The organism is Novosphingobium percolationis (genome assembly GCF_020179425.1).
Classification (GTDB): Bacteria; Pseudomonadota; Alphaproteobacteria; order Sphingomonadales; family Sphingomonadaceae; genus Novosphingobium; species Novosphingobium percolationis.
In genome coordinates, this window is sequence record NZ_JAILYM010000005.1 from 171213 (window position 1) to 283407 (window position 112195).

Genomic DNA, 112195 nt, shown 5'->3' on the forward strand with positions numbered 1-112195 from the left:
CGTGACCGGCGTGACCGGCGTGCCGGTGGCGAACCAGCGGACCAGATTCTCGACCATCAGCGCGCCCATCGCGCGACGCGTCAATTCCGAGGCAGAGCCGAGGTGCGGCAGCAACACGACGTTGTCCATCGCGCGCAAGGCTTGCGGCACATGCGGTTCGCGCTCGAATACGTCGAGCCCCGCCGCCAGAATGTCGCCACGCTGCAAGGCTTCGATCAGCGCCGCTTCATCGACGACGCTGCCCCGCGCGACGTTGATCAGCACGCCTTGTGGTCCGAGCGCCGCCAGCACTTCGCCATCGACCAGATGGCGCGTCGCCTGTCCGCCCGGCACGATCGCGATCAGCACGTCGCAGGCCTGCGCCAGCGCGACGGGCGTCGGGTGCCAGCGATAGGCCACTCCCGGCTGCCGGGTGCGACCGTGATAGGCGATGTCGACCCCGAAGCCCTCGAGCCGCCGCGCGATCGCCTTGCCGATACCGCCCAGGCCCAGGATCCCGATCTGCCGCCCGCGCAGCGATGGCGAGAGTGGAAAACCGCCCGCCTCCCAGTGCCCGGCCCGGACGAAGGCGTCGGCTTGTGGCAATCGCCGCAGCGTCGCCAGCAGCAGGCCCAGAGTCAGGTCGGCGACTTCCTCGTCCAGCACGCCCGGCGTGTTGGTCACCACGATTCCGCGCGCGGCCGCGGCGGCAACGTCGATGTTGTCATACCCCACGCCGAAGTTGGCCACGATTTCGAGCGCCGGCAGCTGGTCGAACAGCCCTGCCCCCACCGGCCCCGCCAGCGTGCTGGCCGCCATGCCGCGCACGCACGCCAGCGCTTCGCGAGCCGGATTCTCCCACAGGCGATACACGGTGAACTGGCCGTCCAGTGCTTCCATCGCGGACGGCAGAACCGGCGCAGGCAGCAGGATTGCAGGCTTGGTGGTGCCCGGCATCACGGATACTTGAGCGTGATCCGGGTCGAAAGGTTGGTCTTGGCGATGTGCAGTCGCACCGACCGGAACGCGGGCAGGCTGGCGATCGTTGGCGGATTGTTCGAAAAACCGAAACCCTCGGTCGGAATCCCGAGCATCCCGCCACGATTGATCGTCTGCGAGGAATCCTCGTCGTGATAGACCGCGATGGCGTAGACGCCGGGCTTGGGCACGAACAGGCACATCCTGGTCACCGGCGCGCTTGCGGGCACGCGGCCCACGTACATCGAACCGTTGCGCACGAGGAACTTGCGCGATTCATCGGCGTAGAGCGTCACCGCCATCAGGCCGTTGCTGTTGCGTACGTTGTCGACGGTGACGTTGATCCAGGTATCGCTGGCGGGACCGGCGCAATTGGGCGTGGCCCGCGCGGGGGTTGCCGCCGCCAGGCCCAGCCCGGTCACGATCCCGGTGGCGGCGAGCGTGGCGCCAAGACGTTTCGGCGTGATCATGTTACGTGCAGTCCCGTTTCCCATGTCTGGTTGTCCCGGTGAACGCCGCTCGGTGCGACGCATGGCCGGATTCCTGTCGGCGCTCCTTATGCCGGGGCTCGCGATGGTTACCAACCCCTGGCGAATCGGCATTGAACATTTGCTGAACTCGGCGCTCACGCCAACCTCCTGCGCGCAATGCCGGTGCCGCCCAACGGTTCCAGCGCTGCGACAGGGCGCGATGCAACCTTCATATCCGTGTGGAAAACGGGAATCTTGGCGCTTGTCGCCCTTGGCCCGCGCCGGTAACGCGGGTGCGATCGTCCGCGCCGACGCGTGCACGATCGCGCCTGTCCCTTTGCGCCACTGGAACACCCATCATGCCCGCGCCGCTGATTTCCCCCTCGATCCTCTCCGCCGACTTCGCGAAGCTGGGCGAGGAAGTGCGCGCCATCGATGTGGCCGGGGCTGACTGGATTCACGTCGACGTGATGGACGGCCACTTCGTGCCCAACATCACCATCGGCCCGGCCGTGGTGAAGGCGCTGCGCCCGCACACGGCCAAGCCCTTCGACGTCCACCTGATGATCTCGCCGGTCGACGGCTACCTCGAAGCCTTTGCGGCCGCTGGCGCGGATATCATCACCGTCCATCCCGAAGCCGGCCCCCACACGCACCGCACGGTGCAGGCGATCAAGGGCCTCGGCAAGAAGGCGGGAATCTCGCTCAACCCCGCCACGCCCGCCAAGATGCTCGATTACCTGATCGACGAGATCGACCTGGTCCTGATCATGAGCGTCAACCCCGGCTTCGGCGGGCAGAGCTTCATCGCCAGCCAGCTCCGCAAGATCGAGGCGGTGCGCAAGATGATCGACAAGACCGGCCGCGCCATCCACCTCGAAGTCGATGGCGGCGTCGACGTCAACACGGCGAAGGCCTGCATCGATGCGGGCGCCGACGTGCTGGTCGCGGGCACCGCCAGCTTCAAGGGCGGGCCGGATTGCTACGCCGCCAACATCGCGGCGCTCAAGGCGACAGCCGGCTGACGGCATGGAGCGCACCAGCCTCGACGAGAGCCTCGACGAGAGCGCGGTTGCGGAACCGGGTGCGGGCCCGGCCATTCCCCTCGCGAGCGCGCGACACGCGCCGCAGCGGGGTCCGGTGAACGATCAGATGTCCTTCGACGAAGTGGAGAACCGCTTCGAACCTGCGGTGATCGAGCCCGGTCGCGCGCTGGCGCTCGCCGATTTCAGCCCGCCCTCGGTTGGTGCGGGCGATCGGCTGGCCCGGTTCGCCTATCGCCTCGGGTTGCCGCCGGGCGCACTCAACCCCTTCCGTAAGCGCGGGCGCACCCGTCTCACCGCCACCGTCACCAATCCGCTGCCGGGCGATGAAGCCGCCGGCAAGGCCTTGCGGGCAGGGCATTTCCTGCTGCTGGGCGTGCGCAGCGCGATTGCCGATACCGAGTTTTCCGGCCCCCGCCTGTCGCCCCCGATGGAGCGGCTGATCCACGGCTTCGGCTGGCTGGCCGATCTCGAATCCGCCGGGCCGCGCGCGCCCAACGTGGCCGTGGCCGAACGTATTCTGGCGACATGGCTCGCCGCCAATCCGAAACCCGCGCCCGGCCCGGCCTGGAACGTCGGCCACACCGGGCATCGACTGCTCGCCTGGCTCGTCCATGCCCCGCTGATTCTGTCGAGCGCAGACCGCAAGGCGCGCGCGCGCGTTCTCCTCGCCATTGCCGAAACCGCGCGCTGGCTGGACCGGCAGGTGCACAAGGCCGACGACAAGCTCGACGAAGTCGCCGCCTGGACCGCAATCACCGCCGCCGGACTGCTGATGGAGGATGGCCACGCCCGCCGCCTCTATGGCGAGGCGGGCCTGATCAAGGCGCTCGGTGATCTCGTCGGTGATGATGGCGGCCTGCTCTCGCGCAGCCCCTTGGGCCAGATCGAGGCGATCGAGCGCATCGTGCTGCTCAAGGCCTGCTATGCCGCCGTGCGCACCGATGCACCGGCGCAGCTCGATACCATCCTCACTTTGCTGGTGCCGCCACTGCTCGCCATGCTCCACGGCGATGGCGCGCTGGGATCGTGGCAGGGCGCGCCCGCCGTGGCGGCAGACCGCATCGCCACGCTGGTCAAGGCCAGTGGCGTGCGTACCCGGCCTTTGCGCGATGCGCGACAGTGGGGCTACCAACGGATCTCGGCGGTCAAGTCGATCCTCCAGTTCGACGCGGCCCCGCCGCCCCTCGCCCGCCATGCGCGCGAAGGTTGCGCGTCCACCCTCGCCTTCGAGCTGAGCCACGCCGGCCAGCGCCTGATCGTCAATTGCGGCGGCGCTGCCGTGGCCGGTGGCCAGATCCCGCTGCGCCTTGCCCAGGGCCTGCGCGCCACCGCCGCGCATTCGACGCTGACGATCGACGATTGCAACTCCACCGCCGTGCTGATCAACGGCAAGCTCGGCGCGGGCGTCTCCAGCGTCGAGGTCGACCGCCGCACGCTCGCTACCGAGAACGGTTCGGGTGCGACGCGGATCGAGGCGAGCCATGACGGCTACGTCGCGCGCTATGGCCTCACCCACCGCCGCATCCTGATCCTGCGCGACGACGGGCTGGAACTGCGCGGCGAGGACGTGCTCGTCGCCGCCGGGCGCAAGGGCAAGCGCGGCACCGTCGGCGTTGCCTTGCGCTTTCACCTCGGCCCGCATATCGAGCTGGCGCAAGGGCAGGATGGGTTCGGCGTCACGCTTGCGCTCCCCGACGGCAGCCTCTGGCAGTTCCGTTCGGCGCGCGATCCGGTGACGATCGAGGAGAGCCTCTGGGCGGATGGCCAGGGCCGCCCCGTGGCCACGCGCCAGCTCGTCATCCAGGCCCGGATTCCCCGCAGCGGAGAGTCATTCTCCTGGCTGCTCAAGAAGATGCGATAGGAATTTTCGACGTGACTGACGTGACCATCAAGCGGGCGCTGCTTTCGGTGTCCGACAAGACCGGCTTGGTCGATCTGGGCAAGGCGCTCAGCGCACGCGGCGTGGAGCTGGTCTCGACCGGCGGCACCGCCAAGGCGCTGCGCGAAGCGGGGCTCGACGTGAAGGACGTGTCGGACCTCACCGGCTTCCCCGAAATGATGGACGGCCGCGTCAAGACGCTGCACCCCAAGGTCCACGGCGGCCTGCTTGCCGTACGCGACAATGCCGAACACGCCGCCGCCATGGCGGAACACGATATCGGCGCGATCGACCTCGTCGTCGTCAACCTCTATCCCTTCGAAGCCACCGTGGCCAAGGGCGCGGAGCGTGACGAAGTGATCGAGAACATCGACATCGGCGGCCCCTCGATGGTCCGTTCGGCGGCCAAGAACCACCAGTTCGTCACGATCCTGACCGACGCCGCGGACTACCCCACGTTCCTCGCCGATCTCGACCAGACCGGCGGCGCCAGCACGCTTGCCTTCCGCCGCGCCATGGCGGCCAAGGCCTATGCCGCCACCGCCGCCTACGACGCCGCAATCTCGCAGTGGTTTGCCAAGGTCGACCAGCAGCACCATTTCCCGCCCGTGCTGGCCAGCGCCCACCGCCTCGTCACCACGCTGCGCTATGGCGAAAACCCGCACCAGTCCGCCGCGCTCTACGTCGCCCGTAACCCGGACACGCCGGGCCTGCCGCAGGCGCAGCAGATCCAGGGCAAGGAACTATCCTACAACAACTACAACGACGCCAACGCCGCGCTCGAACTGGTCGCTGAATTTGCGACCGACAAGCCGACCGTCGTGATCGTCAAGCACGCAAACCCGTGCGGCGTGGCCAGCGCGGATACGCTGCTCGATGCTTGGAACGCGGCGCTCGCCTGTGACTCTGTCTCGGCCTTCGGCGGCATTGTCTGCACCAACGTGCCGCTCGATGGCCCCACCGCCAACGCGATCTGCGAAATCTTCACCGAAGTCGTCGTCGCCCCCGGTGCCGACGATGCCGCCCGTGAAGCCTTCGCCCGCAAGAAGAACCTGCGCCTGCTGCTGATCGACGCTCTGCCCGATGCGGGCCGCGCAGGGCTCAACACCGTGCCCATCGCCGGCGGCCTGCTGGTGCAGGACCGCGACATCGGCAAGATCAGCCGCGACGATCTCAAGGTCGTGACCAGGCGCGCGCCCACCGAACAGGAACTGGCCGACGCCCTCTTCGCTTGGACCGTGGCCAAGCACGTCAAGTCGAACGCCATCGTCTATGCCAAGGATGGCGTCACCGCTGGCATCGGCGCGGGCCAGATGAACCGCCGCGATTCCTCGCGCATCGCCGCTGCCAAGGCCAAGGAAGCCGCCGAAACCCACGGCTGGCCGACCCCACGCACCACCGGTTCCGCCGTTGCGTCGGACGCCTTCTTCCCCTTCGCGGATGGCCTGATGGCGGCCGTCGAAGCGGGCGCGACCTGCGTGATCCAGCCCGGCGGCTCGATCCGCGACGAAGACGTGATCAAGGCGGCGGACGAAGCTGGCCTCGCCATGGTCTTCACCGGAATGCGCCACTTCCGGCACTGATTTGAAGGGGCACGCAGGGGTTTGCCACCCCTGCACCCCGTGTTCGTTTCCCGACGAAAGCGTGGCGTTAACGGCAAGGCCGGGTACGCCGTCACTGCCAGCGCGACCTCTGCGCCGGAAGACGTCATGGAAGCGCCAGGGGGCGACCCCCTCGCATTGCTTTTTCCGTGAAGAATTGAAGGGTACGCAGGGGTTTACCACCCCTGCACCCCGTGCTCGTCTCCCGACGAAACCGTGGCGCTGACGGCGAGGCCGGGCACGCCGTCACCACCAGTGCGACCTCTGCGCCGGGAGACGTCATGGGAGCGCGAGGGGGTAACCCCCTCGCATCTTCCCTTCTACCTTATTCCCCGTCCATCCCCGCAAAGCTCTGCGATAGGTGCCAGGGCGCCAGCTCTTCTGCGAGCGCGTGGGCGCGCGGGTCGTCCACGTCCATCCACCAGGCATCGTCGATGTCCATGGTCGCGGCGCGGCCCTTGTCGGCCAGCACCTGCATCCCGTCGGACAGCGAGCCGGACTTGCCCGCAGCGATCGCCTCACGGATCGCGGCGGCGAGTTCGGGCGTGGCAAGGAACGCCCCGCAATCGACCGCATCATAGGGCGCGATGGTCTTGCCGATGGCGAGGATGCGCCCGTTGTCGTCCATCCGCACCCAGGTCGCATCGTCGGGATCGACCAGCGGGCTGTCCACGCGGCGGTCGATCGCCAGCGTCACGCCGCGATCGGGTGCGCCTTCGGCCAGCAGGCGGGCGAGGATATCGGCCTCGAACATGTGGTCGGCCATCATCAGCAGGTAATCGCCATCGCAGCGCGTGGCGCCTGCCATCACCGAATGGCCGTTGGGCGTGGACCAGTCCGACAGGCGCACCGGCACCACTTCGATGCCGAGGCGCAAGGAAATATCGGCCAGCGCCGCCTCCACCATGTCGGCGCGGTGGCCGGTGACGACGACCACGCGCGTCACACCTGCGATCATCGCCTGGCGGATGCCGATCTCGATCAGAGGCACGCCGCAGACGGGGGTCAGGGGCTTGGAGGGGGACAAGTCGGCAAGGCGGCTGCCGTAACCGGCGGCGATGATCAGGGCATCCATGAAATGTGTCCTTCAACGCGAAGCGGCGCCGGTCGGGTGACCGGCGCCGCCTTCGTGTACGCTACGACAGGTCCGAGCTTACTCGGCGGCCAGCGCGGTGTCCGAGATGTATTCCTCGACCATCTGCGCGGCGGTGTCGTCGTTGAACTGCTGCGGCGGGTGCTTGCAGAAGTAGGCCGACGGGCCGATCAGCGCGCCGCCTTCGCCGCGCTCCAGCGCGACCTTGCAGCAACGGATCGCATCCATCACGCAAGCGGCCGAGTTCGGGCTGTCTTCCACCGAGAGGCGGAGTTCGAGGTTCATCGGCACGTTGCCCCACTGCGAACCTTCGAGGCGAAGGAAGCACAGCTTGTTGTCCTTCTGCCAGGGAACATAGTCCGACGGGCCGACGTGGATGTTCTCGTCCTCGAGACGCTGGGCGAGCATGGCCTGCACCGCCTCGGTCTTCGATTCCTTCTTGCTGCCCAGACGCTGGCGGTCGAGCATGTTCATGAAGTCGGTGTTGCCGCCGGTGTTGAGCTGGTAGGTCTTTTCGACCTGCACGCCACGTGCGCCGAACAGGCTCGACAGCACGCGGTGGACGATCGTCGCACCGACCTGCGCCTTGATGTCGTCGCCGACGATCGGCACGCGCTTGGCACGGAAGCGGGCTTCCCATTCCGGAGTCGAGGCGATGAACACCGGCATGCAGTTGACCACCGCGACGCCGGCTTCCAGCGCGCATTCCATGTAGAATTCGGTGGCGGTCTGCGAACCGACGGGCAGGAAGTTCAGGAGCACTTCGGCGCCCGAATCCTTCAGCGCGGCAACGATGCTCTCGTGCGTCGCTTCGGGCTGGTCGGCCAGGACGAAGCCGCGCTCGCCCATGCCGGTCATGTGATCGGCGACGCCATCGAGGATCTTGCCCATGATGACCTTGTTGCCGGTGGCAGGCACATCGGCATGGAACACGGCGGTGCAGTTCGGGGCGGCGAAGATCGCTTCCGAAATGTCCTTGCCGACCTTGCGCGCATCGACGTCGATGCCGAGCACGAATTCGACGTCGCCCGCGCCATAGCCCCCGATGCGGTCATGGATCAGGCCGTTGGTCGAGTTGTTGTTGCGGTAGAAGTAGACCCCCTGGACGAGCGAGCTGGCGCAGTTGCCGACCCCGATCACCGCGACCTTAATTGGCTTCATTTTAGTCGTGTCCCTTTACGCAGGCGCCACTCGCCCGCAAAGCGCGCGCGGCTGTCACTAAATTGCCTCAATCCGGAAATTGCAGGGGGATTGCAAGCACATTTCCCCGCTGTCACGCTTCGCGGAGGTGGATTGTCCACCGCTAATTCCGCACCGGTCGCGTTGCAAGTGCGAGCAGGGCCGGTCGTGCGGGGCCGATTGCCCTCGCAAGGTGCCGGGGTGCGGCGCAAAACCTTTGCTGCCGTACGGGCGCTCGCTGCTGTGCAGTGCACAATCGGCCCTGCCCGCTCATACGCCTTCCTCGTCGAAAGAACAGGCTTTCAGTTGGCACGCAGATGCGGCGGCAGCAGTGTTCCTGCACGGTCGGCGGCAATCAGCGGCGCGCACCACGCGATCGCGAGGACCCAGATCGCCAGTCCGCTGACGATCAGCGGCGGCAGCAGCGGCGCCAGCCCGGCAAGGCAGGCGATGCAGCCGACCAGCACGTAGACGTCGCGCTTGAACAGCCGTTCGGCCGTCAGCACCACGTCGCGCAGGCGCGGCGCGCCGGCCAGCCGCAGCGCCAGCGCCGCGCGCAGGACGTCGAAGCTGCCCCGCCTTGGCCCCATCCGCAGCAGCACCAGCATCAGCGCGATGCCCGTCAGCAGCAATGCGGCGATGGCCACGGCATAGATCCCGTGTTCGGGCCCTTCGCTGCGGATCAATCCTGCCATCAGCCCCAGCGCGAAGCCGAAATTCGCGATCATGTCACAGGCCGTGTCGAGCAGCGCGCCCCTGGCGGAGAAGCGATAGCTGGCGCGCGCGATCTCGCCGTCGACCCCGTCGATCACCGATATGGCCTGATAGAGCGCGCCGCCCAGCGCCAGCGCGGCCCAGCCCCCCTGCACCAGCACCGCGACCATCACGGCCGCCAGCGCCAGCGTGAACCACGTCACCGGCATCGGCCCTACGCCAAAGCGCAGCAGCAGGGCCGATATGCGGCTCGAGATCGGCCGGTTGATGTGCCGGCACACCCAGCCATCGGTCGGCTTGACCGTGGAGGCGAGGATCGCACGGGTCAGCGCGGTGGCGCTGTCGCCCGCGTAGTGGTGCAGGCCGGGCACCAGCGCCGCGTCCGGATCGTCGCGCAGCAGCGCCATGCCCGCAGGCGTCACCAGCACGTCGCCGGGCAGCATCGCCATGCGCTCGCCCGCGCGGGGCGACGGCGCCGCGGCTGCGAACTCCACCCGCGGCAGGGGCCGCTCGCGCGCGGCAAAGCTCAGGGCCCAGTCGCGCGGCGGGTCATCGCCGACGATGACGATGCGGTCGGCCCCGGCCAGATCGGCAAGGATCACGCAGCGCGCCACGCCGGAAAGCCCGGCCTGGCGCTGGCGCAGCAAGGCGCTGGCCCGAATGACGAAGGAAACCGTGGACATGGCCCTCCCGCAGACGATGCTCTGACCGGCGACGCCTTGCGGTTCGTTCCGTTCCGGCTATGCCGGAGGGGTATTGGGCACAAGAAGGCGACGGTCCGAGCCGATTGGTCGCAGGACTGTCACGCCTTGGCAAGAGTCGAGTGAGGGTCGAAAGCATGAACGGGGCGGCAGCCGGTCAGACGAAGCAGACGCGGCCGCGTCGCCCGCGCGAACTGCAGGACGGGCTGAACCACTACCTCTACCACCCGCTCGCCTGGCAACTGGCGCGCCTGCTCGCGCCCACCCCGATCACCCCCAACATGGTCTCGGTGCTGGGCGGCCTCTGCGTCGTGGCGGCGGGATTCAGCTACTGGGGCCAAAGTCTCCTTGGGGCCTGGCCGGTCGGCGCCGTCGTCGGCATGGCGCTGCACATGACCTGGCACGTGGTCGATGGCGCCGACGGCGATCTCGCCCGGCTGACCGGCAAGTCCAGCCCGCTGGGCGAGCTGGTTGACGGCATCTGCGACTATGCCAGCCACATCGTGCTCTACGTCCTGCTCGCCTTCGTGCTGACGCGCAGCGTAGGGCCGGGCTGGGCATGGTTCTGGACGCTGGCGGCGGGCGCCAGCCACATCGTCCAGTCCAACTTCGTCGAAGTGCAGCGCCGCTTCTACCAGTACTGGACCTATGGCGTGCCCTGGCTGAACAACTCGGCGCAGAACGACGCTGCGCTGTTCAAGGACCGCAAGGGCATCTCGTGGTTCCTGCGCGGCATCGTGCTGGGCTACCTGCGCCTCGCCTCGGGCATGAGCCCGTGGGCGCTCAAGGTCGATGCCGCCGTCACCGCAGCGATGAAGGCCGATCCCGAACGCCTCGCCGCGATCCGCGCGCAAGTGCAGCAGGAACAGCGCCCTCTGCTGCTGCTGCTCAAGTTCCTCGGCCCCAACCCGCGCGCCATCGTGCTGGGTCTTGGCATGATCGCGGGCAGCCCGCTCTACTACTTCCTCTACCAGTCGGTGGTGCTCAACCTGCTGCTGGTGGTCGCCGTGCGCCTGCACAACGCGGCCGCGGAGCGCGTCGCCCGCCGCCTCGATCTGGCCTGATCTAGCGCCGGCCCTCGGGCACGTCGGGCTTCAGCGCCAGCAGGCTCACCGCCAGCACCGAAACCGCCAGCACCTCGACCAGCGCCCAGGCCAGCCAGGCCGAATGGTTGTAGAGAAACACGCCGATCGCGGGCGTGACGATATAGGCCGAGCCGTTCACCGCCGCGACGATCCCGGCAGATTGCCCCTGTTCGGCCCGGCTGACGGCAAGGCTCGCGCCCGAAGTGAAGCCGGGGCGGAACAGTCCGAAGCCCAGAGAACAGATGGCAAAGCCCGTGGCGATGGTGTGCAGGTCGCGCCCCAGCGCCATCGGCGCCACGCCCGCGCAGCACAGCCCCATGCCCCACAGCGTCGACGTGCGCGGCCCCAGCCCCAGCGTTGGGATCAGCCCCCACTGCGCCAGCAGGGTCGCCACCGCACCGCACATCAGCACGAGGCCGATCGAGCCCGCCGCCACATCGGGGGCATGGCGCAGGTCCAGCCGGTCGAGCAGCAGGAAGCCGATCAGGCCCAGCAGGATCGACTGCGCCTGTCCGCCGAAGGTGCCGACCAAAAGCCAGGGTCGGATGCGCGGATCGCTCCAGCGCAGGCGGTCCGATCCGCGGTGCAGCGGCTCGGCGGCGGGCAGTTCGTCGGGCGAACCGTCGGGGTGGTCCTCGACGATGCGCGGGTTCGACGAAGGGCTGAACGGCTCCTCCATGATCTCGCCGCGCCCGGCATAGCTGGGCGTGTCGTCGGGCAGGCGCAGCTTCAGCAGTACCAGCACGCCGACCGCGAAAGCTGCGAAGATCGCGAACGGCCCCACCAGCCCAAGGCCCGGAAAGATCAGCAACGGCGCCAGCGCAGGGCCCAGCACGGTGCCAAGCCCGAAGCTCGATGAAACGAGACTCAGCGCGCGCGTGCGCTCCTCGCGATTGGTACGGCTGGCGACATAGGCCTGCACCGCAGGCGGCGCGGCCGATCCGAAACCGCCGTAGAGCGAGCGGGCGAGCGCGAACAGCAGGATCGTCGAAAGCCCGGTGAATGCGCCGCGCAGGCCGAAGAACAGCACCGTCCCGCACAGCGCGAACGACAGCGCGAACGCGCCCATGCCCAGGCTCATCATCGCCTTGCGCCCGCGCCGATCCGATCGCCGCGCCCAGAACGGCGCGAGCAGCATCCACAGCAGCGCCGACCACGAATAGGCAAGGCTCACCCACACGTCGGCAATCTTCAGGTGGGCCCCGATCGAGGGCATGACCGATTGCATCGCGGTATTCCCGGCGGCGGTGGTCAGCATCACGGCGAACAGCAGCGCCATGCGGCTGCGCGGCAGATGCGTCGACACGGGCATGGAACGGGTCTGGGTCACGTGTCGCATCCTCCATCGCCGCAAGCGTGCCTTGCGGGGCCGTCGCGGCTCTTTGTCCACGTCCGGTTCACGCAATCTGGCGTAGGACCGTCGCGGCGCGCTTGCAATGCGATGACAAATTTGCGACCCGCTCGTGTCAAGTTGAACTGAAGGGTGTTCCGCCACGATGACTTCCACGCAGGCCGCGCGCCGCCCCATCCTGCAGCGGGCGAAGCGCAAGGCGGAACGGATGCTCGGTCCCGCCGGCATCTTCTTCAAGGGTTTCGTCAAGCACCCGGTGATGGTGGGCGCGATCGTGCCGTCCTCGCGCCGCACGATCGAGCGCGTGCTGTCGCGCGTGAACTGGGACGAATGCCGCCTGTTCGTCGAATACGGCCCCGGCGTCGGCACCTTCTGCCGCCCGGTGCTGGAAAAGCTGCGCCGCGATGGCCGGCTGATCGTGATCGACACCAACCCCGATTTCATCGCCTACCTGTCGAAGACGATCGGCGACAGCCGCTTCATCGCGATCAACGGGTCGGCGGCGGACGTCGAGGAGATCGTGCGCGCCAACGGCTTCGATCATGCCGACTACGTGTTGTCGGGCCTGCCGTTCAGCACCCTGCCCGAAGGCGTCGGCCCCGCGATCATGGCGGCGACGCACCGCGTGCTGCGCCCGGGCGGCGCGTTCCTGGTCTACCAGTACACCGCCCGCGCCCGCGCGCTGATGGGCAAGTACTTCCGCCATATCGACAAGGGGTTCGAGCCGATCAACGTGCCGCCCTGCGTGATCAGCTGGGGCTGGAAGGAATAATCCTCACCCCCTCCCGCAAGCGGGAGGGATGCCCCAGAAGTCCCCTCCCGCAAGCGGGAGGGGCAGCGAGGCAAAGCGCACCGCCCGCCCGCGATCTCATCCGAAGGGATCGGCCGCGCCTGCGCTCCACGGCCCGGCCAGCTGGCCGAAGATCGCCGCCAGCATCGCCACGAAATAGGTATAGGCCACCGCCAGCAGCACGCCAGAGATGCCCTCGGCCAGCAGGCGCTGCGTTTCGCCGCCGGTGACCAGCACCAGCACCACGCCCACCACCATCATCACCAGCCCGTAGACCACCAGGAACAGGAACCCGGCGAGGCCGATGAAAGTCAGCATCCGCCCGCTGTTGCGCCGCGTCAGGCGCAGGCTCTCGCGGATCGCGGCAACGGGATTGCGTTGTCCGCCGGTCGCCATCACCGGGGCCACCAGCATCGTGCGCATTACGGGGTAGAGCATGACGGCCAGCGTCGCCGCCATCGCGATCGCCGCGGGCAGCAGGGCGCCCAGCAGGCCGAGCAGCAGCAGCACGACCGGCAGCATCGCCAGCGCCACCAGCAGTTGCGCCGCGAAATAGCCGGGCAGCGCGGCAAAGCCGCGCCGGATCGCCTCGCCCACGGTCGGGCGCCCGCCATCGAGCATCACCGCCAGCATCGTCAGCATCCCCGCCATCGGGATCAGCGACAGCAGGATCAGCATCGGCAGCGACCCTGCGTAGTAGGACTGCATGGCGTCCATGATCTGCGCCTCGTTCATTCCCGCCTGCACGCCCGGTGCGGGCAGGAACACCGCGCCGATCAGGCCGGGCAGCAGGAAGAACACGCCGGCGATCGCGGCGAGCACTTCGCGGTTGGCGGATACCATGCGGGTCGCGCTGGCCCAGGCGGCGCTGCTGTCTAAAGTGGTCACGGGGCTTGTCACGTCCTTCGCCTCAGGGCGCGCTGTCTAGCAGGCCGCGCGCGTCCGCGCACCCCCTTGCGCTTTGCCGGATAAGTCCCCATCGCTTGGGCCATGGACGTCCCCTCCTCCATCGAGATCCGCCGCGAAACCGCTCCCGTGCCCTATCGCACCGCGCTGGAAGACATGTCGCTGCGCAACACCGCGATTGCCGAAGGCACCGCGCGCGAACTGATCTGGCTGCTCGAACACCCGCCCGTCTACACCGCCGGCACCAGCGCGGCGGCGGACGAACTGCTCGATCCCCGCTTCGAGGTGGTCGAGGCAGGGCGGGGAGGGCGCTACACCTACCACGGCCCCGGCCAGCGCGTGGGCTACGTGCTGCTCGATCTCAAGACCCGCGCGCGCGACGTGCGCGGTTTCGTCCACGCGCTCGAAGGCTGGGTGATCGACACGCTCGGCGATTTCGGCGTCGAGAGCTGGCGCGCCGAAGGCCGCGTCGGCATCTGGACCAAGGGGCGCGAAGGGCGCGAGGCCAAGATCGGCGCGATCGGCGTGCGCATCCGTCGCTGGGTGACGATGCACGGCTTTTCGGTGAATCTCTCGCCCGACCTGTCGCACTTTACCGGCATCGTGCCGTGCGGGATCGAGGAATTCGGCGTCACCAGTCTCGCCGACCTCGGCCTTTCGGTTGCGCCCGAGGCGTGGGATGAGGCATTGCTGGCCCGCGCCGGGCAATTCCTCGCCCGGCTCGATATCGCCTGCCCACCATCAGCCTGATCGGATCGTCCCGATGCCCAAGTCCGCCCGCCTGCTCCTCCTCGCCCCGCTCGCGCTCGGCCTCGCGCTGGGCGGATGTGGCAGGAAGGATGCCGACAAGGGTGCAAAGGCTGCGGGCGGCGAAGTCCTGCCCGGCACCGTCAGCGACGCGATGATCGATCTCGACACCTCGACCGCCACCCCGCCAATGCAGGCGGCGCGCCCCAGCAGCGCGGCCAAGGCGGACAAGGCCCCCGCCGCTGACGCCAGCGCCGCGGCCGACGAAGCCGCACCCGCCGCCGATGCAGCCCCGGCCCCCGCCGCGCCGCCCGCCGGTTGACGCCGGTTCGATCGTTCCGAACGAGGCTGGAAACCACCATTCCGTCACCCCGGATCAGGTCCGGGGTAACGGCTGGAAAAAGACGGCACGAAGGCTTGGTGCTCAATCCGCGCCCAGCAGCGCCTTTGCCTGCTTGAGGTGCGGCTGGTCGATCATTCGCCCGTCCAGCTGCAACGTCCCCGCGCCGGGATTGGCGGCAAAGGCCGCGATGATCGCCTGCGCTTCGGCCAGTTCGGCCTCGCTCGGCGCGAAGGCGGCGTTGATCACCGGCACTTGCGCCGGGTGAATCGCCAGCATCCCGGCAAACCCGTCGCCACGCGCGGCGAGCGCAACCCGGCGCAGGCCTTCTTCATCGCGGAAATCGGCGTGGAGCGTGTCGATCGCCCAGACACCCGCCGCGTGAGCGGCCAGCAGCGTCTGCGCCCGCACGAAGCGGAAGGCGTCGGTCCACAGGCCATTCTCGTCGCGCTTGCGGCCTGCGCCGATCGCCGCGCCAAGGTCTTCCGCCCCCCACGTCAGCCCCGCCAGGCGCGGCATCGGCGCATCGGCATAGGCGCCGATGGTCAGCGCGGCGCGCGGGGTCTCGCTCACCAGCGGCAGGATCTTGGTCTGCCCGTTGGGAATGCCGTTCTTCTGTTCCAGTTCGTAGATCTCGGCGGCGATCATGCGCACCTGGTCGGGCCCTTCGGCCTTGGGCAGCATGATCCCTTCGGGCGCGCCGGGCATGACGGCGGCCAGGTCGTCGCGCCACAGCCCGGTATCGACCGCGTTGATCCGCACCCAGTGGACCTGCTTGCGCAGCGTCACCTGCTTGCGATGCGCATCGAGCCAGCCGCGCGTCACCCGGCGCGCCTCGGCCTTGGCCGAAGGCGCGACCGCGTCCTCAAGGTCGACTATCAGCGCGTGCGCCCCCGTCTCCGGGCCTTTGCCAAGCTTCTTCTCGCTGTCGCCGGGAACGAAAAGCCAGGAACGGGGAATGCGCACGGATGTCCTCTCCTTGTTGCGGCTCAGGCGCTCGCTTGCGCGGCTTCCTGCTCCAGCGTCGGGTAGTCGATATAGCCTTCGGGGCTCGGATAGTACCACGATTTCGGCGCCCCCCTGTTCGGGGTGAGCGCCGCGCCCTTGTGGATGCGCGTGGCAAGGTCGGGGTTGGACAGGTACAGGCGCCCCCAGCTGACCGCATCGCACCGGCCCGACGCAACGTCGGCATCGGCCTGCGCGGGCGTGTAGTCGCTGTTGAGCACCAGCGGCCCCTTGTAGATCGCGCGGATCACCGCGTCCTGCTGCGGCACGGTGGTCGACCCATAAGTGCCGTCCGGCCCCGGCTGGCGCAGTTCGAGGAACGCCGCGCCCGCATCCTGCACCACTTGCGCGGCGTGCGCGAACAGGGTCGCCGGATCGGGATCGTCCGCGCCCTGGCTGTCGCCGTTGGGCGAAAGGCGCACCGACACATGGGCTGCATCCCACGCCGAAACGATGCCTTCCAGCACCTCGCGCAGCAGCCGCACGCGGTTTTCGGCAGGGCCGCCGTAATCGTCGTCGCGGTGGTTGGTGCTCGAACGCAGGAACTGGTCGATCAGGTAGCCATTGGCGGCGTGCAGCTGCACGCCATCGAAGCCCGCTGCGCGCGCGTTGCGGGTGGCGAGCGCATAGTCCTCGACCACGCGCGCCATCTCGTCGATGCGCAAGGGCCGCGCGGTCTCATAGGGGAAGCGGCCTGCGGGGGTATGCGCCATGCCCTCTTCCAGCCGCGTGGCCGAGGCCGAGACCGGCGGCTGGCCGCCGATGAACCACGGGTGCACCACGCGGCCCATGTGCCACAGCTGGCAGACGATGCGCCCGCCCGCCTTGTGCACCGCCTCGGTGATCGGCTTCCAGCCTTCCACTTGCGCCGCGTTCCAGATGCCCGGCGCGCGCGCGGTGCCGAGGCCCTCCTGGCTGATCCCGGTCGCCTCGCTGATGATCAGGCCGGCATCAGCGCGCTGCGCATAGTACGTCGCCATCATTTCGCTCGGCACATAGTCGTCCTGCGCCCGGGTGCGGGTGCAGGGGGCCATCAGGACGCGGTTGGGCGCGGAAATCGCCCCGAGCTGGATCGGCTGGAACAGGGATTCGTGCATGGACAAGACCTTCGCAGGATGAAATGACAGGACGCTTGCGGGAAACTTGCGTTTCCTTTTGCAACCTGTCTAGCGGAAAACCGGTCCCTCATGTCAACCCCGCGCGCTGCGGCTGCCGAACCTCCTCACCCCACCGCGCGCCACTTCGCCGCCTTGCTCGCCGGAAACGTCGCGCTGGCGCTGGGGCCCTGGTCGGTGCGGCTGGCCGATACCGGGCCGGTCGCTTCGGGCTTCTGGCGGCTCGCGCTGGCCTTGCCGCTGCTGGCGCTGCTCGCCAACCGCAACCGCCAGCCGCTGACCGGGATGGGCCGCGCGGCGTGGATCGCGGTGGCGGCGGCAGGCGTGCTGTTCGCGCTCGATCTGGCCAGCTGGCACATCGGCATTGCGCGCACGCGGCTGGGCAATGCCTCGCTGTTCGGCAATTCGGGCAGCCTGATCCTGATGGCCTGGGGCATGATTGCCGCGCATCGCCGCCCCCGCGCGGCCGAAGTGCTGGCGATCGTGGCGGCGCTGGCGGGCTCTGCCATCCTGCTCGGCCGCTCGCTCGAAATCGACCACAAGACGCTCGCGGGAGACCTGTTCTGCATCCTCGCCGGGCTCTTCTACGTCTTCTACATCCTGCTGATCCAGCGCGCCCGCGCCAGCTTCGGCAGTTGGGCGCTGCTGTTTCATTCGAGCGTCGCGGGCGCACCCGTCCTGCTCGGCATTGCGCTCGCGCTGGGCGAACAGGTCTGGCCGCACCACTGGGGGCCGCTGATCGTGCTCATGCTCGGCAGCCAGATCGTGGGGCAGGGGCTGCTGGTCTATGCCCTGCGCCATTTCCCGCCGCTTGTGATCGGGCTTGCGCTGCTGACGCAGCCCGCGATCTCGGTCGTGGCGGGCTGGTTCGCGTTCGGCGAGACGCTGGGCCTGCTTGACGGCTTCGGCATGGCGCTCGTCGCCACCGCGCTCGTGCTGGCGAGGCTGGGGGAAGGGCCCAAGAAAGCAGGCTAGCCGGGCAGGGGGCAGGCTGGTAGCAGGTGCAACCAGTTTTCCGCCGGAGATGCCGATGAAGCCCGTCCTGCCCGCTGCGCTGTTGGCGCTCGTCTTTGCAACTCCGGCGCAGGCACAGGTCCACCCGACCCACGCCGCCTTCGCCCAAGGCGCGGCCGACACCGCCTTCCGCGCGCTCGCCGACCAGTACATCGAAACGCTCGTCCGCCTCGAACCCGTCACCGCCACGGCCCTTGGCGATCACCGCAACGACGATCGCCTCTCCGACATCACCGCCACGGGTCGCGCCGCCGCCGCCGCCGAATGGCACGCGCTGCTGGGCAAGGCGAAGGCCGCCGACCCCGCGAAGCTTTCGCGCGACAACCAGCTCGACCGCCTGCTGCTGATCAACGATCTCGAATACCGTCTGTGGCGCATGGACACGCTGCAAAGCTGGGCGTGGAACGCGCAAGTCTACAACGAGGAAGCCGCCAACGCGCTCTACACGCTCGCCGCGCGCGATTTCGCGCCCTGGCCGCAGCGGCTTGCCTCGGCCACCGCGCGGATGGAGGCGCTGCCCGCCTACCTCGCTGAAAGCCGTCGCCAGCTCGTCGCGGGGCGCGTGCCCGCGATCTACGCGCAGACCGTATCGAAGCAGAACGCCGGGATCGTCGAAGTCGCCGAAACCATGCTCGCCCCCCACGCAGGCGAATTGGATGCAACGGCCAAGGTCCGCTTCGACAAGGCGCTCGCCGCCTTGAAGCTGGCCGTCGCCGACCAGCAGCACTGGCTCGACACCGTGCTGGTCCCGCAGGCCAAGGGCGATTTCCGCCTCGGCCCTGCGCTCTACGACCGCCAGATGGCGTTCGAACTGCAATCGCGCATGACTCGCGCTGAGCTGAAGGCCAAGGCGGAAAAGGCCAAGGCCGACATCCGCGCAGAAATGTACGCGCTCGCGCGGCAGGTGCTCAAGGACCAAGGCCTGCCCGATACCCCCACCGCCGACCAGCAGCAGGCGGGAATCGAATCCGCGTTGGTGCTCAGCTATGCCCAGCGCCCGCCGCGCGACGGGCTGGAGCAGGCGAGCCGCGATGCGCTGGCGCAGGCCACCGCCTTCGTGAAGGAAAAGGGCTTCGTCGCCATGCCCGATGGCCCGGTGAAGATCGTCACCATGCCCAAGTTCCGGCAGGGCAATGCCGTCGCCTACGACGATGCGCCCGGCCCGCTCGAACGCGGCGGCGACAACTTCTTCGCCGTCTCGCCCATTCCGGATGACTGGACCGACGCGCAGGCGACTTCGTTCCTGTCCGAATACAACCGCTACATGGTCCACGAACTCGCCATCCACGAGGCGATGCCGGGCCACTATCTCCAGCTCGATCACGCCATCAAGGACCCTTCCGTGCTGCGCGCGGTGCTCGGCTCCGGTCCCTTTGTCGAAGGCTGGGCGGTCTATGCCGAAGGGCTGATGAAGGAGCAGGGTTACCTGAACGGCGACCCGCTGTTCCAGCTCACCGTGCTCAAGATGCGGCTGCGCTCGGTCACCAACACCCTGCTCGACATCGGCATCCACACCGAAGGCATGACCCGGGATCAGGCGATGGACCTGATGATGAAGGGCGCCTTCCAGCAGGAACGCGAAGCGGCGGGCAAGTGGGTGCGCGCCAGCCTCTCCTCGGTCCAGCTGCTCAGCTACTTCACCGGCTACGAGGAACACCGGAGCTTGCGCGAAGAGGCCAAGGCCCACTTCGGCGCAAAGTTCGACCTGCGGATCTACAACGACAACGTGCTCGCCCACGGGATGCCGCCGGTGAAGTACGTGCGCCAGCTGCTGTTCGACCTGCCGATCGAATGAAGCAAAACTCATAAGTTATTAACATAAAACCCCGGTAGGCAAGTTGAACGCGCCGGTTATACCAAGGCATTGGTTTCAGTTGAAATGAGTCTCCGGTTGCTGCGGGGAATGTTGCTCCCCGCAGGCCCGGCGACCATCGCTGCGGCCGACCGCGCGGCACGCAAAGGCGCGCGGGTCAAACCAACCGGGGGACCCCAATGCCAACCAACACCTTGAAAGCTGCCGGTCTGCTGTCGGCCAATGCCCACGCCGATGCCTTCGAACTGCTCGGCACGCCGGTCGAGATCGGCCTTGCCTCGCTGACCGTGGCGACGCCCAGTGCCTTCAACCTCGATGATTATCCCGGCTACAGCTGGGCAGGAAAGCCGATCCTCGGCCTCGATGGCGTCAAGGCGCACATCGATTCGGGCACCACGCTCAAGGCGCCCAATGGCGTCATCACGTATTCCTTTACTGACAATTCGCACCTGACCGGCGTGTACAACAACCCCAACTTCGGGTTCACCGCGGGCTATGGCTTCTCGCCGTTCAGCGCGCAGCAGCGCACCGAAGCGCGCGCTTCGATCCAGCTGTGGGACGATCTGGTCAAGCAGACCTTCGTGGAAAAGAACGGCACTGGCGCCGACATCCAGTTCGCCAATTCCTGGGATCCGGCGCAGGCCTATGCCTATTATCCCGGCCAGCAGGGCTACAAGTTCCAGTCCGACGTCTTCGTCGCCGATCCCTCGATCAACTGGACCAACGCGTGGTTCGGCTTCGGCGGCTATGGCAAGACCACGCTGGTCCACGAACTCGGCCACACCCTTGGCCTGTCGCACCCCGGCAACTACAACTATGATCCCGCCCTGCCGCTGAGCTATGGCAACTATGCCGAATATGCGCAGGACAGCACCCAGTACACGATCATGTCCTACTGGGACGCCAGCGAGACCGGGGCGAACATCATCGACTGGTCGACGGTGTTCTACGGCAACGCGCAGACCCCGCTGCTGCACGATATCCTGACCATCCAGTCCAAGTACGGCGCCGATCCGACCACGCGCGCGGGGAACACCACCTACGGCTTCAACAGCAATGCCGGGAACGTGGTCTACGATTTTTCCAAGAACGCCTATCCGTACCTGTCGATCTACGACGCGGGCGGGGTGGATACGCTCGACTTGTCGGGCTTCACCGCTTCGCAGCAGATCGACCTGCACGCAGGCTCGTTCAGCTCGGTCGGGCAGGCCGTGGCCGACGTCGCCACGGTCAACGCCAACCGCGCCGCGCTCAACGCGCTCGCGGGCGGCACGGTGGCGGGCAACGCCACGCAGACCGGCATCAACAATGCCGCCAACAGCTTCATGACCGCCAATGCCGACGCCATCGCCTTCGACACCGGCGTTTCCGGCGTGCGCGCCACCGAATACATGAACCTGTCGATCGCCTATGGCACCACGATCGAGAATGCGATCGGCGGCTCGGCGCGCGACGTGATCTGGGGCAACCAGGTCGCCAACGTGCTGAAAGGCATGGGAGGCGACGACGTGCTCAACGGCTTCGAGGGCAAGGACACGCTCACCGGCGGCAGCGGTGCCGACGTGTTCCAGTTCCACATCGTGGAAAAGGGCGACACGATCACCGACTTCGCCTCGGGCACCGACAAGATCGACCTGACCCACCTCGGCACCACGCTCGACGGCGCGGGCGCGGACCTGACGTGGATCGGCGCTGCGGCCTTCAGCGGCGCGGCGGGCCAGCTGCGCTTTGCGGGCGGCCACCTCATGGCCGACCTCAACGGTGACAGCGTGGCCGACTTCGACGTGACCGTCACCGGCACCGTGCTGCAAAGCGACGTGCTGTTCATCTGATCCCGGCGCAGAAAAGGGAAGGGGGCGGCTCCGGCAGGAACCGCCCCCTTTTTTTGCCGCAAGGCGGAGCCTCAGGCCCCGAAAGGCCGCGCGCCCAGATCGCCCAGCCCCACCGTGCCGCTCGCCATGTCGAGCATCCGGTCGAGGCTCTTCTTCGCGGCCAGCCGCAGCTCCTCGTCCATCTCGATCCGCGGCTGCAGGTCGCGCAGGGCGAGGTACAGCTTCTCCATGGTGTTGAGCGCCATGTAGGGGCAGATGTTGCAGTTGCAGTTGCCGTCCGCCCCCGGCGCGCCGATGAAGGTCTTGTCCGGCATCGCCAGTTCCATCTGGTGGATGATGTGCGGCTCGGTCGCCACGATCAGCGTGTCGCCCGTCATGGTCTTGGCATATTGCAGGATGCCGCTGGTCGAACCGACGTAATCGGCGTGGTCGACGATGTGCGGCGGGCATTCGGGGTGCGCAGCGATCGGCGCATCGGGGTGCTGCGCCTTGAGCTTGAGCAGCTCGGTCTCCGAAAACGCCTCGTGCACGATGCACACGCCCGGCCACAGCAGCATGTCGCGGCCGAACTTGCGGTTCAGATAGCCGCCCAGGTGCCGGTCGGGGCCGAAGATGATCTTCTGTTCGGGCGGGATCTGCGCCAGGATCGTCTCGGCGCTCGACGACGTCACGATCACGTCGGACAGCGCCTTCACTTCGGTCGAGCAGTTGATGTAGGTCAGCGCAATGTGATCGGGATGCGCCTCGCGGAAGGCCTTGAACTTGTCCGGCGGGCACGAATCCTCGAGGCTGCACCCGGCGTCGAGGTCGGGCAGCACCACGATCTTGTCCGGGCTGAGGATCTTGGCGGTATCGGCCATGAACTTCACGCCGCAGAACGCGATGACGTCAGCGTCGGTCGCCGCCGCCTTGCGCGACAGTTCGAGGCTGTCGCCGACGAAATCGGCGAGGTCCTGAATCTCGGGGCGCTGGTAGTAGTGCGCCAGGATCACCGCGTTGCGCTCCTTGCGCAGGCGGTCGATCTCGGCGCGAAGGTCTAGCCCTGAAAGATTGGTCGGCTGCGCGGTCATCGAAGGTTCCCCGCCGGGACGGGCAAGACGGTGAAGGGGCCGCCCCGGACGGAAAGGGACTTAGGGACGCGATCAGCGCGCCGCAATAGCTTCGACGTGCACCGCGAATGGAGCATAGGCGGCCAGTGCCAGGATCGCGGCCTGTTCCGCCACGATCACCGCCGGGCCGACCAGCGTGGCCGGATGGACGCGCCCGATCGTGCGCAGGTCGTGCCGCAGCGGGAAGGCGAAGACCGCGATCTGGAATGCGCGTTCCACCCACGGCCCCGCCGCGCCCAGCAGGGGGAGGGGCACCAGCCGCCCGAACGCGGGTTCGGTCACCAGCACCACCGAAGCGAGCATCAACCGCCGATGCCAGGGCGCATTGCCGCGCGCCAGCACGGCGGCCACGAACACCGCAACGAAGCCCGCAATATCCATCCACGTCAGCGCGACGAAATAGGGGTTGGTGAAGAACGGCGGCACGCGGCCCATCGCCACGGCCATGTAAGCGGCATTCACCGCCGCCACCGCGATGGCGGCGACAAGCGCGCAGGCGGCCCAGCCCAGCGTGCGGTGCAGCTCCATCGAGCGCGACCGCCCCAGCCGCGTCTGCACCACGAACAGGCCCATCCAGCCCAGCATCAGCAGGCCATGGGCATGGACCCACCACGGCGCAGTCGCCGGGTGGCTCAGCCCGCGCAGGGCGAATTGCCCGAAGGCAAAGATCACGAAAAGGCCAAGGCCCGTGGCCATGCGAACATGGAAATCGCGCTCGCGCGCAGCAGGACGCGATGAATCGAACGGTGGTAACGGTGCGGCAGTCGCCATTGGTCTGTCTCCCCAGCAGTCCCGCGCGGGTCTTTACGCGTTGACTGTCCGGCTTCCCATGGCGCCCGTCACATCGGAGTCGGCTCTCCGTCGAAAGATACCACAATCTTGACTTCGCCATAGCCCGCGACTTGCAGCGGGATGGCCAGGTTCTGGCGGATCGCATCCCTGGCTGCCCCGCGCGCGAGGTTCATCAGCACCGGATTGCCTGCCTGCTCCACCGCCAGCCGCTCCGCCAGGCGGGTATTGTCGCGCGTCAGCTTGTCCTGCGCCTCGCGCCCGATCCACACCCCTTCGCGCAAGTACTGTGCGCGCGCTTCGTCGAGATTGGGGCGGCTGACCACCAGCGGCGGCAGGCGCACGGCGAGAGTCTTGCCTTGCGCGTTCCACCGCATCCGGTCGCGCCCCACGCCGGACAGATCCAGCGTATAATCCACCCGCGCCGGGATCACCGCGACCTGCTTCGATTTGACCAGCCCGAACAGCCGCGCATCGTCACTCGACACCACCGGGGCGAGCTGCGCGCTGAACACCGTCAGCGTGTTCTGCTTCTCGAACGCGACGAGGCTGGTGGCGAGCGGATCGCCGATGTCCTCGGGCTTCCACAGCTTCCAGCCAAGGAACACGGCAATCGCCACCGCCCCCACGAACAGCAGCCAGGGCAGCGCCGAAACGCGCGCGACCGAAGCCGGGGCGGGGCGGGAAGGGGTCAGGTCAGGCTCCATGTCTCTCCCGTAACCGCCGCACGTCCCTGTCGTTCCAGATCGACCAGGTGCGCCAGCACCGACCGGCCCGCCGCGCCGGTCAGGCGTGGGTCCAGCCCCTTGTACATCGCGGCCACCATCGCCGGAATTTCATGCGGCGCCTCTTCCAGCAGTTTGACGATCTGTCGCTCGCGCTGCCGCCGGTGCCCCATCATCCCGCGCACGAACTGGCGCGGATTGTCGATCTGCGGCCCGTGCGCGGGGTAATAGACCTTGTCCTCGCGCTCCTGCAGCTTCTGCAGCGAGGCCATGTAGGCCCCCATGTCGCCATCCGGCGGGGAGACCACGCTGGTCGACCAGCCCATCACGTGATCACCGGTGAACAGCGCGCCTGTTTCCACCACGCTGTAGCACAAGTGGTTGCTGGTATGCCCCGGCGTCGCCACCGCCTCGATCGTCCAGCCATCGCCCGCCAGCCGCTCGCCATCGACCAGGACGCGGTCGGGCTTGTAGGTCGGATCGAACGCGGCATCGGCGCGCGGGCCGTCGTCGGCCAGCACCAATGGCGCGCACCCGATGATCGCCGCGCCGGTCGCCGCTGCCAAGGGCAGGGCGGCCGGGCTGTGGTCGCGGTGGGTGTGCGTGCACAGGATCGCCACGATCCGCGCGTCTCCCGCCGCCTTGATGATCGCCTCGACATGGCCTTCGCCATTGGTATCGGCATGGCCCGCCGCGCCCGTTCCTTGCGGACCCGGATCGATCACCGCGATCTCGCGCCCGCGCCCCACGAGATAGGTCTGCGTGCCGGTGAAGGTATAGGGCGAGGGGTTGGGCGCGAGCACGCGCCGCACGAGCGGTTCGAGCTCGACGGCAAGCCCGGTGTTCCACGTGGAACTGTCGTCGAGAGAGAAATCTGCAGTGGCCATGCCTGTGGGTATGGGGATGCTCTGCCCCCGAAGCAATATTGCATGGACGCCGATTGCAGCGCAGGATGCGTGCATGGAGCCGCCCTTCCTCTACGACCTTGCCGTGATCGGAGGCGGGGTCAATGGCGCGGCCATCGCGCGCGATGCCGCCGGGCGCGGGCTTTCGGTGCTCCTGCTCGAACGCGGCGATCTGGCGCAGGGCACCTCCTCGGCTTCGACCAAGCTGATCCATGGCGGCCTGCGCTATCTCGAACACCGCGAATTTTCCTTGGTGCGCGAGGCGCTGCACGAACGCGAAGTGCTCTGGCGCATCGCCCCGCACATCATCTGGCCGATGCGCTTCGTCCTGCCGCTGGTGCGCGAAGGCCGCCCGGCGTGGATGCTGCGTGCAGGCCTCTGGCTCTACGACCACATGGGCGGGCGCGAGGCTTTGCCCGCCACCGCGCGCGTCGATCTGGCTGGCGAGATGGCCTTTCGCGAACGCATCCGCCAAGGCTTCGAATATTCCGATTGCTGGGTCGACGATGCCCGCCTCGTCGTCCTGCTCGCGCGCGATGCCGCCGATCGCGGCGCCGAAGTGATCACCCGCTGCGATGTCACCCGTCTGGCGCGCGAAGGTAGCGGCTGGCGGATCGAAACGAGCGGTCCCAACGGCGGTGAACCCTTCCGCGCCGCGATGGTGGTCAATGCCGCCGGGCCGCAGGTTGGTGCCGTGATGGACCGCGCGCACGAAACCAAGCCGCCGCTGCTGCGCCGCGTGCGCGGCTCGCACATCGTCGTGCCGCGCCTGCATGACGATCCGCGCGCGTCGTTCCTGCAACTGCCCGATGGCCGGATCTGCTTTGCCATCCCCTACGAACACCGCTTCACCCTGATCGGCACCACCGATTCCGAAGAAGGCGCCGATGCCGACCCGCCCCGCGCCAGCGCCGCGGAGATCGAATATCTGTGCGACGCCGCCGCGCGTTATTTCCGCCACCCGCCCACGCCGGCCGACGTGGTCTGGTCCTATGCCGGGGTGCGCCTGCTGGCCGACGACGGCAGCGGCAAGCCCGAGGCGGCCACGCGCGGCTACCACTTCGCGCTCGATCGGGGCGCAGATGCCCATTCCGCGCCGTTGCTCTCGGTGCTGGGCGGCAAGATCACCACCCACCGCACGCTTGCCGAAGCCGCGCTCGAACGCCTCGGCATCGAAGCCGACGCGGGCTGGACCGCCACCGCGCCCTTGCCCGGCGGCGATTTCGAACCCGACGGGCTGGACGAGGCCGACAACCTGTTGCCCGTGGAGCAGGAAATCGCCGCGATCGCCCGCAACCTGCCGCGCGGAACGATCCACCGCCTTGCCCGTGCCTACGGCACCGATGCCCTGCGCTTCGCGCGCGGCGACATGGGCCGCGACCTTGGCCACGGCCTTACCGAAGCCGAACTCGATCACCTCATGACCCGCGAATGGGCGATGACCGCGCAGGACGTCCTGTGGCGCCGCAGCAAGCTGGGCCTGCGCTTCACCCAGGCCGAAGTCGAAGCACTGGCCCTGCGCATGGGCAGCGCCAGCTGACTCCCCTCCCGCCGGCGAGCGCGGGCGGAGACGCGCAATTCCCAAGAGGGCCCTTGCCAAGTCTTGCCCAAGCCCCGAAAGCCACCACTTGAAGGGGACCAGCGGAACATCAACCGGACGGGTCCATCATGCAGGTGCTGTCGATGCTCTATCTCTGGCTCAAGGCCGGCCACGTCATTTTCGTGATCTTCTGGATGGCGGGGCTGTTCATGCTCCCGCGCTACTTCGTCTATCACCAGGAGGATGGCCTCACCGGCCCGATGCACGCCACATGGACCGACCGCGAGCGCAAGCTGCTCAAGATCATCCTGTGGCCCGCGCTGACGATGGTCTGGGTGCTGGGCCTTGCGCTCGCCATGGTGATCGGCGCGTTCCAGCAGCCATGGTTCCACGCTAAGCTCGGCTTCGTGCTGATCCTGACGGCCTACCACTTCTGGCTGGCAGGCTACGCGCAGTCGCTCGCAAGGGGGGAAGCGCGCCTCACGGGGCGTCGCCTGCGGATGCTCAACGAAGTCCCCGGAGTCACCGCCGCGGTCATCGTCATCCTGGTGATCCTCAAGCCGTTCAGCTGATGAACCACAACCCCCTCCTCTTGCACGGAGGGGATTGGCGGCGGTGGCTCACCCCAACCGCATCGCCCGCAATCCATCGATTGCATGGCGCACCAGCACGCGGGGGGCACGCGGCAAGTGCTTCCACTGCGATCCCCAGGCATTGCCCGGCACGGGCGCGGCCTCGGCCTTCGGAAACGCATTCGCGCGCGGCGGCAGGTGAACGGTCATGGCATCCCTCTCCGTCTGAAGCGCGAAGGGCAACACGCCCTGGGCGCGTTGAAACAACGCCGCGCCCCCTCGCGCGGTTCCCTCCATCCGGCCAGCGCATGACCGATTGACCTTGCCTTACCCGCGGCTTATGCCGTGCCCGCTTTCCGGCGCCGGTGCGTTTCGCGCGCCACTTTCAGGTCCGCTTTCTCCAAGCCCCACGACCTTGCCGGTTCGGCCCCCTTCCTTTGCGGAACAAGACAGATGCATCTCAAGGAACTCAAGAAGAAGACCCCGGCCGAACTGGTCGAAATGGCCGAGGAACTGGGCGTCGAAGGCGCCAGCACCCTGCGCCGCCAGGACCTGATGTTCGCCATCCTCAAGGAGATGGCCGAAGACGGCGAGGAAATCCTCGGCATCGGCACCATCGAAGTCCTGCCCGATGGCTTCGGCTTCCTGCGCAGCCCCGAGGCGAACTATCTGGCCGGCCCCGACGACATCTACGTCTCGCCCAACCAGGTCCGCAAATGGGGCCTGCGCACCGGCGACACGGTCGAAGGCGAAGTCCGCGCCCCCAAGGACGGCGAGCGCTATTTCTCGATCACCCGCCTGATCAAGGTCAACTTCGACGATCCCGAAGCGGTCCGCCACCGCGTCAACTTCGACAACCTGACCCCGCTCTATCCCGACGAGCGCCTGAAGCTCGATACGCTGGACCCCACGGTCAAGGACAAGTCGGCCCGCGTGATCGATCTGGTCTCGCCGCAGGGCAAGGGCCAGCGCGCGCTGATCGTCGCCCCGCCGCGTACCGGCAAGACCGTGCTGCTGCAGAACATGGCCAAGGCCATCACCGACAACCACCCCGAAGTGTTCCTGATCGTCCTGCTGGTCGATGAACGCCCGGAAGAAGTCACCGACATGCAGCGCAGCGTGAAGGGCGAGGTCATCTCCTCCACCTTCGACGAACCCGCCACGCGCCACGTGCAGGTCGCTGAAATGGTCATCGAAAAGGCCAAGCGCCTCGTCGAACACAAGCGCGACGTGGTCATCCTGCTCGATTCGATCACCCGCCTCGGCCGCGCCTACAACACCGTCGTGCCCTCGTCGGGCAAGGTGCTGACCGGCGGTGTCGACGCCAACGCCCTGCAGCGCCCCAAGCGCTTCTTCGGTGCGGCCCGCAACATCGAGGAAGGCGGCTCGCTCTCGATCATCGCCACCGCGCTGATCGACACTGGCAGCCGCATGGACGAAGTGATCTTCGAAGAGTTCAAGGGCACCGGCAACAGCGAAATCGTGCTCGACCGCAAGGTCGCCGACAAGCGCATCTTCCCCGCGCTCGACGTGGGCAAGAGCGGCACCCGCAAGGAAGAGCTGCTCGTGCCGCGCGACCAGCTCAGCAAGATGTGGGTGCTGCGCCGCATCCTCATGCAGATGGGCACGGTCGATGCGATGGAATTCCTCCTCGACAAGATGAAGGATTCCAAGACCAACGAAGACTTCTTCGCGACGATGAACCAGTAAGCGATCGTCCGCAGCGTCAAACCGAAAAGGGGGCCATCTGGCCCCCTTTTTTTCATTTCAGATCAGTGGTTTGCGTTACATCTTCTGCAACTGCGCGCCCATCTGTTCCCACACCTTGTTGATCGCCTTCAGCGGGCGTACCATCACCTTGAAGTCGATGATGCGGCCTTCCAGATCGAAGCGGATCATGTCGATGCCGTTGATCTTGATCCCGTCCAGCTCGTTGACGAACTCCAGCACGACGTTCTCGCCGTCGACGATCTCGCGCACATAGGCGAAGCTCTCGTTGCCCAGCACTTCGCCCGCCGCCAGCAGGTACTTCATCACGATCTCGCGCCCCGCCTGCGGGGTGTGCACCACCGGCGAATGGAACACCGCATCGGGGTGGATCAGCTCTTCCAGCAGCGCCGGATCCCCGCTCTGCATGTAACGGTGCCACGCACCGAGTCCGAGTTTCATGTGTTTCATCTCCCTATGCGGTCTTTCCGCCCTTATTGCGCGTGCCCCCGCGCGCGCCATTGATCCTGCGCAAGCGGGGGAGGGTGCAGGGTGCAATCCTCCCGCACCCGCTTACTTCAGGTGCTGCGCCAGGAATTCCAGCGTGCGCCCGTCGGCCAGCGCGGCCCCGGCTTCGTCACGACGGTTGCCCAGTTCGGCGGCAAAGCCGTGGTCCAGCCCTGCGTAGTCGTGCAGCGTCACCTTGGGGTGGGCATCCAGCGCATCGTGGATCGCCTTCTGTGCCTCGGGTCCGACGAAGTGGTCGGCGGTGGGGATGTGCAGCATCAGCGGGTTGGCGATGGCGTGCGATTCGTCGAGCATCTGGTCGATCATCACGCCGTAATAGCCGACCGACGCGTCGATATCGGTGCGCGTCGCCGCCATGTAGGCGAGGCGGCCGCCCAGGCAGAACCCGACGAGGCCCACCTTGTCCACCGCCTGTTCGTGCCGCAGCCAGCGGATCGCGGCCTCGATGTCCTTGACGCCATCGTTGGCATCGTACTGCTGGAAATAACCGAAGGCCTCCTGCATCTGCTCGGGCACATCGGGGCTCAGCTCCACGCCGGGGGCAAAGCGCCAGAAGATATCGGGAGCCAGCGCGACGTAGCCGAGCTTGGCCCAGTTGTCGCACTTCTGGCGGATGCCTTCGTTGACGCCGAAGATCTCGGGCACCACGATCACCGCCGCCTCGCTCTGTCCTTCGGGACGCGCGACATAGACGGGAATTGCGCCTTCGCCCTGGAATCCGGGAATCGTCGTCTTCTCACCCATGGTCTTCATCCTGATTGCGTCATGCCTTGGTCGATGGCCAGCTTGGCCCCGCCGGTGGACTTTGCCAAGCGCAAGTGACAGTCTTGCAAGGGCCTGAAATGTGCGAAGGTTCCCCCTTCGCACCAGAGAGGAAGCGCGCCATGAAAGTGAACGTCGAAGTCGACTGCACCCCCGAAGAGGCCCGCCGTTTCCTCGGCCTGCCCGACGTGTCCCGCGCCAACGACGTCTATGTCGATGCCATCGCCAACGCGATGAAGGGCGTCACCTCGCTCGACCAGCTCGGCACGTATGCCAAGCAGCTCGCACCGATGGGCGAAATCGGCATGAACATGTTCAAGCAGTTCATGGAACAGGGCGCAGGCGCCGCCATGGCCGGGTTCAAGGCAGGGGCACCGAAGAAGGATTGAGGACTCCGCCCCGCGCGCCTAGGACCGCCGCGAAATGGCCATCGACACCATCTTCGCGCTGTCCTCGGGCGCGCCGCCTGCCGCCATCGCCGTGCTGCGCATCAGCGGCCCCGCTGCGGGCGAGGCACTGCGCGCACTGGCCGGGCGCTTGCCTGCCCCGCGCCGCGCCAGCCTCGCCATGCTGCGCGATCCCGAATCCGGCGACCTGCTCGACCGCACGCTCGTCTTCTGGCTACCCGGCCCCGCCACCGCGACGGGCGAGGACAGCGCCGAGCTGCACCTCCACGGCGGCCGCGCGGTCGTCGCCGCAGTCGAAGCCGCGCTCGCCCGCTTGGCCGGTTTGCGCCGTGCCGAACCGGGCGAATTCACCCGCCGCGCCTTCGCCAACGGCCGCATGGACCTTGCCGAAGCTGAAGGCCTCGCCGACCTGCTCTCCGCCGAGACCGAACTGCAGCGCCGTACGGCGCAGGCCATGGCTTCGGGCGCGCTCTCGCGTGCGGTAAATGATTGGCGGGAAAGGCTTCTTGCCCTGTCCGCCCGTCTCGAAGCCGCGCTCGATTTCAGCGACGAGGACGATGTGGGGGAAGGGGGCGCGCTGCTCCCCGCAGGCTTCGCCCCGGCCTGCGCAGGCCTCGCTGCCGACATCGCGCAGTGGCTTGCCCGCCCGCGCGCCGAACCCTTGCGCGAAGGCTTCCGCGTGGTGCTGGCAGGGCCGCCCAATGCGGGCAAGTCCACGCTATTCAACGTGCTGGTCGAAGCCGAAGCCGCGATCACCGCGCCCGAGGCTGGCACCACGCGCGACGTGCTGACGCGCAGCGTCGCGCTTGATGGCGTGCCCTTCACCTTTGCCGACACTGCAGGCCTGCGCGACGAAGGCGCAGGTCATGTCGAACGCATCGGCATCGAACGCGCACTGGCCGAAGCGGCGCAGGCCGACCTCGTGCTCTGGCTCGGCCCGGAAGGGCAGGGGCCTTCCACCACGCCGCTGTGGGAGATCGACGCGCAGGCCGATCGCGCCGACGTTGCGCGCAAGGCGGCCCCCGATCACCGCCTTTCCGCCCGCACCGGCGAAGGCCTTGCCGCCCTTCGCGCCGCGCTCGTCACCCACGCGCGGGCCGCCATGCCCAAGCCGGGCGAGGCCGCGCTCAACGCGCGCCAGCACGGATTGCTCGGTCAGGTCGCCGATGCGCTCGCGCGAGCCCCGGGCGAGGGCGACCCGCTGCTCGCCGCCGAACACTTGCGCCTCGCACGCCGCGCGCTCGATGCGCTGGTCGGGCGCACCGGCACCGAAGACATGCTCGACGCCCTGTTTGGCCGCTTCTGCATCGGCAAATAAAAACCCCCTCCGGGTCAGCGGAGGGGGTGATCGTAGTGGCCCGTCAAACGCTCCACTGTTCCACGTGGAACAGGGGTCAGGGCCGCGGCTTGGTCAGATCCGAATTCTCGTCCGGCCGCGCCATGAACTTCACGCCCTTGCCGTCGGTCGGCATCGTGCCCGAAGGGATCGCCGTGATCGCGGCAGCAGGCTTCGCCCCCGGCGCAGTCACGCGCCAGATCACGCCGCCGGTGTCGTCGCTCACCAGCAGCGCACCGTCCTTGGCAAAGGCCACCCACGTCGGCCGCCCCTTGGCCTTCCCGTCGGGGGTGAGGAACCCGGTCAGCACCGGAACCGGCTGGTTGGGCAGCACGTTGCCGCGATCGTCGAAGCCGACGAAGATCACGTCATAGCCCGACAGCGGCTTGCGGTTCCACGATCCATGGCGCGCGATGAAGGCGCCGCTGGCGAACTGCGCGCCCATCAGGTTGCCGCCGCGCGCAAAGGCGAGACCGAGCGGGGCGGTGTGCGCGCCCAGCGCATAGTCGGGCTTGCGCACGTATTCGAGCATGTACTCGGGCATCGGCTCCTTCACGCGCCAGTCGATGTTCTTCTTCCAATAGGCCCAGGGCCAACCGAAGGTCGCGCCCAGCGGCACGCTGGCGAGGTAGTCGGGCACGAGGTCCGAGCCGAGCATGTCGCGCTCGTTGACCACGGTCCACAGCTCGCCCGTGCGCGGGTTGAAGTCGATCCCGTTGGGATTGCGCAGGCCGGAAGCGAACTCGCGCTCGGTCTTCTTGGCAAAATCGTATTCGTGGATCGCGGCGCGGCTGCGTTCCTGCGCAATGCCGTTTTCGGCGATGTTCGAGGACGACCCGACCGTGGCGTAGAGCTTCTGCCCGTCCGGGCTCAGCGCCAGGTTGCGCACCCAGTGCATGCCGCCTGCGGGCAGGTCCATCAGCTTCTCGGGCTTGCCGACAAGCGCTGTCTGCCCTGCGGTGAAGGGCCAGGACACCACCGCATCGTTGTTGGCCACGTAAAGGCGGCCCTCGCGCAGCACCATGCCGAACGGCGAATTGAGCGCGGGATTTTCCATCACGATCTTCTGGTCGGCCTTGCCGTCACCATTGGCGTCACGCAGCAGCACGATCTTGTTGGGCGAGGGATCGCCCGCGCCGACCGTCTTCATCAGGTAGTCCATCACTATGCCGGTCACCCCGCCGGGCCCGCGCGAAGGCGGTGCATTGGTTTCAGCGACCAGCACGTCGCCGTTTTCCAGCACCACGACACTGCGCGGATGGTCCAGCCCATCGGCAAAGCGCGTGACGGCCAGCCCCTTGCCCGCGACCGGCGCCTCGCCCGCCTGCCAGCCGATCGGCTTGGCCAGTCCCAGAGTGGGGAAGGTCTGCGGGTCGGGCTCAGCCAGCTTGGGCTTCGGCCCGGTGGTATCGGCCAGCGAGTACTCAGCCGGGCTCCCCCGTAGCACCCACGCGACGAACAGGCCCAGCGCCACGACGATGACGACCAGGCCGATGATGATCTTGCGAAAACGTGTCATGCCCCAAGATTAGGGGCACCCGCGCCGCTTTGCTACTCCGATCTGAAGTGGGCAAGCCTCGCGGACTCCCCTCCCGCAAGCGGGAGGGGCTGGGGGTGGGCCGGTTACGACCCCCAGCATGTTCCACGTGGAACACAGCCCATCTCCGACGCGCCACCTTTGACGCGCCGCACCACTTCGCGTATCCGCTCCCCATGCATTCCTTCGATATCATCGTGGTCGGCGGCGGGCACGCCGGCGTCGAGGCGGCGGCTGTCGCCGCGCGCATGGGCGCGAAGACCGCGCTGGTCAGCTTCGATCCCGCCACCATCGGCGCGATGAGCTGCAACCCCGCGATCGGCGGGCTGGGCAAGGGACACCTCGTGCGCGAGGTCGATGCCTTCGATGGCTTGATCGCCCGCGCCGCCGATGCCGCCGCGATTCACTACCGGATGCTCAACCGCAGCAAGGGCAGCGCGGTGCAGGGGCCGCGCGTTCAGGCTGACCGGAAGCTGTTCCGGGATGCCATCCAGCGCATGATCGGCGCGCAAGCCGGTCTCACCGTCGTTCCCGGCGAAGCCGCCGCGCTGCGGCTTGCAGGCGGCAGGGTCACGGGGATCGACCTTGCCGATGGCACCGCCTTGCAGGGCGGTGCGGTCGTGCTTTGCACCGGCACGTTCCTTGGCGGACGCCTGTTCCGGGGTGAGGAGCGGATGGAAGGCGGGCGCATCGGCGAGAATGCCGCCCACCGTCTCGCGCAGCAATTGCGCGGGGCCGACCTGCCGATGGCTCGGCTCAAGACCGGCACGCCGCCCCGGCTCGATGGCCGCACCATCGATTGGGCGCGCCTGCCCGAACAGCCGAGCGACGCCGATCCGTGGACGATGTCACCACTGACGTCAGTTCGGTCTGTGCCGCAGGTGTTCTGCGCCATCGCCCGCACCAATGAGCGCACGCACGATGCCATCCGCGCCGGGCTCGATCGCTCGCCGATGTTCACTGGCGCGATCGGGGCGCAGGGGCCGCGCTATTGTCCCTCGATCGAGGACAAGATCCACCGTTTCGGTGATCGCGATGGCCACCAGGTCTTCCTCGAACCCGAAGGGCTGGACGATCCCACTGTCTATCCCAACGGTGTCTCCACCTCGCTGCCCACCGATGTGCAATGGGCGATGATGCGCAGCATCGAAGGGTTGGAGCAGGTCGAGATCACCGTGCCCGGCTACGCCGTCGAATACGATCACATCGACCCGCGCGCGCTCGATCGGGGCTTGCAGGTCAAGGTCATGCCCGGCCTCTATTGCGCGGGCCAGATCAACGGCACCACCGGCTATGAAGAGGCGGCGGCGCAGGGTCTCGTCGCCGGCATGCACGCCGCCGCCGCCGTGATGGGCCGTGAAGGCCCGGCGCTCGATCGTGCCAATTCGTACATGGCGGTGATGATCGACGACCTGACGCTGCATGGCGTCAGCGAGCCCTATCGGATGCTCACCGCGCGCGCCGAGTATCGCCTGCGCCTGCGCGCCAACAATGCCAGTTCGCGGCTGACGCCGCTGGCGATCGCGCTTGGCTGCGTCGGCGCGGAACGCCAGCGCTGGTGGGAGCAGCGGCAGTACGCACGCGTACGGTTGGAGCGGGGCCTCGCGCACGAAGTGACGCCCAGCGAGATGGCGCGCGAAGGGCTCTCGGTTCGTGCCGACGGCGCGCGTCGTCCGCTGATGGAGTGGCTGCGCTTTCCCGAAGTCACGCTCGATGGCCTGCGTGCATGGTTGCGGGATGAAGCCTTCGACCCGCTGCTGGTCGAGGAAGTCGAGGAGGACGCGGCCTACGCGCCTTACCTCGCGCGGCAGGATGCGGAGCTGCGCGACTTGCGCGCGAGCGATGCCGTGCCGTTGGGGCAGGGGTTCCCCTATGCTGACGTGCCCGGCCTCTCGCGCGAGATGGTCGAGCGGCTGGAGCGCGCGCAGCCGGATACGCTGGCGTCGGCAGGGCGGCTGGCCGGGATCACCCCGGCGGCGCTTGCCAGTCTGCTCGTTCACGCACGCAGGAGGCAGGCCGCATGATCGAGACCGAGGACCAGGCGCAGGATTGGCTGCGCGATGTGCTGGGCGTCGATGCGGCGGGTATGGCCCGGCTGGCTCGGCTGGCCGAACTGTTGATCGACGAGAATACGCGGCAGAACCTCGTCGCGCGCGGGACGCTGCCTCACGTCTGGCAGCGACACATCCTCGATAGCGCGCAATTGCTGGCCTGTGTTCCACGTGGAACAATGCCGGAGGGGCCATGGCTCGACCTCGGAACCGGGGCGGGCTTCCCCGGTCTCGCCATCGCCGCGCTCGAGCCCGACCGCCCGGTCACGCTGGTCGATTCGCGCCGCCTGCGCACCGACTGGCTGGCGCGCTCGGCGGCGGATCTCGGGCTGGCGAACGTCGATGTCGTGCTCTCGCGTGTCGAGGACCTGCCCGGTCGTCACTACGCGGTCATATCGGCGCGCGCTTTCGCGCCGCTCGACAAGTTGCTGCACCTGTCCGCCCGCTTTTCCACACCGGAGACACTTTGGCTGTTGCCGAAGGGGGCGAAGGCCGCGCATGAAGTGCAGGAGCTTCCCGCATCCTGGAATCACCTGTTCCACGTGGAACAATCGCTCACCGATCCGCAGGCCGGCGTCATCGTTGGCAGGCTCGCCGGACAGGACGGGGCCAGGTCCTACAAGCGTCACTCGCGTGACCTTGGGTAACTTTCGAGGCACGAAGCGATGATCACGATTGCCGTTGCCAACCAGAAAGGCGGGGTGGGCAAGACCACCACCGCGATCAACATCGCCACCGCGCTTGCCGCGACCGGGTGGAAGGTGCTGATGATCGATCTCGATCCGCAAGGCAATGCTTCTACCGGCATCGGCGTGCCCGCATCGGAACGTGAGCGTTCGTCGTACGACCTACTGATCGATCAGGCCACCATTGCCGACTGCGCGGTGCCGACGCGTATTCCCGGTCTCGACGTGGTGCCCGCCACGGTCGATCTGTCCGGGGCCGAAGTCGAGCTGGTCAGCGTAGAGGATCGCACCGGACGTTTGCGCTCCGCGCTGGTCGCGGATGCCGGGCACGACATCTGCCTGATCGACTGCCCGCCCTCGCTGGGCCTGCTGACGCTCAACGCGCTGACCGCCGCCGATGCCTTGCTCGTGCCGCTGCAATGCGAGTTCTTCGCGCTTGAGGGCCTGTCTCAGCTGCTCCAGACGGTGGAGCGCGTGCAGGAGCGGTTCAACCCTGATCTCGGCATCCTCGGCATCGTGCTGACCATGTACGACCGCCGCAACCGGCTGACAGACCAGGTCGCCGAAGACGTGCGTTCGTGCCTGCACGATCTCGTCTTCGAAGCCGTGATCCCGCGCAACGTGCGCTTGTCAGAAGCGCCGAGCCATGGGCTTCCGGCGCTGATCTACGACCATGCCTGCGCCGGTTCGCAGGCCTACATGAAGCTGGCGCGCGAACTGATCGGCCGCCTGCCTGAACGGAGGAAGGCCGCATGAGCGGTGAAGACAGCGGTGTGAAGGCAGTGGCTCAGGCCCCGGCACCGAAGCGCGCGGCCCTGGGACGCGGCCTTGGTGCGCTGCTCGGCGAGACGCGGCGCGAGGAATCGCTGGTCCGTCCGGCCGGTGGTGCGGCAGGCGCTGGTTCCGTCGCTGCGGGCGTGCCCAATGGCGGCATCGCCTTGCTACCGATCGCGCAGATCGAGCCGCACCCCGACCAGCCGCGCCGCCACTTCGATGAAGACGCGTTGGAAGACCTCGCCCGCTCGATCGCGGCGCGTGGCGTCATCCAGCCGGTGATCGTGCGCCCGCTGGGCAACAACCGCTACCAGCTCGTCGCGGGCGAACGCCGCTGGCGCGCCTCGCAGCGCGCGCGGGTCCACGAGATTCCGGCAATCGTCCGCCAGCTCGACGAACGCGATGTCACCGCGTTGGCGCTGATCGAGAACCTCCAGCGCGAAGACCTGAACCCGGTCGAGGAGGCGCGCGCCTATCAGCGCCTGTCCGAGAACGAGGGACTGACCCAGCAGGAGATCGCCACCTTCGTCGACAAGTCGCGCAGCCACGTCGCCAACCTGATGCGTCTGCTCGCGCTGCCCGACGAGGTGCTGCAACTGGTCGAGCGCGACGAGCTGTCGATGGGCCATGCCAAGGCGCTCGCCGCGCTGCCCGATCCGCTGCCGCTGGCGCTGGAAGTCGTCGCCAAGGGCCTGTCGGTCCGCGATGCCGAACGTCTCGCCAAGCGCGCGGGGCGTCCCGATGCCGCGCCGCGCAAGGCCCGCGCCACGCGCGATCCGTCGTTTTCGGCGGACATCGCGGCGGTCGAACAGCACCTTGAGGAGATCCTTGGCCTCAAGGTCAGCATCCAGGCCGATGCCGATCCCAGCTCGGGCGCGGTGACGATCCGCTACAAGACGCTCGACCAGCTCGATCTGGTCTGTCAGCGCCTGTCCGGCGGCGCCATCTGATCGCCTGTCCCAAAAGGCAATTAACCGCCTGATTAAATTTCGTTGACCCATCCGGGACCGCGGCCTATCCGGTTATCAGACAAGATAACCGGAGAGCCCGCGCCATGTCGCTCGATCTGATTCCGCGTACCGCCTACAACGAAGACCACGAAGCGTTCCGCCAGACCGTACGCCGCTTCATGGAGACCGAGATCGCCCCCAACGCCACCAAATGGGCGGAAGAGGGGCTGATCCCCAAGTCGGTCTGGCCCAAGGCGGGCGAACTCGGCCTGCTGTGCCCGACCGTGCCCGAAGCCTACGGCGGCCTCGGCCTCGATTTCGGCTACAACGCGATCATCGACGAGGAAGGCACCTACTACGGCGGCGCTTCGACCGGCTTTTCGCTGCAGTCGGACATCGTGGCCAACTACCTGATCTCCTACGGCTCGGAAGAGCAGAAGCAGAAGTGGCTGCCCAAGATGGTGTCGGGCGAAGTGGTCACCGCCATCGCCATGACCGAACCGGGCACCGGCTCCGACCTTCAGGGCATGCGCACGACCGCCAAGAAGGACGGCAACCACTACGTGATCAACGGGTCGAAGACCTATATCACCAATGGCCAGAACGCCGACCTGATCCTAGTGTGCTGCAAGACCGACACCGAGATCGAACCGAAGTGGAAGGGCGTGTCGATCGTCCTCGTCGAAGCCGATCGCGAAGGCTTCCAGCGCGGCCTCAACCTCGACAAGATCGGGCAGGACGAGGCCGACACCTCGGAACTGTTCTTCAACGACGTCCGCGTACCGATCACCAACTGCCTGGGTGAAGAGGGCAAGGGCTTTATCTACCTGATGAGCGAACTGCCGCAGGAGCGCCTGTCGATCGCTGTCGGCGCGCAGGCCGCCGCGCAGAAGGCCTTCGACGATACCGTCGCCTTCACCCGTGAGCGCAAGGCGTTCGGCAAGCCGATCCTCGATTTCCAGAACACCCGCTTCACGCTGGCCGACCTCAAGTCGAAGCTGCAGGTGGGCTGGGCGCACCTCGACTGGGCGCTGGCGCGACACCTCAAGAAGGAGCTGACCCCGGAAGAGGGCGCTGCGGCCAAGCTGTGGCACACCGAACTGCAGTGGGAAGTCATGGACAAGTGCCTGCAGCTGCACGGCGGCGCTGGCTACATGAACGAATATGCCATTGCCCGCAGCTGGCGCGCCGCACGCGTCACCCGCATCTTCGGTGGCACCAACGAAATCATGAAGGAGCTGATCGGCCGCAAGCTGTAAGCCGCGTTCGATCGCTGATTGGAGAAGGCCCCGTCGGACATCCGGCGGGGCTTTTCCGTGTCAGGAGGGCGGAGGTGCGCCGTCATCCACCGGCGCATCGACGTAGCCTTCGGGGACAGGCTCGCCGTCCTCGATGGTGATTTCGGAGACGGTTACGACCTCGCAGCAGGCCGGCGGGCCGGGACGCAGGCCGAGCGACACCGTCACGAGATCATATCCGACCACGCGGTAGCCCGCGGGCACAGGGTAGGCGGCCGGGAAGGGATAGGCGGCAAGGCCGGGGAACATGGCGCAATTCTCCGTGCCGGTCGCCGTCTTCCGCGTTGTGGGGCCAGCGCTGCACTGCTCCATCCAGCGGCGCAAGCGCGCTTCGTCCGGGCGGGCGATTTCGACCTGGGGAACCCCTGCCGAAGCCGGGAGCAACACGGCGTCCATCTCGGTTGCACAGGCAGGCGTGGCCATCGCCACCGTAGTGGCGAGAGCCAGGTATAAATAGGCACCCCGCTGGTTCACGCCGTGACAAGTCCTTCAATTGACGGCGAATGACATCAATTTCCGGATATCATGAAGCGGCAGATTCGCCCAGCAGCACTGACAACCCTTGTGGTGGCGAAGGCCGATCGGCGGATCAGATCCGCGCCGACAGGATTGACGCCAGCGCCTCGATTCCGGCGGCATCCTCTGCATCGAAGCGGGCGGGCGATGGGCTGTCGAGATCGATCACCGCGATCACGGCGCCATCGCACATTACCGGCACGACCAGTTCCGAGCGGCTGGCGGCATCGCAGGCGATATGGCCGGGGAAGGCGTGGACATCGGGCACGAGCTGGGTTTCGCCGTGCAGCGCCGCAGCACCGCACACGCCCTTGCCGAGCGGGATGCGGATGCAGGCGGGCTTGCCCACGAAGGGTCCGAGCACAAGTTCTCCGCCAACCATCCGATAGAAGCCGGCCCAGTTGAGATCGGGCAGGAATTGCGCGAGCACCGCGGCGACATTGGCCATGTTGGCCACGCCATCGGGCTCCCCTTCGGTCAGCGCACGCGCGGCGTCGAGGAGATCGCGGTAGAGATCGGCCTTGGCCTGGCCGGGAACGGGGTCGAAGCTGTACATGGCGCCCGCTCTAGCGCGACTTGGGGCAAAAGTCGCGTCGCGCAACTTCTGGCCCAGTGCTGTCAGATCGTCCGACCGGCCCGTCCTGCCAATTCGTTGACATATTGCCACGCCACGCGGCCCGAACGCGCGCCCCGACGCTTGGACCATTCGAGCGCGTCGGATTCTTCCCACGCCAATCCGTAATGCGCGGCATAGCCCGCGATGATTGCCAGATAATCGTCCTGGGGACAGGCGTGGAAGCCCAGGCTGAGGCCGAAGCGGTCGGCCAGCGCCAGCTTGTCGTCGACCGCGTCGCGCGGGTTGATCGGATCGTCCTGTTCGCTCGCATGGCGCTCGACGATGGCGCGGCGATTCGACGTGACGGCAAGACGCACGTTGGCCGGGCGCGCTTCCACGCCACCTTCGAGCCACGAGCGCAGCTTGCGAGAGCCGTCGCTATCGCCCGCATCGAAGCCGAGATCGTCGAGGAAGACGAGGAAGCGCCGCTCTACCGCGCGCAGCGTGGCGAACAGCTGCGCAAGGCCGGCATCGGGCGAGGCCTGCACCAGCGCGATCGAGCCGGGCGAGGCCATTTGCGCCGCGCGCGTCGCGGAGCGCAGAAGGGCGGACTTGCCCATGCCGCGCGCGCCCCACAGCAGCATGTCGTGCGCCGCGCTGCCGCGCGACAGGCGCGCGACGTTTTCGGCGACAGCTGCCTTCTGCTTGTCGATCCCGCGCATCAGCTCGAGCGCGGGCGCTTCCAGAACAGGCACGGTGCGCGCGACCGTGCCGTCCCACACATAGGCGGGATGGGCCAGCCAATCGACTGGCAGCGGCGCCGGTGGAGCAAGCCGATCGAGCGCATCGGCGATGCGCGCGAGCAGAACAGCGCTATCTTCCATCAGCCGACCAGCGCGGCCGAATCGAGTTCGTAGAGCAGTTCCTCGCCCGCCATGGCGGCCGCGCCAAGGCCGCGCGCTTCGGGCGCGATGGTGCGGTTGAAGAACTTGGTCACGGCGGTCTTGGCCGGATCGCCGCTGGCGCGCGCCTGACGGGCCAATTGCCAGCCCGCGACGGCAACCGCGCACATCGTCAGGAACGGCACCGAACCGCTGAGCTTGTCGTCGAGCGAGGCGCTGGTGGTCATCCACTGGCCTATCGCGGCGGCATCCTTGGCCAGCGCGGCGACTTCGGGCACGTCTTCCATTTCGGCGGAAATGTCGCCCAGCAGCGCCTGCAAGACGCCGCCATTCTCGAAGCCCAGCTTGCGGGTGACGAGGTCTGCGGCCTGGATGCCATTGGTGCCTTCGTAGATCGGGGCGATGCGCGCGTCGCGATAGTGCTGCGCGGCGCCGGTCTCCTCGATGAAGCCCATGCCACCATGGACCTGAACGCCGAGGCTGGCGACTTCGCAGCCGACGTCGGTGCCCCATGCCTTGAGCAGCGGCACGAGCAGCTCGGCGCGCTTGCCCGCGGCCTCGTCGCCCATTGCCCCGCGATCGACTTGCCCTGCGGTATAGTAGAGCAGGGCGCGTGCGCCTTCGGTCAGCGCGCGCATCCGCAGGATCATGCGGCGCACGTCGGGGTGTTCGATGATCGCCACGGGTGTCTTGTCGGCGCTGCTGGCCCGGGCCGACTGGACGCGGTCGCGGGCATAGCGCGAAGCCTGCTGCAGCGCGCGCTCCGCGATCTGCACGCCCTGGCTGCCGACATTGATGCGCGCCGAGTTCATCATCGTGAACATCGCGGCAAGGCCGGCGTTCTCGCGCCCGACCATCTCGCCGATGCATTCGCCGTGATCGCCATAGGACATGACGCAGGTGGGCGAGGCGTGGATGCCCAGCTTGTGTTCGATCGAGACGCAGCGCACGTCGTTGCGTTCGCCCAGCGAGCCGTCGGCGTTCACGTGGAACTTCGGCACGATGAACAGCGAGATGCCGCGCGTGCCTGCAGGCGCATCCGGCGTGCGGGCCAGCACGAGATGGATGATGTTCTCCGCTGCGTCGTGCTCGCCAAAGGTGATGAAGATCTTGGTGCCCGCGATCCGGTACTTGCCCGCGTGGGGGCCTTGCGCGATCGGCGTGGCGGTGCTGCGCAGCGCGCCGACGTCAGAGCCTGCCTGCGGCTCGGTCAGGTTCATCGTGCCCGACCATTCGCCCGAGACCAGCTTGGGCAGGTAGAGCGCCTTCTGCGCCTCGCTGCCGTGGTGGTGCAGCGCCTCGATCGCGCCGACGGTGAGCATCGGCAGCAGGGTAAAGCCCATGTTGGCCGCGCCCAGCGTTTCCAGCACGCAAGTCGCCAGCGTGAAGGGCAGGCCCTGTCCGCCGAAGTCCTCCGGCCCGGCGATCGAATTCCAGCCCTGTTCGACGAAGGCCCGGTATGCGTCGGCATAGCCTTCGGGCAGCGTAACCGTGCCATCGGCCCAGGCCGCACCGACGGTATCGCCCGCACGGTTGAGCGGACCCCATTCGCCCGCGGCGAAGGCGCCGATGCCTTCGGCAATGGCCTCGACCACGTCGGGCGTGGCGGCGGCATAGCGTTCGTGGCTCGCAAGATCCTCAATCCCGGCGCAGACCTTCATGGCGAGAACCTGGTCTGCGGTTGGCGGCGTGAAATCCATTGCTTGTTTTCCTTGGCAGCGCTGCAGGCGCGCTATAGCGCCAAGCCATGAGCGCGACAAAGCTTCCTGTTGGGGTATGGGCAGATCAGGCCGGGATTGCGCAGGCCGCGCGCGTGATCGCGGACGGTGGCACGGTCGCGGTGCCGACCGAGACGGTCTATGGCCTGGCCGCGCGCGCCGACAGCGACCAGGCGGTGGCCGGGATCTATCGCGCCAAGGGACGGCCCGACTTCAACCCGTTGATTGTCCACGTGCCCGATCTGGCGGCGGCGGAGCGGCTGGCGCTGGTCGATGATCGCGCGCGGGCGCTGGCACAGGCGTTCTGGCCGGGCGCGCTGACCATGGTGCTGCCGCGCCGCGCCGATGCCGGGCTTGCCGCGGCGGTCAGCGCGGGCCTGCCGACGGTGGCGCTGCGCTGCCCGGCGCATGGCGTGATGCAGGCGCTGCTGCGGGAAAGCGGGCTGCCGCTGGCCGCGCCCTCTGCCAATCGCAGCGGTGGCGTCAGCCCCACCACGGCAGCACATGTCGCGCAGTCGCTGGGCGCGCGGGTGGACCTGATCCTCGATGGCGGGGCGAGCGAACAAGGGATCGAATCGACCATCGTCGGCCTGCGCGACGATGGTTCGTGGGCGATCCTGCGCCCCGGCCCGATCGAGCAGGCGCGCATCGCCGCCGTGCTGGGCGATCACGCCGGAGCCATGACATCGGTCGCGCGCGGGATCGAGGCGCCCGGCCAGCTTGCCAGCCACTATGCGCCGGGCAAGCCGGTGCGGCTCGATGCGGCAGCGGCCGAGGCGGACGAGTTCCACATCGGCTTCGGCGCGGTGGCGGGTGACGTCAACCTGTCGGAGACGGGCGATCTGGCGCAGGCGGCGGCCCGGCTCTATGCCTGCCTGCACGCCGCCGCAGCCGCGCCGAAGCCGCGCATCGCGGTCGCGCCTGTGCCGCAGTACGGCATCGGCGTTGCCATCAACGACCGGCTGGGGCGCGCCGCCTCCTGATCGTCAGTCTGGTTCGTTTGGGACCGAGGGGCGTAGATCCGACATCTGCCCATAGAGGCCGCGCGCTTCTTCGCAGGCATCTTCGTCACCGTGTTCGCAGCGGTTCCGGGCACGGTCGTAGTCGCGCGAGAGCCGGCCGTAGCGCTCCTCGCGCTGGCGCATCTGGCGCCCGCGCTTCTCGTCGCGCTCGGACTGGCTGACGGTGACGCGGTCATAGACGTCGGCGGTGGTGTTGACGGCGCGGGCGCCCGCCCTGACCGGAGCGGTGGCGAGGCCGACCATGCTGCTGGCCACGCAACCGGACAGCAGCGGGGCGAACATGAGGGCGAGAACGATCGGGCGGCGCGTCATGCCGCCGATCTTCTGTGCGCGCAGCCCGGCTGGCAAGTCCGGCATTGCGCGTGCAGCACCAGTGTCAGGGTTCGCAGACCAGGCGGCCCGATCCCATCGACGAGACCTTGCAGGTGGCGCGGCCCTTCACGCGGACTTCGCCCGAGCCCATGATGTCGGCCTTCACGTCGCCATCCGAGGCGAAACGCGTGTTGCCGGAGCCCGCAACGTCGACCTTGGCGCTGGAGGCGGTGAGGCCGTCCAGTTCGGCATTGCCGCTGCCAGCAACCGTGACCTTGAGCTGGTCGGCCGATCCTGCGCCGCGCAGCTTGCCCGAGCCGACCACATCGACTTTGAGTTCCTTGGCCGTGATCCGCGTGGCGTCGATCGTACCCGATCCGGCGATCGTGACCTTTGCCTGATCGGCTTCGAGCGCGTCGATATCGATCTGGCCCGATCCGGCCAGCACCAGTTCGCGCGCGGCGGGCAGGGTGACGTTGACGGTGGCTACGCCGCTCTCGTCGCTGCTCTTCCAGTTGTCGCGCGCAATGCCGAGCTTGCCGTCCTTCAGGGTGAAGCGCAGCTTGTCCTTGATCGCCTGCTCGCCGTCGACGCTGATGGCGATCGCCGCCCCACGCACGATATGGACCCGGTCGGGGCCGAGCAGGGTCACTTCATCGGGCGCCTTGCCCGACAGGTCGAGCTGGGCGAGCGGCACGCCCTTGGCACCGTCGATGGTGACGCTGGCCGCGTCGCAACCCGAAAGCGCGGCAGCAAGGCCGACAAAGGCGACGCCCGCGAGCGTCTTGGCGAGATCCTTGAATGTGGCAGGCGACATGGCGAACACTCCCGTGCTGGTGTGCATCATGCCTGCCTAGGTAGGGCAGGGGCGGGCGCAGGGCCATGTCGTTCGGCGGCGGTGCTCGGCGGCTGGTGGAATGAAGTGTCGGTGATGTCCGGACCACTCCAAACCCTCTCGCTTGCGGGAGGGCGGATAGCAGTCTGATGCCTCTGCGTCGCACAAACGAAAAGGGCCGCCGGATCGCCCGGCGGCCCCTTCGTAAATTCTGACGGAGCGGGTTAGACCGCTTCGTAGTACTTCGGTGCGTGTTCGTTGAGGATCGCGAGGATCTTCTGGAGCGCGGCCGGCTCGTCCGTCTTTTCCATGGCCGCGAGTTCGCGCGCGAGGCGCGAGGAGGCGGCTTCGAAGATCTGGCGTTCCGAGTAGGACTGTTCCGGCTGATCATCGGCGCGGAACAGGTCGCGGGTCACTTCGGCGATCGAGACGAGATCGCCCGAATTGATCTTCGCTTCGTATTCCTGGGCGCGGCGCGACCACATCGTGCGCTTCACCTTGGGCTTGCCCTTGAGCGTGTCGAGCGCTTCGCGCAGCGTCTTGTCGGACGACAGCTTGCGCATGCCGATCGCTTCGACCTTGTTCACCGGAACACGCAGGGTCATGCGTTCCTTTTCGAAGCGGAGCACGTAAAGCTCCAGCTTCATGCCCGCCACTTCTTCATTCTGAAGTTCGACCACCCGGCCGACACCGTGCTTCGGATAGACGACGTAATCCCCAACATCGAAGGCAAGAGCCTTGGCTGCCATTGCTTATCCTTTCGACGCAGGCAGGGAATAAGCGGCGACGGGCGGAGATCCGCCCTTCCAGCACAAGGTTCCGGGCCCTTTGGGGAGAGGTCCGGCAAGCGACCGCCTTATTGGCGCGGTCGGCGATCCCTTTGCGATACGTTTGCCGCCAGCCCTGCCTTCTCGTGGTGAAAAGGCGCCGGAACAGGGGCAAGCCCGTCCGGCGCGTGACGGCTACATAGCAGCTCTGTAATAAAATTGCCAGACCCGGATGCGTTAAATCGCCTTCATCCGCAGGGGTACCCCACGGAAAAGCGCAAAAAATGCATCAATGCGGGCCAATCGGGCTGGTTGGATGCACGCGCCAGGCGAATCGCCGACGCGCGCCGCCGGTTGGTTGCCCCGATCAGTCGCCTTCGCCGGGTTCGGCAGAGAAGTACTTGTCGAACTTGCCCTCTTCGCCCTTGTGCTCGTCGGCGTCGGCCGGCGCGTCCTTCTTGGCGGTGATGTTCGGCCATTCCGCCGAGAACTTGGCGTTCAGCTCGAGCCACTGCTCAAGACCCGATTCGGTATCGGGCAGGATCGCCTCGGCCGGGCATTCGGGTTCGCACACGCCGCAGTCGATGCATTCGCTGGGGTTGATCACCAGCATGTTCTCGCCTTCGTAGAAGCAGTCCACGGGGCAGACTTCGACGCAGTCCATGAACTTGCAGCGGATGCAGGCGTCGGTAACGACATAGGTCATGGCGGTGATTTTCCCTCAGGCGTTGTGTGTTTGCCGTCGTGCTAGAAGCGTTTGGCGGCAGGCGTCAAGCGTGTGTTGCGCCAGTGGGCGCGACATCGGGTCGCGCGGAGGGTTCGATCAGGCGATAGCAGGCCTGCGCTTCGGGCGCCGGACCGCGCCGGACAGGCAGCGCGAGCACTTCGATCACGCGTACGCCATGGTGCGTCGGCAGTACCAGCAGGTCGCCTGTCCGAACCGTGGCGCTGGGGCGTTCGATGCGCCGCCCGTTGAGCCGCATATGGCCTTCCAGCGCCCAGTCGTGAGCATGGGTGCGCGTGGGCGCAAGCCGCAGATACCACAGCAGCTTGTCGAGCCGCATCAGTCGAGCAGCTCGGCCAGCGCTGCGAAAGCGCCGGTGGCGGGCGGGCGTGACCGCTGGCGTGGGCGTTCGGCGCGCGGGCGCGGCGCGCGCCAGTCCCACAGCGGTGGCATCGGCGGGCCGAACGCGCCATCGGCCAGCGGCCGGCCGGTGGCGACGCGAAACCCCGCCGCGCGCAGCAGTGCCGCGTAACTCGCGGTCGAGAGGCCCATCGAACGGGCCAACGCCGGATCGAGGTAATAGCGCTTGCCCCTGGCGGCGATGCGCGTGCGGTGTGCATCCTGCAGCAGCTTTTCGGCGAGGTCGACGCGCAGGGCTTGCGCGCCCGTGCGGCGATAGCCCAGCGGCGGGTGCTGGCCGCCGAGCGCCGCGGGCATCGCTTCGGCAAGGCGCGGGGGCGCAAGGCCGCGCAAGGCCGCGAGCGTGGCCCACAGCCGCAGCGCGGGAACCTTGAGCGCGCCCGGCACGAACAGGTCCAGCCCGCCGACGCGCACGCCAAGCTTGCGCAACGCATCGCGCTGCGCGCCGTCGAGCTTGTCCAGCCCGGACTCCTCGCGGGCCAGCACGCCGCCCGCTTCTACCAGCTGCAGCAGCAGAGCGCGCAGGGCGGGGCCGGATGCGGGCGCGCGACTCGCTTCCTCCAGCTGCCGCAGCGGCGCGAGCGGCTTCTCGAGCGCTTCGGCGAGCCATCCGGCCAGCGCGGTTTCGATGCGTTCGCGCGTCGGTGGAGGCAGGCGGGCAAGCGTGGGATCTAGCGCGACGCGCGGGGCAAGCAGCGCCTTGCCCGATTCGAGCCGCGCGATCGCGCGGTCGCGCCAGATCAGCGCGCGGTCGTCCAGCATCATGCCATCGGCGCGTGCGGCATCGGCGACGAGCTCGGCGGCGCGAGCTTCGAGCAAGCCGGAAAGGTGCTTTTCCGCCGCAGCCAGCAGGAGCTTGCGGTCCTCTGCGCGGGCGAGGGGATCGACCACGAAGCGGAACCCTTCGAGGTGGCCGATGGGTTCATCATCGACGAGCACCGCGCCTGCATCGGACAGGCGCACCGGCAGCAGGCTCGCGTCGGCGCCCGCCTTGCGCATGAGCACGGTAGTACGGCGATTGACGAAGCGTTCGGTCAGGCGGCCGTGCAGCGCATCGGACAGCCGCGTTTCCACGGCGCGGGCGCGTGCGGCCATCTCGTCCTTCGCCAGCACCCAGTCGGGGCGCTGCGCGATGTAGGACCACGACCGGATCGCGGCGATGCGGCCCTGCAGGGTGTCGATATCGCCCGAGGGGTTGTCGAGATGCGCGATCGCCTGCGCCACGTAGTCCGCGCCGAGGTAGCCGTGGCGCAAGTCCTGCCACAGCCGCGCGACGAAGCGCGAATGCGTCTCGGCGCCCTGCTGGCGGAAATCGGGCAGCGAGCAGGCCTGCCAGAAACGCTGGACCTGTCGCCGCCCCCGCACGGTTCCGGAGATCTCTGGATCTTCGGCAAGGCGCTTGAGCACGGCGAGGTCGATCGCCTGCGGGGGCGTTGCCAGTTCGGGGCGCGGCGGCGGGCTTTCGAGATCGTCGATCAGCATGCTTACCGAATCGAAGCGCGGCTCGGCCTCGCGCCAGAACAGCCGGGTCAGCGGGGGGAAGCGATGTTCCTCGATTCCATAGACTTCTTCCGGCGCGAATTCGGGATCGTGGCCGCCCATGCCCGCGAGCGCGCCGAAGGTGCCGTCCTTGTGGTGCCGTCCCGCGCGTCCGGCGATCTGCGCCATTTCCGCCGTGGTCAGGCGGCGATGGCGGTGGCCGTCGTACTTCGACAGCCCGGCAAAGGCGACGTGCGTGACATCGAGGTTCAGCCCCATGCCGATGGCGTCGGTGGCGACGAGGTAGTCGACCTCGCCCGCCTGGTACATCGCGACTTGCGCGTTGCGCGTCTGGGGCGAGAGCGCGCCCATGACCACCGCCGCGCCGCCGCGAAAGCGGCGCAGCATCTCGGCCATGGCGTAGACCTGCTCGGCGCTGAACGCGACGATCGCGCTGCGCGGGGGCAGGCGCGACAGCTTCTTGGGTTCTGTGTGCGACAGCGTGGAAAAGCGCGGGCGGGTGACGATTTCCGCCTCGGGCAGCAGCGCTTTGATCATGGGCTGTAGCGTGGCCGACCCGAGCAGCATCGTCTCTTCGCGCCCGCGTGTGTGCAGCAGGCGATCGGTGAAGACGTGGCCGCGTTCGGGATCGGCGGACAGCTGGGCTTCGTCCAGCGCGACGAAGGCGAGGTCGGGCCGGCTGGGCATGGCCTCTACCGTGCACAAGTGCCAGCGCGCGCCCTTGGGCTCGATCCGTTCCTCGCCGGTGATCAGCGCGACGTTCTGCGCACCCTTGATCGCGCAGACCCGGTCATAGACCTCGCGCGCCAGCAGGCGCAGCGGAAAGCCGATCGCGCCGGACGAATGCGCGCAGAGCCGTTCGATGGCGAGGTGAGTCTTGCCGGTGTTGGTAGGGCCGAGCACCGCCTTGACGGACTTGGGATCGCCCGTCTTGCGGTCGCTCCGATCGCGCGCGTGGACGAAGCTGGCCATAACCCGAAATGTGGCGAGCAAGGCCCGCAGACGCAAGAAGGCGCCGGAATTTTATCCCCGGCGCCTTCTGTGACCTGGCAATGCAGACCTTGGCGGGATCAGCCCCCGAGGTCAGCCGTCGTAGTCGGCGCCAAGCGAGGTGTTGCGCACCGGCGCCGCCGCGGTGATGCGCAGCGCTTCGGCCGACTGCGACAGCGAGCCGATTTCGTCAGCTTCGTCGTCGTCGTCGGGCAGGACGCGCTGGAGCGACTGGATCAGGTTTTCCTTGAGCACGGCCGGACGCACGGTCTCTTCCGCGATTTCGCGCAGGGCGACGACCGGGTTCTTGTCCCGGTCACGGTCGACCGTCAGCTCGGCCCCGCCCGAGATCGCGCGGGCGCGCTCGGCAGCCAGCAGCACGAGATCGAAACGGTTGGGGATCTTGTCGACGCAATCTTCGACGGTAACGCGCGCCATCAGGGCACTCCGATAGGCAGGAATGGATGGAAAGGACGTCCGCTAGGCCGCAGGTGTGGAAAAGTCAAGGAAATGCGGGGCGAGCAGCGGCGAGGCCCTATTCGTCGTCTCCGGCATAGGCGGCGCGCATGTCGTCGGGGGCGAGGTCGCTGAAGCGGGTGATGCGCGCTTCGAAGCGCATGCGCACCTTGCCGGTCGAGCCGTGGCGCTGTTTGGCGACGATCAGTTCGGCAAGGCCATAGACGCGCTCCATCTCCGCCTGCCAGGCAGCGTGGGCTTCCTGGATCTTGGGATCGTCGTCGCCCTGCGGCACCTTGGGCTCGCGCGATGCAACGTAGTAGTCTTCGCGGAACACGAACCAGACCATGTCGGCGTCCTGCTCGATCGAGCCCGATTCGCGCAGGTCCGACAGCATCGGGCGCTTGTCGTCGCGCTGTTCGACCGCGCGGGAGAGCTGCGACAGCGCGATCACCGGAACCGCGAGTTCCTTGGCCAAGGTCTTCAGGCCACGCGAGATTTCCGAGATCTCGTTGACGCGGTTGTCGCTGCGTCCAGAGCCCTGCAGCAATTGCAGGTAGTCGACGATGATCAGGCCGATGTCGTGGCGGCGCTTCAACCGGCGGGCGCGGGCGCGCAAGCTGCCGATGGTGAGCGCCGGGGTGTCGTCGATGTAGAGCGGCAGTTCGGCAAGGCGCTGGCTGGCGAAGGACAGCTGCTGGAAGTCCTCGCGGCTGATGCGGCCCATGCGCAGCGCTTCCGAACTGATGCCCGACTGCTCGGCGAGGATACGCGTAGCCAGCTGGTCGGCGCTCATTTCGAGGCTGAAGAAGGCGACACCTGCGCCGACCGAATCCTTGAGCGGTATGCCATCGGCCAGGTCGCGCCGCAGCCGGTCGGCGGCGTTGAACGCGATGTTGGTGACGAGCGAGGTCTTGCCCATGCCCGGACGCCCGGCGAGGATGATCAGGTCCGAATCGTGCAGGCCGCCGATCTTTTCGTTGACCGAGGTAAGGCCGGTGGTCTTGCCCGAGATATGGCCGCCCGACAGCAGCGCCTTCTCGATCATTTCCAGCGAGGCCCGCGTCGCCTGTGCGAAGCTCTGCGCCTCGCTGCCGGTCTGCGCGCCTTCGGCCACGGCATAGAGCGAGGCTTCGGCCAGTTCGATCTGCTGCAGCGGGGCAACCGATTCGCTGGTGTCCATCGCCTGTTCGACCAGCGTACGCCCGACCGTGATCAGTTCGCGCAGCAGCGCGAGGTCATAGATCTGCTCGGCCAGCTCCTTGGGGTTGAGCAGACCCTGACCGTCGGCCGTGAGCCGCGCGAGATAGGCGGTGCCGCCCAGTTCCTTGAGTCCCTCGTCGCTTTCGAAATAGGGTTTGAGGGTGACCGGCGTGACCACCGCCTTGCGGTCGATCAGCGCCTGGATGCGTTCGAACACGCGGCCATGGACGGCGGCGAAGAAATGCTCGGGCTTGAGCGGGCAGGTCAGTTCTTCAAGGATGCGATTGTCGATCAGCACCGCGCCGAGGAAGGCCGCCTCGGCTTCGACGTTGGAGGGTACGGTGCGGACCTGATCGGGTTCGCGCATGAGGATCGCTTCGCTGGCTGCCATGCACCTTCATTGACGCAAGCAGGACACTCGCTGCAAGCGCTCAGCGGCGGGGCGAGCGTGACAATTTACCCACAGGCTGTGGACGGTTGCGACATCGGTGTCACAATGCCCTGCAAAGAGCCTTGCCCCGCGCTTTCGCGTCTGCGAAACACACTGTCCCATGGCGGACGCGCGCATTTCGCATATCGAGCTTGATGAAGCGACGATCATCTGGCGCAATGCCGATATCGAGCAGGAGCGCCGGATCGCGATCTTCGACCTGATCGAAGAGAACACCTTCAAGCCGCTGCGTGCCTTCGAGGCAGGACATACCGGCCCCTATCGCCTGCGCTTGTCGGTCGAGGATGGGCGGCTGGCGCTGGCGATCGCCGACGAAGCCGAGCAGATGCTGGAGACGATCATCCTCGGCCTCGGGCGCTTCCGGCGACCGATCAAGGACTACTTCGCGATCTGCGATTCCTACTACCAGGCGATTCGTCGTGCGACCGCGCAGGAGATCGAGACGATCGACATGGCCCGGCGCGGCGTCCACAACGGCGCAGCCGAATTGCTGCTCGAACGCTTCGACGGCAAGATCGAGACCGACTTCGCCACCGCCCGGCGGCTTTTCACCCTGATCTGCGTGCTGCATATCAGGGGCTGATCCAGACGAGATTCGGGGCGCACCTTTCAGGCCATGACGAACAAGCGGAACAAGGCGCGCCGGCGCCTGTGGGCGGCATTGCTGCTGGTGCTGCTCGCCGCGGGCGGAGCTGTGTGGTGGCAGGCGCGCGTCTGGCGGCCAGAGCGCACGCGCTTTCCCGTGCAGGGCTTGTGGATCGATGCGCATGACGGCGCGCCCGACTGGCGCACGCTCAAGGCCGATGGCGCCGATTTCGTCTATGTGACCGCGAGCGAGGGGGCGGAACGGCGCGACCCGTTGTTCGGCGACGGAATCGAGGCGGCGCGCGCCGCGGGGATGCAGGCGGGCGCGGTCCATGTCTACGACCTGTGCGCGCCCGCCGATGCGCAGGCGGCCAATTTCGTCACGACCGTCCCGCGCGAGAAGGACCTGCTGCCACCCGCCATCGCGCTGGATATCGATCAGCGCTCGTGCCCGGAAGCGCCGGGGGAAGCGGCCTTGCAGAGCGAGCTGACGACCTTTCTCAATCAGGTGGAGAAGCACGTCGGCAAGGCTGCGATTCTCATGCCGACGCGCGCCATCGAGGCGCGTTACCACCTCGCCGCCGTACTCGACCGGAATATCTGGCTGGTGCAGGATTATCTCGCGCCGGGCTATGCGGGCCGTCCCTTCGTGATGTGGACCGCTTCGAGCCGCGCGCGGGTCAAGGGGCTGGAAGTGCCGGCGCGCTGGGTCGTGGTGCAACCATGAGCGCGCTTTCGCCCGAGCTTCGCGAGGCGCTGGTTGCCGCGGCACGGTCGGCGGCGGAAAGCGCCTATGCGCCCTATTCGCACTTCCAAGTGGGCGCTGCCCTGCTGTTCGAGGATGGCGTTATCGTAACCGGGGCCAATGTGGAGAACGCGAGCTATGGCCTGTCGCTCTGCGCCGAAACCGTCGCCTGTGCCATCGCCTCCCATGGCGGGCGGCGTGGCGGGCTGGTCGCGGTGGCGGTGCTGGGCGGGCCTGGCGGGCAGGTCGCCGCGCCGGTCACGCCGTGCGGGCGCTGTCGGCAGGTGCTGAATGAGCTGGCGGGCCTTGGCGGCACCGATCCGCTCGTTCTGTGCGTTGGTGCGACGGAGATATTGGAAACCCGGCTTTCGGTGCTATTGCCCCACGCATTCGGCCCGGCGCAGCTGGGCTGACGTCAGGTATTTTCCGGGGGCAGGCGTGGCCATTCTTTCCGACAAGTGGATCCGCGAAAAGGCGATGACCGAAGGCATGATCGAGCCTTTCGTCGAGCGTCAGCAGCGCGACGGCTGCATCAGCTACGGCTTGTCCTCGTATGGCTATGACGCGCGCGTTGCCGAGGACTTCAAGATCTTCACCAACGTTGATTCGGCGGTGGTCGACCCCAAGAACTTCGATTCGAACTCGTTCGTCGACCGCAAGACCGACGTCTGCGTGATCCCGCCCAACTCGTTCGCGCTGGCGCGCACGGTGGAATATTTCCGCGTGCCGCGTGACGTGCTGGTGATCTGCCTGGGCAAGAGCACCTATGCCCGTTGCGGGATCATCGTGAACGTCACCCCGCTGGAGCCGGGCTGGGAAGGGCACGTCACGCTCGAATTTTCCAACACCACGCCGCTGCCCGCCAAGATCTATGCCAACGAGGGCGCGTGCCAGTTCCTGTTCCTGCAAGGCAACGAACCGTGCGAGGTCAGCTATGCCGATCGTGCGGGCAAGTACATGGGCCAGCGCGGGGTGACGCTGCCACGCCTCTGACGGTTTAATCGTTCGATTGACTAAGGCGGCGGCGACCGCGATACCTGCGCGCGGCGGACGGGACAGATCCCGCCGCGGGAGGATCGCCGATGGCCCATCTGTTCGACGAGTGGCGTACCCGCTCGCCCCATTACGACGAGACGCACGAAGCCGTTTGCGACAGCGTCCGCGCGTTCGTGACGCGCGAAGTCCTGCCGCACGTCGATGCGTGGGAGCGCGCCGGTCAACTGCCGCGCGAACTGCACGCCAAGGCGGCGCAGGCGGGCATCCTCGGCTTCGGCTATCCGGAAGAGTTCGGCGGTACGTCCGAAGGCTTCAACATCTTCCATTCCTTCGTGCAGAGCGAGGAGCTGTGCCGTCCGGGTGCGGGCGGGATTGTCGCGTCGCTGATGACGCATGGCATCGGCCTGCCGCCGATCCTCGCGGCGGGCAGCGATGCGATGAAGAAGGCCATCGCGCCGGCGGTGCTGGCGGGGGGAAAGATCATCGCGCTCGGCATCACCGAGCCTTCTGGTGGATCAGACGTCGCCAACCTGCGCACCAAGGCCGAACGCAAGGGCGCGAGCTACATCGTCAACGGGCAGAAGACCTTCATCACCTCAGGCATGCGTGCCGACTACATCACGCTGGCCGTCCGTACCGGCGGTCCGGGCATCGGCGGCGTGTCGTTGCTGCTGGTCGACATGACCAGCCCGGGCGTGTCGCGCACCGCGCTCGAAAAAATGGGCTGGCACGCGTCTGACACCGCGACGATTCATTTCGACGACGTCGAAGTTCCCGCAGAAAACCTGATCGGCCCGGAAAACGCAGGTTTCGGGGCGATCATGCGCAACTTCAACGGCGAACGCATCGGCATGGCGCAGCAGGCGGCCGCCAATGCGCGACTGTGCTTCGAGGATGCGCTCGACTGGGCGCGCGAACGCTCCACCTTCGGCAAGCCGCTGGTCGCCAACCAGGTGATCCGTCACAAGCTGGCCGACATGCTCCGCCGCATCCAGGCGACGCAGGCGTGGATCGACCACTGCGCATGGACGCTGGTGAACGGCAAGGCCGCACCGGGCGAGTTCGCGCTGCTCAAGGTGCAGGCGACGCAGACCATGGAATTCTGCGCGCGCGAGGCGTGCCAGATTCTCGGCGGCGCCAGCTTCATTCGCGGCAGCCGGGTCGAGCGGATCTACCGCGAGGTGCGCGTGATGGCGATCGGCGGCGGATCCGAGGAAATCATGTTCGACCTCGCCAGCCGCCAATATGGATTCTGACATTTCAGGAAGGGAGTGACTTCCATGACCACCGACCGCGCATCGCGTCCCTATGACATCGTGATCTATGGGGCGACCGGCTACACCGGCCGCCTCGTCGCCGAATACCTGAACACCCATTACGGCCAGAGCGGCCCGAAGTGGGCGATGGCGGGTCGCAGCGCCGCCAAGCTCGCTGAGATCCGCGACCTGATCGGCGCGCCTGCCGACACGCCGCTGATCGTGGCCGACATCGCCGATCCGGCCAGCATCAAGGCCCTGGCCGAATCTACGCGTTCGATCGTCACTACCGTCGGCCCGTACCAGCTCTACAGCGAGCCGGTGGTCGCCGCCTGCGTCGAAGCCGGGACCGATTACGCCGATCTGTGCGGCGAGCCGGTGTGGATGCGCCAGATGATCGACAAGTACGATGCGGCCGCCAAGGCGAGCGGCGCGCGCATCTGCTTCTCGTGCGGGTTCGATTCGATCCCCTTCGATCTGGGCGTGCTGATGCTCCAGAAGGAAGCGGTTGCCCGCTTCGGCGCACCGGCGCCGCGCGTGAAGGGCCGCGTGCGCGATACCAAGGGCGGCGTGTCGGGCGGCACGGCGGCCAGCCTTAAGGCGACGCTGGCAGCCATCGCCAAGGAACCGGCGCTTGGGCAGATCATGGCCAGCCCGTTCGGCCTGACCCCCGGCTTCGAAGGCCCGGCCCAGCCGGCGGGCGACGTCCCCACCTATGACGAGGCGCTGGGATCGTGGGAAGCGCCGTTCGTGATGGCGGTGATCAACGTCAAGAACGTCCACCGCACCAACCAGCTGCTCGGTTTCCCGTTCGGCAAGGACTTTGTCTATGACGAGATGATCCTTACCGGCCCCGGCGATCAGGGCAAGGCGGTGGCCGACTACATCGCAGTGACGCCGATGATCGGCAACCCCGACGATCCGCTGCCCGGCGAAGGCCCGACCAAGGAAGTGCGCGACAACGGCAGCTACGACCTGCTGTTCCGGGGCGAAATGCCCGATGGGCGTTCGATCCACTATGGCGTCAAGGGCCGCTACGATCCGGGCTATGGTTCGACCAGCCGCATGCTCACCGAAACCGGGCTGGGGCTGGTGGAATCCGACGTCGGCGGCGGTGTCGGCACGCCGGGCGCATTCCTGGGCGAAGCGCTGGTGAAGCGCCTGCGCGACCACGCCGAAATCAGCTTCGAAGTGGAGAACTGACCGTTCAGGCGGCTTGAATCAGGCGGCGGGCGGGTGGAGGCGGAAATCCTCCACCGGCACGCCGCCGATGACGTGCTCCTGCAGCACGCGTTCGAGGACTTCGGGCGTGCAGGAATGGTACCAGACCTCGTCCGGGTAGACGACCGCGATCGGCCCCGCCACGCAGACGCGCAGGCAGCCGACCTTGTTGCGCAGCACGCCCTGCGCCCCGCCCAGTTTCAGTTCGCCCAGCCGCTTCTTCAGGAACGCCCAGCTTTCCTCGCCCTTTGCGCGCGGCGCGCACTTGTCCTTGTCCGGCCCCGCGCAAAGCAGGATGTGGCGCTGCATGGCGAACCCGCCCAGCTGCGCCAGCGCATATTCAGCCTGAGCGATCTCGTCGGGCGTGGTCACTTGAGCAGCCAGGGCTGGAGCAGCGCGCGGAACTCGTCGGGGATGGGCGAGGCCTTGTGCCCATCGGTGCAGACCACCACCGACCGGCAGGTGGCGACCGCGCGGCCTTCCTGCACCAGCAGTTGCTGCATCTGCCAGCTCGACCGGCCCACGTCGCAAGCGGCGACATAGCAGGTCATGCCTTGCGGAAAGTGCGCCTGCGCGAGGTATTCGATGGCGACGCTCGCCACCATCGGGCGGAACGTCTCGGTCCGTTGCAGCCCGATCCCGACGTTGAAGCGCACGCGCCCGTCCTCCAGCACCGACGCCATCGCCACGTTGTTGATGTGATCGTTCGGATCGAGGTCGGCGAAACGGGTCGTGACCTCGTGGGCAAAGGTGTAGCGCGCCGGATCGAGCAGCGCGGGGTCGGGCTTGGCCATGGTTTCTCCCTGTCTGACGGCAGGGTTAGCCTTCCTTGCCGCCCTTTCTCAACCACCGATCGAGCCAGTGGAACACCGTCTGGTGCCATTGCAGCGAATTCCTGGGCTTGAGTACCCAGTGGTTCTCGTCGGGGAAGACCAGCAGTTCGCTCGGCACCTTCATCGTCTGCAGCGCGGTGAAGGCGGCCAGCCCCTGCGTGTAGGGGATGCGGAAGTCCTTCTCGCTGGTGATCACCAGCATCGGCGTCTTCCATTGGGCGACGTGGTTGACCGGGTTCCACTTCTCGAACGCGGCGGGATCCTGCACGTAGTTCTTCTGGCCGTGTTCCCACTCGTCGAACCACAACTCTTCCGTCTCGAAAGCCATCGCACGCGCATCGAACACGCCGTCGTGCTGGACGATGCAGCGGAACTTGTCGGGCCAGTTCCCCTCGATCCAGTTCATCATGTAGCCGCCATAGGAGGCGCCCACCGCGCAGGCATTGTCGGCATCGATCTGGGCGTCGAGCGCGGCGGCGGCTGCGAAGCCCTTTTGCAGGTCTTCCAGCGGCTTGCCGCCCCAGTCGTTGTTGATCGCGTCGGTGAAGGCCTGCCCGTACCCGGTCGAGCCGTGGAAATCGACGGAGACCACGGCATAGCCCTGCGAGGCCCAGACGCGCGGGTTCCAGCGGTTTGACCACGAATCGTTGTACGACCCTTGAGGCCCGCCATGGACGTTGAGGATGCCGGGCAGCTTGCCCGACAGGCCCGCAGGCTTGGTGATCTGGCCCCACACGGTGTCGCCGTTCGCGCCCTTGAAGCTGAAGCGCTGCGTGGTGATCGGGGCGCGGGCGGCCAGCGTCGACGCGGCGAGGTCGGTCAGCGCGCGCGCCTTGCTGCCGGGCTTGCCGACATAGACTTCGGCGGGACCCTCGATCGAATCGCGGGTGAAGACGAAGCGCCCGTCCTTGAGCGGCGTGACGTTGCCGATTGCGCCCTCGCGGCCCTTGACGGGCGACAGGGCGAGGCGCGCGACCTTGCCGGTGGCGACGTCGATGCGGAAGACGGGGGTATCAAGCACGTCCTCGGCGGAGGCCAGCAGCGCCTTGCCGTCGGAGGTCCAGCGCAGCGCGCCGGCTGAGCGGTCCCAGCTTTCGGTCAGTGCGCGATTCTCGCCGGTCTTGAGGTTGAGCAGGTGCACGACCAGACGGTCGGCTTCGTACCCCGGTCGCGCCATGGCGGTATAGGCCAGCCACTGGCCATCGGGTGAGACGGCGGGGCCGGTGTCGGTCGCCTTGTTCGCCGCCGTCAGGTTCTTCGGCGCGGCACCATCCACTGGTGCCCACCACAGGTCGAGGTTGGTCGAACGCGGCTCGTCGCGATCTGCCTGGCGCGCGGCGTAGACCACGGCGCTGCCGTCGCTGGCCCACGCCACTTCGCCGCCATCGCCGAAGGGCTTGGTCGGGGCATCGCCCACCAGCCCGCCGTTTGCCGGATCGCCATCGAGCGCGCGGCCCGTGTCGGCATTGACGCGGCCATCGTGACCGAGGGCGAAGGCGAAGATCCGGCTGTAGTTGCCCGGCGTTTCCCACGCATCCCAGTGCCGCACGAAGCCGGTGCCGTCCTTGTAGAGGCGGCCGGTGCCGGGACCGGGGAGGGTGGTGTTGCCGTCGTTGTCGCAACCTCCGAACGTGGGGCAGGTGCGCGCGATATCGCCCCAGACCGCGATGCGCTTGCCATCGGGGGACAGCTTGAAGCCGCTGACGTCAGCCTTGAACGTGGTGATGGCGGCCAGCACGGGCGTGGTCGAAGCAGGAGCGGCGATCTTCCAGACCTGCGTGCCTGCGTCCTTGCCGTCCTGCTTGCGGTCGGACAGCAGGTAGAGACTGCCATCGGGCGCGAAGGCGGGGTCGCTGGCCGAGCCATCGACCGTGACCTGCCGCGCGGGCGCCTTGCCATCGAGCGGGCGGAGCCACAACTGGGTGCTGCGCTGGTAGCTGGCGGGATCGGTGACCGTCACCGTGTAGGCAACGAGCTTGCCATCGGGCGACACGGCCACGCCGCCAAGCCGGTTCAGCGTGACCAGATCCTGCGCGGAGAAGGGCGGCAGCGGTTGCTGTGCGGGGGCTGCGGCGACCGAAACGGGAGCGGCAAGGACGAGGGCAAGCGCGGCGCGCGACAGAAAACTGGTTTTCATCGAAACCGGATAGGCGGTTCCGTCGGCAATTTCCAGTCTGCGCGTTATCGTGCAAACGCTGGAATTGTCAGCCCTTCTTGCCGACGATCCGGGCGATCTCACTCGCCACCATGCGTTCCACCATCGGCGGCAGGTTCTTGTCGAGCCAATCGGCCAGCATCGGGCGCAGCATTTCGCGCACGAGGCCTTCGAGCGAGGTTTCGCCCGAGCGCACGATCTGCGGCTGGGCACCGGGTTCGGACAGCATGGCGAGCGCCGCGAGCGAATCGCGCATCGAAGCGACGGTGGTTTCGGGAATCAGTGGCGAATCCGGCAGCGCGTCATGCGCGTCGTCCGCTTCGCGTTCCTCCGAAAGAATCTGGGCGGCGATCTCGGTGAGGTCAAGTACCTCGTGGGTCCGCGGGGCAGGCATGCTGGCCTGCGGCTCAACACGCGGGCGCGTCTGAACCGCTTCGATCCGGTTATCGCGGGCGATCACCTTCTTGATCGATTCGAGGATTTCCTCGACCGAGGGTTCTCCAGCCTGACGCATGATCCGAATCCCGTGCCCCATATGCAGCGCCTGCGCGAATCCCCCTCAGGGCGCAGGTTGCGGCGGAATTGTCGCATCCTGTGCCGCAGAGTCAACGGTACGGGTTGCTACGGGCTTGGGCGCAGGGTCTTTGGCCCAGTCCCAGATCTTGCCCTTCACCCTGTCGTAGTTGACCTGCGGATCGTAGAGAACCGCGCTGTCGGGCCCGGCGTCGAGCGCCAGATCGCGGGCCTGCGCCTTGCCCATCGCCGCCAGCAGGTTGAAGCCTGCGACATAGGCGTTGCGCCGCGCGGCCACCAACTGCACCTGCGCGCGCAGCAGTTCCTGCTCGGCATCAAGGATGTTGAGGATCGTGCGATTGCCCACGGTGTTTTCCGCACGCACGCCTTCAAGGCTGAGCGCGGCTGCTTCGACAGCGGTCTGGTTCATCGCGATGACGTCGTTCGCCGCCTTCCACGAGGTGTACGCCGAGCGCACCGTGGCGATGACCTCGCGCTCGATGGCGATCTCGCGCTCCATGGTCGAGCCCTCGATCGCCTGCGCCTGGCGCTCGCGCGCGGCGGGAAGACCGCCCTGAAACAGCGGAATCGAAGCCGAAATCCCGGCCTGCGCACTGCCGTAGTGGTTGGCCACGGTGCCCGGCGCGCTGCCGTTGACGGGCACCGAGTTGAGGTAGTTGTTGTAGCTCGTGCCCGTAAACACCGACAGGCGCGGCAGCCGGCCCGCGCCAGCGACGCGCACGTCGTAGGCGGCAGCCTTGCTGTCGAGCCGTGCGGCGGCAAGGTCGGGGTTGTTGGCGAGCGCGGCTTCCACCGCGTCCTCGGGCGAGGCGGGAAGCCCTGCCAGCGGCGGCGGTGGCGCCAGTTCCTGCGGCGCGCGGCCGACCACCTGGATATAGCGTTCGCGGCTGGAGACGAGGCTGGCTTCGGCCGTGCGCAGATCGCCGCGCGCGAGAGCAAGGCGCGAGTTCGACTGGGCGACGTCGGTGCGGGTCACGTCGCCGATCTCGTAGCGGTCACTGGTGGCCTTGAGGTTGACCTCGAGCACCTGGACGTTGCTGCGGTTGAGCCCGACGATCGCCTGATCGCGGATCACGTCCATGTAAGTGGCGACCACTTGCGCGAAGACGCCGCTTTCGACGCCGCGCAGGTCGGCCTGCCCCGCTTCGACACGGACCTTGGCGGCGCGGATCGAGTTCCGGATCGCTCCGCCCGCATAGACCGGCAGCCCGAGGTTGGCGCCTGCCGACAGCACGCGATCGGGCGTGAAGCCGGGCGAGGCGCTCTTTTCCAGGTTCTCGGTATAGCTCGCCGTGCCCGAAAGGCTGGGCAGCGCGGCAGACTTCGCGATCGGCACGCCTTCATCCGTGGCGCGCTGGTTGGCACGCGCGGCCTGAAGGGTCGGGTTGGTCTGGTAGGCGGTGACGAGCGCCGAACGCAGGTCGTCGGCCATGGCGGGCGCGGCAAGCGCCGCGATCGCGCCGGCCAGCAGGCTTGCGCGCAGCGTCAGACGTTTCATGGGCGTCAGAAGCTCCACTTGGCCGGGGCGGCGTATTCGGGAATCGCGGCAAAATCGGCTTCGGCCAGCGTGGTGAACACCAGCTTGCCCGCGACCTTGCGGCCCAGCGCCAGACGGGTGACGCCACGTTCGACCAGGCCGGTCACGACGCGGCCCTCGGGGGCCAGCGCCGCCGCCAGCGCGGCGGGCAAGACTTCAAGCGCGCCATCGACGAGGATCAGGCTGAACGTACCCTGCGCGGCCCAGTCGTCGTCCGGCGCTGCGGTGGCGACGCTGGCGGCGAGCTTGCCCGCCAGCGCGGCGAGGTAGGCACACGCCTTGCCGATCACCAGCACGCTGTCGGTCGGCACCACTTCGGCGGCGGTCAGCATCTGGCCGTGCGTGAGGGCTGGCGCGAGAACCGAACCATCGCCCAGCGGCACCGCGCGATCCACATAGGCGACGGCGCGGCGGCCCGCGGGCACGAAGTCCTCGCGCGCCACGGAATCGAACGCTGTCAGGATGGCGGGATCGTTCACGCCGCTGACGCGCAGCTGGCTGTCGATCATCGCGCGACGCGCCTGCGCCATTTCGCTGGGCCCACGTTCTTCCACCAAGGTCATGCCATTTCCCTCAATCGCCGCCCGCGCATCGTCATGCGGTGCAGTCTATGACGTTGTATTGCCATGCACTGCGGGCGGTTCAATCCATGTTGCGACGGCCTGTAGAATATCACTGATGCTGCGCCAAGCGCTTTGCACGTCGCCGATCGGCGCGTAAGGGGCCTTCATCGATGGACAACGAGGGAGTCTGCGCCGTGGGCGAGATGGTGACGATCCGGGAAGCCGACCTGATCGAGAGCGTGGCCGATGCGCTGCAATATATCAGCTACTTCCACCCGATGGACTACATCCGCGCGCTGGGCGAGGCCTACAAGGCCGAGCAGGGCCCCGCGGCCAAGGATGCCATCGCGCAGATCCTGACCAACAGCCGGATGTGCGCCGAAGGCCACCGCCCGATCTGCCAGGACACCGGCATCGTCAACGTCTTCATCGAATGGGGCCAGGACTGCCGCCTCGAATCCGACCTGTCCTTGCAGGAAGTCGTCGATGAAGGCGTGCGCCGGGCCTACAACAATGCGGACAACAAGCTGCGCGCCTCGGTGCTGGCCGACCCAGCGTTCACCCGCCGCAACACCCGCGACAACACGCCCTGCGTGCTCCATGTCGACATGGTCAAGGGCAACAAGGTGACGGTCGATGTCGCGGCCAAGGGCGGCGGCAGCGAGAACAAGTCCAAGTTCAAGATGATGAACCCGTCTGAGAACATCGTCGACTGGGTGGTCGAGATGCTGCCCCAGATGGGCGCGGGCTGGTGCCCGCCGGGCATGCTCGGCATCGGCATCGGCGGCACCGCCGAACACTGCGTGCTCCTCGCCAAGAAGGCGCTGATGGAGCCGATCGACATGGCCCAGCTCAAGAAGCGCGGCCCCCAGACCGACATCGAGCGCATGCGCATCGAGATCTTCGACAAGGTCAATGCCCTCGGCATCGGCGCGCAGGGCCTTGGCGGCCTGTCGACCATCCTCGACGTCAAGATCATGGACGCGCCCTGCCACGCCGCGGGCAAGCCGGTGGCGATGATCCCCAACTGCGCCGCCACCCGCCACGCGCATTTCACGCTCGATGGCTCGGGCCCGTCGTATCTCGAACGGCCCAAGCTCGACGAATGGCCCGAAGTCCACTGGGCGCCCGATTCGGCGGCCAAGCGCGTCGATCTCGACACGCTGACGCAGGACCAGGTGCAGGGCTGGAAGGCGGGCGACCGCCTGCTGCTCAACGGCAAGATGCTGACGGGTCGCGATGCCGCGCACAAGCGCATCAAGGACATGCTGGCCAAGGGTGAAGAGCTGCCCGTCGATTTCAAGGGCCGCGTGATCTATTACGTCGGCCCGGTCGACCCGGTGCGCGAGGAAGTGGTCGGCCCGGCTGGCCCCACCACCGCCACGCGCATGGACAGCTTCTCCGACCAGATGCTCGACCTCGGCCTGCTGGCCAGCGTCGGCAAGGCCGAACGTGGCCCCGCCGCCACGCAGTCGATCGCCAACCACAAGTCGGCCTACCTGATGGCCGTGGGCGGCGCGGCCTACCTCGTCGCGCGCGCGATCAAGCAGGCCAAGGTCGTCGGCTTCGAAGACCTCGGCATGGAAGCGATCTACGAATTCACCGTGGAAGACATGCCGGTGACCGTGGCCGTCGACAGCGAAGGCCAGAACGTCCACCAGCTTGCCCCGCTGGTGTGGAAGAAGAAGATCGCCGACGAGCACCTGCTCCCGGCCTGATGGGTAACGGAACGGCGGCGCCATTCAGGGGCCGCCGATTCCACCAACGGCCGAATCCGTTCGACCGGGCGCGCTGGCCTTGGCGCGGAATTGCGGTGTAGAACGCCGCCAATGGCCACTGCCCCTGCTTATTCCCCGGAAGACCCGGACATCGCGCCTGCGCGTCCGCACGTGCCCGCGCGCCAGGTGGTGATGTCGGCCATTGCGCTGTGGCTGTGCTATTTCGCGCTGATCACGCTGCGCGGTCTGGTGGTCGAACTCGGCGAATTTCAGGAACTGCTGTGGCGCCGCGCGCTGGTCACGCTGGCGGGCATCGCGGTGACGTTGCTGGTCTGGCCGGTCCTGCGCCGTTTCGACGGGCGCAGCATCGGATTGCGCGTCGCCGCGTCGCTGGTGCTGATGCTGCCCGCCGCGCTGGCGCTGGCGGTGGTCAACCAGAAGGCCTTCGCGCCGGTCGAACAGCGTATGGTGGAGCGCATGGCCAAGGACGAGGCACTGCGTGCTGCCATGCCGCCGCCCGCAGCCACGGCATCGCCCACGTCCACGCCCGCGCCGGACCCTGTCCAGCCGATTCCCGGCGTGCGTATCCGCCATGATGTCTCGGGCAACGTGCTGATCGACGTGCCCGACCCCCTCCCGGCACCGCCACCCGCGCCCACGCGCGTCGTCCCGCCGGAACCGCCCGCGCCGCCTGCTCCGCCAGCCCTGCCGCACGATCCCGTGCCAGTGATCCGCGACCGCGCGGATGGCAGCTCGGAAATGCTCGCGCCCGGCGGCGTGGTCATCCGGCGCAACGCCGATGGCACCGCGCAGATCCGCGCGGGCGGCATGGTGGTGCAGGTCGATGGCGAAGATGCCGAGGGCATCGCGCGCGAGTTGGAAGACGCCCGCCGCCAGATGCGCGAAGGGGAGGAGGCCCGCCGCGCTGCGATGGCGGAAGCGCGCCGTTCGATGGCCGAAGCAGGCATCCCGGTGCCGCCTGCCGAGCCTGCGCCGGACAAGCCCAGGGTGAAGGCGAAAGCGGCGCCGGTGGCCAAGATGTCCGAAGCGCGCCACGTCGCTGCCATGCCCGCGCCGCAGCCTGCGCCGCGACCCGCCCAGCAGCCCGCCCCGAACCCTGTGCCATCGCCCACCGCGAGTGCGTCGGAAGCCGCCCCCGCGCACGTCCGCATCATCCGCAAGGCGGTGGAAGACGAAGGCCTGTGGCGGCAGCTTACCGACGTTGCGCTCGGGCGCTATTTCCTGCTGATCGCGTGGGCCGCGCTCTATCTCGCGCTCGGCAATGGCGAAATGGCGCGCGCCGCCGAACGCCGCGAAGGCGAATACCGCCGCGCGGCCAAGGCGGCGGAACTGCGATCCCTGCGCTATCAGGTGAACCCGCACTTCCTGTTCAACACGCTCAATTCGCTGTCGGCGCTGGTCATGGTCGGGCGCAGCGAACAGGCCGAGCGGATGATCCAGACGATCTCCAGCTTCTATCGCCACAGTCTTGCCAGCGACCCCACCTCGGACGTGCCATTGTCGGACGAGATCGCTTTGCAGCGCCACTATCTCGAGATCGAGGCGGTGCGGTTCCCGGAACGGCTGCGCACCGAATTCGACGTGCCCGATGCGCTGTTGACCGCGTGCGTTCCCGGCATGATCCTGCAGCCGCTGGTCGAAAATTCGATCAAGTATGCCGTGTCGGCCAGCACCCGGCCTGTCACCATCCGCATCGCCGCGCGCGAAGCCGAAGGGTTGCTGGTGTTGACCGTGGCCGATGACGGGCCGGGCAAGGTCGGCGAATCGGGCAGCACCGGCATCGGCCTGGGCAACGTGCGCCAGCGCCTCGCCGCACGCTTCGGGGATCGCGCCAGCGTCGAAAGCGGCGCCTTGCCCGCCGGGGGATACGCTACCGTCCTGACGCTACCCGTGATACGCCACGCGTGTTGATGATTCAGAGGCTTGGGGGAAATCTTGCGCACGCTGATCGTGGATGACGAACCGCTCGCGGTCGAACGGATGCAGATCCTCGCCGCGCGCATTCCCGTGCTGCAGGTGGTCGGCACGGCCAGCGATGGGGCACAGGCGCTACGCCTTGCCGAAGCGCTGACGCCCGATCTCGTCCTGCTCGACATGACCATGCCCGAAGTCGATGGCCTGTCGGTGGCGCGCGCGCTGGCCGATCGGCCGGGCAAGCCCGCCGTGGTCTTCGTCACCGCACACGATCACTTTGCGGTAGAGGCTTTCGATCTCGATGCGGTGGACTACGTGCTCAAGCCCGTGGCGCAGGACCGGCTCGAACGGGCGGTGGAGCGCGCGCAGGAGCGTCTTGCCGCCCGGCGCCCCGCCGACGTTGCGCCGCCACCTGCCAAAAGCGAGTGGATCGAGGAGTTCTGGGTGCCGCATCGCAGCGAACTGGTGCGGATCGCCGCAGCGGATCTCGATCGCGTCGATGCCGAGCGGGATTATGTCCGCCTGCACGTGGGCGAACGGTCCTACCTGATGCTCCACACCATTCAGGGGCTTGAGGACCGGCTCGATCCCGAACGCTTCATCCGCCTGCACCGCTCGACCATCGTGCGGCGCGACCGGATCGCCGGGCTGCGTCACGATGGGCTAGGCGTATGGTCGGCGGAACTGGTCGATGGCGCCATGCTGCGAATCGGACGCACCTATCTGCAACGCGCCAAGGCGATGGCGGGACGCTGAGCGAAGCATTCGATTGCGACCGGCATTTCTCATACAGAAACCGAAACGTTAGGTAACGGCTCGGCAAGATTCCCTATACTACAATGATTTCAGCCGGTTCGAGCGCGACGCCGGCGAGTTGTGGATCGCGCCGGGGGACGTGGGCTTGAGCCAGTGCGAGGACCAGCCGGAGGATCCAGCGCCCTTCGATCAGCGCGGAGCACCGCGTTTCACGTTGCTGATCCGCGTGGCCAAGCTGGTGGTCGACGGGGCCGAATTCCTCTGCATCCTGCGCGACGTGTCGATGACAGGGGCGAAGGTGCGGCTGTTTGCACCACTTCCCGATCATCAGGACTTGCGCATCGAGCTTGCCAACGGTGACCGGCACCCGGTCGATCTTGTCTGGCATTCGGACGACTACGCCGGTTTCCGTTTCCACAACGAGGTCGAGGTCGAGCGCCTGCTCGATGAAAGCCACGGCGGTTTCCCCCGTCGGCAGGTCCGCCTGCGCATCGCGCTCGACGCCATGCTGCATTCGGGCGGCGAGGCCGTGCGCATCGCTTTCCGCGACATCTCACAGCAGGGCGCGGGGATCGAGTGCGACAAGTGGCTGCTGATGAACGAACTGGTGCGCATCGACACCGGCGTGATGCCGCCGATCTACGGCAAGGTCCGCTGGCGCAGCCACCCGCGCTACGGCCTCGTGTTCGAACAGACCTTCAAACTCGACGAACTTGCGCGCATTTCCGCGCCGTTGCAGTTGCGCGATGCCTTGCGCAATGCTGGCAAGCCCCGGCCGGAGCAAGGCGCCGGCTGACCTAGATTTCGTACCCCATCTTTTCCGCCCAAGGCGCCAGGATTGGCAAGACCGGGTCCATGTGCGCACGATAGCGCCGCCACCGTTCGCGGGCATGGCCATAGATGGGGCGTCCCACTTGCGCGTAGCTGGCGGTGCGGACAAGACCGCGTTGTGCCGCGCTCTTCTGGTTGTCGAGCACTTCGTCGCGCCAAGGCAGGTCCAGGAAGCCAAGCAGCGGCCGCATTTCCCCCGCGAGATCCGCAACCATGCGCTCGTAGCGCACACGATGGACCTTGATCGGCAAGGCGTCGCAGGCGCGTTCCCAGGCGGTGAATACCGCGTCATACGTCCTCGCCGCCTCTTCGAGCATGGTGAAGCTGCGCATGGCGTGATTGAGCACGAAATTGGCCATGAAGCAGCTGAGCACCGCATCGCAGGGGTGCCGTTCCACCAGCACGATTGAGGCGGCGGGAAACAGCCCATGCACTTCGCGCATCTGCGCCATGTGCAGGGGATTCTTGTCGACCAGTCGTCGCCGGTCGAGCGCGCCGCACGCCGCCGCTTGGGCGCGGTAGAAAACGCGCGCCGCGTTAAGGCGTGCCACATCGGTCGTCGTTGCGAGATCTGCGAAGCGTGCTCGCGTCATGGGCAGCATGGGCTGTTCTTCCAACACGCTCAATTCGGGCATCGCCATCAGCAAGGTGTCGAGCAGGGTTGTTCCGGAGCGGGGAAAGCCCACGATAAAGGCCGGGTCTTGCAGGCCGTCGGCCGCGTCGACAGAGGCGGCGTGAGCAGCAAACGGCAAGGCATTGGCCGCCGCGACGGTTTCCCGAAAGCTCGGCCCTGACGATGGCGGAAACTCGGCGACCGCGGCGCGGTTCATGGTATCGAACCAGCCAAAGGCGGCGTCTGCGTCGCCGAGGCGATCGGCAATTTCGGCCCGCAGTTGCGCTGACCGGATCGGGCTGACCGTCGGCGCGATCCGTTCGGCTTCGCGCGCGGCTTCCTCGAACCGGTCGTGCCGGCGCAGGCTCCAGGCGCGCAGGAATGCCAGCTGGCCGCCGTCCAGTCCCCGCGCCTGCGCCGCAGCGATATGAGCATCGAGTTCATCGAGGCGGTTGAGGTTCTCCAGCAGCAGGCCAAGCTCGACATGCGCCGCGCCGAAATCGTCTTCGCCGGCGGCGAGCTTGCGCAGCTGCGTTTCGGCAGCGTCGAACTGCCCGTCGGCCGCCAATGCCAGCGCGAATTCCAGCGCCAGTTCGCGATCGTCGGGAAAGCGACCGTACCCCTCGCGCGCGGCGGCAAGGCGCGCATTCCGCCTCTCGAATCCGCGCAAGGCCTGGCACAGTGCCAGGAACACGGCGGGAAGCGACAGCCCGCCCGCAATCGCCGCTTCATAAGCGGCTGCGGCGCCCGTCACGTCGCCCATGGCTGCGCGGGCGTTGCCAAGGTTGTTCCATATCTCGACATCGGCGGGTTCGGCCGCGAGCGCTGCCTCATAGGCGCCGACCGCTTGCGGCAGATCACCTGCCTGCTGGTGGAGATAGCCGGCAAGGCGCGCCAGACGATGCTGGCCATCGTGGACGCGCACAAGGTCGAGCGCTTCGCCTGCGCGGCCTGTTTCGACCAGCAATGTCGCGAGGTTGCCACGCGCTGCCTTGTCCTGCGGTGCGAGCGCGAGTTGGCGTCGCAACAGCGGTTCGGCCCGCGCCCGATCGCCCAGGCGCGCGGCGGCCAGCGCGGCGATACCCAGCGCAGGCAGGAACTGCGGAGCATCGGCAAGAACCGCTTCCGCGACGGCGAGCGCGCCACGCATATCGCCTGCGCGCAGGGCCTGAAGCGCGGGGAGCAATCGGGGATCTGGCGTCATCGGAAGACCTGCGGGGGAGAGGTGATATCGGGCGCTGCGGCGTCGAACCGGGCTGGTGTGCCGAAACGGGCGATACTTCTGCGAAGGAGGGGGGGCTTCGCCGCGTTAGGGTGCATGGATGATGGATAGCGGCTCGATCTTGCCTGCGCGAGGCGCAAAAACGCAAAGGGCGGGACTCTTGCGAGCCCCGCCCCTTACATCCAGTCCGATCGTGCGCGACTTAGAAGTCGAGCGTGACGCCGGCGAAGATGTAACGACCCAGCGCGTCATAGACCTGCGCATAGGTGTTGCCGTTGCACGAAGACGAAGCGCAACCCGGCGTGCCGACGATCGGCGGCGCCTTGTCGAACACGTTGTTCGCGCCGAGGCGGAACGTGTAGTGATCGCCGATGCGGGCGTTGAAGCCCAGGTCGAAGTAGCTCACCGAGGGGATGTGCTTGTTGGCGGGCTGCACCGCGCCGGTCAGCGTGCGGTTGGTGCTGGTGCGATCCTGGTCCACGCCATCGAAATAGCGCCAGCGGATCGAGAATCCCATGCCACGCTTGGTTTCGAGACCGACGCGCATCTGGTGACGCCAACGCGGGTTGGGCGAGCCGCAGACCGCGCCATAACGCTGGGCGCATTCATAGGCCTTGCTGATGCCGTTGTCGGTGATCAGATCCACCAGGTAGGTGCCGACGAAGCTGGCGGTCACGCGACCGATGTTGCCAACCTGGCGGTTGTACGACGCAGTCACGTCGATGCCCTTGGTGCTCAGCCCACCGACGTTGTGCGGCAGGTTCACGACATAGCCGTCCGAGCTGCGCCACAGCGAACCCGAGGCATCGCGATGCACGAGGTTGCAGTAGGTCGGGTTGGCGGTGGTGGTGCATTCCGACACGATCGCGTCCGAACCGTAGCCCTGGATGGCGCCGTCGACCTTGATGTCGAAGTAGTCGACGCTGGCGTTGAAGCCGGGCAGGAAGGTCGGCGTGAACACGGCGCCCACGGTGTAGGTGTCCGAGGTTTCCGGCTGCAGGCTGCGTTCACCGCCGATGAAGCCGTTGTACTGGCCCGCCGGGTTCGGCGCGACGTACTGGCCCACGGTCAGACCCTGGGCAAGGCAGCCCGCGTCCGCAGCCGTGATGGTGAAGCCGGCGCAGGGATCTTCGGCACCGTCAAGCGCGACCCGCTGGGGAGCGAAGAGATCCTGCAGGGTCGGCACGCGCACCGCGCGGTTGTAACCGCCACGGAAACGGATGTCGCGGGTCGGCGCCAGCTCGAATTCTGCCTTGTAGGTGCTGGTGGAGAAGCTGTTGCCACCCGAAACCTTATAGCTCGAGTAGCGATAGCCGCCCGTGACCGTCAGGTTGTAGATGAAGCTGTCCTGGACGAGCGGCACGCGAAGTTCGCTGAAGAACTCCTTGACGCTGTAGTCGCCCTTAACCGGCAGCGTAGCCGCGCCCTGGCCGGCAAGGTCGCCGGTCTGGTAAGCCGCGTCCGCGGTGAAATCGAGCGTTTCCTTGCGGTATTCGCCGCCAAGCACCACGCCCACGCCATCGCTGGCCCACGGGGTCTTGAGGCCGTATTCACCCAGGTCGCCCGAGACGTAGCCGCTCAGGACCTGCTCGGTGTTGATGCCGCGTTGGAAGCCCGGGATCTGCAGGTAGTTGAGCGCGGCCTGGCTCACGCCGCCGGGGTTGAAGATGTCGTAGGGAACGCAGCCGCTCTTGTCGCCCTGCAGGGTCACGCGGCAAACGGGGTTGCCGGTCGACGGATCGGTGACGACGTCGAGCGCATTGGTCAGGCGCGAGACCGAGAAGTCGTTGAAGTACGTCTCGGAATAGTTGGTACGACCGTACTGGTAGTACACGTCGTAGTTCCATGCCTTGCTCAGCTGGCCCTTGGTGCCCAGGACGGCGCGGTAGCTGGTGTGCTGCAGGTCGTCGCGGCGCGCCCCGCCTTCGACGTTGCGGCGCAGGATCTGGGCAAAGCCCTTGGTGTACTGCTGGCCGGTGGTCGGGTCGGTGAACAGGTACGGCACCGAGCCGGGGGTGTTGCCGACGACGCTGAAGGCTTCGCGCGGATCGGCGCTGACCAGCAGGTTCTCGGTGTCGCAGACCACGGCCTTCTGCGCGGCGCCCAGCAACGGGTTGTCGCAGTTGAGCGAGAGGGTGTTGCCGAAATCGCCCGACGGGGCGATCTGCGCCACGGTGCGGTCATCCATGAACATGAATTCCATGTACGGATGCAGCGCTTCGCTGATTTCGTAGTCGGCGAAAAGGCCCGCCGTGTAGCGTTCATCGGGACGCTGGTAGTAGTTCAGCGGCGCGAAGTTGTACGGCGTGAAGCCCGGGTCGAGCGTGCGACCTGCGCCGATCTGGTACGCGGTCGAGGTGAACGCGCCATCCACGGTGTCGTACACGAACAGCGTGCCGTTGGCCGAGGTGGCCGAACCGCCGCAAGCGAACAGGCGGCCGTCCTTGTCGAACTGGGCCTGCGAACGGGCCGAGAGCGAGCACGAGCTGTAGTCGCGCGAGGACTGGAGGACCGGGTTGACCTTGCGATAGCCCATGTAGGCGGTGATATGGCCGTGGCCATCGTCGAAGCCGGTGCCGAACGACAGCGTCGCGTCAACCGCGCCGCCGTTGGTCGACGTACCCTTCGGATAACCGAAGCCGCGGCGATCCAGCTCCTGCGTGATCGCGGTGCCGGCGCGGTTGTTGTGGTTGTAGAGGCTGTACTGGCCGTCGATGCGGAAGCCTTCGAACTTGGTGTCCATCACGAAGTTGACGACGCCTGCGACCGCGTCCGCGCCATAGACCGACGAGGCGCCGCCCGTCAGCACGTCGACGCGCTTCAGGATCGCAGCGGGGATGATGTTGATGTCGGCGGCCGAGCTGCTCGGGTCACCCGGGACCACGCGACGACCGTTGACGAGGACGAGCGTACGGTCCGAACCGAGGCCGCGCAGGTTCAGCGTGGCGGTGCCGGTGGCGCCGTTGGAGACGTTGGAGCCCTGCCCGGCGAAGACCTGGGGCAGCGAGTTCAGCAGGTCTTCGACACGGGTTGTGCCGGTGATCTTGATGTCTGCGTTGGAAACGACGGTGACCGGGCTGACCGATTCAAGGTTCGGCGAGGCAATGCGCGAGCCGGTGACGACGATCGGCGCGGGCGCTGCGGCGTCGTCGGCCGAAGCCTGTGCGGCTTCCTGCGCGAATGCCGGGACGGCGATCATCGCCAGACCCAGCGCTGCAGGCGCGACGGTCGCCTTCAGCAGGTTACGTGTGTTCATGAGTTTCCAGCCCCTATGACGTTGGCAAAACGATCGTTCTGCCAGGTTCAGGCCGGGCGCGGCCCCACGCATTGCGCGGATGACACTGCCCCCGGATGATGTTCGGGTGCCCCAAACGGCGGTGCAGTGTAAAGGCGGCCCTCCGGGCGGGGCCGGATATTTGTTCCTGATGTAACCATTATGCCACACTATGGAAACTATCTCCCCGCCGCTTGCCAGCGGCCGCACGCTTGGCCAACCTGCGCGTGTCGAGGAGGATGCCCCAGATGCGATCGATACGATGGCCCGCCGCAGCGGTTGCAGCCGCGATTCTGACCGCCACCGCCATGGGGGGCGTGGACGCCCGCGCGCGGAAGGACGTGGCCGCCGCGACGCCCGACGTGGTGCGCCGACTGGTCGATTGTCGCACGCAGGCCGATCCAGCGCAGCGGCTGGCCTGTTATGATCGCGAGGCTGCGGCGCTCAACCAGGCTGTGGAGGCGCGCGACGTGGTCATCGCCGACAAGGCCGAGATGAAGACGGCGCGGCGCGGTCTGTTCGGGTTCAAGCTGCCGTCGCTGAACATCTTCGGCGACGGCCGCGAGGAGGACGACGAAGTCTCCGAGATCTCGTCGACGCTCACCGCCGCGCGCCCGATCGCGGGCGTTGGCTGGCGCATCACGCTGGCCGATGGTGCGGTGTGGGAGCAGATCAGCACCGATGAGCTGGTTATGGACCCGCGCGTGGGCGACAAGGTGACGATCAGGCGCGGTGCGCTCGGCAGCTATCGCGCCAACATCGACGGTCAGCGCGGTGTCAAGATGCGTCGGGTGGAGTGACCGTCCCGCTCTCCTAGAGCCCGCCGCCGGCGTTCGGGCTGCGCGCAATGATTTCCGTGATCGCGGCGCGTTCGGCGGGCGCGATGTCCGGGTGCCAGCAGTCGATGATCATGACGACGCGCAACTCGTCGCTGTCGTTGGCGGCCTCGTGCTCGATCGTGTCGTCGAAGACGAAGGCCTCGCCCCGCTTCCATTCGCGGGTTGTCCCACCGACGCGGAACCAGCAATCGCGCGGCACGATCAGCGGCAGGTGCGCCACCAGCCGGAAATTGGCGACGCCGACATGCGGTGGAATGCGCGTGTCGGGGGCGAGCAGCGAAAACATCGCGTTCGCTCCGCACCCAGGGATGGCTGGTTGCGGCACGTTCTGCAGGAACGCCATTGTGCGCGGGCAATGGCGGGCATTGGCCTCGATCACCTGCCCACGCTGGAGCAGGTGGATGGCGGTCCAGTCGCGCGATCGGTTGAGCGCGCGCCACTGCGCCAGCGGTTCGTCCTCGCCATAGGTCAGATAGGGTTGCAGGTCGGCGGTTTCGGCACGCAGCACCGCGGCGTATTCTTCCGCGATCACGTCGGTCAGCGCTTCCCACGCCTCAAGCCATGGAAACAGGTGGCGTTCGTGGAACTCGTTCTCGCGCAGCGCGGGGTAGTGGAAATGGGTGGGCGTGCTGTGCCATGCGCGGGTACGACGGCTTATGTTCGACACGAACCGCTCCGTACGCAGGCGCGCCGCATCGTCCAGCCCGCCCAGCACGGGCGACACTCCCGCCAGCAGGTTGGTTTCGACCCGTGCTTGATGCGCGGCATAGGCCTGTTCGGCATGGGCGACGGCGCCTTGCAGCCCGGGCGGCAGATCTCCTGACGGGCGCTGGGCGAGCGCTCGTCCGAAGGTTTCTCCGCAAGCGGGATCGCCCAACTGCTCCTGCAACGAAGCCTTGGCCAGCAGGCTGAAAAAATCGAGCGGCGCGCAGACCAGCGCCTGGTGCACGGCGGCCAGCGCGCCGCGCAGATCGCCCGTGGCGCGCCGGATCGCCCCGATCTTGCGCCATTCGTCCAGCCCGAAGCCATCCGGGGCTTCGGCCAGCATCTGCTCCATCAGCCGCAGCGCCGTGGCAGTGTCACGCTGCGCCAGTGCTGCATCGACCTCGCCGGAACGCCGAGCGCGTTCTTCCGCTTCCATCAAGCCCCGCCCTTTTTGCGCTGCAGCATCGATCCCGCGTACCGCAAGCAATTGACCCGGTTCGATTGTGGCCGCATTCTGGGCAAATGCAACCTGGCCCGTGGCGCGGCTGGCGGCCGTGATCTCGGTTCGCATCCGCCCCTTTCACGGAACGGATGGAGATATACCCCGATGAAACGCATTGCCGTGCCGCTGGCTGTCGCGCTGCTCCTTGCAGCAGGAACGGCCCATGCCGAACCCGCCGCGTCGAGTGCCGCTACGGGCGAGGCGGCCCCCGCAGGCCCCTCGGCCAAGCCCGTCAACGACAAGGAAGACGTCGGCGACAGCGGCCGGATGATCTGCCGCAATGTCGAGCAGATCGGCACCCGCTTTGGCGCGAAGAAGGTCTGTGCAACCGCGAGCGACTGGGCGGTAATGCGCGCCCAGCAGCGTGAAGGTGCCGAGCGCGTGCAGACGGGTCGCTGGAAGAGCGACTGACCGGCACGCGCAAAAGCCTACTGTCCCAGCAGCCGTTTCGTCGCGATATCGGCGCTGGCATAGGCTTCCTGCCGCTCAGCGCACCAGTAGCGCAGCATGTCGAGCGGGATCTGCGCGGCGGTCACGGCGCACAATACGTGGTCGCCGGCGGAAAGCTGGCGGAAGCTGCCGGGCAGGTAGTGGAGGCGGGCAAGGCGCCCGGTCGGTGACATCAGCATGGCCCGATCCTACGCCGTGCTGTCGCTCAAAGCAATTTCGGCTGTGCGTCGCCGCTGGCCGGCAGGCGGGGCTTGGGGGCGGGGCGCAGCGATGGCGGTGCTTCGCCTGCCGTGACGTCGAGCGCGCCATCGGCGAACTTGAGCGTCAGCGCGGTGCGCGCCGCTGCCGTCGCGCGGTCCTTGATCACCGCGCCGTCGCGATCTGTGACCAGCACATAGCCGCGTTGCAGCGGCGCTTCGGGATCGAGCGAGCGGCGCAGGCGGTCGAGCGCATCGACTCGGCCGCGCAGGGCATCGATCCGCTGCAGCACCGCTTCGGGGCGCAACCGCTGCGCCGCCAGCCGGTCGCTTGCCCGCGCCAGCCGCGCAGACAGCAGTGCAGGCCGCAGTGCGCCCGCCGAACGTCCCAGCGCGCCGCGCGCGATCTCGGTGCGGTGGACAAGGCCCCGGCGCAGGCGGTCGGTCAGGTCGTCGAGCCGCTGCGCTTGCGCTTCGAGCAGCGCCTGCGGGTGTGGCAGGCGGTCGCCGCGCGCGGCCAGCCGCTCGCGCGCAAGGCCCAGCAGCCGCACCATGCCGCGCTGCTTGCGCGCGTGCAGATCGCTGAGCGTGGCCGATAGCTCGCCCAGCACCGGCACCGCAATCTCGGCGGCAGCGGTGGGGGTGGGCGCGCGTAGGTCGGCGGCGAAATCGGCCAGCGTGGTGTCGGTCTCGTGCCCCACTGCGCTGATCACGGGGATAGAGCACTCCGCGATGGCGCGGACCACCTCTTCCTCGTTGAACGACCACAAGTCCTCGATCGAACCGCCGCCGCGCGCGACGATGACGAGGTCGGGGCGTGGCACCGGGCCACCGGGCTGGATCGCGGAAAAGCCGCGCACCGCCGCTGCCACCTGCGCTGCGGCCCCCTGGCCCTGGACCAGCACCGGCCAGACCACGACATGACTGGGGAAGCGGTCGCGCAACCGGTGCAGGATGTCGCGGATCACTGCGCCGGTGGGCGAGGTGACGACGCCGATCACGCGCGGCAGGAAGGGCAGGGGCCGCTTGCGTTCGGGCGCGAACAGCCCTTCGGCCTCCAGCCGCGCCTTGGTCTTGGCCAGCAGCGCCAGCAGCGCGCCTTCGCCCGCGATCTCCATGCGGTCGATCACGATCTGGTAGTTGGAACGCCCGGGATACGTGGTGAGCTTGCCCGTGGCGACGACTTCGATGCCATCCTCGACACGGAACGACAGCCGCTGCGCGTTGCCGCGCCACATCACGCCATCGAGCCGCGCCGATTCGTCCTTGAGCGACAGGTAGACATGGCCCGAGGCCGCGCGCTTCACGCCCGAAAGCTCGCCACGCACGCGCACGAAGCCGAAACGGTCCTCGACCGTGCGCTTGAGTTGTGCCGAAATCTCCGAGATCGACAGCACGGGGGCGTTGTCCCTATCGCGTTCGCTCGCTAGGAGCCCGCCAGCCGCGTAGTCGTCGTCGGGCGAAGAAGGGAAAGCCATGAATATCCTGCTGATCGGGTCGGGGGGGCGCGAACATGCGCTCGCGTGGAAACTGGCCCAATCGCCCTTGCTCGACAAGCTCTATGCTACGCCCGGCAATCCCGGCATCGCCGATCATGCCGACCTCGTCGCGCTCGACGTGACCGATCATGCCGCCGTGGTCACGTTCTGTGAAGGCCACCGCATCGGCCTGATCGTGATCGGACCCGAAGCGCCGCTGGTCGATGGCCTGTCGGATTCGCTGCGCGCCGCCGGGTTCTCGGTGTTCGGCCCCAGCCGCCTTGCCGCGCAGCTTGAAGGCTCGAAGGGCTTCACCAAGGACTTGTGCGCCCGCGCCAACATCCCGACCGCCGGTTATGTCCGCGCAAAGTCGCTGGAAGAGGCGCGCGCCGCGCTCGCCCGCTTCGGCGCGCCGGTGGTGATCAAGGCTGATGGCCTTGCCGCGGGCAAGGGCGTGGTCGTGGCGATGACCATGGACGAGGCGCAGGCCGCGGTGGACGACATGTTCGACGGCGCGTTCGGATCGGCGGGCGCCGAAGTCGTGGTCGAGGAATTCCTCACCGGCGAGGAAGCCAGCTTCTTCGCGCTGACCGATGGCGCGACGATCGTCTCGTTCGCCTCGGCGCAGGACCACAAGCGCGTGGGCGATGGCGATGTCGGCCCCAACACCGGCGGCATGGGCGCCTACAGCCCGGCGCGCGTACTGACGCCCGAGCTGGAAGCCGAAACCATCGCCAAGATCGTGGGCCCCACGGTCAAGGCCATGGCCGACGAAGGCATGCCCTATTCGGGCGTGCTCTATGCCGGGCTGATGCTGACGGCCGAAGGGCCGAAGCTTATCGAATACAACGCCCGCTTCGGTGATCCCGAATGCCAGGTGCTGATGATGCGGCTCGAATCCGACCTGGTCGAACTGCTGCTTGCCTGCGCGGACAGCAAGCTGGCCTCGATCGCGCCGCCGACGTTCACGCCCGAACCGGCGCTGACCGTGGTGATGGCGGCGCAAGGGTATCCCGGCACCCCGAAGAAGGGCGGACGGATCGACCACATCCCCGCTGCCGAGGCGACCGGGGCCAAGGTGTTCCATGCGGGCACGACGCTTGGGTTCGATGGCGTGCTGAGCGCGAGCGGTGGGCGCGTGCTCAACGTCACTGCCAAGGGCCGCACTGTGCGGGCCGCGCGCGATGCGGCCTATGCGGCGGTCGATGCGATCGACTTTCCGGAAGGTTTCTGCCGCCGCGACATCGGTTGGCGCGAGATCGAGCGGGAGGGCTGAGACCTTCCCGCATCCGGCATCACACCATGATGTTGACGCCCGAGGTGATGTCGGTCGGCGGGCGGGGCACGGTCACGCTCGGATCGTAGCGGCTGGGCGGGTCCTGCGTGGTGATGCAGGTCGCCTTCTGCACGACCGGCGAAACCGGCGTGGCGTCGTAGCTGGTGCGGCTGGCCGGGGTGCCGGACAGGACGGGCGAAATTGGGGAAACACCTGCGCTCATGGTCTCACGCTCTGCAACGCGCGCACCTTTTGCGCGCGGACGTAGAACGGCCATGGGCGGCGGGGTTTAAGCCCCGCCTGCCAAAAAAGTTCAGCCGATTACCGGCGCGATGAGGTCCGCAAGGTCGGCCTCGGGCCGGGCGCCGTAGTGCGAGATGATCTCGGCCGCGCAGATCGCGCCCAGCCGCAGGCATTCGCCGAGCGGAAGGCCGCGCACGTGGCCGAACAGGAAGCCCGCCGCGAACAGGTCGCCCGCACCCGTGGTGTCGACCACCCTGGCCACGGGTTCTGCCGCAACGTGGGCGTGTTCGCCGCCCGAAACTGCGTGCGCGCCCTTTTCGCTGCGCGTGACGACCAGCGTCGGCACCTTAGCCTCCAGCGCGGCGATGCCTTCGTGGAAATCCTCCCTGCCGGTCAGCGAGGCGAGTTCGTGCTCGTTGGCGAACAGGATGTCGATCTCGCCCGCGTCGATCAGCGTGCGGAAATCGTCGCCATGACGCGCGATCACGAAGGAATCCGACAGCGTGAAGGCCACCTTGCGACCGGCAGCGCGCGCGGCGGCAATCGCCTTGCGCATGGCGCGGCGCGGCTCTTCGGGATCCCACAGGTAGCCTTCGAGGTAGAGCACGCCCGCCGATGCGATCAGCGTGTCGTCCAGCGCTTCGGGAGGCAGGTACTGCGATGCGCCGAGGAACGTGTTCATCGTGCGCTGCCCGTCGGGTGTCACGAAGATCAGGCACTGCGCGGTGGGCGCGCCGCCGGTGCTGGCGGGCGTGTCGAAGGCGATGCCGCCGGCATTGATGTCGTGGCGGAACACCTGGCCGAACTGGTCGTCGGCCACCTGCCCGATGAAGCCGCACTTCGCGCCGAGCGCGGCAAGGCCGGCCAGCGTGTTGGCGGCGGAGCCGCCCGAGATCTCGCGCGCGGGGCCCATCGCGGCATAGAGTTCGGCGGCACGGTCGGCATCGACCAGTGTCATCCCGCCCTTGGCGAGGCCGAGCTGCGCGATCTGGGTGTCTTCGGCCGGAGCCATGACATCGACGATGGCGTTGCCGATGGCGATGACGTCAAACTGGGGGGTGGTCATGAAGGCTCCGCAAGGCGAGGGGGAGAGGATGCCTCAGGGGGTAGCCGCGTGGCGCGCGCATCGCAAGCGTGCTGCGGCGCAGCGCGGCGGCGTTGACAGCACCGCAGGAGGCAGGTCATGCAGTTGGAATGCTGGCCCGTTTTCTCGTTCTTTGCGCGCTTTCCGCCCTGCTTGGCGCATGCGGCGGTGCAACCGGCGCCGCCACCAGCGCCACCGGCAAGGCCGCGACGATCCGCAGCACCGGCCATCCGCCGACGCGGCCTGTGCTGCGTCCGCCGCCGCAGCGTCCTGCTGCGCAAGTGCAAGTCCTGCCCGGACTCGAAGGGGTGATCGGCGCCGATGCCGAACAACTCACCCGCCTGTTCGGCGCGCCCCGGCTTGACGTGCGCGAGGAAGATGCGCGCAAGCTGCAGTGGTCGGGAGGGGCATGCATCCTCGATGCCTACCTCTATCCGCCAGCGCCCGGAGGCAAGGCCACCGCGACCTATGTCGATGCGCGCCGGGGCGATGGCCGCGATGTCGATCGGGCGGCTTGCGTCGCCGCGATGCGCAAGCCCTGATCGGTCAGTTCAGCGACCACCACCGGCGGCGCGGACGGTCGGCCACGCCATCGCCGTTCAGGTCCGTGGTGACGTAAGTCGTGCCATCGGTTGCGGGGCGGCTGGCCACGCCCGCGACATGGCCTTCGGCGCGCGCGGCGCGCAGTTCGGCCTCGCGCGCGCGTTCCTCCGCTTCGCGCGTGGCGATGTCGCCGCGCCGGGCAAGTCGCATCGAATCATAGCTCCAGCGCATCTGGCTATGCGCGAACAGGCACAGGAAACCGCCCGCCATGGCAAGGTTCTTGAGCGCCATGGCCGACTGCAGGGGATCGGCGAAGTCCCGGTGGAAGAACAGGATCGTCAGCAGGCAGAACCCGGCGAACAGGATCGCGAAAAGCCGGGTCATGAAGCCGAGCGCGATGGCGATGCCGCCGACCAGCTCGAACAGCGCCACCGGCAGCGCGAGACCATCGGGTAAGCCCGCCTTGACGATCATGGCGTTGGTGCCGACCGGATCGAACAGTTTCGACGTGCCGGAAACGATGAAGATCAAGGCCAGCAGGATGCGGCCGACGAAAGCGGCGATGGTGTTCATCGGACGTCTCTCCCACGCTGCCCCCTCGGACGGGGGTGCGCGCCGCAGCGGCGCGCTTCGTGCGCAGGATCAATCGACGGGGGCGGCGCAGGTTCCGGCGGGATCGGGCAGGGATGGAGGCAGGGGCAGGGCCCAGGCGGGGAAGGCCGGCGCGCCCGATGCCGCCACTTCGGCGAGCGTGTAGCGATCCAGCACCGCAAGGAAAGCTTCGAGCGCCTCTGCCAGCACGCCCGAAAGCCCGCAGCCACCGCGCAGGGCGCAACGGCCACAATCGGCCAGCTTCATGCCCCGTTCCAGTGCGCGCACCACTTTGCCGACCACGATCTCGTTCGCGGGGCGCGCCAGCGTGATCCCGCCTCCGCGCCCGCGCTGGCTGGTGACGAAGCCTTCGTGCACCAGCGCCTGCGCCACCTTGGCCACGTGGTTGTATGAAAGGCCCTGCTCGCCGGCGAACTTGGGCAGCGACAACGGCCCGCCCTCGCGCGCAAGCACGGCGAGCAGGCGCAGGCCGAAGTCGGTGTGTTGGGTCAGCTGCATCTATCTTTTCCGTCAGGGGTTTTCATGCCCGAGAGGGCTTGTCGAAATCAAGCATTTCAAATACTGGTAAATAAGATACCAGTTTCAGGAGAACCCCATGCGCACCGCTTCCCCCGCTGCCATTGCCATCGTCAAGTCCACCGCGCCCGCGCTCGAACAGCACGGGGTGGCTATCACCACCGCGATGTACAAGCGCTTGTTCCAGAACGAGGAAGTTGCTGCGATGTTCGATCGCGCGGCGCAGGAAAGCGGCGAGCAGCCCAAGCGGCTGGCAGCGGCGATCCTCGCTTATGCCAAGAACATCGACAAGCTCGGCAACCTTGGGCCGGCGGTGCAGCGCATGGTGGCGCGCCATGTCGAAACCGGCGTGCATGCCGAACACTACCCGCTGGTCGCCGAAGCGCTGCTGCCCGCGATTCGCGACGTGCTGGGCGCCGACGTTGCCACCGACGAAGTGCTGGGCGCGTGGGGCGAAGCCTATTGGATGCTCGCCGACATCCTGATCGCGGCGGAACAGGAAGCCTACCAAGCTGCGGCCTGATCGGGTCTGACAGGGCCGGACGCGCCACCCCTCGGCGCGTCCGGTTGCCCGGCAGTCACCAGGTCTTGTCGTCCAGCGGATCGTCGATCGATTCGTCGTGGCCCGTTCCACTCGACAGGAACACGAGGCCCATCAGCGCCCCCATCAGCATCATCGTCAACCCGATTCCCAGGAACGTGGCGATGTAGAGATGGATCGAAACCAGCCCGAACTGCGACCACAGATAGCCCCATACCCCCAGGATCGTCACCAGCGTGACGACGCCCATGCCCCACATCAGCGCACGGAAGCGTGCCCAGGCGTGGGCCGCCTTGTGCGGATCGTCGAGCGGCGAGGCTTTAGGGTTGGGAGATCTGGGCATCGGCGTGAAAGATGGGAGCGATCAGGGGCTTAGGCAATACTTTGACACTGGCTGCAATGGTGGCATCATGGCTCGTCCCGGAGGCGGGAAAAACCCGCCCCTGACCTTGGGACAGAGGAGGATGCCATGACGATTGCCAAGCTGATAGCTGGCCGTTCGGGCGAAGTCTGGAGCTGCCACGCCGAAGACTGCGTGGCCGATGCGGTTGAAGTTCTGGCGAAGAAGCGGATCGGCGCGCTGCCGGTCGAGGATGCGGGCACCGCGGTGGCCGGGATCTTCTCCGAACGCGACGTGCTCTACTGCCTCCAGGCGCATGGAGCCGACGCGCTGCGCATGAAGGTGCGCGATGTGATGACCGCGCCGGTGATCAGCGTTGCGCCGCGCGACAGCGTGTTGCAGGCGCTCAGCCTCATGACCCGCCGGCGTATCCGCCACCTTCCGGTGGTCGAGAACGGGCGGATGGTGGCGTTCATCTCGATCGGCGACCTCGTCAAGCATCGGCTCGATTCGATCGAGGCCGAGGCCGAGGCGATGCGCAGCTACATCCAGTCGGCCTGATTGTCGCACCTGCCGCTTGAGCCGGAGCGTTCGCGTCCCTATCTGAAACGGCATGAGTGAACCTGCCGTCATCCTTGCGCCCAGCGCCGCCGCGCGCGTTGCCGCCATCGCCGCCAAGCAGGCGAAGCCCGCGATCCTGCGCCTTTCGGTCGAAGGCGGCGGCTGTTCGGGCTTCCAGTACAAGTTCGGCCTGGCCGATGCGCCTGAAGCCGATGACAGCGTGGCCGAGACCGACGGCGTCAAGCTGCTGGTCGATTCGGTCAGCCTCGATCTCGTGAACGGCGCCACCGTCGAATACGTAGAATCACTGGGCGGCGCGGCCTTCCGCGTCACCAATCCGCAAGCAGCTTCCGGCTGCGGCTGTGGTTCGAGTTTTTCGGTGTGACGATCAAGGTCGCCAGCTTCAACATCAACGGCATCAAGGCACGCCTTCCGCGCCTGCTCGAATGGCTCGAGGAGACCCGCCCCAGCGTCGCCTGCCTGCAGGAAATCAAGACGCAGGACGAAGGCTTCCCCGCCGCCGAGTTCGAGAAGATCGGCTATCACGCGATCTGGCACGGGCAGAAGGGCTTCAACGGCGTGGCCATCCTTGCCGATGGCGTCCCGCCGGTGGAAGTGCATCGCGGCCTTGCGGGCGATCCCGAGGACGAGCACGCCCGCTATCTCGAAGCCGACGTGTTCGGCTTGCGCGTGGTGTGCATCTACTTGCCCAACGGCAACCCCCAGCCGGGGCCGAAGTTCGACTACAAGCTGCGCTGGATGGAGCGCCTGCGCAGCCGGATGCGCGAGCTGCTGGCCGAGGAGCGCCCGGCGCTGGTGATCGGCGACTACAATGTCATTCCCGAGGACAAGGACACCTATTCGGTGCCCGCCATGGCCAGCGATGCGCTGATGCAGCCCGAATCGCGTGATGCCTATCGCCGCCTGCTCAACGATGGCTGGACAGACGCGATCGACCTGCACAATCCGCAAGGCGGCGTCTGGACGTTCTGGGACTACCAGGCCGGGGCTTGGGCCCGCGATCATGGCTTCCGCATCGATCATGCGCTGCTCTCGCCCGCACTGGCCGACAGGCTGGCCGGTGCGGGAGTCGACAAGGCCTATCGCGGGCGGGAAAAGGCCAGCGATCACGCCCCGATCTGGGTCGCCTTGCGCGACTGAATGCAAATCGCCGGCACGGCTTGTCGTGCCGCAAGTGCGAAATATCGCAAATGCTGTGCGTTTGTTCACAGCACGGTCAAGGCGCGGCGCGCAATCGCGCACCTGCGCTGAATATCAACGGACTTTCCCTCATGCGTCTCTTCGCCAAGGACTTCTACCGCTCGCTCCTGCTCGGCTTTGCCATCGGCACGCTCGGCATGGGCGTCAGCATCGCGGCGAAGGTCCATGCGGCAGAAGCGCCCTCCACGCTGGCGGCGCCCGCCCGGTGATCGTCCGCCGGCCTCGCACCTTGGTCGCGGGGCTGGCTCTCGCGCTGGCCTTGAGCGCCTGCCAGCAACCTGCGCAGGCCGAACAGGCGGTGCGCACCCCCGAAGCCGCCGTAAAGGCCGTCGAAGCGCCCGGCCGCCGCACCGCGGTGTTCGCAGGCGGCTGCTTCTGGGGCATGGAGGCGGTGTTCAGCCACCTCAAGGGCGTGTCCAGCGTGGTCTCGGGCTATGCCGGGGGCCGCAGCGCCGATGCCGATTACGACACGGTCAGCACCGGCACCACCGGCCATGCCGAATCGGTGCGCGTCACCTACGATCCCGCCGTGATCCGCTACGACCAGCTGCTGCAGGTGTTCTTCGGCGTCGCCAGCGATCCCACCCAGCTTGATCGGCAGGAGCCCGACGTCGGCCCGCAATACCGCAACGCGCTGTTTCCGCGCGATGCGGAGCAGGCGCGCGTCGCTGCCGCCTATATCGCGCAACTGCGCCGTCTTGATCCGTGGAAGCGCCCGATCGTCACGCGGATCGAACCGGGCAAGAGCTTCTATCCGGCCGAAACCCATCACCAGGACTTCGCGCTGAAGAACCCGAACCACGGCTATATCCGCCGCTGGGACGTCCCCAAGGTCGCCGCGTTGCAGCGCACGTTCCCGCAGCTCTGGTCCGCGCGGTTCCAGCCCAATTGATTGCGGATTCGGGCGGCTGCGCCTATCTGGAAGGCATGGGCGGCCACCATCATCACCATTTCGCAGGCGAAACGCTGATCGGCGCAGCGCGCGACGTGCTCGTCGCGTCGGGCGAGCAGTGGACCGATATGCGCGCCGACGTTTTCGAGGCCCTGGCGGATCGCGAAAAACCGGCCTCGGCCTACGACATCGCCGAAAGCGTCGGCACGCGGCGGGGCAAGCGCGTGGCGGCCAACAGCGTCTATCGCATCCTCGACCTGTTCGTGCGTACCAACCTCGCGCGCCGCGTGGAGAGCGCCAATGCCTACCTCGCCAACACCCATCCCGGCTGTCGCCACGATTGCATCTTCCTGATCTGCGACGTCTGCGGACAGGCGACGCACCTTGACGACGACCGCCTCACCGGGGCGCTGCGGCAGGCGGCGCAAGGCGCGGGCTTTGCCGATGTGCGCCCGGTGGTGGAACTGCGCGGGGTGTGCAGACACTGCGCCTGAGCCACACCTGACGGCGCCCCAACGGCACCCGACGTGGTCACAGCGCCTTGCGCATCCGCTTCAACGGCACCGGCGCTCCGCCGCGCGCGTCCTCGATTTCTTCGACCACCTGGTAGCCGGACACGGTATAGAGGGGCACGCCCGACAGCGTTCCCATCAGCTCGCATGCGGTGAAGCCTTCGCTCTTCGCTGCCGTCTCGCAATGGGCCAGCAGCGCGCGGCCCACCCCGCGCCGGGCGAAGGCGGGGACGGTATACATCGCGCGGATGCGCGCCGCTTCGGCGGCGGGATCGAGCAGGCGGGGCTCGCGCAAGGCGGTGCTGTGGTCACCGCCATAGAGCGTGGCGCGACGGCTCCAACCGCCGCACCCGGCGATGGTGCCGTCGATCTCGGCGACGAAATACGTCCCGTCTTCAACGAGTTGCTGGTCGAGCCCCATCACCGCGCGACTCGATTCGACCTGTTCGGGCGAAAGGAACCCGGCTTGGAGCTGGCCGATCGCGGCGTCCATCACCGCGCGCAAGGCGTCAAGGTCTGCAGGCGTGGCGGAGCGAATTGTGATTGCGGTCATCGCCTTGGCCATGCCGCGTGCCCGCCCGCTCGTGCAAACGCTTTGTTGTGGTTGGACGGCGCGTGACAAGGGTGTAAGGCGGGCGAATGTCCGCAATCCCGGCCACCCCGCTCCTCGACACCGTCGACACCCCCGACGACCTGCGCAAGCTCCCCCCCTCGCAGCTCCGCCAGCTGGCGGACGAGTTGCGCGCCGAGATGATCAGCGCGGTCGGGCAGACCGGCGGGCACCTGGGGTCAGGGCTCGGCGTGGTCGAGCTGACCGTGGCGATCCATTACGTGTTCAACACGCCTGAAGACCGGCTGATCTGGGACGTGGGCCACCAGGCCTATCCGCACAAGATCCTGACCGGGCGGCGAGACCGCATCCGCACGTTGCGCCAGCCCGGTGGCCTGTCGGGCTTCACCAAGCGCAGCGAGAGCGAATACGACCCGTTCGGCACCGCGCATTCGTCCACGTCGATCTCGGCGGCGCTGGGCTTTGCCGTCGCCAACAAGCTGGCGGGCGCGCCGGGCAAGGGCATTGCGGTGATCGGCGACGGAGCGATGAGCGCCGGCATGGCCTACGAGGCGATGAACAACGCGCAAGCCGCGGGCAATCGCCTGATCGTGATCCTCAACGACAACGACATGTCGATCGCGCCGCCGGTCGGCGGGCTTTCCGCCTATCTCGCGCGGCTGGTCTCGTCGGGGCCGTTCCTCGGCCTGCGCGACACGCTGCGCAAGATCTCGCGCCGCCTCCCAGAGCCGCTGCACAAGGCGGCGAAGAAGACCGACGAGTTCGCGCGCGGGCTCGCCATGGGCGGCACGCTGTTCGAGGAGCTGGGCTTCTACTACGTGGGTCCGATCGACGGCCACAATCTCGACCAGCTGATCCCGGTGCTGGAAAACGTGCGTGATGCCGCCGAAGGGCCGTGCCTGATCCATGTCGTGACGCAGAAGGGCAAGGGCTATGGCCCGGCCGAGGCGGCGGCAGACAAGTACCACGGCGTGCAGAAGTTCGACGTCATCACCGGCGAGCAGGTCAAGAGCGCGGGCGGCCCGCCCAGCTATACCAATGTCTTTGCCCAGGCGCTGGTGGCCGAAGCCGCGCGCGATGCCACGATCTGCGCGATCACCGCGGCGATGCCGTCGGGCACCGGGCTCGACAAGTTCGCCGCCACCTACCCGGATCGCAGCTTCGACGTGGGCATTGCCGAACAGCACGCGGTGACGTTCGCGGCGGGGCTGGCGGCAGAGGGGATGCGCCCGTTCTGCGCGATCTATTCGACCTTCCTGCAGCGCGCCTATGACCAGGTGGTGCATGACGTGGCGATCCAGAACCTGCCGGTGCGCTTCGCCATCGACCGCGCAGGGCTTGTCGGCGCGGACGGCGCGACGCACGCGGGCTCGTTCGACGTGACCTACCTTGCCAGCCTGCCCAACATGGTGGTCATGGCGGCGGCGGACGAGGCCGAGCTGGTCCACATGACGCACACCGCGGCGTGCCACGACAGCGGGCCGATCGCGTTCCGCTATCCGCGCGGCAACGGCGTGGGGGTGCCACTGCCGGAAACGCCCCAACGGCTGGAGATCGGCAAGGGCCGGATCGTGCGCGAAGGCTCCAAGGTGGCGCTGCTGTCGCTGGGCACGCGTCTGGCCGAAGCGCTCAAGGCGGCGGACCAGCTCGAAGCGAAGGGCCTGCCGACGACCGTAGCCGACCTGCGCTTCGTCAAGCCGCTCGACACCGACCTGATCCGCCGCCTGATGGCGACGCACGAAGTGGTGGTGACGATCGAGGAAGGCTCGATCGGCGGGCTGGGCGCCCACGTGCTGACCATGGCGAGCGACGAGGGTCTGACCGATGCCGGGCTGAAGATCCGCACCATGCGCCTGCCCGACGTATTCCAGGACCATGACAGCCCGGACAAGCAGTACGACACGGCGGGGCTCAACGCGCCGCAGATCGTCGATACCGTGCTGAAGGCGCTGCGCCACAACAGCGCCGGGGTCAGCGAAGCGCGCGCCTGACCTGCTCCGATGGCAAACCGGATGCCCGCGCGCTTAATTAAAGCGCGTGGGCCGGTACCAGCATCCAGATCCCGGCGGGAATCTGCGCAAGGGGCATGTGCAGCCAGGTGATCGCCAGCCACGGGAACGAGGCGGCGGCTAGCCAGACACCCAGCTCCTTCGCATGGGCAAGATCGGGCCAGAACGAGGTGCGCTTCATCCAGGCGCGCCATTCGCCGCCATGGAGTTCCTTCTTCTTGCGATCCTGCAGGTGCGAGCCCAGCAGTGCCAGCAGCGCGATACCGCCCGCCAGGATGAAGGTGCGCGGGATCGGCGCGACCAGCATGTGCGACACCGCCCAGATCGCAAAGGCCATCATCATCGGATGGCGGGTGATCTTGAACAAGCCGCGCGGAAGCTGCGCGGACAGGCCGTGGACGCGGGCCCCGGCCAGCGCCGGATTTCCGCCAAGCGACGCCATGAACAGCGCCAGCGCCACGAGCGTGAGCAGGCTCGACACCGTCCACGGCAGCGCCGCCATGCCGTCCCACAGCGGTGTTCCGGCCGGGGTGCGGTGGAATGCGACCACCATCCAGCCGAAGGTGGCCAGTGCCACCACCGAATAAAACGCCAAAAACCCCCGCAAGCTCAGCAGTTTGACCAGAAAAGGCCGCAGGGGATGGGACAAGGCGAAGTGCGTTCCAAGAAACGCAGCCATTGCGACTGCCAGCCAGATCAGTTCCATCGTGCCCCCTTGCTGCCGCCCTCTGCGAGGCGGTCATGCCGAGGCCTTATTGATAGGCCTTCGGCAGTGATCCTTCCTGCGGAGTTCTGTATCGGTCCCGCAGTCTTGTCTGATGATTTACCATGTTCTGCGCGACCCCGTCGACATAGATCGCAACCGGACCGGACGCTACTTCGAGCGGATCGCCGTCCCATATCACGACATCGGCGGCAAGGCCGGGCTTGAGGCTGCCGAAATGGGTGGCCTCGCCCAGGATGTCAGCCGGAACCGAGGTGATCGCGGCGAGCGCCTGGCCCCAGCTCAACCCGGTGGCGCCCGGCATCCGCCCGACGGCGACGAGGTTGCCTGCATATTGCGGGGCGTAGCGCGGCTGGTCGTTGTCGAAGAAGCCGCCCAGGCCCACCTTGACCCCTGCCGCCTGCATCCGGCCGACGTTGGACTGCGTCGCGCCGAGCGTTTCGAAGCGGCCCGGCAGGTCCGTCATCGCGCTGGCCAGCACGGGCACGCCCGCGGCGGCGATCTCGTGCGCGACGCGCCAGCCTTCCGCCGCGCCGACGATCACCAGCTTCAGCGCCGGAAATTCGCTCTTGAGCCGCAGGACCTGCCGGATGTCTGCCGCGCGTTCCACATGGACGTAAAGCGGCTGCCTGCCGGTGACGACCGGGATCAGGGCGGCGGCGTCGAAGCGCGTGAGCAGGCCGTCGTCGGCGCGCCCCTGCGCGGTCTGCGCCATGCGCGGATCCAGCGGGATGTCGTCTCCGGTCGTTGCGGGTGCGCCCTTGCCCGCGCCGATCTTCCCCCCGCCGATCTTCGAAATGCCGGTGCGACGGTCGAAGTCGGCCGCTTCGCGCAGGGCATTGCGCAGCACCGCCTGCGCCGCGACGCGGCTGCCGCCTGCAAGGTCCGCCCCGCGTTCGCCCAGTTCGACGAACTGGAAGGCGCGGGGGCGATTGACCGGGTTGGCATCCGTGCCAAGGTCGATGATCGCGCCCTGCCCTGCGAAGATCGCGTTGGCCGCCATCGGCGCGACGGCGGCGCGGGTGACGCCGCCCGCACGGCTCACGCCGATCGGCGTGGCGTCGGGATCGATCGCGGCGGACACATCGAGCGCGGCGTTGAAGCCCGCCTTTTCGGCATAATCGTCGTTGCTTTCGTCGACCGCGCCGACATCGACGAGGCCGAGGTCGGTGACCGCGCTGACAAGGCCGGGCGTGACCCACTTGCCCGCGCCGTCGATCACCTTGACGCCAGCGGGCACGGCCACGCCCGCGCCTGCGGCGACGACCTTGCCACCGCGCACGACGACCGTGCCGTTCGCGATCGGCGCGCTGCCGTCGCCGATCGCGACAGTGGCGTTGGTAATCGCGAAATCCTCTGCCTGTTGCGGCGATGATTGGGCCAGCGCAGGGACCGAGACCGACGCCGCGAGCAGCGCGATCGTGCTGCGGATAAGGGTGCGGGCCTTCACTTCACGTCTCCTTCGCCGGGCTGGCCAAGTTCGAAATCGGTCACCGGGCGGCGCGTGCGGTCCATCGCGTCATAGAGCAACGCGCCATCGACCCAGACCTTTTCGGGCCGTGCATAGACCGACAGCGGATTGCCGTTCCACAGCACCACGTCGCCCATCTTGCCGGGTGTCAGGCTGCCGGTCATGCCGTCTATGCCGAGCGCCCGGGCCGGGTTCAGCGTGAACCACGAGATGACCTGTTCGTCGGGAATCCGGATGCCGATGCGGCGGCCATCGCCCTGCGCCTTGGCCGCTTCCTGGTTCAGCCGCTGGATGCCGTACTCGTCGTCGGAATGGATGATCACGCAGGCGCCTGCATCAGCGAGCAGCGCGGCGTTTTCGGGGATGCCGTCATAGGCTTCCATCTTGAAGCCCCACCAATCGGCCCAGATCGCGGCGCAGATGCCGTTCTGCTTGAGCAGGTCGCCGATCTTGTAAGCCTCGACCGCGTGGTGGAAGGCACTGACCTTGTAGCCGAATTCCTTGGCCATATCGATCACCAGCGCCATTTCGTCTGCGCGGTAGCAGTGGTTCTGGACGAGGATCTTCCCCGCCAGCACGTCGGCCAGCGTCTCCATGGCGAGGTCGCGCGAATCGAGCTTACCCGCATCGCGCTTCTTCTTGTATTCGGCGGCCTTGATCCAGGTCTGCCGGTCGACCGCGAAGTTGCCCATGCGGGTGGACGGCATCTGGTTGCGCTCGCCATAGACGCGCTTGGGGTTCTCGCCGCAGGCCATCTTCAGGCCATAGGGCGCGTCGGGGAACTTCATGCCCTGCACGGTGCGGCTGGGCACGTTCTTGAGCACGACCGAGCGCCCGCCCATCAGGTTGGCCGAGCCGGGCAGGATCTGCAGCGACGTGACGCCGCCATTGGCCAGCGCGCGGGTGAAGCCGGGATCCTGCGGCCAGACCGAATGTTCCGCCCAGACTTCGGGCGTGGTCGGGCTGGTCGCCTCGTTGCCGTCGGAATGGGCCTGCACGCCGGGGCTGGGATAGACGCCGAGGTGGCTGTGGATGTCGATCACGCCCGGCGTCACGAACTTGCCCGCGCCGTCGATGCGGCGATAGCTTCGCGGCACGGCGAGATCGGCGCCGCCGACCGCCTCGACCTTGCCGCCCGAAACCAGCACGGTGCCGTTGTCGATCCGCTGCCCGGTGCCGTCATAGACGGTCGCGCCGACGATCGCGATCGCCTCGCCCGGATAGGGCTTGTACGTCGAGGGGTACGGGTTGTCCTTGAGCTGGTAGCTCTCGTCGGTCTGCTTGGGCTTGGCCAAGCCTGCCGTGGCGGACAGCGCGAGCGCGAGGCCCGCCAGTGCGTGCGCGGCTAGCTTTCCGAAAGGTCGCGTGGTCATCGTGTCAGCCCCCTTACTTCACGCCATGCATCAGACGGCGCAGCGGCACGGCCAGCAGCAGCAGCAGCACGCCGATGGCGACCGCGACCCAGCCGATCGTGCTGAACACGGCGGTATAGGTGTCGAGGCTGCGCTTGAGGTTGGTCACCTGTCCGCCCACGGTCTCGACGCTTGCCACCTGCGCGACGATCCCTGCGACGTACTGCGCGACCGAGATCGAGAGGAACCAAACGCCCATCATCAGCCCGACGATGCGCGCAAGGCTCAGCTTGGTGATCATCGACAGGCCGACCGGCGAAATGCACAGCTCGGCGATCGAGTGGATCAGGTAGAGCCCGGCGAGCCACCAGATCGAGACCTTGAAGTCAGGCCCGGCGAACTGCGCGCCCCACACCAGGAACAGGAAGCCCGCGCCCACGCCCGCCAGCGCCACGCCGAACTTGACCGGGATGCTGGGTTCGATCCCGCGCTTGCCCATCGTCGCCCACAGGATCGACATCAGCGGCGCGAGCATGACGATGAAGATCGCGTTGAAGAACTGGGTCTGCCCGGCCGAGATCGAGAACAGGCCGAAGATCGACAGGTCGGTGTTGCGGTCGGCGAACAGCGTCAGCGACGAACCCGCCTGTTCGAACAGCGTCCAGAACACGGTGTTGAACACGATCAGCACCATGGCCGCGACCATCATCTGGAATTCGACCTTGCTGCCTTCCTTCCAGGCATAGAACAGGATCACCGGCACCCCGAGGATGAACGTGCCGAACAGCAGCTTGCCCATCAGCGGCAGCGCCAGGACATAGCCCAGCAGCCCGGCGCCTTCGGCGGCAGGCGTCGCGCTCATCAGGTTCTGGAACAGGAACAGCACCACCGGCACCGCGATCGCCGCGCCGAGGAAAATCAGCAGGCCGCGGTCCTTGGTCTGCCCGGCAGGCGGCTCGCCATAGCCCGACAGGCGCCCGCCATCGAACTGGATCAGGCTCCAAGAAAACACCATGCCGATCGCGGCGAGGCCGAACCCTGCCCACCAGCCCACGGTATCGGCCAGCAACGGGCACAGCAGCTGCGAGAACAGCGAGCCCAGGTTGATGCCCATGTAGAAGATGGTGAAGCCCGCATCCTTGCGGGTATCGCCCTTGGGGTAAAGCTCGCCCACCATGGTCGAGATGTTAGGCTTGAAGAAGCCGTTGCCCACCGTGATCAGCGACAGGCCGACGAGCAGCAGCAGCGTGAAGGCCGAGGAGCGTGTGCCTGCGGATTCGAACCCGCCCTTGGGCACGGCGCGCGCCACGCTGCCATCGGGGGCGAGCAGCGAGACGGTGCCGTCCTCGTTGCCCTTGATCAGCAGTTTCTGCGCGCCATCCACGACATAGCGCTTTTCAAGGCCGGTGGAGGTGGGGCGGTCGAGCGTGTTCTCCTCGACCACTTCGTAGCGCTGGCCTTCGATCACCGCGTGCGGCTTGGCCGTCTCGCCGCCGAAGCACAGGATGAAGTAGCCCGCCGCCATCATCAGCGCGCCGAACTTCACCGATCGCTTCGAGCCGAGGTAGCGGTCGGCGAGCAGCCCGCCGACCAGCGGCGTCAGGTACACCAGCGCGGTGAAGCCGCCGTAAAGGCCGGTCGTGGTGCTGTCGCTGAACAGGAAGTGCTTGGTCAGGTACAGCGTCAGCAGCGCGCGCATCCCGTAGTAGCCAAAGCGTTCCCACATCTCGGTGGTGAACAGCCGCGCGAGTTGTCGCGGGTGGCCGAACCAGCCATGGTCGGCCGAACCCTGTTCGCTAGTCGCTGTCATCAGGTGATATGCTCCCCGTCCTCGTTCCGGCATGGCCCGCAGCTCTTCGGCGCGGCGCCGCAAAGCGTGACATAGTAGCGGCAATGCGGGGTTTGGGAAGAATCCGATTGCGACTGCAACCTGTTCGCCAGATCCTGCGGCGGGCGGGACCGGGCGCGAAAGGATTGCAGTCGCCAGCGCCGCCGCCGTGCAACAATCTTGCCCGCTGGTCGATGGCAGGTGACGCGCCCAGGCACCGGATGTGACGAAAACCGCTGCCGACCTGACCTGTAGTGCCCGCCAGCCCGAAAAAAGCGTCCAGAACCGGACATTTGGCCCTTTCGGAGCCGATACTATGCCATAAGTTAAGTTGTACTCCATATCGCGATCTGGCAATCTTTTGCTGCTGTTCGCCCGGACGGGGGTCAAGGGCGGCGCGAATTGTCTTGGGATCGAGGGGGGTGTCTTTTTTGGCACCCGCGGAGGGAAACAACCGGATGATCAGATCCGAACTCTTGCAGGCGCTGGCCAAGGAAAGCCCGGGCATGCGCGCAGAGGAAATCGAGCGCGTCGTCGACGTGTTCTTCGATGAAGTGGGCAAGCGCCTGGCCGAAGGCGGGCGTGTCGAACTGCGCGGCTTCGGCGCGTTTTCGACCCGTGAGCGCGAAGCGCGCAAGGGTCGCAACCCGCGCACCGGCGATACCGTCGAAGTGCCGGGCAAGCGCGTGCCCTATTTCAAGCCCGGCAAGGAAATGCGCCAGCGCCTGAACACCGAATAAGGCGCTGACGACCCGGCAGCCACTGCCCGCCCGGCAAGCGACTTGCCGGGGACGGCTGCCTGTGCAATCGCCGCACGCAAGCCTCTGCAAGCGGACGTGGCGGAATGGTAGACGCCGGGGACTTAAAATCCCTTGAGCTTTGCTCGTGCGGGTTCGAGTCCCGCCGTCCGCACCAGCAGGCCATGCGCCTGGCCGGTCAGACCTTGGGGTCGATGCGCCAGCTTGCTTCGCGCCGCCCGCCGTGCGGGGTGATCGTGATGATCTCGTCGTCGAGCACGACGCGCAGGCGCTCATTGGTGGTCCACGTCAACTTGCGGATGCGGCCATCGATCGCCACCAGCGATGCCATGTGGGTTAGCCCCGCGTGCTGGTGGGTCAGGCCCAGCGCATCGTTGCGGGTCATCTTGGCATAGGCGGTACTGGTCCAGCCCTGGATGCGTGGCTCGGTCTGGCCACGGATCACTTCTGCGCTGGCGTTCGGCTGGTCCGAGGCGAGGCCCACGGCCAGTTGGCGACCATCGGAAAGGCGGGCCTCGAACAGCATGTTGCCCTTGGGGCGCAGCTTGATGTCGGTGGCGAAGTGGGTCCACTGGATCAGCGGGCGCGTGGCCGATCCCGGCGCGGCGACGGCATCACCGGGTTGGCTGCCTGTCTTGCTGGCCGTGTTGCTGGCCGCGTCGCTGCCGGCGTCCTTGCCCGTATCGTCGGGTGCATCGGGCGCTGCGTTGCGCGCGGTGATGTCCCTGACCAGATCGACCGTCAGCACGAAGTGCCCCGGCCGGTAGAGGACCGTGCGGGCATGGATGATGCCGAGCCGCGTTTGGCGCACCGAGGCGCAGATCAGCGTGCAGCCGTCGCGTTCATCGACCTTGCGGATGGCATTGCCATAGGGGGGATAGGGTTCGGTCAGCGGCGGCCAGGGATCGCGCCCGTCCAGCTCGATCGTGTTGTGTGCGCGCGCCGAAATGGCATAGGTGCGCATCGGGTCGGTCTTGTAGGCGAACTTGCCCGTCTCGCGCACGATCTCGACGCCGTCGTACCAGACGTAGGACAAGTCGTCGTTGTGCTTGTGCACCGCCGATTGGGCGCTGCCCATCAGCAGGAAATAGGCGTTGGGCGGGATGGCTTCGGTGAGGGCGGGGCTGGTTGCTGCCGCTGCCGCCGTGCCCGAACCGGCGGGATTCGCATCGGCCATGGCTTCCTCGGCCATGTCCTCGTCGGACGTGTCTGCATCGGCCCCGTCCGCAGGGAGCGCGTTCGTGTCGGCCAGCGTTGCCGGATGGGCTGCGGCTGCGGCAGCTGCAGTGGCGTCGCGGTCGCGGCGGATGACATAGCCGCCAGTCTGGAACAGCCCGGTCTCGCGCGGGGCTTCCGCGCTCGGCGGGCCGGAGACATGGCCGTTGGTATCGCCCACCATCACGATCCGGTTGTCGGGCGTGCGGAACCAGCGCTCGATCGCCTCGCTCTTCTTGAGCAGCCCTGCGATGTCCTGGTATTCCTCGAACCAGCGCGCGGCCATCAGCTGGCGCAGCTTCATGCTGGCGTAGACCTGGTAGCCCGGCGAGTTTTCCTTGTGCAGCCCGTCGTCGGTGAACTGGCTACGCAGCAGCGCCTGGAGCGTCTTCTTGACGAAGGCGTGGATTTCGGGACGGTCCTGCTCGGGCAGGACTTCGGCCAGCGCGCGCACGCCCACCAGATCGTCGAAGGTGTGGTTGGTCAGCCGGACGGGAATGACGTGCAGGATCTGGCGGACATGTTCTTCGGCCAGCGTGCGCAGCACTTCCTGCTCTTCGTGCGTGGCGATGCCCTGGCGCACTTGTGCTGCGCCCATGATATAGGCGAGCGTTGCGGCGCGGTGGCCGGTCACCTTGTCGGCCCAGGCGTACTTGTTCTTCTTCTTGTTGACGATGTGGAACTGACGCCAGTCGAGCAGCAGTTCCAGCGGCCAGCGCAGGAACCGCGCGTCGCCGGTCTTCTCGAAGGCGATCAGGTGGCCTTCGGTCATGCGGAACATGTGCAGCTGCGCGCACCAGTTGCGATCGTGGAACGGATCCGCGCTCCAGGCGACGGGCAGCGTCAGCGTGTAGGGCTCGATATCCGCGCGCGGCGTGAACACGTTGTAGTCGGGCGAAGGCGCCGCCTTCGTGCCCGGCGTGAAGCCGAGCTGCCGGACCACGATCGGCAGGGGCAGGGCTGAAGCGTCCTGTGCAGTCGGGGAAGAAGCGCGATCGGACGGCAGCATCGGTCGTTTCCTGCAAGTTCCGGCAAAGGCTTCTCCAGAACGGCGCGACTGATATGGAGGGCCGGATGGGCGGTCAATAGCAGGAAGGACCGGACTGCGACCATCGGCGATGCAACGGCTCAGGCCCGTGGCGGGGTGCGCCGGTAGCTGAGTGCTTCGGCGATATGAGACCGGCCCACCGTCTGTGCGCCCGCCATGTCGGCGATGGTTCGGCTGACGCGCAGGATGCGCGTATAGCCGCGCGCGGACAGGCGCATCGTTTCGGCGGCCTGCGCCAGCAGCCTGCGCGCAGGCTCGTCGGGCGTGGCGAAGCGATCGAGCAGGTCGCCGTCGAGTTCGGCGTTGTTGCGCCGTCCGGTGCCTTCGAGCCGCCGCGTCTGCACGGCGCGCACGGCAGCGACGCGCGCGGCGACCTCTGCCGACCCTTCCGCGGGCGGCGGCAGCGCGAGGTCGGCGGCAGAGACGGCATCGACCTCGACGTGCAGGTCGATGCGATCGAGCAGGGGGCCGGAGACCTTGGCCTGATAATCGCCCGCGCAGCGCGGGGCGCGGCTGCAGCCGAGCGCGGGATCGCCGAGGTGCCCGCAGCGGCACGGGTTCATCGCCGCGATCAATTGCACGCGCGCGGGGAAGGTGACGTGGGCATTGGCGCGCGCCACGGTAACTTCGCCGGATTCGAGTGGCTGGCGCAGCGAATCGAGCACCGCGCGCTGGAATTCGGGCAGTTCGTCGAGGAACAGCACGCCCAGGTGCGCGAGGCTGACTTCGCCCGGTCGCACGCGCAGGCCCCCGCCGGTCAGCGCGGCCATCGAGGCGGAATGATGGGGCGCGCGGAACGGGCGGGCGCGGCTGATCCGGCCGTCCTCGAGCAGACCGGCGACCGAGGCGACCATCGATACTTCAAGCGCTTCGGACGCGGTCAGGTCGGGCAGGATGCCGGGCAGGCACGAGGCGAGCAGCGACTTGCCCGCACCGGGCGGGCCCACCATCAGCAGGTTGTGCCCGCCTGCCGCGGCGATTTCGAGCGCGCGGCGCGCCACTTCCTGCCCCTTGACCTGCCGCAGATCGGCCATGCGGCGCGGCGGTTCGGCTTCGCCGGCCGCGGGCGGCGCGAGGCGCTGCGTGCCCTTGAGGTGGTTGAGCAGGCCGACCAGATCGGGCGCGGCGATCACCTCGATCCCGCTGGCCCAGGCGGCCTCGGTTCCTTGCGCTGCCGGGCAGATCAGGCCCTTGTTCGCCGTGCTGGCATGGAGCGCTGCAAGCAGCACGCCGGGGCTGGCGATGACCCGCCCGTCGAGCGCCAGTTCGCCCACGGCGACCAGATCGGCCAGCGCCTCGCGATCGACCACGCCCATCGCGGCGAGCAGCGCCAGCGCGATCGGCAGGTCGTAGTGCGAACCCTCCTTGGGCAGGTCGGCGGGGGCGAGGTTGACCGTTATGCGCTTGGGCGGCAGGGCCAGCCCCAGCGCGGCGAGCGCGGAATGGACCCGCTCGCGGCTTTCGCCGACCGCCTTGTCGGGCAGGCCGACGACGCGGAATGCCGGTACGCCCGGGGCGATCTGGCATTGCACTTCGACGCTGCGCGCCTCGAGTCCCAGATAGGCGACCGTCGATACCAGCGCGACCATGAAACCCCGGCTTGCCCCTCACAGACCCGCTTTGCGCGGATATACGTGTTCTTACGGATGATGGGTCGGCAGGGAAGCCAATCCCGCCAAAATGGCGCAATACGATGGTTAATTGATGAAGGAGAGGGAGCCCTAAGATGCGCTAACCTTGGCTCGTTCCGACTTCGCAAGAACTTGGGACGGAAGGGTCGGGCATGTCCCGCATCTCCTTCAATCTTGCCCGAAATATCCTTCATGCCCTTGGGGCGATGGTATTCGCCGCCACGTGTCCGGGGGCGGGGTTCGCCCGCGACGGTGGTCATGCACCGGCCGCCCGCAGCGACCGGCTGGTCAACCTGCACAGCCGCTATATCGATGCCTGGTCCGGGCAGGCGCAGGTGCCGATCGCGCAGTTCGGCCCGTTCCTCGTCATCGACAGGACGCGCGCGATGCTCGTGCGTGAAACCGACACCAGCGCGCCGCGCCACTTCGTCCGGATGATGGCCTCCTTCCCGACGATCCGCGTGCTCGAATTCCGCGATTGCCCCGGAACGCTGGACGACAACGCCAATCTCGTGCTGGGGCGCATGATCCACGAGCGCGGCCTTGCCACCGACGTGCCGCCCGGCGGTTCGGTCCGGTCAGGCGCGGTGGACCTGTTCCTGGCGGGCGTGCGCCGCACCGCCGCGGCCGATGCCACCTTCGCGGTCCATGCCTGGCTGGATGAGGATGGCCTGCGCCCGACCAGCTTCGCGCCGGATTCGCCGGTCAACCGCAAGTACGTGCAGTTCTACCGCGAGATGGGCGGCATGGCACCCGATGCGGCAGCAGCGTTCTACGACCTGACCAACTCGGTGCCCAACGAACAGGCGCTGTGGCTGAGCGTGCGCGACATCGCCCGCTTCGCGGTGATCGACATTCGCTGACGCATCCGTTCCGGTTCGGCGATCAGTGCGCCGCGCCCCATGACGGGCCGGAGCCGATCTCCACCCCGAGCGGCACCGACAGCATCACCGCCGGGGCCGCCGCGCCCACCATGACCGCCTCGATCACGCCGCGCGCCCGTTCCACGTCGCCTTCCGGCAGTTCGAACACCAGTTCGTCGTGGACCTGCAACAGCATCCGCACCCCCTTGCCGTCCTTTGGCCCCAGCCCCGCCGCGTCGAGCGCAGGGCTCATGCGCACCATCGCGCGCTTGATGATGTCCGCACAGGTGCCCTGGATCGGCGCATTGATGGCGGCGCGCTCGCTGCCCTGGCGCTCGGCCTGGTTCTTGGAGTTGATGCGCGGGAACCACGTCTTGCGACCGAACAGCGTTTCCGAATAGCCGCGCTCGCGCACCTGCTCCAGCGTATCGTGGATGTAGCGCTGGATGCCGGGGAAGCGCTCGAAGTAGCGGTCGATCATGCCTTGCGCCTCTTCGGCGGTGCAGCCGAGGCGCCCGGCCAGCCCCCAGCGGCTGATACCGTAGAGGATGGCGAAGTTGATGGTCTTGGCGCGTCCGCGCGTGTCGCGGTCGACCGTGCCGAACATTTCCATCGCGGTGCGCGCGTGGATGTCCTCGCCGGCGGCGAAGGCGTCCCTCAGCGCGGGCACGTCGGCCATGTGCGCGGCAAGGCGCAGCTCGATCTGGCTGTAGTCCGCCGCCAGCAGCACGTTGCCGGGTTCCGCCACGAAGGCGTCGCGGATCTGGCGGCCGATCTCGGTGCGGATCGGGATGTTCTGCAGGTTGGGATCGTTGGAGGACAGCCGCCCGGTCTGCGCGCCGACCAGGCTGTAGCTGGTGTGGACGCGGCCGGTCGCCGGGTTGATCGCTGCCTGCAACGCATCGGTGTAGGTGGACTTGAGCTTGGACAGCTGGCGCCATTCCAACACCAGCGTCGCCACTTCCGCGCCCTGCCCGGCGAGCGTTTCGAGCACCGACTGGTCGGTCGAATACTGGCCGCTCTTGCCCTTCTTGCCGCCCTTGTAGCCCAGCTTGTCAAACAGCACGTCGCCCAGCTGCTTGGGGCTGCCGATGGTGAAGGGACCGCCGGCCTTTTCGTGGATCACGCCTTCCAGTTCGGCGATCTTGCCTGCGAACTCGGTGGAAAGCGCGGCGAGGCGGTCGCGATCGACCTTGATGCCGTGCCGCTCCATCTGCGCGACCACCGGCACCAGCGGGCGATCCACGGTCTGGTAGACGCGCGTGCCGCCCTCGTCGGACAGGCGCGGGGCGAACAGGCGGTGCAGCCGCCAGGTGACGTCGGCGTCCTCGGCGGCATAACGGGTGGCGTCGGCCAGCGGCACTTCGGCGAAGGAGATCGCCTTCTTGCCCGTGCCGCACAGGTCCTTGAACGTCATCGTGGTATGGCCGAGATGCCTTTCGGCCAGTTCGTCCATGCCGTGCCCGGCCAGGCCCGTCTCGCTGCGCCCAGCATCGAGGCAGAAGCTCATCACCATGGTGTCGTCGATCGGCGCCGTGGTGATGCCGTATCGGGCCAGAATCGTGATGTCGTACTTCACGTTCTGCCCGACCTTCAGCACCGCATCGCTTTCGAGCAGCGGTTTGAGCGCGGCCAGCGCCTCTGCCCGGTCGATCTGCAGGGGCTTTTCGGCGAACATGTCGGTGCCGCCATGGCCGAGCGGAATGTAGCAGGCATCGTTCGGGCCGAGCGCGAGGCTGACGCCGACGAGATCGGCGCGCATCGAATCGAGCGCGCTGGTTTCGGTATCGACTGCCACAACGCGCGCGGCGAAGGCGCGGGCAATCCACTGCTCCAGCTCGCTCATCGACTGGACACAGGCATAGCTGCCGAGTTCGAAAGCAGGCCATGCGGGCAGCGACTGGCGGTTGGCGTCCTGCGGCGGCGCTGGCGCGGGCGTGTCGCCCGGCGCGGTGGGCGCAGCGGCGGGCGCGGGCGTGCCGAGCTTGCGCAACAGGCTGGTGAAGCCGTGTTCGGTGAGGAACGCGGCCAGCGGATCGGGGGGAATCGCCTTCAACTCGAAATCCTCGAGCGGCAGCGGCAGCGCGCAATCTTCCTTGAGCGCGACGAGCACGCGCGACAGGCGCGCCATGTCGGCCTGCTCGATCAGGCTCTCGCGCAGCTTGCCCGCCTTCATCCCCGGCGCGGCGGCGAGCGCCGATTCGAGGTCGCCGTGTTCCTGGATCAGCTTGGTCGCGGTCTTGGGGCCGATGCCGCGGATGCCGGGCACGTTGTCGACCGCATCGCCCATCAGCGCCAGCACGTCGCCGACCTTTTCCGGCGGCACGCCGAACTTTTCGATCACCTCGGGAATGTCGATACGCTGGTTCTTCATCGTGTCGAGCATGTCGACGCAGCCGCCGCCGATCCCGCACTTGCCCACAAGCTGCATCAGGTCCTTGTCCGACGATACGATCGTCACGTCCCACCCCTGCGCGGTCGCGGCGCGGGCATAGGAGGCGATCAGGTCGTCGGCCTCGAGATCGTCCTCCTCGATGCAGGCCAGGCTGAACGCGCGCGTGGCGTCGCGGATCAGCGGGAACTGCGGCACCAGGTCTTCGGGCGGGGGCGGGCGATTGGCCTTGTACTGGTCGTAGAGCGCATTGCGGAACGTGGTCGAGCCCTTGTCGAGAATCACCGCCAGATGCGTCGGGCCATCGGCCTTGTGCAGGTCCTCGGCCAGTTTCCACAGCATGGTGGTGTAGCCATAGACCGCGCCGACCGGCACGCCCTTCGGGTTCGTCAGCGGTGGCAGGCGGTGATAGGCGCGGAAGATATAAGCCGACCCGTCGACGAGGTAGAGGTGGCGATGGGGGGCTTTTTCGGGGGCGGCGCTGTCCATGGGCAGCGATGTAGCGGCTGGCGCGCCCTTGGCAAAGCGCTGTCGCCGCTTGCCCTGCGCATGACGACGCATTGTGCCGCGATGATGGCGAAAGCCCACGCTTTACCGCATCTGCAGGCCGTTTCGGCGCGGGTTTTCGGGTCGTTCCGCGCGCTTAAAAAAGCCTTGCGGCTCCAACAGATGGAAGCGCCCCGTGATCGCGCATACGTTGAACGCTTGCAAGCCGATGAATTGCCGATTAATTGGGGCGGGAAGTCTACCGCCAGAGTAGGCTTTGCGGCGGGCTGCTTGCCCGGCGCGGTTCACTTCAATCCAGGGATTGTAACGCATGCGCAAGCTCATCCTCGCCGCTGTCGCCGGCACCGCCTTCGCCCTCGCCGGCTGCTCGGAAAAGGCTCCGGAAGCCACTGAAGCCGCCACTGAAGCTGCTGCTGACGCTTCGGACGCCGCTGCTGACGCCTCGGGCGCCGCTGCTGACGCCTCGGCCTCGGCCTCGGACGCCGCTGCCAGCGCGAGCGAAGCCGCGAAGATGTAATCCCCGCCCGCAAGGGCAGGTTACGGATAGAGGGGCATGGATGCGCGCGCGTCCGTGCCCCTTTTCGCGTCAGCCTGCGATGCGGGCGTGACGCACGAAAAAGGGCGCCGCACGGGCGCCCTTTCCTGTTTCCGCCGAGCGTGGTGGCCGCAATCAGCGGCGCGCGATGTCCTGTGTTCCGCGCGTGATCGGTTCGCTGTACCCTTCGTAGAGCGTGCGGGCGATCTGGGCGATCAGCCCGGCGTGGGCGGTGTGGCCCTCCGGCCCGGTCACGAACACCACCATGGCCAGATGGCGGCCATCGGGCAGGCGCACGATGCCGACATCGTCGGTGACTCCCGCCAGCGTGCCCGTCTTGTGCGCCACCAGCGTGCCTGCGGGCAGCCCTGCGCGGATCCGGTTCTTGCCCGTGCTGGTGCGGGTCATGGTGTCGAGCAGCACCGCGCGGCTCTGCGGCGAAAGCGCGTTGCCGCGGTCGATCGCGGCGAGCAGCGCCAGCATCGCGCGCGGCGTGCTGCTGGTGCGGGTGGTCACGGTGGTTGCCGGATTGACCCGGCCATCGTCGCGCACCAGCGTCGCCATCGTATGGTCGAGCCGCTGGCCGACGATGCCCTTGCTGGTCAGCCAGGCGTTCACCGCCTGCACGCCGCCCACGGCGCTGATCAGGCCATCGGTCGCCTCGTTATGGCTGCGGGTGATCGACAGTTCCATCAGCCCCTGCAGGGTCAGCACCTGCCCGGGACGCAAGGGCGCTTCGGTGCTGCGCGCGCTGGCGGGCTGCAACACCGGCACCATCATCGGCATCGGTTGGTCGAGCCGCAACCGGCCTTGCTCGACCGCTTCGAGCATGGTCGCCGAAACCGCGATCTTGGCGGTGCTCGCCATGGGGAAGGGCATGTCGCCGTTGACTAGCACCTGCCCGCCGCCATCGAGGTCCATCGCGGCGACGCCGATACGCCCGCGCCCTTGCGCGACGATCGCGGCCACGCGGCTCTGGATTTCGATGTCGCGCGGGTCCTGCAGCGATACCGGCGGGCGGCTCTGCACGACCTGCGGTGTCGCCACCAGCGTCGGAAACGCCAGCAGGGCGGCGGCGATGATCCTGTGAATGCGCTTTGCCATGGCGGCTATCTTAACCCCAACCCGAAGAACCCGTCGTTGTCATTTGTAACGCAAGGTGAATCTTTGTGAAAGTACCTCCGAATCGGTCGGTCGCCGCATGGCCCCGGCTTGTCGGACGCGCTGGAACGAATCGTGCGCAGGCCAAAATGCGCGCTGGACTTTAATTGACCGATTAAGTTAAGCCCCGGGGAAACACCGGGAGGCCACTTCCGGGACAAAGAGGGTGAACCGGAGGCTGTCTTGGCGTTGGATCCGCAAGTCGATTTTACCACAGGCCTGAGCGCCGTGATGGCCAAGGTGGGCGTTACCGCTCCCGTCACCAACCCGCGCCGCCTGTCTGGAGGCGCCAACCTGGAATCATGGCTGTTCGATTGCGGCGACGAATCGTTCGTGCTGCGTCGCGCGCCGTCGGCGGAGTGGATCGCCAGCCGTCCGCTGTCGATGGAAGCCGAAGCCGCCATCGTCCGCCACGCCCACGCAGGTGGCGTGCCCGCGCCCGAAGTGGTGGCCGAACTGCAACCCGCCGACGGCATCGGGCAGGGCTTCATCATGCGCTGCCTGCCCGGCACCGCCGATCCCGAGGTCACGCTGTCGAGCCCGCCTTCGCTGGGCGAGGAGCTGGCCGTTGCCATGGCCCGGATCCACGCGCTCGATCCGGCGGGGCTGCCTTTCCTGAAAGTGCTGGAACCGGCAGACGGGGTGGAAGGGCTCTACCAGCAGTTCATGGATGCCGGTGGCGATCGCCCGATCATCGCGCTGGGCCTCGCCTGGCTGCGCGCCAACCTGCCGCCGAAGGCGGCGCCCGTGGTCGTCCACGGCGACTTGCGCATCGGCAATGTGATGAGCCACGAAGGCCGCCTGTCGGGCGTGCTCGACTGGGAACTGACGCATCTGGGCGATGGGCACGAAGACTTTGCCTACGGTTGCATGACCGTGTGGCGCTTCGGGCGGCTCGACAAGCTGGGCTTTGGCCTGACCGACATCGACACGCTGGCCCGCGCCTATGAAGCGGCGGGTGGCGAGACGTTCGATCCCGTGCGCTTCCGCTTCTGGCTGGTCTATCGCACGGTATGGTGGTCGCTCGGCTGCCTCGGCATGGGCAAGACATGGCGCAGTGGTGTCGACCGCCAGATCGAGCGTGTCGTCGTCGGCCGCCGCACCTCTGAACAGGAACTGGACATCCTGCGCCTCCTCGAAGGCGACGCGCCCGAAGCCGAACGCGCGCGCAAGCTCGCGCCTGCAGGCGCGGCGCACGATTCCGATCAGGGCGAACCGACCGCGGCTGAAATCCTCACCGCCGTGTCCGAATGGCTCGCCTCCACCGTCAAGGAGCGCCTGTCGGGCCGCGAGCGCTGGGAACTGGCCGTCACGCAGAACGCGCTCGGCATCGTGCGCCGCCAGCTTGCCGGGCGGCCCGATACGTCCGACAGGACGCTGACCGAGGACATTCTGGCAGGGCGCGTGTCGCTCGCTACCCCGGGCCTGCTTGCCGACCTGCGCCGCCGCGCGCTCGATACGCTTTCCGCCGACATGCCGAAATATCCCGCGCTCGCCCAGGCGCGCGGCCTTTGGGAGTAAGATTGATGGACTTCGACCTGCCGCAGGACCTGCTGGACTACCTTGACGAACTCGACGCCTTCATCGCCGCCGAGATCAAGCCGCTGGAGGAGCAGGACGACAACATCCGCTTCTTCGACCACCGCCGCGAATGGGCGCGCACCGATTTCGAGAACGGCGGCTTGCCGCGCCACGAATGGGAAGCCCTGCTGGTCGAAGCGACCAAGCGCGCCGACGCCGCCGGCCACTGGCGCTTTTCCGCGCCCGCCAAGTACAAGGGCAAGGACGGCTCGAACCTGTGGATGGCGGTGATCCGCGACAAGTTCGCCGCCAAGGGCCTCGGCCTGCACAACGACCTGCAGAACGAACACTCGATCGTCGGTAACTTCCCGTTCGTCGCCATGTTCGAGCATTTCGGCACCGAGGAACAGCAGAAGGAATTCATCTTCGGCGGCTTTGAGCGCACCCGCCGCACCGCCTTCGGCCTGACCGAGCCGGAGCACGGCTCGGACGCGACGCACATGGAAACCCGCGCGGTGCGCGAACAGCGTGATGGCGTCGATGGCTGGCTCATCAACGGCGAGAAGATGTGGACCACGGGGATGCACGTCGCCACCCACGTCGCCACGTTCTGCCGCACCTCGGGCGAGGATGGCGCGGCGCGCGGCATCACCTGCCTGCTCGTGCCCGCCGATGCGCCGGGGCTGAAGGTCGAGGAGTACCTCTGGACCTTCAACATGCCGACCGACCACCCGCGCGTGTCGTTCACCAACGTCTGGGTGCCGGAAAGCGCGGCGCTCGGCCCGGTCGACGGCGGCCTCGCCATCGCGCAGTCGTTCGTGCACCAGAACCGCATCCGCCAGGCGGCCTCGTCGCTGGGCGCGGCCACGTTCTGCATCGAACAGTCGGTGGACTATGCCCGCGCCCGCAAGCCCTTCGGCGAGGATCTGGCGCGCAACCAGGCGATCCAGTTCCCGCTCGTGGAACTCGCCACCCAGTGCGAGATGCTGCGCGCGCTGATCTACAAGACCGCGTGGCAGATGGACCGCATGGAGCACAAGCAGGTCGAACGCGACCTGTCGGACAAGATCTCGATGTGCAACTACTGGGCGAACCGGCTGTGCTGCGAAGCGGCCGACCGCGCGATCCAGGTCCATGGCGGTATCGGCTATTCGCGCCACAAGCCGTTCGAGCACATCTATCGCCACCACCGTCGCTACCGCATCACCGAAGGCGCGGAAGAGATCCAGATGCGCAAGGTGGCCGGCTACCTGTTCGGCTACATGGGGCCGAAGAAGGCGAAGTACGCGAAGTAGGAAGCCGTTGCGGGCGTGGGCGATAGCCCACCCCGCCGCGACTGGCGACAGCTGGCCCAGGCAGTGAAAAGGGGCGGTGGCCACATGGCCCCGCCCCTTTCTTGTTTCAGCGCGTGGACCGAAGGTCAGCCCGCGACGGCGGCCTTGAGGTCGTCGACGAGGTCGGTCTTTTCCCACGGGAAGAAGTCGCCTTCGGGCGTGCGGCCGAAGTGGCCATAGGCCGCAGTCCGCGCATAGATCGGCTTGTTGAGGCCGAGGTGTGTGCGGATGCTGCGCGGGGTCAGGCCGCCGAGGCGCGAGATGCCCAGGATCGCCTGTTCGATCTTGTCGTCGGGCACGGTGCCGGTTTCGTGGGTGTCGACATAGAGCGACAGCGGCTGCGACACGCCGATCGCATAGGCGATCTGGATCGTGCAGCGCGTGGCAAGGCCCGACGCGACCACGTTCTTGGCGAGGTAGCGCGTGATGTAGGCCGCCGAACGGTCGACCTTGGTCGGGTCCTTGCCCGAAAACGCGCCGCCGCCGTGCGGAGCCGCGCCGCCGTAGGTATCGACGATGATCTTGCGTCCCGTCAGTCCGGCGTCGCCATCAGGGCCGCCGATCTCGAACGCGCCGGTCGGATTGATGTAGTACTTGGTCTCGCGCAGCAGCACCGGCGGGATCACCTCGGCCACCACCTTCTTCACATAGGCTTCCAGCTCGGCATACTTGGCCGGATCGGCGTGCTCGCCGGTCAGGCAGTAGCCCTGCTTGTGCTGGGTCGAGACGACCACGGCCGTCGCGGCCACGGGCAGCGAGCCTTCGTAGCGCAGTGTGACCTGGCTCTTGGCGTCGGGTTCGAGGAACGGCGCCGCGCCCGAATGGCGGTCGGCGGCCATGCGTTCGAGGATCTTGTGGCTGTAATACAGCGTCGCGGGCATCAGGTCGGGCGTTTCGTCGGTGGCGTAACCGAACATGATGCCCTGGTCGCCCGCGCCTTCGTCCTTGTTGTCGCCCGCATCCACGCCCTGCGCGATTTCGCTCGACTGGCCGTGCAGGTTGTTCTCGAAGCGGAAGGTCTGCCAGTGGAAGCCTGCCTGCTCATAGCCGATGCGCTTGACCGTCTGGCGCACCGCTTGTTCGACTTCCTCGGGCACGCCGGGCGCCCATTCGCCGTCCTCGTAAATCCCCTTGCCGCGGATTTCGCCCGCCAGCACGACCAGCTGCGTCGTGGTCAGCGTTTCGCAGGCGATGCGCGCTTCGGGGTCCTTCGACAGGAACAGGTCGACGATCGAGTCGCTGATCTGGTCGGCAACCTTGTCGGGGTGGCCTTCGGAAACGCTTTCGGAAGTGAACAGGTAGTCGCTGCGCATGGGACGAGTCCGATTTTTGAGGTGCGGAGACCGATATAAAGAAACCTTTATGTTGGTCCTCTAGCCGACAGGCTTACGCCTTGCAACCAGCGCGATGACAAGAAGAACTGTCGCCCATGCAAGGGGAAGCGCATTGCCGGTGCGTGCAAACAGCGTCGCCGCGTGGGCCGGTGGCACCATGCCGTCCAGCCGCCCCGCCATGTTGCGGCCCACGTGCTGGCGCACCACGCCATCGGCGTCGATCACCGCGCTGATCCCGGTGGTGGTGGCGCGCAGCACCGGCAGGCCTTCCTCGATCGCGCGCAACCGCGCCTGCGCCAGATGCTGGGGCGGGCCCCAGCTGCCGAACCAGCCGTCGTTCGAGGGATTGAAGATGTAATCGGGCCGATGCGCGCGATCGACCACCTGGCCTGAAAAGATGATCTCGTAGCAGATCTGGAAGCCTGCCTTGCCATAGGTGCCGAAGTCCATCGTGCGCGGGCCCGGCCCGGCGAAGAAATCGAGCTGTCCCGCCACCAGCCGCGACAGGCCGAGCGGCCCGAGAATGTCGCGCATCGGCAGGTATTCGCCATAAGGCACCAGGTGTGCCTTGGCGTAGGAGCCGCGAATCGTGCCTTGTCCGTCGAGCGCGGTGATGACGTTCCACGCGCCTGTGACCTGCCGTCTGCGGTCCATCGCGAGGTCGACCGCGCCGGTCAGCAACAGCGCGTTGGGCCCGATGACCCGCCCGATTCGCGCCCGCGCCATGTCCGGATCTCCGGCATAAGTCGTCTGCGCGTACCAGTAGGGATCATAGCCCGGCTGCAGGTAGTCGGGCACCGCGCTTTCGGGCCACAGCACCAGCCGCGGCTGCTTCGGATCGTGCGCCAGCGACAACGCGGCGATGCGCTGGAACTGGCCTTCGAACAGGCGCGGGTCGTTGATCTGGTCCTGCTGCAGGTCTGGCTGAACCAGCGTGTAGGGGAGGGAGCCCTGTTCACCGTGGCCGCGGAGCGGCAGCAGGAACAGCACGGCCGGCAGCGCGGTATAGGCTGCAGCGGCCATCTTCTGTCCTTTGATCCATGCCCGCGCGGCGAACAGCCACTGCCCCGCCAGCAGCGCGACCAGCCCCGAGAGCGCATAGGTGCCAAGCCAGGGCGCCAGAGCGGCGAGGCCGGGCCGTGCGAAGCCGCCCAGCGTCACCACGCCCAGCGGGTTCCAGGCAAAGCCGGAGAACGCCCAGCTGCGCAGCCATTCGGTGATGATCCAGCAGGCGGCGAATGCCGGGACCATCGCCGCCTTCCAGCGCCGTGCCGCGATCCAGGCGCCCATCGCGGCCAGCGCCGGAAACACCGCGAGGTAGAGCGACAGCAGCACCACCGCGATCCAGCCCAGCCAGGCGGGCATGTTGGCCTGATAGGTGAAAGCCGTCGCGATCCAGCCATTGCCAACGCTGAAGTGGCCGACGCCGAACAGCCAGCCCACGAGGAAGGCCCGCCAGCGCCCGGACTGGTGCTCGACCAGCGTGATCAGCCCGGCAAGGCAGGCCAGCGTCACCGGCCACAGTCCCAGCGGCTGGAACCCCGTCGCGGCCAGCGCGCCCAGCGTCAGGGGGATAAGGGCGGTACGAGATTTTCGGAAAAGGCGCGTCATCGTCCCTCGGGCGAAGGCTGGAGGTGCCCTGCGCCTATGAACGGCAAGGGGGCCGATCGCAAGCGATCGACCCCCCGGTCATGTTCCCGATGAATTGTGGGCCCGCCGCGCTCAACCTTCGGCCGAAGCGGCTTCCGGGGCGGGCGTCTTGCGCGGGCGGCCGCGGCGCTTGGGTGCGGGGGCGTCTTCTGCCGCCGGCGTGGGGGCGGCTTCGGCGGGGGCTTGGTCGATGGCATCGCTGCGCGGGCCGAAGGCGGGCGGCAGGCTGGCCGGATCAAGACCCGACGGCGGCGCTGCGTCCTCGCCCGCATCGCGGCGACGGCGGTCGGTGCGTGGCTTCAGCCCACGCGACGGGCGCGGTTCGCGGATGAACGGGTTGTCCGACACGTCGCTGATCGGCTCGCCTTCGGCGGCGCGGACGCCTTCGCCGGGCACGGCTTCGGCCGCCGGAGTCTCGGCAGCTTCGACACGCGGCTGGTCCTGGCGGCGGGGCCGTTCGTTCCGCTCGCTGCGTTCCGGGCGGTCGCCGCGATTGTCTTCGCGGCGGTTTTCGTCCCTGCGCGGCTCGTCCCTGCGACCTTCCTCGCGCCCTTCGCGGCGCGGGCCCTCGTCGCGGCGCTGTTCTTCGCGGCGCGATTGCGGGCGGTCGAAGGCGGGGAAATCGCTTTCGACGCTGAAGTCGTCGCCATCGCTGTCGGCGTCGGCATCCTGCCAGCGATCACCGGCAACGCCGCCGGTCTGGCGTGCGCGCTGTTCTTCCTGGCGGACGCGCGTATCGGCGATCACGCGGAAATAGTGGTCGGCGAACTGGAGGTAGTATTCTGCCTGGACGCGGTCGCCGTTGAGATGGGCGTCCTGCGCAAGCTTGCGATACTTCTCCAGCAACTGGGGCGCGTTGCCGCGCGCCCGGCTGTCGATGCGGTTGAGCTGCTGCCCGCCACCGCCGCCTTGCGGACGGTTGTTGCCCCGACCGCGCCTGCGGTTGTTGTTGTTGTTGCCACGATTGTTGTTCAACTCAGGCACTTCCTTGTCTGGGGCGGTCGTTCTGGTCCTGTCGGAACACCGATGCCGCGCAACCCTCCGCCACGGCATCGCAGCCTGCGATCCGTGCATCCCAGCACTTGCCCGCCGTCGGTCCGGTTGACCGATGATACCCGCAAATGGTGGAGTAGGCCGGGACGGGAAGCCTCCATCCGTCGCCCTGCCTGTTTCCTAATTAGGCAACGCCCTGCGCCTTGCCAAGTGCTATTTGGCCGTTTCGGCGCATTTCCACCGCCCTTTCGCGTCCTCCAAGGTCATGATGCAAACGTGTGACAAGGCCGTTCCCTTCGGCCAGGGCTGTCACATCAGCGCCTTGCGTCCACCCGATCTCGACCAGCGCGATGCCATCGCGGCCGAGCAGCGCGGGTATCAGCGGCACAAGCAGGCGGTAGTCGTCCAGGCCGTCATCGCCTGCGAACAGCGCGCTGGCGGGCTCGAAATCGCGTACCGAAGGCGCCAGCGGCTCGGCCGTTTCGATATAGGGGGGATTGGCGAGGATCAGGTCGAACGTGCCGAGCCCTGCGGCCCAGCCGGCTTGCGTCCAGTCGCCCGCGCGCATGTCTGCCCGTTCGCCCATCCCGAGCGCCTGGGCATTGCGCCGCGCCACGGCCAGCGCGCCGGACGAGCGTTCCAGCCCCAGCCCTTGCGCCTGCGGCCAGAGCGACAGCGCCGCCAGCAGCAATGCGCCCGATCCGGTGCCGAGGTCGAGCACGCGCGCGGGGCCGGGGGTGCCCTCGAACGCCTCGCGCGCGGCTTCGACCAGCGTCTCGCTGTCGCTGCGCGGGATCAGCACGTCGGGACCGACTTCGAAATCGAGCCCGTAGAACTCCTGATGGCCGGTGATGTAGGCCACCGGCTCGGCGCACAGGCGGCGTTCGATCAGCGCCGCGAAGGCGTCCGGCGCATCGCTGCCCATGTGGCGCAGGATCACGTCGGTGCGCGAACAGCCCAGCGCGTGGGCCATCAGCACTTCGGCATCGAGCCGCGCGGTGTCGCTTGCCTCCGCCAGCCGCGTCGTGGCTTGCCGCAACGCCTCGGAGACGATCACGCGTCCATCGCCGCGAGGCGCTTGGCCTGGTCCTCGGCGATCAGCGCGTCGACCAGTTCGCCAAGGCCGGGGCCTTCGAGCACTTCGGGCAGGCGGTGCAGCGTCAGGTTGATGCGGTGGTCGGTGACGCGCCCCTGCGGGAAATTGTAGGTGCGGATGCGCTCGCTGCGGTCGCCAGATCCGACCATCGCCTTGCGTGCTTCGGCCTCGGCGCCTTGCGCCTCGTCGCGCATCTTTTCGTAAAGGCGCGTGCGCAGCACCTGCATCGCCTTGGCCTTGTTCTTGTGCTGGCTGCGCTCGTCCTGGCAGATCACCACGAGGCCGCTGGGCAAGTGGGTGATGCGCACGGCGGAATCGGTGGTGTTGACGTGCTGCCCGCCCGCGCCGCTCGCGCGGTAGATGTCGATCTTGAGGTCCTTGTCCTCGATCTGGACATCGACCTCGTCCGGCTCGGGCAGGATCGCCACGGTCGCGGCGCTGGTGTGGATGCGCCCGCCCGATTCGGTCACCGGCACGCGCTGCACGCGGTGGACGCCGCTTTCGAACTTGAGGCGGGCGAACACGCCCTGCCCGGCGATGTTGGCGACCACTTCCTTGAAGCCGCCCAGCTCGTTGGCGTTGGCGCTGATCACCTCGACCCGCCAGCCCTGTTCGGCGGCGAAGCGTTCGTACATGCGGAACAGGTCGGCGGCGAACAGCGCGGCTTCATCGCCGCCTGTGCCGGCGCGGATTTCCAGCATTGCGGGCCGCGCATCGGCAGTGTCGCGCGGCAGCATGGCGATGGACAGGCTGTGTTCGGCTTGCGGCAGTTCGGCCTTGAGTCGGGCGATCTCTTCCTCGGCCAGTTCGCGCATTTCCGGATCATCGAGCTGGGCGAGGCTCGCCAGCTCGCCGCGCATCGCGCGCACTTGCTCCGCCACGCGCGCCACCGGCTCCAGCTCGGCATAGTCGCGGCTGGCGGCGATGAAGTCCGCGCCTTCGAGCGTGCCCGATGCCAGCCGCGCCTCCAGCTCGGCAAAACGCGCGATGATCTGGCCAAGGCGCTGGTCGGAAACGCTCATCAGGCGGAAAGGTGCGCCGGAATCGCGTGGAGCGCGACGCGCGCCTGTTCGCCCGTGCCCAGGTTCTTGACCATGGCCTCGCCCGCCGCCAGTTCGTCGTCGCCTACGATCAGCGCGAAGCGCGCGCCGCTTTCGTTGGCGCGGCTCATGCGCTTCTTCATGTTGCCGCGAAAGCCCATCTCGACCACCAGGCCGCCCCGGCGCAACG

Annotated in this window: 108 protein-coding genes, 1 tRNA gene and 1 pseudogene (2 of these 110 only partly in view); 49 read left to right on the forward strand and 61 right to left on the reverse strand. The window is 67.5% G+C overall.

The window, feature by feature from the left end; genetic code table 11:
* Both K3A84_RS14265 and K3A84_RS14270 read right to left on the reverse strand, forming a co-directional pair.
* Positions 1-936: the 5' portion of a 2-hydroxyacid dehydrogenase gene (locus K3A84_RS14265; protein WP_225010020.1), read on the reverse strand. 27 nt of this gene lie to the left of the window's left edge; the window shows 936 of its 963 coding nt (coding positions 1-936); the start codon lies at positions 934-936; the stop codon falls past the left edge of the window.
* Complete coding sequence (locus K3A84_RS14270) at positions 936-1427, reverse strand: DUF2141 domain-containing protein (protein WP_225010021.1); 492 nt, start codon at positions 1425-1427, stop codon at positions 936-938. The genes K3A84_RS14265 and K3A84_RS14270 overlap by 1 nt, the downstream gene beginning before the upstream one ends.
* A 359-nt stretch (positions 1428-1786) precedes the next feature.
* Between K3A84_RS14270 and rpe the strand changes: the two genes are divergently transcribed.
* The 3 genes from rpe to purH are packed head-to-tail and all read left to right on the forward strand — an operon-like array spanning position 1787 to position 5935.
* A complete protein-coding gene (gene rpe / locus K3A84_RS14275; RefSeq protein WP_225010022.1) occupies positions 1787-2452 on the forward strand; it encodes a ribulose-phosphate 3-epimerase in 666 nt (221 codons plus the stop codon).
* A 4-nt stretch (positions 2453-2456) separates the two neighbouring features.
* Positions 2457-4334: a heparinase II/III family protein gene (locus K3A84_RS14280; RefSeq protein ID WP_225010023.1), complete on the forward strand. Its 1878-nt coding sequence runs from the start codon at positions 2457-2459 to the stop codon at positions 4332-4334.
* An 11-nt stretch (positions 4335-4345) separates the two neighbouring features.
* Positions 4346-5935 carry a bifunctional phosphoribosylaminoimidazolecarboxamide formyltransferase/IMP cyclohydrolase gene (gene purH, locus K3A84_RS14285; RefSeq protein ID WP_225010024.1) on the forward strand — a complete coding sequence of 530 codons (1590 nt, stop codon included), beginning with the start codon at positions 4346-4348 and terminating at the stop codon, positions 5933-5935.
* Positions 5936-6278: 343 nt separating this feature from the next.
* On the opposite strand, the gene K3A84_RS14290 is transcribed toward purH, so the two are convergent.
* The 3 genes from K3A84_RS14290 to K3A84_RS14300 form a co-directional block, all read right to left on the reverse strand.
* Positions 6279-7028, reverse strand: coding sequence for a phosphocholine cytidylyltransferase family protein (locus K3A84_RS14290; RefSeq protein WP_225010025.1), 750 nt, complete (start codon positions 7026-7028; stop codon positions 6279-6281).
* Between the two features lie 78 nt (positions 7029-7106).
* On the reverse strand, positions 7107-8207 hold the full coding sequence (locus tag K3A84_RS14295) for an inositol-3-phosphate synthase (RefSeq protein ID WP_225010026.1): 1101 nt from the start codon (positions 8205-8207) through the stop codon (positions 7107-7109).
* Between the two features lie 320 nt (positions 8208-8527).
* Entirely contained in the window at positions 8528-9622 is a 1095-nt protein-coding gene (locus tag K3A84_RS14300) for a CDP-alcohol phosphatidyltransferase family protein (RefSeq protein ID WP_225010027.1), read from the reverse strand.
* A 155-nt stretch (positions 9623-9777) separates the two neighbouring features.
* Here K3A84_RS14300 and K3A84_RS14305 point away from each other — a divergent pair, with 155 nt between their 5' ends.
* Positions 9778-10704: a CDP-alcohol phosphatidyltransferase family protein gene (locus tag K3A84_RS14305; RefSeq protein ID WP_225010028.1), complete on the forward strand. Its 927-nt coding sequence runs from the start codon at positions 9778-9780 to the stop codon at positions 10702-10704.
* A 1-nt stretch (position 10705) separates the two neighbouring features.
* Here the strand turns inward: K3A84_RS14305 and K3A84_RS14310 are convergent, their stop codons facing one another.
* Positions 10706-12004, reverse strand: a complete 1299-nt coding sequence (locus K3A84_RS14310; RefSeq protein ID WP_404823171.1) for an MFS transporter — start codon at positions 12002-12004, stop codon at positions 10706-10708.
* A gap of 217 nt (positions 12005-12221) precedes the next feature.
* Here K3A84_RS14310 and K3A84_RS14315 point away from each other — a divergent pair, with 217 nt between their 5' ends.
* A complete protein-coding gene (locus K3A84_RS14315; RefSeq protein ID WP_225010029.1) occupies positions 12222-12848 on the forward strand; it encodes a class I SAM-dependent methyltransferase in 627 nt (208 codons plus the stop codon).
* A gap of 96 nt (positions 12849-12944) precedes the next feature.
* Here the strand turns inward: K3A84_RS14315 and K3A84_RS14320 are convergent, their stop codons facing one another.
* Positions 12945-13754, reverse strand: coding sequence for a hypothetical protein (locus K3A84_RS14320; protein ID WP_225010030.1), 810 nt, complete (start codon positions 13752-13754; stop codon positions 12945-12947).
* Between the two features lie 102 nt (positions 13755-13856).
* On the opposite strand from K3A84_RS14320, the gene lipB reads away from it, so the two are divergent.
* Together lipB and K3A84_RS14330 are read left to right on the forward strand one after the other, a co-directional pair.
* Positions 13857-14522: a lipoyl(octanoyl) transferase LipB gene (gene lipB, locus K3A84_RS14325; RefSeq protein ID WP_225010031.1), complete on the forward strand. Its 666-nt coding sequence runs from the start codon at positions 13857-13859 to the stop codon at positions 14520-14522.
* Positions 14523-14535: 13 nt separating this feature from the next.
* Positions 14536-14841: a hypothetical protein gene (locus K3A84_RS14330; RefSeq protein WP_225010032.1), complete on the forward strand. Its 306-nt coding sequence runs from the start codon at positions 14536-14538 to the stop codon at positions 14839-14841.
* A 102-nt stretch (positions 14842-14943) separates the two neighbouring features.
* Here the strand turns inward: K3A84_RS14330 and K3A84_RS14335 are convergent, their stop codons facing one another.
* Positions 14944-15825, reverse strand: coding sequence for an HpcH/HpaI aldolase/citrate lyase family protein (locus K3A84_RS14335; RefSeq protein ID WP_225010033.1), 882 nt, complete (start codon positions 15823-15825; stop codon positions 14944-14946).
* Between the two features lie 23 nt (positions 15826-15848).
* Positions 15849-16961 (reverse strand): alkene reductase, encoded by a 1113-nt coding sequence (locus K3A84_RS14340; RefSeq protein WP_225010034.1) that lies wholly within the window; start codon positions 16959-16961, stop codon positions 15849-15851.
* 90 nt (positions 16962-17051) lie between these two features.
* Between K3A84_RS14340 and K3A84_RS14345 the strand changes: the two genes are divergently transcribed.
* The 3 genes from K3A84_RS14345 (at position 17052) to K3A84_RS20410 (ending at position 21638) form a co-directional block, all read left to right on the forward strand.
* Positions 17052-17954, forward strand: a complete 903-nt coding sequence (locus tag K3A84_RS14345; protein WP_225010035.1) for a DMT family transporter — start codon at positions 17052-17054, stop codon at positions 17952-17954.
* 55 nt (positions 17955-18009) lie between these two features.
* Positions 18010-19788 carry a DUF885 domain-containing protein gene (locus K3A84_RS14350; protein ID WP_225010036.1) on the forward strand — a complete coding sequence of 593 codons (1779 nt, stop codon included), beginning with the start codon at positions 18010-18012 and terminating at the stop codon, positions 19786-19788.
* Between the two features lie 197 nt (positions 19789-19985).
* Complete coding sequence (locus K3A84_RS20410; protein ID WP_263626321.1) at positions 19986-21638, forward strand: M10 family metallopeptidase C-terminal domain-containing protein; 1653 nt, start codon at positions 19986-19988, stop codon at positions 21636-21638.
* Positions 21639-21709: 71 nt separating this feature from the next.
* Here K3A84_RS20410 and nadA read toward each other — a convergent pair whose 3' ends face one another.
* The 4 genes from nadA to K3A84_RS14380 form a co-directional block, all read right to left on the reverse strand.
* Complete coding sequence (gene nadA / locus K3A84_RS14365; protein WP_225010037.1) at positions 21710-22708, reverse strand: quinolinate synthase NadA; 999 nt, start codon at positions 22706-22708, stop codon at positions 21710-21712.
* A 72-nt stretch (positions 22709-22780) separates the two neighbouring features.
* The gene (locus tag K3A84_RS14370; RefSeq protein WP_225010038.1) at positions 22781-23518 is read right to left on the reverse strand and encodes an adenylate cyclase; all 738 of its coding nucleotides are present in this window, start codon (positions 23516-23518) and stop codon (positions 22781-22783) included.
* Positions 23519-23586: 68 nt separating this feature from the next.
* Positions 23587-24243 carry a DUF4230 domain-containing protein gene (locus tag K3A84_RS14375; RefSeq protein ID WP_225010039.1) on the reverse strand — a complete coding sequence of 219 codons (657 nt, stop codon included), beginning with the start codon at positions 24241-24243 and terminating at the stop codon, positions 23587-23589.
* Positions 24228-25148 (reverse strand): MBL fold metallo-hydrolase, encoded by a 921-nt coding sequence (locus tag K3A84_RS14380; protein ID WP_225010040.1) that lies wholly within the window; start codon positions 25146-25148, stop codon positions 24228-24230. Before K3A84_RS14380 ends, K3A84_RS14375 begins: the two co-directional genes overlap by 16 nt.
* A 73-nt stretch (positions 25149-25221) precedes the next feature.
* Between K3A84_RS14380 and K3A84_RS14385 the strand changes: the two genes are divergently transcribed.
* On the forward strand, positions 25222-26706 hold the full coding sequence (locus K3A84_RS14385) for a glycerol-3-phosphate dehydrogenase (RefSeq protein WP_225010041.1): 1485 nt from the start codon (positions 25222-25224) through the stop codon (positions 26704-26706).
* Positions 26707-26834: 128 nt separating this feature from the next.
* The gene (locus K3A84_RS14390) at positions 26835-27278 is read left to right on the forward strand and encodes a CopD family protein (RefSeq protein WP_225010042.1); all 444 of its coding nucleotides are present in this window, start codon (positions 26835-26837) and stop codon (positions 27276-27278) included.
* Between the two features lie 48 nt (positions 27279-27326).
* Here the strand turns inward: K3A84_RS14390 and K3A84_RS14395 are convergent, their stop codons facing one another.
* On the reverse strand, positions 27327-27488 hold the full coding sequence (locus K3A84_RS14395) for a hypothetical protein (RefSeq protein ID WP_225010043.1): 162 nt from the start codon (positions 27486-27488) through the stop codon (positions 27327-27329).
* Between the two features lie 243 nt (positions 27489-27731).
* Here K3A84_RS14395 and rho point away from each other — a divergent pair, with 243 nt between their 5' ends.
* Positions 27732-28988 (forward strand): transcription termination factor Rho, encoded by a 1257-nt coding sequence (gene rho / locus K3A84_RS14400; protein WP_225010044.1) that lies wholly within the window; start codon positions 27732-27734, stop codon positions 28986-28988.
* 75 nt (positions 28989-29063) lie between these two features.
* Here the strand turns inward: rho and K3A84_RS14405 are convergent, their stop codons facing one another.
* Positions 29064-29447: a nuclear transport factor 2 family protein gene (locus K3A84_RS14405; RefSeq protein WP_225010045.1), complete on the reverse strand. Its 384-nt coding sequence runs from the start codon at positions 29445-29447 to the stop codon at positions 29064-29066.
* A gap of 111 nt (positions 29448-29558) precedes the next feature.
* Positions 29559-30257, reverse strand: a complete 699-nt coding sequence (locus tag K3A84_RS14410; protein ID WP_225010046.1) for a dienelactone hydrolase family protein — start codon at positions 30255-30257, stop codon at positions 29559-29561.
* 140 nt (positions 30258-30397) lie between these two features.
* On the opposite strand from K3A84_RS14410, the gene K3A84_RS14415 reads away from it, so the two are divergent.
* Positions 30398-30664 (forward strand): DUF6489 family protein, encoded by a 267-nt coding sequence (locus K3A84_RS14415; protein ID WP_225010047.1) that lies wholly within the window; start codon positions 30398-30400, stop codon positions 30662-30664.
* Positions 30665-30698: 34 nt separating this feature from the next.
* A complete protein-coding gene (gene mnmE, locus K3A84_RS14420; protein ID WP_225010048.1) occupies positions 30699-32000 on the forward strand; it encodes a tRNA uridine-5-carboxymethylaminomethyl(34) synthesis GTPase MnmE in 1302 nt (433 codons plus the stop codon).
* A 76-nt stretch (positions 32001-32076) separates the two neighbouring features.
* Here mnmE and K3A84_RS14425 read toward each other — a convergent pair whose 3' ends face one another.
* The gene (locus K3A84_RS14425) at positions 32077-33537 is read right to left on the reverse strand and encodes a PQQ-dependent sugar dehydrogenase (protein ID WP_225010049.1); all 1461 of its coding nucleotides are present in this window, start codon (positions 33535-33537) and stop codon (positions 32077-32079) included.
* A gap of 194 nt (positions 33538-33731) precedes the next feature.
* Here K3A84_RS14425 and mnmG point away from each other — a divergent pair, with 194 nt between their 5' ends.
* From mnmG to K3A84_RS14450, 5 genes are all read left to right on the forward strand, one after another.
* Positions 33732-35579, forward strand: coding sequence for a tRNA uridine-5-carboxymethylaminomethyl(34) synthesis enzyme MnmG (gene mnmG, locus K3A84_RS14430; RefSeq protein WP_225010050.1), 1848 nt, complete (start codon positions 33732-33734; stop codon positions 35577-35579).
* A complete protein-coding gene (gene rsmG / locus K3A84_RS14435; RefSeq protein WP_225010051.1) occupies positions 35576-36253 on the forward strand; it encodes a 16S rRNA (guanine(527)-N(7))-methyltransferase RsmG in 678 nt (225 codons plus the stop codon). Before mnmG ends, rsmG begins: the two co-directional genes overlap by 4 nt.
* An 18-nt stretch (positions 36254-36271) precedes the next feature.
* Positions 36272-37048, forward strand: a complete 777-nt coding sequence (locus K3A84_RS14440; RefSeq protein WP_225010052.1) for a ParA family protein — start codon at positions 36272-36274, stop codon at positions 37046-37048.
* The gene (locus K3A84_RS14445) at positions 37045-38016 is read left to right on the forward strand and encodes a ParB/RepB/Spo0J family partition protein (protein WP_225010053.1); all 972 of its coding nucleotides are present in this window, start codon (positions 37045-37047) and stop codon (positions 38014-38016) included. Before K3A84_RS14440 ends, K3A84_RS14445 begins: the two co-directional genes overlap by 4 nt.
* A gap of 104 nt (positions 38017-38120) precedes the next feature.
* A complete protein-coding gene (locus K3A84_RS14450; protein ID WP_225010054.1) occupies positions 38121-39275 on the forward strand; it encodes an acyl-CoA dehydrogenase family protein in 1155 nt (384 codons plus the stop codon).
* Between the two features lie 60 nt (positions 39276-39335).
* Here the strand turns inward: K3A84_RS14450 and K3A84_RS14455 are convergent, their stop codons facing one another.
* From K3A84_RS14455 to K3A84_RS14470, 4 genes are all read right to left on the reverse strand, one after another.
* Positions 39336-39788 (reverse strand): hypothetical protein, encoded by a 453-nt coding sequence (locus K3A84_RS14455; protein ID WP_225010055.1) that lies wholly within the window; start codon positions 39786-39788, stop codon positions 39336-39338.
* Positions 39789-39903: 115 nt separating this feature from the next.
* On the reverse strand, positions 39904-40386 hold the full coding sequence (locus K3A84_RS14460) for a GAF domain-containing protein (protein WP_225010056.1): 483 nt from the start codon (positions 40384-40386) through the stop codon (positions 39904-39906).
* Between the two features lie 62 nt (positions 40387-40448).
* Positions 40449-41270, reverse strand: a complete 822-nt coding sequence (locus K3A84_RS14465) for an ATP-binding protein (RefSeq protein WP_225010057.1) — start codon at positions 41268-41270, stop codon at positions 40449-40451.
* Positions 41270-42988: an acyl-CoA dehydrogenase gene (locus tag K3A84_RS14470; RefSeq protein WP_225010058.1), complete on the reverse strand. Its 1719-nt coding sequence runs from the start codon at positions 42986-42988 to the stop codon at positions 41270-41272. Before K3A84_RS14470 ends, K3A84_RS14465 begins: the two co-directional genes overlap by 1 nt.
* Positions 42989-43035: 47 nt before the next feature.
* Here K3A84_RS14470 and K3A84_RS14475 point away from each other — a divergent pair, with 47 nt between their 5' ends.
* A complete protein-coding gene (locus K3A84_RS14475) occupies positions 43036-43989 on the forward strand; it encodes an L-threonylcarbamoyladenylate synthase (protein ID WP_225010059.1) in 954 nt (317 codons plus the stop codon).
* A gap of 3 nt (positions 43990-43992) precedes the next feature.
* Here K3A84_RS14475 and K3A84_RS14480 read toward each other — a convergent pair whose 3' ends face one another.
* The 8 genes from K3A84_RS14480 to K3A84_RS14515 form a co-directional block, all read right to left on the reverse strand.
* Positions 43993-44385 carry a hypothetical protein gene (locus K3A84_RS14480; protein WP_225010060.1) on the reverse strand — a complete coding sequence of 131 codons (393 nt, stop codon included), beginning with the start codon at positions 44383-44385 and terminating at the stop codon, positions 43993-43995.
* A 19-nt stretch (positions 44386-44404) separates the two neighbouring features.
* A complete protein-coding gene (locus K3A84_RS14485) occupies positions 44405-45157 on the reverse strand; it encodes a head GIN domain-containing protein (protein WP_225010061.1) in 753 nt (250 codons plus the stop codon).
* Between the two features lie 242 nt (positions 45158-45399).
* A complete protein-coding gene (locus K3A84_RS14490) occupies positions 45400-45924 on the reverse strand; it encodes a CarD family transcriptional regulator (RefSeq protein WP_225010062.1) in 525 nt (174 codons plus the stop codon).
* 385 nt (positions 45925-46309) lie between these two features.
* Complete coding sequence (gene fdxA, locus K3A84_RS14495) at positions 46310-46648, reverse strand: ferredoxin FdxA (protein ID WP_133721237.1); 339 nt, start codon at positions 46646-46648, stop codon at positions 46310-46312.
* 64 nt (positions 46649-46712) lie between these two features.
* Positions 46713-47006, reverse strand: a complete 294-nt coding sequence (locus K3A84_RS14500) for an RNA-binding S4 domain-containing protein (RefSeq protein ID WP_225010063.1) — start codon at positions 47004-47006, stop codon at positions 46713-46715.
* Positions 47006-49558 carry a helicase-related protein gene (locus K3A84_RS14505; protein ID WP_225010064.1) on the reverse strand — a complete coding sequence of 851 codons (2553 nt, stop codon included), beginning with the start codon at positions 49556-49558 and terminating at the stop codon, positions 47006-47008. The genes K3A84_RS14500 and K3A84_RS14505 overlap by 1 nt, the downstream gene beginning before the upstream one ends.
* Before the next feature lie 111 nt (positions 49559-49669).
* The gene (rpoZ, locus tag K3A84_RS14510) at positions 49670-50014 is read right to left on the reverse strand and encodes a DNA-directed RNA polymerase subunit omega (protein WP_225010065.1); all 345 of its coding nucleotides are present in this window, start codon (positions 50012-50014) and stop codon (positions 49670-49672) included.
* Between the two features lie 97 nt (positions 50015-50111).
* Positions 50112-51626, reverse strand: coding sequence for a replicative DNA helicase (locus K3A84_RS14515; protein ID WP_225010066.1), 1515 nt, complete (start codon positions 51624-51626; stop codon positions 50112-50114).
* A 160-nt stretch (positions 51627-51786) separates the two neighbouring features.
* Between K3A84_RS14515 and K3A84_RS14520 the strand changes: the two genes are divergently transcribed.
* From K3A84_RS14520 to K3A84_RS14545, 6 genes are all read left to right on the forward strand, one after another.
* A complete protein-coding gene (locus tag K3A84_RS14520; RefSeq protein ID WP_225010067.1) occupies positions 51787-52269 on the forward strand; it encodes a UPF0262 family protein in 483 nt (160 codons plus the stop codon).
* 33 nt (positions 52270-52302) lie between these two features.
* Positions 52303-52998, forward strand: coding sequence for a glycoside hydrolase family 25 protein (locus tag K3A84_RS14525; protein WP_225010068.1), 696 nt, complete (start codon positions 52303-52305; stop codon positions 52996-52998).
* Complete coding sequence (locus tag K3A84_RS14530) at positions 52995-53429, forward strand: cytidine deaminase (RefSeq protein WP_225010069.1); 435 nt, start codon at positions 52995-52997, stop codon at positions 53427-53429. The genes K3A84_RS14525 and K3A84_RS14530 overlap by 4 nt, the downstream gene beginning before the upstream one ends.
* A gap of 25 nt (positions 53430-53454) precedes the next feature.
* Entirely contained in the window at positions 53455-54009 is a 555-nt protein-coding gene (dcd, locus tag K3A84_RS14535; RefSeq protein ID WP_225010070.1) for a dCTP deaminase, read from the forward strand.
* 89 nt (positions 54010-54098) lie between these two features.
* The gene (locus tag K3A84_RS14540; RefSeq protein ID WP_225010071.1) at positions 54099-55268 is read left to right on the forward strand and encodes an acyl-CoA dehydrogenase family protein; all 1170 of its coding nucleotides are present in this window, start codon (positions 54099-54101) and stop codon (positions 55266-55268) included.
* Positions 55269-55292: 24 nt separating this feature from the next.
* Positions 55293-56471, forward strand: coding sequence for a saccharopine dehydrogenase family protein (locus K3A84_RS14545; RefSeq protein WP_225010072.1), 1179 nt, complete (start codon positions 55293-55295; stop codon positions 56469-56471).
* An 18-nt stretch (positions 56472-56489) separates the two neighbouring features.
* Here K3A84_RS14545 and K3A84_RS14550 read toward each other — a convergent pair whose 3' ends face one another.
* From K3A84_RS14550 to K3A84_RS14575, 6 genes are all read right to left on the reverse strand, one after another.
* Positions 56490-56861, reverse strand: coding sequence for a (2Fe-2S) ferredoxin domain-containing protein (locus K3A84_RS14550; RefSeq protein WP_225010073.1), 372 nt, complete (start codon positions 56859-56861; stop codon positions 56490-56492).
* Positions 56858-57283 (reverse strand): acyl-CoA thioesterase, encoded by a 426-nt coding sequence (locus K3A84_RS14555; RefSeq protein WP_225010074.1) that lies wholly within the window; start codon positions 57281-57283, stop codon positions 56858-56860. The genes K3A84_RS14550 and K3A84_RS14555 overlap by 4 nt, the downstream gene beginning before the upstream one ends.
* A 25-nt stretch (positions 57284-57308) precedes the next feature.
* Complete coding sequence (locus K3A84_RS14560; RefSeq protein WP_225010075.1) at positions 57309-59459, reverse strand: S9 family peptidase; 2151 nt, start codon at positions 59457-59459, stop codon at positions 57309-57311.
* Positions 59460-59526: 67 nt separating this feature from the next.
* Positions 59527-59991: a DUF2497 domain-containing protein gene (locus K3A84_RS14565; RefSeq protein ID WP_225010076.1), complete on the reverse strand. Its 465-nt coding sequence runs from the start codon at positions 59989-59991 to the stop codon at positions 59527-59529.
* A 45-nt stretch (positions 59992-60036) separates the two neighbouring features.
* The gene (locus K3A84_RS14570) at positions 60037-61509 is read right to left on the reverse strand and encodes a TolC family outer membrane protein (RefSeq protein ID WP_225010077.1); all 1473 of its coding nucleotides are present in this window, start codon (positions 61507-61509) and stop codon (positions 60037-60039) included.
* Positions 61510-61514: 5 nt separating this feature from the next.
* Positions 61515-62111: a protein-L-isoaspartate O-methyltransferase family protein gene (locus tag K3A84_RS14575; protein WP_225010078.1), complete on the reverse strand. Its 597-nt coding sequence runs from the start codon at positions 62109-62111 to the stop codon at positions 61515-61517.
* Between the two features lie 203 nt (positions 62112-62314).
* Between K3A84_RS14575 and K3A84_RS14580 the strand changes: the two genes are divergently transcribed.
* The 4 genes and pseudogenes from K3A84_RS14580 (at position 62315) to K3A84_RS14595 (ending at position 67316) form a co-directional block, all read left to right on the forward strand.
* Positions 62315-63829 carry a fumarate hydratase gene (locus K3A84_RS14580; protein WP_225010180.1) on the forward strand — a complete coding sequence of 505 codons (1515 nt, stop codon included), beginning with the start codon at positions 62315-62317 and terminating at the stop codon, positions 63827-63829.
* 1086 nt (positions 63830-64915) lie between these two features.
* Positions 64916-65761 (forward strand): annotated as a pseudogene (locus K3A84_RS20680) (sensor histidine kinase); the annotation flags it as partial.
* A gap of 39 nt (positions 65762-65800) precedes the next feature.
* The gene (locus tag K3A84_RS14590; RefSeq protein ID WP_404823169.1) at positions 65801-66520 is read left to right on the forward strand and encodes a LytR/AlgR family response regulator transcription factor; all 720 of its coding nucleotides are present in this window, start codon (positions 65801-65803) and stop codon (positions 66518-66520) included.
* A 145-nt stretch (positions 66521-66665) separates the two neighbouring features.
* A complete protein-coding gene (locus tag K3A84_RS14595) occupies positions 66666-67316 on the forward strand; it encodes a PilZ domain-containing protein (RefSeq protein WP_225010080.1) in 651 nt (216 codons plus the stop codon).
* 1 nt (position 67317) lies between these two features.
* Here the strand turns inward: K3A84_RS14595 and K3A84_RS14600 are convergent, their stop codons facing one another.
* Both K3A84_RS14600 and K3A84_RS14605 read right to left on the reverse strand, forming a co-directional pair.
* A complete protein-coding gene (locus K3A84_RS14600; protein WP_225010081.1) occupies positions 67318-69114 on the reverse strand; it encodes a tetratricopeptide repeat-containing sulfotransferase family protein in 1797 nt (598 codons plus the stop codon).
* A gap of 274 nt (positions 69115-69388) precedes the next feature.
* A complete protein-coding gene (locus K3A84_RS14605) occupies positions 69389-72442 on the reverse strand; it encodes a TonB-dependent receptor domain-containing protein (RefSeq protein ID WP_225010082.1) in 3054 nt (1017 codons plus the stop codon).
* Between the two features lie 266 nt (positions 72443-72708).
* Between K3A84_RS14605 and K3A84_RS14610 the strand changes: the two genes are divergently transcribed.
* Entirely contained in the window at positions 72709-73260 is a 552-nt protein-coding gene (locus K3A84_RS14610; RefSeq protein ID WP_225010083.1) for a hypothetical protein, read from the forward strand.
* Positions 73261-73273: 13 nt separating this feature from the next.
* Here the strand turns inward: K3A84_RS14610 and K3A84_RS14615 are convergent, their stop codons facing one another.
* The gene (locus K3A84_RS14615) at positions 73274-74440 is read right to left on the reverse strand and encodes an aspartyl/asparaginyl beta-hydroxylase domain-containing protein (RefSeq protein ID WP_225010084.1); all 1167 of its coding nucleotides are present in this window, start codon (positions 74438-74440) and stop codon (positions 73274-73276) included.
* A gap of 171 nt (positions 74441-74611) precedes the next feature.
* Between K3A84_RS14615 and K3A84_RS14620 the strand changes: the two genes are divergently transcribed.
* Positions 74612-74917: a hypothetical protein gene (locus K3A84_RS14620; protein WP_225010085.1), complete on the forward strand. Its 306-nt coding sequence runs from the start codon at positions 74612-74614 to the stop codon at positions 74915-74917.
* A 17-nt stretch (positions 74918-74934) separates the two neighbouring features.
* Here K3A84_RS14620 and K3A84_RS14625 read toward each other — a convergent pair whose 3' ends face one another.
* Positions 74935-75135 (reverse strand): DUF2093 domain-containing protein, encoded by a 201-nt coding sequence (locus tag K3A84_RS14625; protein ID WP_225010086.1) that lies wholly within the window; start codon positions 75133-75135, stop codon positions 74935-74937.
* A gap of 26 nt (positions 75136-75161) precedes the next feature.
* Positions 75162-76631 (reverse strand): exodeoxyribonuclease VII large subunit, encoded by a 1470-nt coding sequence (gene xseA, locus K3A84_RS14630; protein WP_225010087.1) that lies wholly within the window; start codon positions 76629-76631, stop codon positions 75162-75164.
* Here xseA and purD point away from each other — a divergent pair.
* Positions 76630-77907: a phosphoribosylamine--glycine ligase gene (gene purD, locus K3A84_RS14635; protein ID WP_225010088.1), complete on the forward strand. Its 1278-nt coding sequence runs from the start codon at positions 76630-76632 to the stop codon at positions 77905-77907. The two genes, xseA and purD, sit on opposite strands and share 2 nt — an antisense overlap.
* Before the next feature lie 19 nt (positions 77908-77926).
* On the opposite strand, the gene K3A84_RS14640 is transcribed toward purD, so the two are convergent.
* Positions 77927-78130, reverse strand: a complete 204-nt coding sequence (locus K3A84_RS14640; RefSeq protein ID WP_225010089.1) for a hypothetical protein — start codon at positions 78128-78130, stop codon at positions 77927-77929.
* A 90-nt stretch (positions 78131-78220) separates the two neighbouring features.
* Positions 78221-79216 (reverse strand): adenosine kinase, encoded by a 996-nt coding sequence (locus K3A84_RS14645; protein WP_225010090.1) that lies wholly within the window; start codon positions 79214-79216, stop codon positions 78221-78223.
* A 128-nt stretch (positions 79217-79344) separates the two neighbouring features.
* Between K3A84_RS14645 and K3A84_RS14650 the strand changes: the two genes are divergently transcribed.
* Complete coding sequence (locus K3A84_RS14650) at positions 79345-79776, forward strand: hypothetical protein (protein WP_225010091.1); 432 nt, start codon at positions 79345-79347, stop codon at positions 79774-79776.
* A gap of 4 nt (positions 79777-79780) precedes the next feature.
* Here the strand turns inward: K3A84_RS14650 and K3A84_RS14655 are convergent, their stop codons facing one another.
* On the reverse strand, positions 79781-80350 hold the full coding sequence (locus tag K3A84_RS14655) for a DoxX family protein (protein WP_225010092.1): 570 nt from the start codon (positions 80348-80350) through the stop codon (positions 79781-79783).
* A 69-nt stretch (positions 80351-80419) separates the two neighbouring features.
* Positions 80420-80887 (reverse strand): RrF2 family transcriptional regulator, encoded by a 468-nt coding sequence (locus tag K3A84_RS14660; protein ID WP_225010093.1) that lies wholly within the window; start codon positions 80885-80887, stop codon positions 80420-80422.
* Between the two features lie 97 nt (positions 80888-80984).
* On the opposite strand from K3A84_RS14660, the gene K3A84_RS14665 reads away from it, so the two are divergent.
* Positions 80985-81428 carry a globin domain-containing protein gene (locus tag K3A84_RS14665; protein WP_225010094.1) on the forward strand — a complete coding sequence of 148 codons (444 nt, stop codon included), beginning with the start codon at positions 80985-80987 and terminating at the stop codon, positions 81426-81428.
* A 55-nt stretch (positions 81429-81483) separates the two neighbouring features.
* On the opposite strand, the gene K3A84_RS14670 is transcribed toward K3A84_RS14665, so the two are convergent.
* On the reverse strand, positions 81484-81789 hold the full coding sequence (locus tag K3A84_RS14670) for a hypothetical protein (RefSeq protein WP_225010095.1): 306 nt from the start codon (positions 81787-81789) through the stop codon (positions 81484-81486).
* A gap of 126 nt (positions 81790-81915) precedes the next feature.
* Here K3A84_RS14670 and K3A84_RS14675 point away from each other — a divergent pair, with 126 nt between their 5' ends.
* The 6 genes from K3A84_RS14675 (at position 81916) to K3A84_RS14700 (ending at position 84954) form a co-directional block, all read left to right on the forward strand.
* A complete protein-coding gene (locus tag K3A84_RS14675; RefSeq protein WP_225010096.1) occupies positions 81916-82347 on the forward strand; it encodes a CBS domain-containing protein in 432 nt (143 codons plus the stop codon).
* Between the two features lie 52 nt (positions 82348-82399).
* On the forward strand, positions 82400-82732 hold the full coding sequence (locus K3A84_RS14680; protein WP_225010097.1) for a HesB/IscA family protein: 333 nt from the start codon (positions 82400-82402) through the stop codon (positions 82730-82732).
* A 2-nt stretch (positions 82733-82734) separates the two neighbouring features.
* Positions 82735-83508 (forward strand): exodeoxyribonuclease III, encoded by a 774-nt coding sequence (gene xth, locus K3A84_RS14685; RefSeq protein ID WP_225010181.1) that lies wholly within the window; start codon positions 82735-82737, stop codon positions 83506-83508.
* A gap of 131 nt (positions 83509-83639) precedes the next feature.
* Positions 83640-83777 (forward strand): hypothetical protein, encoded by a 138-nt coding sequence (locus K3A84_RS14690; protein WP_225010098.1) that lies wholly within the window; start codon positions 83640-83642, stop codon positions 83775-83777.
* The gene (gene msrA / locus K3A84_RS14695) at positions 83774-84460 is read left to right on the forward strand and encodes a peptide-methionine (S)-S-oxide reductase MsrA (protein WP_225010099.1); all 687 of its coding nucleotides are present in this window, start codon (positions 83774-83776) and stop codon (positions 84458-84460) included. The genes K3A84_RS14690 and msrA overlap by 4 nt, the downstream gene beginning before the upstream one ends.
* A 35-nt stretch (positions 84461-84495) precedes the next feature.
* Positions 84496-84954, forward strand: a complete 459-nt coding sequence (locus K3A84_RS14700; RefSeq protein WP_225010182.1) for a Fur family transcriptional regulator — start codon at positions 84496-84498, stop codon at positions 84952-84954.
* Between the two features lie 37 nt (positions 84955-84991).
* Here K3A84_RS14700 and K3A84_RS14705 read toward each other — a convergent pair whose 3' ends face one another.
* A complete protein-coding gene (locus tag K3A84_RS14705) occupies positions 84992-85525 on the reverse strand; it encodes a GNAT family N-acetyltransferase (RefSeq protein ID WP_225010100.1) in 534 nt (177 codons plus the stop codon).
* Positions 85526-85611: 86 nt separating this feature from the next.
* Between K3A84_RS14705 and dxs the strand changes: the two genes are divergently transcribed.
* Positions 85612-87534, forward strand: coding sequence for a 1-deoxy-D-xylulose-5-phosphate synthase (gene dxs / locus K3A84_RS14710; protein ID WP_225010101.1), 1923 nt, complete (start codon positions 85612-85614; stop codon positions 87532-87534).
* Between the two features lie 37 nt (positions 87535-87571).
* On the opposite strand, the gene K3A84_RS14715 is transcribed toward dxs, so the two are convergent.
* From K3A84_RS14715 to K3A84_RS14730, 4 genes are read right to left on the reverse strand one after another with little or no spacing between them, the layout of a single operon-like run.
* A complete protein-coding gene (locus tag K3A84_RS14715; RefSeq protein ID WP_225010102.1) occupies positions 87572-88258 on the reverse strand; it encodes an NnrU family protein in 687 nt (228 codons plus the stop codon).
* A 46-nt stretch (positions 88259-88304) separates the two neighbouring features.
* On the reverse strand, positions 88305-89726 hold the full coding sequence (locus K3A84_RS14720) for an amidohydrolase family protein (protein WP_225010103.1): 1422 nt from the start codon (positions 89724-89726) through the stop codon (positions 88305-88307).
* Positions 89723-91120: an amidohydrolase gene (locus K3A84_RS14725; protein ID WP_225010104.1), complete on the reverse strand. Its 1398-nt coding sequence runs from the start codon at positions 91118-91120 to the stop codon at positions 89723-89725. Before K3A84_RS14725 ends, K3A84_RS14720 begins: the two co-directional genes overlap by 4 nt.
* Before the next feature lie 13 nt (positions 91121-91133).
* The gene (locus K3A84_RS14730) at positions 91134-92909 is read right to left on the reverse strand and encodes a peptide MFS transporter (protein WP_225010105.1); all 1776 of its coding nucleotides are present in this window, start codon (positions 92907-92909) and stop codon (positions 91134-91136) included.
* A gap of 476 nt (positions 92910-93385) precedes the next feature.
* On the opposite strand from K3A84_RS14730, the gene K3A84_RS14735 reads away from it, so the two are divergent.
* Both K3A84_RS14735 and K3A84_RS14740 read left to right on the forward strand, forming a co-directional pair.
* Positions 93386-93667: an integration host factor subunit beta gene (locus tag K3A84_RS14735; RefSeq protein ID WP_225010106.1), complete on the forward strand. Its 282-nt coding sequence runs from the start codon at positions 93386-93388 to the stop codon at positions 93665-93667.
* Positions 93668-93757: 90 nt separating this feature from the next.
* A tRNA-Leu gene (locus tag K3A84_RS14740) sits at positions 93758-93842 on the forward strand.
* A 21-nt stretch (positions 93843-93863) separates the two neighbouring features.
* Here the strand turns inward: K3A84_RS14740 and K3A84_RS14745 are convergent.
* Positions 93864-95909 carry a heparinase II/III domain-containing protein gene (locus K3A84_RS14745; RefSeq protein WP_225010107.1) on the reverse strand — a complete coding sequence of 682 codons (2046 nt, stop codon included), beginning with the start codon at positions 95907-95909 and terminating at the stop codon, positions 93864-93866.
* Positions 95910-96028: 119 nt separating this feature from the next.
* Positions 96029-97537, reverse strand: coding sequence for a YifB family Mg chelatase-like AAA ATPase (locus tag K3A84_RS14750; RefSeq protein WP_225010108.1), 1509 nt, complete (start codon positions 97535-97537; stop codon positions 96029-96031).
* A 194-nt stretch (positions 97538-97731) separates the two neighbouring features.
* Here K3A84_RS14750 and K3A84_RS14755 point away from each other — a divergent pair, with 194 nt between their 5' ends.
* Positions 97732-98442, forward strand: coding sequence for a hypothetical protein (locus tag K3A84_RS14755; protein WP_225010109.1), 711 nt, complete (start codon positions 97732-97734; stop codon positions 98440-98442).
* 22 nt (positions 98443-98464) lie between these two features.
* Here the strand turns inward: K3A84_RS14755 and polA are convergent, their stop codons facing one another.
* On the reverse strand, positions 98465-101323 hold the full coding sequence (polA, locus tag K3A84_RS14760) for a DNA polymerase I (protein ID WP_225010110.1): 2859 nt from the start codon (positions 101321-101323) through the stop codon (positions 98465-98467).
* Positions 101324-101425: 102 nt separating this feature from the next.
* The gene (locus K3A84_RS14765) at positions 101426-101653 is read right to left on the reverse strand and encodes a hypothetical protein (RefSeq protein ID WP_225010111.1); all 228 of its coding nucleotides are present in this window, start codon (positions 101651-101653) and stop codon (positions 101426-101428) included.
* On the opposite strand from K3A84_RS14765, the gene K3A84_RS14770 reads away from it, so the two are divergent.
* The gene (locus tag K3A84_RS14770) at positions 101652-101858 is read left to right on the forward strand and encodes a hypothetical protein (RefSeq protein ID WP_225010112.1); all 207 of its coding nucleotides are present in this window, start codon (positions 101652-101654) and stop codon (positions 101856-101858) included. The genes K3A84_RS14765 and K3A84_RS14770 overlap by 2 nt on opposite strands.
* Positions 101859-102011: 153 nt before the next feature.
* Here the strand turns inward: K3A84_RS14770 and K3A84_RS14775 are convergent, their stop codons facing one another.
* Positions 102012-102980: a serine hydrolase gene (locus K3A84_RS14775; RefSeq protein WP_225010113.1), complete on the reverse strand. Its 969-nt coding sequence runs from the start codon at positions 102978-102980 to the stop codon at positions 102012-102014.
* 240 nt (positions 102981-103220) lie between these two features.
* Between K3A84_RS14775 and K3A84_RS14780 the strand changes: the two genes are divergently transcribed.
* Together K3A84_RS14780 and K3A84_RS14785 are read left to right on the forward strand one after the other, a co-directional pair.
* Positions 103221-104558 carry a phosphotransferase gene (locus K3A84_RS14780; RefSeq protein ID WP_225010114.1) on the forward strand — a complete coding sequence of 446 codons (1338 nt, stop codon included), beginning with the start codon at positions 103221-103223 and terminating at the stop codon, positions 104556-104558.
* A gap of 5 nt (positions 104559-104563) precedes the next feature.
* Positions 104564-105853, forward strand: a complete 1290-nt coding sequence (locus K3A84_RS14785; protein WP_225010115.1) for an acyl-CoA dehydrogenase family protein — start codon at positions 104564-104566, stop codon at positions 105851-105853.
* 125 nt (positions 105854-105978) lie between these two features.
* Here the strand turns inward: K3A84_RS14785 and metK are convergent, their stop codons facing one another.
* From metK to hisS, 6 genes are all read right to left on the reverse strand, one after another.
* The gene (gene metK, locus K3A84_RS14790; RefSeq protein WP_225010116.1) at positions 105979-107205 is read right to left on the reverse strand and encodes a methionine adenosyltransferase; all 1227 of its coding nucleotides are present in this window, start codon (positions 107203-107205) and stop codon (positions 105979-105981) included.
* Positions 107206-107265: 60 nt separating this feature from the next.
* Positions 107266-108837 carry an apolipoprotein N-acyltransferase gene (gene lnt / locus K3A84_RS14795; RefSeq protein WP_225010117.1) on the reverse strand — a complete coding sequence of 524 codons (1572 nt, stop codon included), beginning with the start codon at positions 108835-108837 and terminating at the stop codon, positions 107266-107268.
* A 111-nt stretch (positions 108838-108948) separates the two neighbouring features.
* Entirely contained in the window at positions 108949-109851 is a 903-nt protein-coding gene (locus K3A84_RS14800) for a DUF4167 domain-containing protein (RefSeq protein ID WP_225010118.1), read from the reverse strand.
* A gap of 202 nt (positions 109852-110053) precedes the next feature.
* Positions 110054-110926 (reverse strand): peptide chain release factor N(5)-glutamine methyltransferase, encoded by an 873-nt coding sequence (gene prmC / locus K3A84_RS14805; RefSeq protein ID WP_225010119.1) that lies wholly within the window; start codon positions 110924-110926, stop codon positions 110054-110056.
* Positions 110923-111987, reverse strand: a complete 1065-nt coding sequence (gene prfA / locus K3A84_RS14810) for a peptide chain release factor 1 (protein WP_225010120.1) — start codon at positions 111985-111987, stop codon at positions 110923-110925. Before prfA ends, prmC begins: the two co-directional genes overlap by 4 nt.
* Positions 111987-112195, reverse strand: partial view of a histidine--tRNA ligase gene (gene hisS, locus K3A84_RS14815; RefSeq protein ID WP_225010121.1) — the 3' end only. Its footprint extends 1045 nt past the window's final position; the window shows 209 of its 1254 coding nt (coding positions 1046-1254); its start codon lies beyond the right edge, outside the window; it ends in the stop codon at positions 111987-111989. Before hisS ends, prfA begins: the two co-directional genes overlap by 1 nt.

Coding starts and splice junctions, on each gene's coding strand:
- K3A84_RS14270 (WP_225010021.1), bottom strand. CDS start 1,427: ATGATCACGCCGAAACGTCTTGGCGCCACGCTCGCCGCCACCGGGATC.
- rpe (WP_225010022.1), top strand. CDS start 1,787: ATGCCCGCGCCGCTGATTTCCCCCTCGATCCTCTCCGCCGACTTCGCG.
- K3A84_RS14280 (WP_225010023.1), top strand. CDS start 2,457: ATGGAGCGCACCAGCCTCGACGAGAGCCTCGACGAGAGCGCGGTTGCG.
- K3A84_RS14290 (WP_225010025.1), bottom strand. CDS start 7,028: ATGGATGCCCTGATCATCGCCGCCGGTTACGGCAGCCGCCTTGCCGAC.
- K3A84_RS14295 (WP_225010026.1), bottom strand. CDS start 8,207: ATGAAGCCAATTAAGGTCGCGGTGATCGGGGTCGGCAACTGCGCCAGC.
- K3A84_RS14300 (WP_225010027.1), bottom strand. CDS start 9,622: ATGTCCACGGTTTCCTTCGTCATTCGGGCCAGCGCCTTGCTGCGCCAG.
- K3A84_RS14305 (WP_225010028.1), top strand. CDS start 9,778: ATGAACGGGGCGGCAGCCGGTCAGACGAAGCAGACGCGGCCGCGTCGC.
- K3A84_RS14310 (WP_404823171.1), bottom strand. CDS start 12,004: ATGGCGCTGCTGTTCGCCGTGATGCTGACCACCGCCGCCGGGAATACC.
- K3A84_RS14315 (WP_225010029.1), top strand. CDS start 12,222: ATGACTTCCACGCAGGCCGCGCGCCGCCCCATCCTGCAGCGGGCGAAG.
- lipB (WP_225010031.1), top strand. CDS start 13,857: ATGGACGTCCCCTCCTCCATCGAGATCCGCCGCGAAACCGCTCCCGTG.
- K3A84_RS14330 (WP_225010032.1), top strand. CDS start 14,536: ATGCCCAAGTCCGCCCGCCTGCTCCTCCTCGCCCCGCTCGCGCTCGGC.
- K3A84_RS14340 (WP_225010034.1), bottom strand. CDS start 16,961: ATGCACGAATCCCTGTTCCAGCCGATCCAGCTCGGGGCGATTTCCGCG.
- K3A84_RS14345 (WP_225010035.1), top strand. CDS start 17,052: ATGTCAACCCCGCGCGCTGCGGCTGCCGAACCTCCTCACCCCACCGCG.
- K3A84_RS14350 (WP_225010036.1), top strand. CDS start 18,010: ATGAAGCCCGTCCTGCCCGCTGCGCTGTTGGCGCTCGTCTTTGCAACT.
- K3A84_RS20410 (WP_263626321.1), top strand. CDS start 19,986: ATGCCAACCAACACCTTGAAAGCTGCCGGTCTGCTGTCGGCCAATGCC.
- nadA (WP_225010037.1), bottom strand. CDS start 22,708: ATGACCGCGCAGCCGACCAATCTTTCAGGGCTAGACCTTCGCGCCGAG.
- K3A84_RS14370 (WP_225010038.1), bottom strand. CDS start 23,518: ATGGCGACTGCCGCACCGTTACCACCGTTCGATTCATCGCGTCCTGCT.
- K3A84_RS14375 (WP_225010039.1), bottom strand. CDS start 24,243: ATGGAGCCTGACCTGACCCCTTCCCGCCCCGCCCCGGCTTCGGTCGCG.
- K3A84_RS14380 (WP_225010040.1), bottom strand. CDS start 25,148: ATGGCCACTGCAGATTTCTCTCTCGACGACAGTTCCACGTGGAACACC.
- K3A84_RS14385 (WP_225010041.1), top strand. CDS start 25,222: ATGGAGCCGCCCTTCCTCTACGACCTTGCCGTGATCGGAGGCGGGGTC.
- K3A84_RS14390 (WP_225010042.1), top strand. CDS start 26,835: ATGCAGGTGCTGTCGATGCTCTATCTCTGGCTCAAGGCCGGCCACGTC.
- K3A84_RS14395 (WP_225010043.1), bottom strand. CDS start 27,488: ATGACCGTTCACCTGCCGCCGCGCGCGAATGCGTTTCCGAAGGCCGAG.
- rho (WP_225010044.1), top strand. CDS start 27,732: ATGCATCTCAAGGAACTCAAGAAGAAGACCCCGGCCGAACTGGTCGAA.
- K3A84_RS14405 (WP_225010045.1), bottom strand. CDS start 29,447: ATGAAACTCGGACTCGGTGCGTGGCACCGTTACATGCAGAGCGGGGAT.
- K3A84_RS14410 (WP_225010046.1), bottom strand. CDS start 30,257: ATGGGTGAGAAGACGACGATTCCCGGATTCCAGGGCGAAGGCGCAATT.
- K3A84_RS14415 (WP_225010047.1), top strand. CDS start 30,398: ATGAAAGTGAACGTCGAAGTCGACTGCACCCCCGAAGAGGCCCGCCGT.
- mnmE (WP_225010048.1), top strand. CDS start 30,699: ATGGCCATCGACACCATCTTCGCGCTGTCCTCGGGCGCGCCGCCTGCC.
- K3A84_RS14425 (WP_225010049.1), bottom strand. CDS start 33,537: ATGACACGTTTTCGCAAGATCATCATCGGCCTGGTCGTCATCGTCGTG.
- mnmG (WP_225010050.1), top strand. CDS start 33,732: ATGCATTCCTTCGATATCATCGTGGTCGGCGGCGGGCACGCCGGCGTC.
- rsmG (WP_225010051.1), top strand. CDS start 35,576: ATGATCGAGACCGAGGACCAGGCGCAGGATTGGCTGCGCGATGTGCTG.
- K3A84_RS14440 (WP_225010052.1), top strand. CDS start 36,272: ATGATCACGATTGCCGTTGCCAACCAGAAAGGCGGGGTGGGCAAGACC.
- K3A84_RS14445 (WP_225010053.1), top strand. CDS start 37,045: ATGAGCGGTGAAGACAGCGGTGTGAAGGCAGTGGCTCAGGCCCCGGCA.
- K3A84_RS14450 (WP_225010054.1), top strand. CDS start 38,121: ATGTCGCTCGATCTGATTCCGCGTACCGCCTACAACGAAGACCACGAA.
- K3A84_RS14460 (WP_225010056.1), bottom strand. CDS start 40,386: ATGTACAGCTTCGACCCCGTTCCCGGCCAGGCCAAGGCCGATCTCTAC.
- K3A84_RS14465 (WP_225010057.1), bottom strand. CDS start 41,270: ATGGAAGATAGCGCTGTTCTGCTCGCGCGCATCGCCGATGCGCTCGAT.
- K3A84_RS14470 (WP_225010058.1), bottom strand. CDS start 42,988: ATGGATTTCACGCCGCCAACCGCAGACCAGGTTCTCGCCATGAAGGTC.
- K3A84_RS14475 (WP_225010059.1), top strand. CDS start 43,036: ATGAGCGCGACAAAGCTTCCTGTTGGGGTATGGGCAGATCAGGCCGGG.
- K3A84_RS14480 (WP_225010060.1), bottom strand. CDS start 44,385: ATGCCGGACTTGCCAGCCGGGCTGCGCGCACAGAAGATCGGCGGCATG.
- K3A84_RS14485 (WP_225010061.1), bottom strand. CDS start 45,157: ATGTCGCCTGCCACATTCAAGGATCTCGCCAAGACGCTCGCGGGCGTC.
- K3A84_RS14490 (WP_225010062.1), bottom strand. CDS start 45,924: ATGGCAGCCAAGGCTCTTGCCTTCGATGTTGGGGATTACGTCGTCTAT.
- fdxA (WP_133721237.1), bottom strand. CDS start 46,648: ATGACCTATGTCGTTACCGACGCCTGCATCCGCTGCAAGTTCATGGAC.
- K3A84_RS14500 (WP_225010063.1), bottom strand. CDS start 47,006: ATGCGGCTCGACAAGCTGCTGTGGTATCTGCGGCTTGCGCCCACGCGC.
- K3A84_RS14505 (WP_225010064.1), bottom strand. CDS start 49,558: ATGGCCAGCTTCGTCCACGCGCGCGATCGGAGCGACCGCAAGACGGGC.
- rpoZ (WP_225010065.1), bottom strand. CDS start 50,014: ATGGCGCGCGTTACCGTCGAAGATTGCGTCGACAAGATCCCCAACCGT.
- K3A84_RS14515 (WP_225010066.1), bottom strand. CDS start 51,626: ATGGCAGCCAGCGAAGCGATCCTCATGCGCGAACCCGATCAGGTCCGC.
- K3A84_RS14520 (WP_225010067.1), top strand. CDS start 51,787: ATGGCGGACGCGCGCATTTCGCATATCGAGCTTGATGAAGCGACGATC.
- K3A84_RS14525 (WP_225010068.1), top strand. CDS start 52,303: ATGACGAACAAGCGGAACAAGGCGCGCCGGCGCCTGTGGGCGGCATTG.
- K3A84_RS14530 (WP_225010069.1), top strand. CDS start 52,995: ATGAGCGCGCTTTCGCCCGAGCTTCGCGAGGCGCTGGTTGCCGCGGCA.
- K3A84_RS14540 (WP_225010071.1), top strand. CDS start 54,099: ATGGCCCATCTGTTCGACGAGTGGCGTACCCGCTCGCCCCATTACGAC.
- K3A84_RS14545 (WP_225010072.1), top strand. CDS start 55,293: ATGACCACCGACCGCGCATCGCGTCCCTATGACATCGTGATCTATGGG.
- K3A84_RS14555 (WP_225010074.1), bottom strand. CDS start 57,283: ATGGCCAAGCCCGACCCCGCGCTGCTCGATCCGGCGCGCTACACCTTT.
- K3A84_RS14560 (WP_225010075.1), bottom strand. CDS start 59,459: ATGAAAACCAGTTTTCTGTCGCGCGCCGCGCTTGCCCTCGTCCTTGCC.
- K3A84_RS14565 (WP_225010076.1), bottom strand. CDS start 59,991: ATGCGTCAGGCTGGAGAACCCTCGGTCGAGGAAATCCTCGAATCGATC.
- K3A84_RS14570 (WP_225010077.1), bottom strand. CDS start 61,509: ATGAAACGTCTGACGCTGCGCGCAAGCCTGCTGGCCGGCGCGATCGCG.
- K3A84_RS14575 (WP_225010078.1), bottom strand. CDS start 62,111: ATGACCTTGGTGGAAGAACGTGGGCCCAGCGAAATGGCGCAGGCGCGT.
- K3A84_RS14580 (WP_225010180.1), top strand. CDS start 62,315: ATGGTGACGATCCGGGAAGCCGACCTGATCGAGAGCGTGGCCGATGCG.
- K3A84_RS14600 (WP_225010081.1), bottom strand. CDS start 69,114: ATGCGTGGCGCGCTCGCCGTCGCGGAAGCGGTTCTTGCCGATGCTCCG.
- K3A84_RS14605 (WP_225010082.1), bottom strand. CDS start 72,442: ATGAACACACGTAACCTGCTGAAGGCGACCGTCGCGCCTGCAGCGCTG.
- K3A84_RS14610 (WP_225010083.1), top strand. CDS start 72,709: ATGCGATCGATACGATGGCCCGCCGCAGCGGTTGCAGCCGCGATTCTG.
- K3A84_RS14615 (WP_225010084.1), bottom strand. CDS start 74,440: ATGGAAGCGGAAGAACGCGCTCGGCGTTCCGGCGAGGTCGATGCAGCA.
- K3A84_RS14620 (WP_225010085.1), top strand. CDS start 74,612: ATGAAACGCATTGCCGTGCCGCTGGCTGTCGCGCTGCTCCTTGCAGCA.
- K3A84_RS14625 (WP_225010086.1), bottom strand. CDS start 75,135: ATGCTGATGTCACCGACCGGGCGCCTTGCCCGCCTCCACTACCTGCCC.
- purD (WP_225010088.1), top strand. CDS start 76,630: ATGAATATCCTGCTGATCGGGTCGGGGGGGCGCGAACATGCGCTCGCG.
- xseA (WP_225010087.1), bottom strand. CDS start 76,631: ATGGCTTTCCCTTCTTCGCCCGACGACGACTACGCGGCTGGCGGGCTC.
- K3A84_RS14640 (WP_225010089.1), bottom strand. CDS start 78,130: ATGAGCGCAGGTGTTTCCCCAATTTCGCCCGTCCTGTCCGGCACCCCG.
- K3A84_RS14645 (WP_225010090.1), bottom strand. CDS start 79,216: ATGACCACCCCCCAGTTTGACGTCATCGCCATCGGCAACGCCATCGTC.
- K3A84_RS14650 (WP_225010091.1), top strand. CDS start 79,345: ATGCTGGCCCGTTTTCTCGTTCTTTGCGCGCTTTCCGCCCTGCTTGGC.
- K3A84_RS14655 (WP_225010092.1), bottom strand. CDS start 80,350: ATGAACACCATCGCCGCTTTCGTCGGCCGCATCCTGCTGGCCTTGATC.
- K3A84_RS14660 (WP_225010093.1), bottom strand. CDS start 80,887: ATGCAGCTGACCCAACACACCGACTTCGGCCTGCGCCTGCTCGCCGTG.
- K3A84_RS14665 (WP_225010094.1), top strand. CDS start 80,985: ATGCGCACCGCTTCCCCCGCTGCCATTGCCATCGTCAAGTCCACCGCG.
- K3A84_RS14670 (WP_225010095.1), bottom strand. CDS start 81,789: ATGCCCAGATCTCCCAACCCTAAAGCCTCGCCGCTCGACGATCCGCAC.
- K3A84_RS14675 (WP_225010096.1), top strand. CDS start 81,916: ATGACGATTGCCAAGCTGATAGCTGGCCGTTCGGGCGAAGTCTGGAGC.
- K3A84_RS14680 (WP_225010097.1), top strand. CDS start 82,400: ATGAGTGAACCTGCCGTCATCCTTGCGCCCAGCGCCGCCGCGCGCGTT.
- K3A84_RS14690 (WP_225010098.1), top strand. CDS start 83,640: ATGCGTCTCTTCGCCAAGGACTTCTACCGCTCGCTCCTGCTCGGCTTT.
- K3A84_RS14700 (WP_225010182.1), top strand. CDS start 84,496: ATGGGCGGCCACCATCATCACCATTTCGCAGGCGAAACGCTGATCGGC.
- K3A84_RS14705 (WP_225010100.1), bottom strand. CDS start 85,525: ATGACCGCAATCACAATTCGCTCCGCCACGCCTGCAGACCTTGACGCC.
- dxs (WP_225010101.1), top strand. CDS start 85,612: ATGTCCGCAATCCCGGCCACCCCGCTCCTCGACACCGTCGACACCCCC.
- K3A84_RS14715 (WP_225010102.1), bottom strand. CDS start 88,258: ATGGAACTGATCTGGCTGGCAGTCGCAATGGCTGCGTTTCTTGGAACG.
- K3A84_RS14725 (WP_225010104.1), bottom strand. CDS start 91,120: ATGACCACGCGACCTTTCGGAAAGCTAGCCGCGCACGCACTGGCGGGC.
- K3A84_RS14730 (WP_225010105.1), bottom strand. CDS start 92,909: ATGACAGCGACTAGCGAACAGGGTTCGGCCGACCATGGCTGGTTCGGC.
- K3A84_RS14735 (WP_225010106.1), top strand. CDS start 93,386: ATGATCAGATCCGAACTCTTGCAGGCGCTGGCCAAGGAAAGCCCGGGC.
- K3A84_RS14745 (WP_225010107.1), bottom strand. CDS start 95,909: ATGCTGCCGTCCGATCGCGCTTCTTCCCCGACTGCACAGGACGCTTCA.
- K3A84_RS14750 (WP_225010108.1), bottom strand. CDS start 97,537: ATGGTCGCGCTGGTATCGACGGTCGCCTATCTGGGACTCGAGGCGCGC.
- K3A84_RS14755 (WP_225010109.1), top strand. CDS start 97,732: ATGTCCCGCATCTCCTTCAATCTTGCCCGAAATATCCTTCATGCCCTT.
- polA (WP_225010110.1), bottom strand. CDS start 101,323: ATGGACAGCGCCGCCCCCGAAAAAGCCCCCCATCGCCACCTCTACCTC.
- K3A84_RS14770 (WP_225010112.1), top strand. CDS start 101,652: ATGCGCAAGCTCATCCTCGCCGCTGTCGCCGGCACCGCCTTCGCCCTC.
- K3A84_RS14765 (WP_225010111.1), bottom strand. CDS start 101,653: ATGCGTTACAATCCCTGGATTGAAGTGAACCGCGCCGGGCAAGCAGCC.
- K3A84_RS14775 (WP_225010113.1), bottom strand. CDS start 102,980: ATGGCAAAGCGCATTCACAGGATCATCGCCGCCGCCCTGCTGGCGTTT.
- K3A84_RS14785 (WP_225010115.1), top strand. CDS start 104,564: ATGGACTTCGACCTGCCGCAGGACCTGCTGGACTACCTTGACGAACTC.
- metK (WP_225010116.1), bottom strand. CDS start 107,205: ATGCGCAGCGACTACCTGTTCACTTCCGAAAGCGTTTCCGAAGGCCAC.
- lnt (WP_225010117.1), bottom strand. CDS start 108,837: ATGACGCGCCTTTTCCGAAAATCTCGTACCGCCCTTATCCCCCTGACG.
- prfA (WP_225010120.1), bottom strand. CDS start 111,987: ATGAGCGTTTCCGACCAGCGCCTTGGCCAGATCATCGCGCGTTTTGCC.